General features: G+C 66.1%; 99 protein-coding genes, 1 tRNA gene, 1 pseudogene and 1 CRISPR repeat array. Of the genes and pseudogenes, 42 read left to right on the top strand and 59 right to left on the bottom strand.

Translation table 11 applies throughout. The features are described 5' to 3' along the window. Positions 1-106: 106 nt before the first annotated feature. A CRISPR array of direct repeats spans positions 107-1,244; the repeat unit is 24 nt; unit sequence GTCTTAATGCACCTTATGGCGCTC. A 351-nt stretch (positions 1,245-1,595) separates the two neighbouring features. The 3 genes from O3669_RS03645 to O3669_RS03635 all read right to left on the bottom strand — a co-directional run bounded on the left by O3669_RS03645 (position 1,596) and on the right by O3669_RS03635 (position 6,519). Next, positions 1,596-3,668, bottom strand: a complete 2,073-nt coding sequence (locus tag O3669_RS03645) for an N-acetylmuramoyl-L-alanine amidase (RefSeq protein ID WP_371523688.1) — start codon at positions 3,666-3,668, stop codon at positions 1,596-1,598. A gap of 311 nt (positions 3,669-3,979) precedes the next feature. Continuing rightward, positions 3,980-5,221, bottom strand: a complete 1,242-nt coding sequence (locus O3669_RS03640) for a glycosyltransferase (RefSeq protein ID WP_371523687.1) — start codon at positions 5,219-5,221, stop codon at positions 3,980-3,982. Further along, a complete protein-coding gene (locus tag O3669_RS03635) occupies positions 5,215-6,519 on the bottom strand; it encodes a nucleotide sugar dehydrogenase (RefSeq protein ID WP_371523686.1) in 1,305 nt (434 codons plus the stop codon). The genes O3669_RS03640 and O3669_RS03635 overlap by 7 nt, the downstream gene beginning before the upstream one ends. Here O3669_RS03635 and O3669_RS03630 point away from each other — a divergent pair. Further along, positions 6,512-7,711, top strand: coding sequence for a glycosyltransferase (locus O3669_RS03630; RefSeq protein WP_371523700.1), 1,200 nt, complete (start codon positions 6,512-6,514; stop codon positions 7,709-7,711). The genes O3669_RS03635 and O3669_RS03630 overlap by 8 nt on opposite strands. Positions 7,712-8,088: 377 nt before the next feature. Here the strand turns inward: O3669_RS03630 and O3669_RS03625 are convergent, their stop codons facing one another. Beyond that, positions 8,089-9,372, bottom strand: a complete 1,284-nt coding sequence (locus O3669_RS03625) for a lipopolysaccharide biosynthesis protein (protein WP_371523685.1) — start codon at positions 9,370-9,372, stop codon at positions 8,089-8,091. A gap of 99 nt (positions 9,373-9,471) precedes the next feature. On the opposite strand from O3669_RS03625, the gene O3669_RS03620 reads away from it, so the two are divergent. From O3669_RS03620 to O3669_RS03590, 7 genes are all read left to right on the top strand, one after another. Beyond that, complete coding sequence (locus O3669_RS03620; protein ID WP_371523699.1) at positions 9,472-10,623, top strand: glycosyltransferase; 1,152 nt, start codon at positions 9,472-9,474, stop codon at positions 10,621-10,623. Positions 10,624-10,870: 247 nt separating this feature from the next. Next, complete coding sequence (locus O3669_RS03615) at positions 10,871-12,706, top strand: phosphotransferase (RefSeq protein WP_371523684.1); 1,836 nt, start codon at positions 10,871-10,873, stop codon at positions 12,704-12,706. Next, on the top strand, positions 12,703-13,677 hold the full coding sequence (locus O3669_RS03610) for a DMT family transporter (RefSeq protein WP_295921776.1): 975 nt from the start codon (positions 12,703-12,705) through the stop codon (positions 13,675-13,677). The genes O3669_RS03615 and O3669_RS03610 overlap by 4 nt, the downstream gene beginning before the upstream one ends. Before the next feature lie 56 nt (positions 13,678-13,733). Further along, positions 13,734-14,591, top strand: a complete 858-nt coding sequence (locus tag O3669_RS03605; protein WP_371523683.1) for a phosphorylcholine transferase LicD — start codon at positions 13,734-13,736, stop codon at positions 14,589-14,591. 31 nt (positions 14,592-14,622) lie between these two features. Next, positions 14,623-15,522 (top strand): phosphorylcholine transferase LicD, encoded by a 900-nt coding sequence (locus O3669_RS03600; protein ID WP_371523681.1) that lies wholly within the window; start codon positions 14,623-14,625, stop codon positions 15,520-15,522. Next, the gene (locus O3669_RS03595; RefSeq protein WP_371523680.1) at positions 15,519-16,871 is read left to right on the top strand and encodes a lipopolysaccharide biosynthesis protein; all 1,353 of its coding nucleotides are present in this window, start codon (positions 15,519-15,521) and stop codon (positions 16,869-16,871) included. The genes O3669_RS03600 and O3669_RS03595 overlap by 4 nt, the downstream gene beginning before the upstream one ends. Beyond that, positions 16,864-18,063 (top strand): glycosyltransferase family 4 protein, encoded by a 1,200-nt coding sequence (locus O3669_RS03590; protein WP_371523679.1) that lies wholly within the window; start codon positions 16,864-16,866, stop codon positions 18,061-18,063. The genes O3669_RS03595 and O3669_RS03590 overlap by 8 nt, the downstream gene beginning before the upstream one ends. A 204-nt stretch (positions 18,064-18,267) precedes the next feature. Here the strand turns inward: O3669_RS03590 and O3669_RS03585 are convergent, their stop codons facing one another. The 4 genes from O3669_RS03585 to iolC form a co-directional block, all read right to left on the bottom strand. After that, a complete protein-coding gene (locus O3669_RS03585; protein WP_371523678.1) occupies positions 18,268-19,770 on the bottom strand; it encodes a CoA-acylating methylmalonate-semialdehyde dehydrogenase in 1,503 nt (500 codons plus the stop codon). Positions 19,771-20,046: 276 nt separating this feature from the next. Then, on the bottom strand, positions 20,047-21,954 hold the full coding sequence (gene iolD / locus O3669_RS03580; RefSeq protein WP_371523677.1) for a 3D-(3,5/4)-trihydroxycyclohexane-1,2-dione acylhydrolase (decyclizing): 1,908 nt from the start codon (positions 21,952-21,954) through the stop codon (positions 20,047-20,049). Positions 21,955-21,976: 22 nt separating this feature from the next. After that, on the bottom strand, positions 21,977-22,849 hold the full coding sequence (gene iolB / locus O3669_RS03575) for a 5-deoxy-glucuronate isomerase (RefSeq protein WP_371523675.1): 873 nt from the start codon (positions 22,847-22,849) through the stop codon (positions 21,977-21,979). A gap of 74 nt (positions 22,850-22,923) precedes the next feature. Then, the gene (gene iolC / locus O3669_RS03570; RefSeq protein WP_371523674.1) at positions 22,924-23,889 is read right to left on the bottom strand and encodes a 5-dehydro-2-deoxygluconokinase; all 966 of its coding nucleotides are present in this window, start codon (positions 23,887-23,889) and stop codon (positions 22,924-22,926) included. Between the two features lie 192 nt (positions 23,890-24,081). Here iolC and O3669_RS03565 point away from each other — a divergent pair, with 192 nt between their 5' ends. The 10 genes from O3669_RS03565 (at position 24,082) to O3669_RS03520 (ending at position 32,552) form a co-directional block, all read left to right on the top strand. Further along, complete coding sequence (locus O3669_RS03565; RefSeq protein ID WP_371523673.1) at positions 24,082-24,849, top strand: GntR family transcriptional regulator; 768 nt, start codon at positions 24,082-24,084, stop codon at positions 24,847-24,849. Between the two features lie 110 nt (positions 24,850-24,959). Beyond that, a complete protein-coding gene (locus tag O3669_RS03560; protein WP_371523672.1) occupies positions 24,960-26,036 on the top strand; it encodes a transaldolase family protein in 1,077 nt (358 codons plus the stop codon). 92 nt (positions 26,037-26,128) lie between these two features. Continuing rightward, the gene (iolG, locus tag O3669_RS03555; RefSeq protein WP_371523671.1) at positions 26,129-27,118 is read left to right on the top strand and encodes an inositol 2-dehydrogenase; all 990 of its coding nucleotides are present in this window, start codon (positions 26,129-26,131) and stop codon (positions 27,116-27,118) included. A gap of 282 nt (positions 27,119-27,400) precedes the next feature. Further along, positions 27,401-28,327, top strand: coding sequence for a myo-inosose-2 dehydratase (gene iolE, locus O3669_RS03550; protein ID WP_315281147.1), 927 nt, complete (start codon positions 27,401-27,403; stop codon positions 28,325-28,327). 60 nt (positions 28,328-28,387) lie between these two features. Then, the gene (locus O3669_RS03545; RefSeq protein WP_371523670.1) at positions 28,388-28,708 is read left to right on the top strand and encodes a TSUP family transporter; all 321 of its coding nucleotides are present in this window, start codon (positions 28,388-28,390) and stop codon (positions 28,706-28,708) included. A gap of 141 nt (positions 28,709-28,849) precedes the next feature. Beyond that, positions 28,850-30,217, top strand: a complete 1,368-nt coding sequence (locus O3669_RS03540) for a hypothetical protein (protein ID WP_371523669.1) — start codon at positions 28,850-28,852, stop codon at positions 30,215-30,217. 84 nt (positions 30,218-30,301) lie between these two features. Further along, complete coding sequence (locus tag O3669_RS03535; protein ID WP_371523668.1) at positions 30,302-30,691, top strand: hypothetical protein; 390 nt, start codon at positions 30,302-30,304, stop codon at positions 30,689-30,691. Beyond that, a complete protein-coding gene (locus O3669_RS03530; protein WP_371523666.1) occupies positions 30,688-30,984 on the top strand; it encodes a hypothetical protein in 297 nt (98 codons plus the stop codon). The genes O3669_RS03535 and O3669_RS03530 overlap by 4 nt, the downstream gene beginning before the upstream one ends. Before the next feature lie 95 nt (positions 30,985-31,079). Then, complete coding sequence (locus O3669_RS03525) at positions 31,080-32,006, top strand: DUF4268 domain-containing protein (RefSeq protein WP_371523664.1); 927 nt, start codon at positions 31,080-31,082, stop codon at positions 32,004-32,006. 63 nt (positions 32,007-32,069) lie between these two features. Then, complete coding sequence (locus O3669_RS03520; protein ID WP_371523662.1) at positions 32,070-32,552, top strand: hypothetical protein; 483 nt, start codon at positions 32,070-32,072, stop codon at positions 32,550-32,552. Positions 32,553-32,658: 106 nt separating this feature from the next. Here O3669_RS03520 and O3669_RS03515 read toward each other — a convergent pair whose 3' ends face one another. From O3669_RS03515 to O3669_RS03490, 6 genes are all read right to left on the bottom strand, one after another. Then, a complete protein-coding gene (locus tag O3669_RS03515) occupies positions 32,659-33,141 on the bottom strand; it encodes a DUF4411 family protein (protein WP_314768745.1) in 483 nt (160 codons plus the stop codon). Positions 33,142-33,144: 3 nt separating this feature from the next. Then, positions 33,145-34,278 (bottom strand): ImmA/IrrE family metallo-endopeptidase, encoded by a 1,134-nt coding sequence (locus tag O3669_RS03510; protein ID WP_371523661.1) that lies wholly within the window; start codon positions 34,276-34,278, stop codon positions 33,145-33,147. Between the two features lie 216 nt (positions 34,279-34,494). Continuing rightward, positions 34,495-35,892, bottom strand: coding sequence for an alpha-L-fucosidase (locus O3669_RS03505; protein WP_371523660.1), 1,398 nt, complete (start codon positions 35,890-35,892; stop codon positions 34,495-34,497). Next, on the bottom strand, positions 35,892-36,716 hold the full coding sequence (locus tag O3669_RS03500; protein WP_371523658.1) for a carbohydrate ABC transporter permease: 825 nt from the start codon (positions 36,714-36,716) through the stop codon (positions 35,892-35,894). The genes O3669_RS03505 and O3669_RS03500 overlap by 1 nt, the downstream gene beginning before the upstream one ends. Next, positions 36,709-37,674, bottom strand: coding sequence for a carbohydrate ABC transporter permease (locus O3669_RS03495; protein ID WP_371523657.1), 966 nt, complete (start codon positions 37,672-37,674; stop codon positions 36,709-36,711). Before O3669_RS03495 ends, O3669_RS03500 begins: the two co-directional genes overlap by 8 nt. A 148-nt stretch (positions 37,675-37,822) precedes the next feature. Continuing rightward, a complete protein-coding gene (locus O3669_RS03490) occupies positions 37,823-39,073 on the bottom strand; it encodes an ABC transporter substrate-binding protein (RefSeq protein WP_371523656.1) in 1,251 nt (416 codons plus the stop codon). Between the two features lie 763 nt (positions 39,074-39,836). Between O3669_RS03490 and O3669_RS03485 the strand changes: the two genes are divergently transcribed. After that, positions 39,837-40,223: a hypothetical protein gene (locus O3669_RS03485; RefSeq protein ID WP_371523655.1), complete on the top strand. Its 387-nt coding sequence runs from the start codon at positions 39,837-39,839 to the stop codon at positions 40,221-40,223. Then, positions 40,220-40,516, top strand: coding sequence for a hypothetical protein (locus O3669_RS03480; protein ID WP_371523654.1), 297 nt, complete (start codon positions 40,220-40,222; stop codon positions 40,514-40,516). Before O3669_RS03485 ends, O3669_RS03480 begins: the two co-directional genes overlap by 4 nt. Positions 40,517-40,577: 61 nt before the next feature. On the opposite strand, the gene O3669_RS03475 is transcribed toward O3669_RS03480, so the two are convergent. Both O3669_RS03475 and O3669_RS03470 read right to left on the bottom strand, forming a co-directional pair. Next, a complete protein-coding gene (locus O3669_RS03475; protein WP_371523698.1) occupies positions 40,578-44,006 on the bottom strand; it encodes a UvrD-helicase domain-containing protein in 3,429 nt (1,142 codons plus the stop codon). A 19-nt stretch (positions 44,007-44,025) separates the two neighbouring features. Next, entirely contained in the window at positions 44,026-47,211 is a 3,186-nt protein-coding gene (locus O3669_RS03470; RefSeq protein ID WP_371523652.1) for a PD-(D/E)XK nuclease family protein, read from the bottom strand. Between the two features lie 78 nt (positions 47,212-47,289). Between O3669_RS03470 and O3669_RS03465 the strand changes: the two genes are divergently transcribed. Continuing rightward, positions 47,290-47,517, top strand: a complete 228-nt coding sequence (locus O3669_RS03465) for a DUF3107 domain-containing protein (RefSeq protein ID WP_315281118.1) — start codon at positions 47,290-47,292, stop codon at positions 47,515-47,517. An 87-nt stretch (positions 47,518-47,604) separates the two neighbouring features. On the opposite strand, the gene O3669_RS03460 is transcribed toward O3669_RS03465, so the two are convergent. After that, the gene (locus O3669_RS03460; protein WP_315281117.1) at positions 47,605-48,234 is read right to left on the bottom strand and encodes a ferritin-like fold-containing protein; all 630 of its coding nucleotides are present in this window, start codon (positions 48,232-48,234) and stop codon (positions 47,605-47,607) included. 251 nt (positions 48,235-48,485) lie between these two features. Between O3669_RS03460 and O3669_RS03455 the strand changes: the two genes are divergently transcribed. After that, entirely contained in the window at positions 48,486-50,297 is a 1,812-nt protein-coding gene (locus tag O3669_RS03455; protein ID WP_371523651.1) for a DEAD/DEAH box helicase, read from the top strand. A 567-nt stretch (positions 50,298-50,864) separates the two neighbouring features. On the opposite strand, the gene O3669_RS03450 is transcribed toward O3669_RS03455, so the two are convergent. The 10 genes from O3669_RS03450 to O3669_RS03405 all read right to left on the bottom strand — a co-directional run bounded on the left by O3669_RS03450 (position 50,865) and on the right by O3669_RS03405 (position 61,585). Then, positions 50,865-51,878: a hypothetical protein gene (locus O3669_RS03450; protein WP_371523650.1), complete on the bottom strand. Its 1,014-nt coding sequence runs from the start codon at positions 51,876-51,878 to the stop codon at positions 50,865-50,867. Between the two features lie 43 nt (positions 51,879-51,921). Next, on the bottom strand, positions 51,922-53,013 hold the full coding sequence (locus tag O3669_RS03445; RefSeq protein ID WP_371523649.1) for an ankyrin repeat domain-containing protein: 1,092 nt from the start codon (positions 53,011-53,013) through the stop codon (positions 51,922-51,924). Between the two features lie 45 nt (positions 53,014-53,058). Beyond that, on the bottom strand, positions 53,059-54,048 hold the full coding sequence (locus O3669_RS03440) for a helix-turn-helix domain-containing protein (protein ID WP_371523648.1): 990 nt from the start codon (positions 54,046-54,048) through the stop codon (positions 53,059-53,061). Positions 54,049-54,133: 85 nt separating this feature from the next. Next, the gene (locus tag O3669_RS03435; protein ID WP_371523647.1) at positions 54,134-54,946 is read right to left on the bottom strand and encodes a hypothetical protein; all 813 of its coding nucleotides are present in this window, start codon (positions 54,944-54,946) and stop codon (positions 54,134-54,136) included. Continuing rightward, positions 54,946-55,674, bottom strand: coding sequence for an ABC transporter ATP-binding protein (locus tag O3669_RS03430; RefSeq protein WP_295967283.1), 729 nt, complete (start codon positions 55,672-55,674; stop codon positions 54,946-54,948). Before O3669_RS03430 ends, O3669_RS03435 begins: the two co-directional genes overlap by 1 nt. 19 nt (positions 55,675-55,693) lie before the next feature. Then, the gene (locus O3669_RS03425) at positions 55,694-56,056 is read right to left on the bottom strand and encodes a GntR family transcriptional regulator (protein WP_371523646.1); all 363 of its coding nucleotides are present in this window, start codon (positions 56,054-56,056) and stop codon (positions 55,694-55,696) included. Positions 56,057-56,226: 170 nt separating this feature from the next. Continuing rightward, positions 56,227-58,593 carry a glycogen/starch/alpha-glucan phosphorylase gene (locus O3669_RS03420; protein WP_371523644.1) on the bottom strand — a complete coding sequence of 789 codons (2,367 nt, stop codon included), beginning with the start codon at positions 58,591-58,593 and terminating at the stop codon, positions 56,227-56,229. 694 nt (positions 58,594-59,287) lie between these two features. Further along, the gene (locus tag O3669_RS03415) at positions 59,288-59,908 is read right to left on the bottom strand and encodes an LPXTG cell wall anchor domain-containing protein (RefSeq protein WP_371523643.1); all 621 of its coding nucleotides are present in this window, start codon (positions 59,906-59,908) and stop codon (positions 59,288-59,290) included. Between the two features lie 202 nt (positions 59,909-60,110). Further along, the gene (locus O3669_RS03410) at positions 60,111-60,740 is read right to left on the bottom strand and encodes a MarC family protein (protein WP_295967293.1); all 630 of its coding nucleotides are present in this window, start codon (positions 60,738-60,740) and stop codon (positions 60,111-60,113) included. Next, positions 60,737-61,585: a PHP domain-containing protein gene (locus O3669_RS03405; protein WP_371523642.1), complete on the bottom strand. Its 849-nt coding sequence runs from the start codon at positions 61,583-61,585 to the stop codon at positions 60,737-60,739. Before O3669_RS03405 ends, O3669_RS03410 begins: the two co-directional genes overlap by 4 nt. 69 nt (positions 61,586-61,654) lie before the next feature. Here O3669_RS03405 and O3669_RS03400 point away from each other — a divergent pair. The 3 genes and pseudogenes from O3669_RS03400 to O3669_RS03390 all read left to right on the top strand — a co-directional run. Beyond that, a pseudogene (locus tag O3669_RS03400) lies at positions 61,655-61,969 on the top strand (L-asparagine permease); the annotation flags it as partial. A 115-nt stretch (positions 61,970-62,084) separates the two neighbouring features. After that, complete coding sequence (locus tag O3669_RS03395; RefSeq protein WP_371523641.1) at positions 62,085-63,083, top strand: asparaginase; 999 nt, start codon at positions 62,085-62,087, stop codon at positions 63,081-63,083. Between the two features lie 115 nt (positions 63,084-63,198). Next, the gene (locus tag O3669_RS03390; RefSeq protein ID WP_371523640.1) at positions 63,199-64,707 is read left to right on the top strand and encodes an aminopeptidase P family protein; all 1,509 of its coding nucleotides are present in this window, start codon (positions 63,199-63,201) and stop codon (positions 64,705-64,707) included. A 33-nt stretch (positions 64,708-64,740) separates the two neighbouring features. On the opposite strand, the gene O3669_RS03385 is transcribed toward O3669_RS03390, so the two are convergent. Beyond that, positions 64,741-65,544 carry a general stress protein gene (locus O3669_RS03385; RefSeq protein ID WP_371523639.1) on the bottom strand — a complete coding sequence of 268 codons (804 nt, stop codon included), beginning with the start codon at positions 65,542-65,544 and terminating at the stop codon, positions 64,741-64,743. Between the two features lie 101 nt (positions 65,545-65,645). Here O3669_RS03385 and O3669_RS03380 point away from each other — a divergent pair, with 101 nt between their 5' ends. The 4 genes from O3669_RS03380 (at position 65,646) to O3669_RS03365 (ending at position 69,549) form a co-directional block, all read left to right on the top strand. Beyond that, the gene (locus O3669_RS03380; protein ID WP_219751033.1) at positions 65,646-66,950 is read left to right on the top strand and encodes a magnesium transporter MgtE N-terminal domain-containing protein; all 1,305 of its coding nucleotides are present in this window, start codon (positions 65,646-65,648) and stop codon (positions 66,948-66,950) included. Continuing rightward, on the top strand, positions 66,943-67,497 hold the full coding sequence (locus O3669_RS03375) for a DUF1003 domain-containing protein (protein ID WP_371523638.1): 555 nt from the start codon (positions 66,943-66,945) through the stop codon (positions 67,495-67,497). The genes O3669_RS03380 and O3669_RS03375 overlap by 8 nt, the downstream gene beginning before the upstream one ends. 43 nt (positions 67,498-67,540) lie before the next feature. Continuing rightward, positions 67,541-68,671, top strand: coding sequence for an Mrp/NBP35 family ATP-binding protein (locus tag O3669_RS03370; protein WP_371523636.1), 1,131 nt, complete (start codon positions 67,541-67,543; stop codon positions 68,669-68,671). Between the two features lie 248 nt (positions 68,672-68,919). Next, a complete protein-coding gene (locus O3669_RS03365; protein ID WP_295918841.1) occupies positions 68,920-69,549 on the top strand; it encodes an O-methyltransferase in 630 nt (209 codons plus the stop codon). Between the two features lie 90 nt (positions 69,550-69,639). On the opposite strand, the gene O3669_RS03360 is transcribed toward O3669_RS03365, so the two are convergent. The 3 genes from O3669_RS03360 to dapE form a co-directional block, all read right to left on the bottom strand. Next, entirely contained in the window at positions 69,640-69,804 is a 165-nt protein-coding gene (locus tag O3669_RS03360) for a DUF3117 domain-containing protein (RefSeq protein WP_295918844.1), read from the bottom strand. A 191-nt stretch (positions 69,805-69,995) separates the two neighbouring features. Next, positions 69,996-70,721: a TIGR00730 family Rossman fold protein gene (locus O3669_RS03355; protein ID WP_371523635.1), complete on the bottom strand. Its 726-nt coding sequence runs from the start codon at positions 70,719-70,721 to the stop codon at positions 69,996-69,998. Between the two features lie 53 nt (positions 70,722-70,774). Next, positions 70,775-71,923, bottom strand: coding sequence for a succinyl-diaminopimelate desuccinylase (gene dapE, locus O3669_RS03350; RefSeq protein WP_371523634.1), 1,149 nt, complete (start codon positions 71,921-71,923; stop codon positions 70,775-70,777). 135 nt (positions 71,924-72,058) lie between these two features. Between dapE and O3669_RS03345 the strand changes: the two genes are divergently transcribed. The 3 genes from O3669_RS03345 (at position 72,059) to O3669_RS03335 (ending at position 74,841) form a co-directional block, all read left to right on the top strand. Next, on the top strand, positions 72,059-72,829 hold the full coding sequence (locus O3669_RS03345; RefSeq protein ID WP_371523633.1) for a phosphomannomutase: 771 nt from the start codon (positions 72,059-72,061) through the stop codon (positions 72,827-72,829). 186 nt (positions 72,830-73,015) lie between these two features. Continuing rightward, complete coding sequence (locus tag O3669_RS03340) at positions 73,016-73,984, top strand: DNA cytosine methyltransferase (RefSeq protein WP_371523632.1); 969 nt, start codon at positions 73,016-73,018, stop codon at positions 73,982-73,984. After that, positions 73,981-74,841 (top strand): NgoMIV family type II restriction endonuclease, encoded by an 861-nt coding sequence (locus tag O3669_RS03335; RefSeq protein WP_371523631.1) that lies wholly within the window; start codon positions 73,981-73,983, stop codon positions 74,839-74,841. The genes O3669_RS03340 and O3669_RS03335 overlap by 4 nt, the downstream gene beginning before the upstream one ends. Before the next feature lie 80 nt (positions 74,842-74,921). Here the strand turns inward: O3669_RS03335 and O3669_RS03330 are convergent, their stop codons facing one another. The 6 genes from O3669_RS03330 to O3669_RS03305 all read right to left on the bottom strand — a co-directional run bounded on the left by O3669_RS03330 (position 74,922) and on the right by O3669_RS03305 (position 80,390). After that, positions 74,922-76,106: a BMP family ABC transporter substrate-binding protein gene (locus tag O3669_RS03330; RefSeq protein ID WP_295918856.1), complete on the bottom strand. Its 1,185-nt coding sequence runs from the start codon at positions 76,104-76,106 to the stop codon at positions 74,922-74,924. Between the two features lie 162 nt (positions 76,107-76,268). Next, positions 76,269-77,387 carry a mannose-1-phosphate guanylyltransferase gene (locus tag O3669_RS03325; protein WP_371523630.1) on the bottom strand — a complete coding sequence of 373 codons (1,119 nt, stop codon included), beginning with the start codon at positions 77,385-77,387 and terminating at the stop codon, positions 76,269-76,271. Between the two features lie 78 nt (positions 77,388-77,465). Continuing rightward, complete coding sequence (locus tag O3669_RS03320; protein ID WP_295918860.1) at positions 77,466-78,065, bottom strand: 50S ribosomal protein L25/general stress protein Ctc; 600 nt, start codon at positions 78,063-78,065, stop codon at positions 77,466-77,468. A gap of 166 nt (positions 78,066-78,231) precedes the next feature. Next, positions 78,232-79,203: a ribose-phosphate diphosphokinase gene (locus O3669_RS03315; RefSeq protein ID WP_371523629.1), complete on the bottom strand. Its 972-nt coding sequence runs from the start codon at positions 79,201-79,203 to the stop codon at positions 78,232-78,234. Positions 79,204-79,227: 24 nt separating this feature from the next. Further along, on the bottom strand, positions 79,228-80,277 hold the full coding sequence (locus O3669_RS03310) for a bifunctional N-acetylglucosamine-1-phosphate uridyltransferase/glucosamine-1-phosphate acetyltransferase (protein ID WP_371523628.1): 1,050 nt from the start codon (positions 80,275-80,277) through the stop codon (positions 79,228-79,230). Between the two features lie 42 nt (positions 80,278-80,319). Further along, positions 80,320-80,390 (bottom strand) — tRNA-Gln (locus O3669_RS03305). 111 nt (positions 80,391-80,501) lie between these two features. Here O3669_RS03305 and O3669_RS03300 point away from each other — a divergent pair. Next, positions 80,502-81,134, top strand: a complete 633-nt coding sequence (locus O3669_RS03300; RefSeq protein ID WP_295918864.1) for a TetR/AcrR family transcriptional regulator — start codon at positions 80,502-80,504, stop codon at positions 81,132-81,134. 140 nt (positions 81,135-81,274) lie between these two features. Here O3669_RS03300 and O3669_RS03295 read toward each other — a convergent pair whose 3' ends face one another. From O3669_RS03295 to O3669_RS03245, 11 genes are all read right to left on the bottom strand, one after another. After that, positions 81,275-81,550: a DUF1540 domain-containing protein gene (locus O3669_RS03295; protein WP_295918866.1), complete on the bottom strand. Its 276-nt coding sequence runs from the start codon at positions 81,548-81,550 to the stop codon at positions 81,275-81,277. Positions 81,551-81,900: 350 nt separating this feature from the next. After that, on the bottom strand, positions 81,901-83,898 hold the full coding sequence (locus O3669_RS03290) for a glycosyl hydrolase family 28-related protein (RefSeq protein ID WP_371523627.1): 1,998 nt from the start codon (positions 83,896-83,898) through the stop codon (positions 81,901-81,903). Positions 83,899-84,204: 306 nt separating this feature from the next. After that, positions 84,205-86,139, bottom strand: a complete 1,935-nt coding sequence (locus O3669_RS03285) for an ABC-F family ATP-binding cassette domain-containing protein (RefSeq protein ID WP_371523626.1) — start codon at positions 86,137-86,139, stop codon at positions 84,205-84,207. Beyond that, on the bottom strand, positions 86,139-87,122 hold the full coding sequence (locus O3669_RS03280) for a 4-(cytidine 5'-diphospho)-2-C-methyl-D-erythritol kinase (protein WP_371523624.1): 984 nt from the start codon (positions 87,120-87,122) through the stop codon (positions 86,139-86,141). Before O3669_RS03280 ends, O3669_RS03285 begins: the two co-directional genes overlap by 1 nt. Positions 87,123-87,161: 39 nt before the next feature. Beyond that, positions 87,162-88,148 (bottom strand): 16S rRNA (adenine(1518)-N(6)/adenine(1519)-N(6))-dimethyltransferase RsmA, encoded by a 987-nt coding sequence (gene rsmA / locus O3669_RS03275; RefSeq protein ID WP_295969356.1) that lies wholly within the window; start codon positions 88,146-88,148, stop codon positions 87,162-87,164. Between the two features lie 64 nt (positions 88,149-88,212). Beyond that, entirely contained in the window at positions 88,213-88,353 is a 141-nt protein-coding gene (locus tag O3669_RS03270; protein WP_371523623.1) for a hypothetical protein, read from the bottom strand. 414 nt (positions 88,354-88,767) lie between these two features. Beyond that, the gene (locus O3669_RS03265; protein WP_295918874.1) at positions 88,768-90,207 is read right to left on the bottom strand and encodes a ubiquitin-like domain-containing protein; all 1,440 of its coding nucleotides are present in this window, start codon (positions 90,205-90,207) and stop codon (positions 88,768-88,770) included. 97 nt (positions 90,208-90,304) lie between these two features. After that, complete coding sequence (locus O3669_RS03260) at positions 90,305-91,495, bottom strand: transglycosylase family protein (RefSeq protein WP_371523622.1); 1,191 nt, start codon at positions 91,493-91,495, stop codon at positions 90,305-90,307. A gap of 237 nt (positions 91,496-91,732) precedes the next feature. Further along, positions 91,733-92,647: a TatD family hydrolase gene (locus O3669_RS03255; protein ID WP_371523621.1), complete on the bottom strand. Its 915-nt coding sequence runs from the start codon at positions 92,645-92,647 to the stop codon at positions 91,733-91,735. A gap of 48 nt (positions 92,648-92,695) precedes the next feature. Continuing rightward, complete coding sequence (locus tag O3669_RS03250) at positions 92,696-93,280, bottom strand: DJ-1 family glyoxalase III (RefSeq protein WP_371523619.1); 585 nt, start codon at positions 93,278-93,280, stop codon at positions 92,696-92,698. A 110-nt stretch (positions 93,281-93,390) separates the two neighbouring features. After that, on the bottom strand, positions 93,391-96,816 hold the full coding sequence (locus O3669_RS03245; RefSeq protein ID WP_371523618.1) for an ATP-binding cassette domain-containing protein: 3,426 nt from the start codon (positions 96,814-96,816) through the stop codon (positions 93,391-93,393). Positions 96,817-97,034: 218 nt separating this feature from the next. Between O3669_RS03245 and O3669_RS03240 the strand changes: the two genes are divergently transcribed. After that, entirely contained in the window at positions 97,035-97,607 is a 573-nt protein-coding gene (locus O3669_RS03240; RefSeq protein WP_315281013.1) for an N-acetyltransferase, read from the top strand. Positions 97,608-97,689: 82 nt separating this feature from the next. On the opposite strand, the gene O3669_RS03235 is transcribed toward O3669_RS03240, so the two are convergent. Then, on the bottom strand, positions 97,690-99,669 hold the full coding sequence (locus tag O3669_RS03235) for a cation:proton antiporter (RefSeq protein ID WP_371523697.1): 1,980 nt from the start codon (positions 99,667-99,669) through the stop codon (positions 97,690-97,692). 214 nt (positions 99,670-99,883) lie between these two features. Here O3669_RS03235 and O3669_RS03230 point away from each other — a divergent pair, with 214 nt between their 5' ends. Further along, entirely contained in the window at positions 99,884-100,477 is a 594-nt protein-coding gene (locus O3669_RS03230) for a protoglobin domain-containing protein (RefSeq protein ID WP_009055343.1), read from the top strand. After that, positions 100,446-101,072, top strand: a complete 627-nt coding sequence (locus O3669_RS03225) for a methylated-DNA--[protein]-cysteine S-methyltransferase (protein WP_371523617.1) — start codon at positions 100,446-100,448, stop codon at positions 101,070-101,072. Before O3669_RS03230 ends, O3669_RS03225 begins: the two co-directional genes overlap by 32 nt. Positions 101,073-101,126: 54 nt before the next feature. Here O3669_RS03225 and O3669_RS03220 read toward each other — a convergent pair whose 3' ends face one another. After that, positions 101,127-102,410 (bottom strand): hypothetical protein, encoded by a 1,284-nt coding sequence (locus O3669_RS03220; protein WP_371523615.1) that lies wholly within the window; start codon positions 102,408-102,410, stop codon positions 101,127-101,129. 434 nt (positions 102,411-102,844) lie between these two features. Between O3669_RS03220 and O3669_RS03215 the strand changes: the two genes are divergently transcribed. Further along, the gene (locus tag O3669_RS03215; protein WP_276739028.1) at positions 102,845-103,108 is read left to right on the top strand and encodes a type II toxin-antitoxin system Phd/YefM family antitoxin; all 264 of its coding nucleotides are present in this window, start codon (positions 102,845-102,847) and stop codon (positions 103,106-103,108) included. A 19-nt stretch (positions 103,109-103,127) separates the two neighbouring features. Here O3669_RS03215 and O3669_RS03210 read toward each other — a convergent pair whose 3' ends face one another. The 5 genes from O3669_RS03210 to O3669_RS03190 form a co-directional block, all read right to left on the bottom strand. Continuing rightward, entirely contained in the window at positions 103,128-103,850 is a 723-nt protein-coding gene (locus O3669_RS03210) for a nitroreductase (RefSeq protein WP_371523614.1), read from the bottom strand. 87 nt (positions 103,851-103,937) lie between these two features. After that, entirely contained in the window at positions 103,938-104,687 is a 750-nt protein-coding gene (locus O3669_RS03205; protein WP_371523613.1) for a Fic family protein, read from the bottom strand. Positions 104,688-104,811: 124 nt separating this feature from the next. Next, complete coding sequence (locus tag O3669_RS03200; protein ID WP_371523612.1) at positions 104,812-105,381, bottom strand: hypothetical protein; 570 nt, start codon at positions 105,379-105,381, stop codon at positions 104,812-104,814. Further along, positions 105,378-105,488, bottom strand: coding sequence for a hypothetical protein (locus O3669_RS03195; protein ID WP_371523696.1), 111 nt, complete (start codon positions 105,486-105,488; stop codon positions 105,378-105,380). Before O3669_RS03195 ends, O3669_RS03200 begins: the two co-directional genes overlap by 4 nt. A gap of 53 nt (positions 105,489-105,541) precedes the next feature. Continuing rightward, on the bottom strand, positions 105,542-105,811 hold the full coding sequence (locus tag O3669_RS03190; protein ID WP_295920048.1) for a type II toxin-antitoxin system RelB/DinJ family antitoxin: 270 nt from the start codon (positions 105,809-105,811) through the stop codon (positions 105,542-105,544). 82 nt (positions 105,812-105,893) lie between these two features. Between O3669_RS03190 and O3669_RS03185 the strand changes: the two genes are divergently transcribed. Beyond that, positions 105,894-106,715, top strand: coding sequence for a class I SAM-dependent methyltransferase (locus O3669_RS03185; RefSeq protein WP_371523611.1), 822 nt, complete (start codon positions 105,894-105,896; stop codon positions 106,713-106,715). A gap of 24 nt (positions 106,716-106,739) precedes the next feature. Here O3669_RS03185 and arfB read toward each other — a convergent pair whose 3' ends face one another. Further along, entirely contained in the window at positions 106,740-107,180 is a 441-nt protein-coding gene (gene arfB / locus O3669_RS03180) for an alternative ribosome rescue aminoacyl-tRNA hydrolase ArfB (protein WP_314768268.1), read from the bottom strand. Between the two features lie 126 nt (positions 107,181-107,306). Beyond that, a complete protein-coding gene (locus tag O3669_RS03175) occupies positions 107,307-107,906 on the bottom strand; it encodes a uracil-DNA glycosylase family protein (RefSeq protein ID WP_371523610.1) in 600 nt (199 codons plus the stop codon). A gap of 331 nt (positions 107,907-108,237) precedes the next feature. On the opposite strand from O3669_RS03175, the gene O3669_RS03170 reads away from it, so the two are divergent. Continuing rightward, positions 108,238-109,257 (top strand): alpha/beta hydrolase, encoded by a 1,020-nt coding sequence (locus tag O3669_RS03170; RefSeq protein WP_371523609.1) that lies wholly within the window; start codon positions 108,238-108,240, stop codon positions 109,255-109,257. A gap of 97 nt (positions 109,258-109,354) precedes the next feature. Here O3669_RS03170 and hemQ read toward each other — a convergent pair whose 3' ends face one another. After that, entirely contained in the window at positions 109,355-111,559 is a 2,205-nt protein-coding gene (gene hemQ, locus O3669_RS03165) for a hydrogen peroxide-dependent heme synthase (RefSeq protein ID WP_371523608.1), read from the bottom strand. 203 nt (positions 111,560-111,762) lie between these two features. On the opposite strand from hemQ, the gene O3669_RS03160 reads away from it, so the two are divergent. Genes O3669_RS03160 through O3669_RS03150 form a run of 3 tightly spaced genes read left to right on the top strand, consistent with a single transcriptional unit; the run spans position 111,763 to position 114,173 of the window. After that, positions 111,763-112,686, top strand: a complete 924-nt coding sequence (locus O3669_RS03160) for an ABC transporter ATP-binding protein (RefSeq protein WP_371523606.1) — start codon at positions 111,763-111,765, stop codon at positions 112,684-112,686. Then, a complete protein-coding gene (locus O3669_RS03155) occupies positions 112,673-113,434 on the top strand; it encodes an ABC transporter permease (protein ID WP_371523605.1) in 762 nt (253 codons plus the stop codon). Before O3669_RS03160 ends, O3669_RS03155 begins: the two co-directional genes overlap by 14 nt. A gap of 22 nt (positions 113,435-113,456) precedes the next feature. Then, a complete protein-coding gene (locus tag O3669_RS03150) occupies positions 113,457-114,173 on the top strand; it encodes a TetR/AcrR family transcriptional regulator (RefSeq protein WP_371523603.1) in 717 nt (238 codons plus the stop codon). On the opposite strand, the gene O3669_RS03145 is transcribed toward O3669_RS03150, so the two are convergent. Then, positions 114,170-115,306 carry a glycosyltransferase gene (locus tag O3669_RS03145; RefSeq protein WP_371523695.1) on the bottom strand — a complete coding sequence of 379 codons (1,137 nt, stop codon included), beginning with the start codon at positions 115,304-115,306 and terminating at the stop codon, positions 114,170-114,172. The genes O3669_RS03150 and O3669_RS03145 overlap by 4 nt on opposite strands. Between the last annotated feature and the right edge of the window lie 37 nt (positions 115,307-115,343).

The raw sequence follows: 115,343 nt of genomic DNA, 5'->3' as shown, positions 1-115,343 counted from the left end.
GCGGATAGGTTATCAATATGCGGATAACCTATCCGCGAAAGCATGGGATAGCGGCACTCCACGCGGCTGATGCTGCGCTCCGCACACGGCCACGACACTGCCCGTATTACGGCGCTCCATGCTTTCTGACCTTTCCTTTAGGAAAGAGGTGAGAGCGGTGTTTTGTCTTAATGCACCTTATGGCGCTCGGTGCTTTCTGACAGAGAGTACTACAATGTCGTTCATTACCGATGAAGTCAAGTCTTAATGCACCTTATGGCGCTCGATGCTTTCTGACGCTGGCAAGAAGATTTCGTGCCACATCATGAAGAGCGAGTCTTAATGCACCTTATGGCGCTCGGTGCTTTCTGACCTGCACCCATTCTCTATCCAATGGTTCATTACTGTGCCGTCTTAATGCACCTTATGGCGCTCGATGCTTTCTGACCCGTCATCTTGATCAACCGAAAGAACAAAGTGCCGATCGCGTCTTAATGCACCTTATGGCGCTCGATGCTTTCTGACGCGTGCCTGCCTGAGTGGATGCAGGCCATGGATCGCACGTCTTAATGCACCTTATGGCGCTCCGTGTTTTCTGACCAGGCGATTACTACTGGGTCGAGACTCTGACCGATGAGTCTTAATGCACCTTATGGCGCTCCATGCTTTCTGACCTCTAAGCAGGTCCAAATCAAGAACCGCTACGCTCTCACGTCTTAATGCACCTTGTGGCGCTCCGCGCTTTCTGACTTCTACTGCACGAACACGGCCAACTGGGCGGAGACACCTTAATGCACCTTATGGTGCTCCGTACTTTCTGACACCTAAGATGCTGTCGCCGAATACCACTATTTGGTGGTCTTAATACACCTTGGCGCTCCGCGCTTTCTGACCCGTAGACGCGTTCTACGAGTTCACCGATGAGCAGCTGTCTTAATGCACCTTACGGCGCTCCGTGCTTTCTGACTCAGCAGACGGACTGGGAGATGGCGTTTTCTCTGTGTCTTAATGCACCTTATGGTGCTCCGTGCTTTCTGACGCATCCTCCAAGCGTTCCCATGGCTTCGCCCACTCATCGTCTTAATGCACTTTATGGCGCTCCGTGCTTTCTGACTGGAGCAGGACGTCGATACGTCTTACTCTGAAGCGCTGTCTTAATGCACCTTATGGTGCTCCGTGCTTTCTGACTCGTGTTCGGGGACTCCGATGGAGATGGGGTCTGCGATAAGTCTTAATGCACCTTATGGTGCTCCGTGCTTTCTGACAGCCCGGCGTGTCGCACCTGCTGTGACCAGGGGAAATGACACCTCGGATCGCCAGGGGCCGAAAAAGCACGAATCTGACCCGCATGCACGACGTCAGATTAGCAGCCTTTTCGTTGCAATACCGCGCATCGCCACCGACGGCCAACAACACTCGTCCCGCCCCGGAAACTCACGCTCACACCGGCATGTCGCGCCACTCCACACATGCACCACCCCACACGCCAAGCAGCCGACTAACCGCACCCAAGCCCGCATGCCGCCCCGTGCAGCACTCTCACTCGCGCAAAGAGGCCGGGGCTCGCCGCACCTTTCAGCGCGACGGGCCCCGGCCTCGTGAGGAGCGACAGCCCCTTAGAAGTACGTGTCCAGCATGGACACCAGATCGTAGCCGTACCCGCGTGCGGCAGCCCAGCCGGTGCGGTTCGGGTTCTCCTGGATGCCCAGGTACTCGACGACGGGGGCCGCGCCCTTACGCACGTAGCCGAAGCGCGGATCCACGACCGGGTAAGCCAGCGAATCGGCGGACGCGGACGGGTCCGCGTAGGCGCGCAGGTGCTGGACCTGGGCACGAATGCCCGTGCGCACGTCGGGGAACTCAGCCCCCGCCGCGCCGCCGCCGACAGCGCCGATACCCGCGAAGTTGAACTGGTCAACCTCGACGTCGCCGCCATACTGGAGCCAGCCGGTCTCCTTCATGGACTGGACGAACACCAGCTCGGGGGACACGCCCTCAGCCACGGCCTCGTCGTAGATGATGCCCGCGAAGTCGCGGATCGACGGCGCACCACCATCCGCCAGTTCCGACGGGTAGGGGCGGCCCGCGTCGTTCCAGGCGTCGACCATGTCGTCGATAACCTGCGAGCGCGAGGCCATGGGCGCGGTCATGATGAGGCGCTGGCCCTCCGCGTTCGTCACCGCGTCGCGAGAGCCGGAGCGGGAGTCAGCATCCGCTCCGGGAGCGCCGCTGCCGTCCGTGTAGCCCAGCCACGCACCCGAGGAGGCGAAGGAGGACTCGCGGCCTTCAATTGTCTTCGTACCGGTCGCCATCGCGCCGGTGGTGGGATCCAGCCAGTACCAGGAGCCGCCCGAGGCGAGCCAGCCAGTGCTCATCACGCCGGAGCCGTTCATGTGGAACCAGTCGCCGCCGACCTTGATCCAGCCGGTCTTCATGATGCCTTCGCCATCCAGGTAGTACCACTTGCCACCGTCAAGGAGCCAGCCCGTGGCCATGACACCATTCCCGTGCATGAAGTACCACTCGTTGTCATCCTCGGTCAGCTGCCAGCCGGTGAGCATACGACCGTCGTCATCGAAGAGGTACAAGTCGTTGCCGACTTCCGTCCACCCGACAGCCATTGCGCCGGACTTACCCAGCCAGTACCAACTGCCCTTGTAGGACAGCCAGCCCGTGGCCATCGCACCTTGGTCGTCCAGGTAGTACCAGGAGCGCCCGTCCTTCACCCAGCCGGTGGCCATGTCACCCTGGGAACGCAGGTAGAACCACTTGCCGTTCTCCTGCTTCCAGCCCGTCACCATTGCGGTGGTGTCATCGAAGAAGTAGCGGCGACCGTTGATGGTCGACCATCCGCGGATGGTGCGCCCGTCGGAGCCCGCCCAGTACCAGCGCCCACCAGCCGAGAACCAGCCGGTGGCAGCCTTGCCGCCGCGCATGAAGCGCCAGGAGTCGCCCGATTTCTCCCACGTGCCCTTACTCAGGCCGTAGGTCTCGGCAATACCGGTCGCGTCGGCGACACCTAGGGAGCGCACGAACTCGGGGTCGCGCAGCATCTCGGCATCCGAGGGGGACGTCACGAAGGCGTGCTCGACGATGATGCCGGGCATGTTTTCCTCACGGGCCTGGCGGATGATCGCGTAGTAGTCGCCCGTGGAGCCGTCCGGGTAGTCGTAGTAGGGGTTGTCGCGGGTCTTGATGCCGCGGTCGGCCAGCCCCAGCGAGGTCAGCTCGTCCTGGATGTTACTGGAGAGCTGACGACCCTTCGTGTGGGTCCAATAGTTGTAGGACGAGGAGTTGCCGTACCAGACCTCCGCGCCGCGCGCGATAGGCGAGGCGGAGTTGAAGTGAATCGACACGAGCGCGTCAGCGTCAGCAGCTGCGGCCATCTCGACGCGGCTTGACAGGTCCGCGCCGAGGTTTTCGGACGGGCGCACGTCCGTTGTGCGGGTCATGACGACGGTGACGCCGTCGTAGGACTCGAGTTCTTCTTTGAGAGCCAGGGAGACCGCGAGGGTCAGGTCCTTTTCTTTGAGGCCGTTGGCGACCGCGCCAGGGTCGGATCCCCCATGCCCGGGGTCGATGGCGATGATGATGCCGTTGGCCGCGTGCGCAGGCGGCACCAGGGCCGCGACGGCAGCGCCGAGCGCCAGGGTGAGCCCGGCCGCGAGTTTCCTCCACGGAGATCGCATAGTCATCCTTCAAGTTGCTAATGTGACAATCGAGATTGTAGTTACTTATGTTGTAACTGTAAATATGAGAATGGATACACGGATAGACTGATACAAACTAGCATCACAGTTTTGCGAGTTCTGAGACAGCGCCACGAATCTTCTGCGCCTTCACCCAGGAGGCCTTCACGGACGAGGCCTGGGCCAGTCCCACTTCCCCGCCCAGAAAGGGGGCGGCTGGAAGGGGACGGCTGAAAACACGGCAGCTCGGAGCTGCCACGCGGACCTCGTCATCGAAGCAACGCGCGACGGGACAGGAGCAGCCTCGAACGCTAGAGGGCCGAGCACACCACCGCAGCCGCCGCCCGCGAGGACGCGTCGACGGAACGGTGCGCGCGCACCCAGGCGCGCACGCCCTCGGCTCCCGCCCACGTAACGGCGTCGGAAGCGAAGGCAACCATGGCCTCGGCGACCTGGGAAGCGTCAAGGGAGCATGCGACCCCCAGCCCGGCATCGCGCACGTCGGAGGCGGCCTGCCCGGGCCCGGCGTAGATGACGGGCGTGCCCTGAGCCAGGGAGGCGAGGATCTTCGTCGGGTAGGCGTAGTCGTATCCGCCGGGGCGCAGCGACGCGAGCGTGGCGGTGGCGCGCGCCATCCACCGGTCGGCTTCGTCGGCGCTGACGGCGGACCGCAGGCACACCCCGTGGACGCCGCGGGCGCGTGCGGCCAGTTCTTCCCAGCCGCTCCCCTGCCCAACAAAGACAAGGCGCGCATCCCCGAGGCTGGCGCGGGCCCGCTCGAAGGCGTCGACGAACACCTCGGGGGCCAGCCAGTGCGCGACGGTGCCGGCGTAGACAAAGACGGGTCCGGTGCAGGAGGGGAAGCCCTCGGGCACGCCACCCGCCACGGCCTCGGGCACGCGCACACCGTTGGGGACGACGACCACGTGCTTCGCCCCGAGGTCACGCGCACGCCGGGCGACCCCGTCGGACACGGCGATGACGCTGCGGGCGCCGCGCAGCGCGAAGGACTCCAGGGCAGCCACCGCGCGCACGATCGGGCGCGGCACGCCCGCGAGCGCGGCGGCGTCGGAGACGATATCCGCGCAGTAGTAGACGTAGGGCAGGCGCCGCAGGGCGCACGCGAGTCGCACGGCCGCGCCGGTCGTGGGCGGCGGCTCGCTGACGACCACGTCGGGGCGGGCACCGGTCAGCAGGCGCGCGATGAGCGGCAGGTCGAAGGACAGGTAGGACACGTATCCGCGCACTGCTCCCGTCTTGTCGCGTAGCACGGGCGCGCGCCGCACCTCGACGAGGCCGTGGCCGCCTTCGCCGTTCCCCGTTTCCGCGGGTGCCCCCTGGCCCTGGGTGCCTCCTTCGCGTTCGAGTGGGGTGGGGCCGTGGGGGTCGTCTGCGGATGAGGCGGCATCGCGGGCGACGCTGGGAGCAAGCCGCGAGGTGAGGACGCGCACGCGGTTTCCACCCGCGGCGAGCGCGCGGGCGAGGGCTCCGAGGCGCAGCGCGGCAGCGGTTGGTTCCGGTGTAAAGGTGCGGGTTGCCAGGGTGACTAGCATGTGGGGTTGTCGCCCCCGCCGATGGTGATGCGAGGGGTTCCAGCCCACAGTGAGGGGGCGGTCACAGCGCGCCCGTCGACGAGGAGGCGCACGCCCGGCAGATCGCCGGGCGTGAGCTCACGATAAGAAGCGTGGTCGGCCTGGATGATGGCGACGTCCACTTCTTCGCCGAGGTGGTAGGCGTCCCAGCCGAAAGCTGCCAGCTCAGAATCGGAATACAGCGGATCGTGAACGCTCACCTGCGCCCCGGCCTCGTTAAGGGCCGACACGACGCCGAAGACGCCGGAGAACGCGGTTTCTTTGACCCCGCCGCGGTAGGCGGCGCCCAGGACCGCGACGCGCAGGCCCTCCAGGGATCCCAGCAGGGCGGCGGCGCGAGCGACCGCGTAGGCGGGCATGTCGGCGTTCGCGGCGCGCGCGGCCGACACGACGGTCGCGCCCGGATCGCCGGCCAGGTAGAGGCGCGGGTAGACGGGGATGCAGTGCCCGCCGACCGCAATGCCGGGCCGGTGAATGTGGGAGTAGGGCTGGGAGTTGCAGGCTTCGATGACGCGCGCGACGTCGATGCCGGCCGCGTCCGCGTAGCGTGCAAACTGGTTAGCCAGGCCGATGTTGACGTCCCGGTAGGTGGTCTCGGCGAGCTTAGCCATTTCGGCCGCCTCGGCCCCTCCCATGGGCCACACGCCGTTGGGCCGTGGCAGGTCCTCGCGCTCGTCGAAGGAGAGGACGGCCTCGTAGAAGGCGACGCCGCGCGCCTCCCCGGATTCGCTGAGGCCCCCCACGAGCTTGGGGTAGCGGGCGAGATCAGCGAAGACACGCCCGGTGAGGACGCGCTCGGGCGAGAACACCACGTCGAAGTCGCGCCCCTCGACGAGGCCGGAAATCTCCTCGATGAGGGGCGCGTAGCGTCCGCGCGTCGTGCCCACGGGAAGGGTCGTCTCGTAGGACACGAGGGTGCCGGGCGTGAGGTGTGCGGCCATCGAGCGGGTGGCGGCGTCCATGATGGTGAAGTCGGGGCGGCTCACCTCGTCGACGACGAGGGGCACAACCATGACGACCGCGTCGGCGCCGGGGATCGCGTCGGCGTACTCGGTCGTCGCGCGCAGGGCGCCGGAGGAGGCCAGCGGGGGCAGGTACTCGGCCAGGTGCGCCTCGCCCGGGAAGGGCTCGACTCCCCCATTAATCAGATCCACCGTCTGCGGGTTCACGTCCACGCCGACGACGCTGTGCCCGCCGCGCGCGTAGTGCACCGCCAGCGGCAACCCGATCTTGCCCATCCCGACGACCGCGATCCGCATGCGGCTCCCCTTTCTGGCTCTGGCCTCGTTCATCCCCTCCAGTGTAGTGCCCCGCCCCACCTACAATGGGGGCGTGGATCGCGCGCTCAACCTCCTGCTCTACCCCTCTGACCTGGCCTCACCCGGTCGGCTGGTGAAGATCGCACGCTCGCTATCCTCGCTGTTTTCAAGCACGCAGGTCGTCGGCATCGATCAGGGCGCGCTCCCCACCGACGAGGCCGTGGCCCCCACCGTGCACCTCACGCGGATCCGGGGAGCCTCCCTGGGTGCGCCCCTGGGAGGGGTGCGGGTTGTCGCGGCGTGGGGTGCTCGGGTGTATCGGCGGTTCGCGAGGCAGCGGGTCGCGGCCGTTTCCGCGCAGAACCTCTTCCTGCTACCCCTCGCGCATGCGCTGGCGCGGCGCACAGGCGCGGTGTTTGCCTACAACGCGCACGAGTTGGAGACGGAGACGGTGGGGTCGGCGGGCCTGCGCCAGCGCCTCCAGCGAGCCATCGAGCGCCGCTACATCCGCCGCGCGGACGTGGTGTCCGTGGTCAACGAGTCGATCGCTCAGTGGTACCGCGAGGCCTACCCGGGCGTGGATCCCGTCGTCGTGACGAATGCCCCGACGGGCGCGGACGGGGTCATCGACCTGCGCGCGCGCCTGGGGATTCCCGAGGGCGCGCTCCTGTACCTGCATTCGGGCTACCTGGCGCCCGGTCGCAACATTCCCCTGATTCTGCGCGCGTTTGAGCAGGTGACAAGCGCGCACGTGGTTTTCGTCGGTTCCGGCGCCCTGCTGCCCGAGGTCGAGCGGGCCGCCGCCTCTCACCCCAACATCCACCACCTGCCACCGGTGGAACCCGAGCAGGTCCTGGCCATGACGCGCGGGGCTGACGTGGCGCTGTGCCTCATCGAGTCCGGGTGTCTCTCCCACCGCATGTCTACGCCCAACAAGATGATGGAGGCCTTCGCAGCGGGCGTGCCCGCGCTGTGTTCCCCCCTGGCCGAGGCCCGCCGGTACCTGGGCGACCAGGCGCCCGCGTGGGTGCTGGAGGACCCCGAACGCGACCTGGCCTCGGCCCTGCGTCACATCACGCGCGACGACATCGACGCGTTCGAGGCTCCGAGAATCCCCACGTGGGAGGAGGGCGCCGCGCGCCTGCGCAAGGCCTACGAGCGGGCCCTCGCCGCGCGAGCAACACATCAATAGTTCCCCCAAAATCTCGCACGTAATTTGGGTTCACTAACTTTTCTTAGTGCCGCTAAAAACTGCGGAATATCAACACTTTTTACCTTGCCCACAAACGGACCACATGGAAATTACGTGCGACTTTTGGGGGGAGGGGCATGTCAGGAGGCGACGACATCGCCTGTTTCACAAGGGTTTCACGAGGCCGACGGGCGTGTCACGAGGCCTCGGCCCACCCGATAATTGCGCCCCTACTGATGGTTCCTCAAAAAAGTCGCACGTAATTTGGGTTCACTAACTTTTCTTAGCATTCCTAAAAATAGCAGAATATCAAGGTTTTCGACCCTACACAGAAATGGACCACATGGAAATTACGTGCGACTTTTGAGGAAAGCCCGTCACACCACTTCCGGTCGCACGCCTTCGCCGCGGTCGTAGGCGCGCGCCGTCAGGAACGCCATCGCCAGCATGCCCACCAGCAGAATGGCCATGAGGCCGCCAAGCACGGCGACCGTGGTCTCTATCCCGTAGGGACTCAACCAGAGCCACGCGAGGGGCGCGGCGCAGTACACGCAGGCGAAGGCCAGCATCCGGCGCTGGTGATAGGTCGCGACGAACACATTGGACAGCGGCGAGGTGGCGACAGTCAGGGCCAGCCAGGGCGCCAGGGAGCGCGCGAAATACCCGGCGGCCTCCCAGCGCGCCCCAAAGACGAGGGGAAAGAGCCAGGGACTCACCCAGGCGAGCAGGGCGAACACGGGAATGGAGAACCCTAGGGCAGCTCCCCCGACCCGCCGCACAACGGCACTCATCTGCCCCGGCGGCGTATCGGAGAGGCGAGGCAGGTACACCTGCGACAGCGCCCCGGCGATGAGGGCGACAGGAGCCTGGAGGGCCATCCACGCCATGTTGAACTGCCCCAGCGATGCCACCGAAAACGAGGCGATGAGCATGGGAATCGCGCTGGTGCGCAGCGCGTCGACGACGACGTTGGGCACACCGACGAGCGCCATCTTCCGGTAGCGGGTGGCGACGGCGCATAGGGAGGGGTCCGAGGCCTCGGCGAGGCGGGCGTCTCGGGAGCGCCAGCTCAGATACGCCACGGCAATCCCCTGTCCCGCCAGGGTCGCGCCAATGGCGGCGCCCAGCCCACCGGAGGCCACAAACCCGCAGGCGAGCTGGAGCGCCGCGATGCCCAGGGAGCGAACGACGGAGGACGACGCGATCGCCTGGAAGCGCCGGTGCCGGGTCAGCCAGTAGGAGCAGACCTGCCCTTGGGCGAGGAAGAGCACGGAGAGCCCGACGGCCAACATCCACCCGGCGAGCCCGGCCCCGTAGCGGGCGGACACCCACAGCCAGGAGGCGGCGGCAACGAGCGTGGCAACCCCGGAAGCGGCGAGCACGCAGCGCGAGGACAGGCGGAACAGGGAGCGGGCGGAGGCCTCGTCCCCGGGGGAGGGCAGGACGATGGACAGGTCGAAGCGGGCGCCCGCGACGGCCGCGCCGAGCGTGGCGGCGGACGTGAAGATCCCCAGGTACCCCAGGTCCGCGTCGGTGTAGAGGCGGGCGATGCCGATCTGGGCGACGAATGCGATGACTTGGGCCAGGAGGGTGCCACTGAGCAGGGTGAGCACCTGGCGCAGCACGCCCGAGCGGGCGGGTCGGACAGGTGCAGTCGTCATGTGTTCATTAAATCACCAGGTCGCCTTCCGCAGCCCGTAGGATGGTGGCATGCCCGTTTCCCCGCGCGCCGCGAGCGCCCGCAGCGTCGGGCGGCTGCCGTGAAGGTCGCCCTGACGAAGGGAACCCTGCTGGTTCCCCCGACGTATTTCGCGGTCGCGCACGCGCTCGCCATGCCGGAGTGCGACTGGCGGGTGTTCACGTTGGCGGCGCGGGTCAGTGATTCGTCGGTCGGACTGCCCATTTACGAGGCCGCCCCCGGCGCGCTCTCCCCTGCTCTCCCCGTGCGCGCGCTGCGCCAGGCACGAGGCCTGGGCGCGATGCGCCGCGCGGTGTCCTCGTGGGGTCCGGACGTGATCCACCAGCATCAGGCCACCTGGTCATTGCCGGCGGTGGGGGCCGCGCGCGAGAGCGGCGCTGCCCTGGTGGTGACGTTGCATGGAGGGGACGCGTACCCGAGGCTCGGGCGAGGCCTGGGCGCGGCCTGGAACGCCCACAATCGTCGGGCGGCCTTCGAGGGGGCGACGCGTCTCCTGGCGGTGTCGCGTTACCTGGCGGACGTGGCCCTGGGGGCGGGCGCGGATCCGGCGCGCCTGTCCGTGCATTACCAGGGCGTGGATACCGACTGGTGGACTCCGGCCCCCGCGCGCAACACTGTTCCCGCCGAGCCCGGCCACGGCCTCGTCGATGCCTTCCTGCCAGCAGATGCCGATACCCCTGTCGTCCTGTTCGTGGGGGCGTTGTCCACCCTGAAGGGCGTCGATGATCTGGTGGAGGCCTCCGCCGCGCTGGCGACGCGCCGCCCGCATCGCCTGGTTCTGGTGGGCGACGGTCCCCTGGCTCCCGCTCTGAGAGCGAGTGCACCCGCGCACGTGAGGCTCACCGGGCGCCTTCCGCGCGAGCGCGTGCGCGAGTGGGTGCGCCGAGCCCGAGTGATTGTCTTGCCGACGAAGCCGACGCAGGGGCGGCAGGAGGCGGCGGGCCTGGTGCTGCTGGAGGCGCAGGCGTGCGGCGTGCCCGTGGTGGCGTATCGGACGGGCGGGACGCCGGAGATGGTCGCGCCCGGTGCTTCGCTGCTGACCGCCGAGCGCACGCCGTGGGCCCTGTCCCACTCCATCGACGAGGCGCTGGCATGGTCGGACGCGGAGCTAGCCGAGCGTGGGGCGGCGTGCCGCGCCTGGGTCGACGCCGAGCGCTCTCTGCGCGCATCGGTCGCCCAGCTGCGCGCGATCTACGAGGCCGTGGCCCGGTAGGCGAGGGCGCGCCGAGCAGGCGAGGGGCCGCAACGCACCCCTGCGAACGAGCCGCATCTGTCAGGGCGCGTCGGCCCTGACACCGCGCGTGAAGACACGCCACCAGGCCCGGCATGTCAAGGAAAACACGACCGCCACACGACACGGATCATGTGCTTACCACCACCAAATGTTCACATTTGGTCACATGGGTGCTATGCTCGAACACGCAACACCCAGGCAACCCCTGTGAACGAAAGGTGATCGCATGCCCTCGACGAACGTTGGCACTCTCAGCGAACCCCAATTTAACGTCCTGACCGCCCTGGCGCGGGCCGGATCCGCCCTCACGCAGCGCGCGCTGTCCGTGGCCACCAGCATGAGCCTGGGCCGCGTCAACACCGCATCGCGCGAGTGTGAGGCCGCCGGTTACATCGAGGACCGCGCAATCACCGACGCGGGACGCGCAGCACTGGAACCCTATCGCGTCACGGGTGCCGTCATCATGGCGGCCGGCCTGTCCGCGCGCTTCGCCCCCATCAGCTACGAGCGTCCCAAGGGCACGCTCAAGGTGCGCGGCGAGATCCTGGTCGAGCGTCAGATTCGTCAGCTCCACGAGGTCGGCATCACGAATATCACGCTGGTCGTCGGCTACAAGAAGGAATACTACTTCTACCTGGCCGACAAGTACGGCGTCGACATCGTCGTCAACCGTGAGTACGCCACGCGTAACAACAACGGCTCCCTGTGGCGCGTGCGGGAACGCCTGGACAACACCTACGTGTGTTCCTCGGACGACTACTTCACGACGAACCCCTTCGAACCCTACGTCTACAAGTCCTACTACTCGGCCAACTACGTCGAGGGCCCCACCGACGAGTGGTGCATCAAGGTGGGCGCGGGCGACCGCATCACGGGCGCGACCGTGGGCGGCGAGGATGCGTGGGTCATGCTCGGCCACGTCTACTTCGACCGCAACTTCTCCGCAACGTTCCGCGAGATCCTCGAACAGGTCTACGACAAGCCCGAGACTGTCTCGAAGCTGTGGGAGTCCATCTACCTGGATCACATCAAGTCGTTCGACATGGTGATCCGCCGCTACCCCGACGGCGTCATCCACGAGTTCGATTCGGTCGACGAGGTGCGTGACTTCGATCCGCTGTTCATCGAAAACGTCGACTCCGAGGTATTCGACCACATCGTCGAGACTCTGGGCTGCGCAAAGTCGGAGATCCGCGACTTCTACCCGCTCAAGCAGGGCATCACGAACCTGTCGTGCCACTTCGCGGTCGGAGACGACGAGTACGTCTACCGCCACCCCGGCATCGGCACGGAGAAGATCGTGGACCGCAGCGCAGAGTTCGCCGGCTTGCGCCTGGCCGCCGAACTCGGCATCGACGATACCTTCATCACGGGCGACCCGGCGGCGGGATGGAAGCTCTCGCGTTTCGTGCGCGACGTGCGCAACCTGGACGTGACCCGCCCCGAAGAACTGAAAGCGGCTATGGAGATGGACCGCGCCCTGCACACCTCCGGTCGAGTCCTGGACCGCTCCTTCGACTTCGTTACCGAAGGCTTGCGCTACGAGGGCCTCCTAAAGACCTTCGGCCCGATTGACGTGCCCGGATACTTTGAGCTGCGCGACAAGGTCCTGCGCCTGAAAGCATTCGCGGACGCGGACGGCTTCGATAAAGTCCCCTCGCACAACGACTTCTTCCCCCCGAACTTCCTGGTGGATAAGGACGGCACCATCAGCCTCATCGACTGGGAGTACGCGGGCATGTCGGACATGGCAGCAGACTTCGGCACGATGACCGTGTGCACGGCGGAGATGACCCGCGAACGCGCGGCCGCTGCCCTCGAGTACTACCTGGGGCACACCCCCACTGAGCGCGAGGCGCGCCACTTCTTTGCCTACGAGGTCTTCGCCGGCTGGTGCTGGTACCTGTGGGCGCTGGTCAAGGAGGCCGAAGGCGACGACGTGGGCGAATGGCTCTACATCTACTACTCGCACGCGACACGCACAATCGATTCCCTGCTCGCTTCGTACGAGGCCACCTCGACCTCGGGCGCGCAGGTTTCCCAGGAGGGTGAACTGGCATGAAAACTCAGCACGGAGGCAAGCGCTACGGCTTCTTCTCGGGCGCTCTATGGGGCCTGGACACGGTCGTGCTAGCGATCGCGCTAGCCATGATTCCGTTTGACGGCTTCGGCCAGTCGGCGCTCGTTGGCGCGGTCCTGCACGACGTCGCGTGCGCCGTGATCCTCCTGGTCTACATGGCGATTCGCGGGCGCCTGAAGGACACCTGGAACGGGCTTCGCACCCGCCCGGGTATGTCGGTTGTCGTGGCGGCCCTGCTGGGTGGCCCGATCGGCATGAGCGGCTACCTGATTGCCATCGACAACATCGGCCCCGGCCTGACAGCGATTATCTCGACGTTCTACCCGGCCCTGGGAACGCTGCTGGCGTTCGCCCTGCTCAAGGAGCGCATGGCTCCGCGTCAGATCGTGGCGCTGCTGGTGGCGCTTGGTGCCATCGTGGTGACGGGCTTGTCTGCAACCTCCGACCCCGTTAAGGACGGCAACGCGATCCTGGGTATCATCGGCGCGCTGGCGTGCGTGATCGGCTGGGGGTCCGAGGCCGTCATCCTCACGTGGGGCATGCGCGACGAGGCCGTGGATAACGAGGTGGCGCTCCAAATCCGCGAGACCACGTCGGCCGTGGTCTACCTCTTCATCGTTGCTCCCATCGCGGGCGTCTTCGGCTTCACGCTGCACTCGCTGGCTCACCTGTCCGCGGGCGTCGTGGCCCTGGCCGGCTTGGCTGGGACGGCCTCGTACCTCTTCTACTACAAGGCACTGTCGGCCATCGGCGCCTCGCGAGGCATGGCCCTGAACATTTCCTACTCGGCGTGGGCGATCATCTTTGCCCTGGTGCTGCAGGGAACGATCCCGACGCTCACGCAGGTCATCTGCTGCGTCGTGATCCTGGTGGGCACGGTCCTGGCGGCCACCTCCAACTGGGGTGACCTGCTTCCCAAGCGAACGGAGAAGGTCACGAGCTCCCAGGCGTGAGACAATGGCGGGTGGGCGCAGGCGCGCCCACCCGCTTAGTCGTATTCGGAGGACTTATGACGACGCCCGACGCCGACCTGCGCAAGGTCCAAAAACTCCTGACGCTGATCCTGGCTGAATTGGATCGGGTGTGCCGACTCATCGGAGTGTCCTACGCGGTCTACGGCGGCACCGCGATTGGCGCGATCCGCCACGGCGGCTTCATCCCCTGGGATGACGACATCGACGTAATGATGACGCGCGCCGACTACGAGCGTTTCCTGGCCGAGGCGCCCGCGCTGCTGGATGAGCGTTTCCGCCTGGATAACACGCGCACGCGCGAGGACTTCCCCTTCATGTTCACGAAGATGGTCCTGCCGGGCACGCTCCTGATCCCGGAGGCCGACAAGGACTCGAAGTACCGCATGCCCTTCTTCCTGGACATCCTGCCCCTGGACGAGATCCCGGCCGACGAGAAGGCCTTCCGCCAGATGTCCCGCCAGTCGTGGCTGTGGGGCCGCCTCCTCTTCCTTCAGGGAACACCTCGCCCTCACCTGATCAACACGCCCACGTGGAAGAAGGCGCTGATCTTCTCCGCGACGACCGTGGCGCACCTGGGCCTCAAGGCCGTGCGGGCCACGCCGCGCAGCCTACAGGCCCGCTGGGAGAAGGCGGTTCGCCGCTACGAGGGCACGGGCACGGGCGTGTACGCGGACTTCACGATGCGCGACCCGCAGAACTGGATCGTGCGCGAGGAGGAGTTCTTCCCCACCATCGACGTCCCCTTCGAGGACATCACCGTCATGATTCAGCACGAGTACGACTCGCTGCTGCGCGCGGGCTACGGCGACTACATGCAGCTGCCCCCGCCCGAAAAACGCTACAACCACGAGGCGGCCGTCATCGACTTCGGCCCCTACGCCGACTCCCTGTAGACCCGCGACCCCATCGAAGAATCGGAGAGACATGAGCGCGGCAGATCCCGCAACCCTGGCAGCCATTCAGCGCGTCACCAGGCGGTGCCTGGCTGAGATCGACCGCGTGTGCGACCTGTTGGGCGTGCGCTACGTCGCCTACGGTGGCACGGCGATCGGCGCGGTGCGCCACCGGGGCTTCATCCCCTGGGACGACGACGGGGACGTGTGCATGCCCCGGGCGGACTACGAGCGTTTCATCGCGGAGGCCCCCGCGCTCCTGGGGGACGAGTTCTTTATCGCCTCGCCCGCCTCGCACTCCAACTACCCGATCAGCTTTGGCGTCCTGGGCCTGAAGGGCTCCGAGTTCGTCTCGAAGGTCGCCAAGGACCGAGCCTTCCGCATGCCGATCGGCGTGGACCTGTTCGTCCTGGACGAGATCGCGGCCGATCCGGCACGCTTCCGCTCCCAGTCGCGCGGCACGTGGCTGTGGGCGCGCCTCATGTTCCTGCGCTCGATCCCCAACCCGCCAACGGGGCTGCCCACGCCGGCACGCCAGCTGGCCTCGGCGGCCATGGCCTGCGCGCACTGGGGGATGCGGGCGCTGCGTGTGAACGAGGCCTCCCTGTACCGCCGCTGGATGCGCGCCGCCCTCAAGGGGCGTGAGAACCCGCAGCTGGCCGCTGACGGCACGACCCTGTACGGGGACTTTTCGACGCGCGATCCCAGGCGATGGAGCGCCTCGGAGGCCGAGCTCTTCCCCGCCAAGTCCGTCCCCTTCGACGACATCACCGTGCGCATCCCCGCCGCCTACGACGTCGTGCTCACGCGCGGCTACGGCGACTACATGCGCGTGCCGGATCCCGAGGACCGTGTCACGCACGAGCCCTTCCACATCGTCTTTGGACCGTTCGACCCGGGCCCCGCGACCCAGGACGGAGTCGGCGCGTGAGCGAACAGGACACCACGGCCTCGTCCATGCCCGAGGCCCAGGGCCCCGGCGAGCAGGTGGAAACCACCGAGGAAGCCCTCGAATCGCGTGGGCAGCTGGGGCGCGACTACCTGTGGAACACGGCCGCCTCCCTCATGTCCAGCCTCGCGGTGGTCATCATGGGCGTGGCGATCATGCGCTCGGGCGCGACCGACACCTTCGCGCGTGCCCAGTACGGCCTGTTCACCCTGGCCCTGGCGATCGGCCAGCAGTACCAGACGGTGGGCCTGTACGAGGTGCGCACCTTCCACGTGACCGACGTGCGGCGACGCTTCGATTTTGGCACCTACCTGTCGACGCGCCTCCTGACCTGCCTGGTCATGGTGGGCCTGATCCTCTCCCACTCCTGGAGCTCCTCGACGAAGGACCCCTACCCGGCGTTCACGGTCATCGCCGCCATGGCGCTCCTGCGTATTTTCGACGCCTTCGAGGACGTGTATTACTCGGAGTTCCAACGCTCCGGGCGCCTGGACATCGCGGGTAAGGCCTGCTTCGCGCGCATCTTCACGACCACCTTCTTGTGGTCGGGGCTGTACTGGTTCACCCAGGACCTGCTCCTGTCCACGCTGGTCACCTTCGCGGTCACGTGCGTCGTGCTGGTCGTGGCCTACGGGCTGCCCGCGCGCGGCCTCTTCTCCCTGGCCCCGTCCTTCAATGCACGAGGCATCGGCGGAATCCTGTGGGAATGTCTGCCTCTGTTCATCGCCGCCTTCCTCAACCAGTACCTGGCCAACGCGCCGCGTTTCGCGATCCACGCGAACCTCGGCGACGAGCAGCTGGGCGTCTTCGCGATCATCTACATGCCGGCCGTCGCGATCAACATGCTCTCCCTATTTGTGTTCCGCCCCCTGCTCACGCGCATGGCGCTGCGTTGGACCGAAGGTAAGCGCGGCGAGTTTTTCTCGATCGTGCGCCGCGGCCTGCTCACGACCGCGGGAGCCTTCGTGCTGGTCGCCGTCGTCACGTACTTTATTGGCGCTCCCCTGCTGACCCTCGTGTTCGGCACGGACGTGTCCGACTACGTGCCCGAGCTGATGGTGCTCGTCCTCGGTGGTGCCCTCAACGCGGCCGGCGTCATCCTCTACTACGCGCTGGCCACCATGCGCCGCCTGCGCGCCGTCCTCGTCGCTTTCCTGATCGCGGGCGGCACCGCCTACGTCGCGGCCGCCCCGCTCGTGCGATCCTACGCGATGATGGGCGCGTCCCTGGCCTATGCTTCAACCATGGCGCTGCTCGCGATCCTTTTCGTCGCGTTCATGCTCATCCCCGTTCGCAACGCACCTATCGAAACGGAGTCCGTCAATGGCTGACCGCTCTCAGTCCCCCATCAAGGTCGGAATCTTCATGGAGTTCTTCCTGCCCTACCTGGGCGGGATCGAACGCTACCAGGATCGCCTGAGCGAGCAGCTGCGACTTCTCGGCTACGACGTGTTCATCGTCACGTCCCTGCACGACGAGTCCCTGCCCCGCTTCGAGGACAAGGACGGCCTGCGCATCTACCGCCTGCCGACCAAGAGTATCTTCAAGCAGCGCTACCCCTTCTTCAAGCGCGACGCCCGCTTCAAGGAAACGATGGCCGCCGTCGAGGCCGAGAACGCGGATTTCTACATCGTCAACACGCGTTTCCACCTGACGAGCCTGCTCGGCGCTCGCCTCGCGCACCGCCTGGGCCGCCCGGTCGCACTCATCGAGCACGGCACCGCGCACATGAGCGTGGGCAACCCCGTGCTGGACTTCTTCGGCGGCATCTACGAGCACGGCCTGACCCACTTCGTCAAGAAGCACGTGACCTCCTACTATGGGGTGTCGCGCAACTGCAACAAGTGGCTGCGTCACTTCACAATCAAGGCCTCGGGCGTGTGGTATAACGCGGTGACGCCGGAGGATACGGCCGTGGCCGACGACCGCTACGAACGCCTGTGGCCGCGCGGGGGCGAGGGCTCCGAGATCGTCATCTCCTACGCGGGCCGCCTCATCGCCGAGAAGGGCATCGTCGCGCTGCTGGACGCCTTCGCGCGCCTGCGCGCCGAGCTGCCCGACGTACCGCTGCGCCTGGCCGTGGCTGGCTCCGGCCCCATCGAGGACGAGCTGCACGCACGCTACGGCTCCGACCCCGCCGTGACGTTCCTCGGCAAGCTGGACTTCCCCGGCGTCATGAGCCTCTACCGTCGTTCCGACGTGTTCGTCTACCCGTCGATGTACCCCGAGGGTCTGCCCACCTCCATCCTCGAGGCTGCCCTAGGCGACTGCGCGATCATTGCGACGCCGCGCGGCGGGACCGAAGAAGTTATCACCTCCCCCGCTCTGGGCTGGATCGTCGACGGCGCCACGTCGGAGCAGCTCACGAACGCGCTCGTGCCCGCCCTGCGCGAGGCCGTCACCGACCCGGTGCGTCGCGCCTCGTGCGCGGCGGCCGTCGGCGCGCGGGTGCGCGAGCACTTCACGTGGGCGTCGGTTGCCCGCGAGGTTGCCTCCGTCATCAACGAGGCCGTGGCCCGCTAGCCTCCCCTCAGCACCCCACCGCCGGACTTCCGTGCGGCGCGAGGACCGCCCACCGCACCTCCGCTCGCCCGGGGGCGGCCGCCTACTCGCGCAGGCTATCCACACGTTCATTCACTAATGCACTAGACATGTCCAGACATAATGAGACGAAAGGCGGGGCGGATCGACAGACCTACCCCGCCTTTCATGAGAGCGTCGTTAGTGTCAGGCGTTCGTCGGGAAGTTCATGCCGACGTAGCCAACCTTCTCGCCGCGCTTGGGCCAGCGGGTCGTGACAACCTTGGCCTTCGTATAGAAGCGCACGCCCTCGGGGCCGTGGATGTGAGTGTCGCCCAGCAGCGACTCCTTCCAGCCACCGAAGGAGTAGTAGGCGACCGGAACCGGGATCGGCACGTTGACGCCGACCATGCCGGCCTCGACATCGACGACGAAGTGGCGGGCGGTATCGCCGTCGGAGGTGAAGATCGCGGAGCCGTTGCCGAACTCGGAGGAGTTGACGATCTCGATGGCCTCTTCGTAGGTGTCGGCATGCACGACGACCAGGACCGGGCCGAAGACCTCTTCGCAGTAGACACTCAGGCCGCGGTCCACGCCATCGATGATCGTGGGGGCCATCCAGAAGCCGTCCGCGTATTCTTCGCCCTCGGGGCGGTAGCCGCGACCGTCGAGGACGATGGTGGCGCCCGCAGCCTCGGCCTCGTCGATCCAGTTGGTGATGCGCTCCTGCGAGGAACGGGTGATGACCGGGCCCATCTCGGAGGCCGGGTCGGTGCCGGGGCCAACAACGATCTTCTCGGCGCGCGCCTTGATCGCGGGGACCAGCTTCTCCTCGACGCCACCAACCGCGACGATGACGGGCAGGGCCATGCAGCGCTGGCCGGCCGCACCGAAGGCGCCGGCGCTGATGTGCTGCGCGGCGAACTCGATGTCCGCGTCGGGCATGACGATCGCGTGGTTGTTCGCGCCACCCAGGGCCTGGACGCGCTTGCCGTGCGCGACGCCGGTGTCCTGGACGATGTGGGCGACCGGGGTGGAGCCGACAAAGGAGATGGCATCGATGCCGGGGTGGGTGAGGATGTCGGAGACGAGGTCGCGGTTACCGGCGATGACGTTGAACAGGCCGTCGGGCAGGCCGGCTTCCTTGTAGAGGCGGGCGATGATCAGCGAGGCGCTGGGGACGACCGAGGCGACCTTGAGGATGAAGGCATTGCCGGTGGCCAGGGCGACGGGGTGCATCCACATGGGGACCATGGCCGGGAAGTTGAAGGGGCAGATGCCGGCGACGACGCCAACGGGCTGACGCAGGGTATGCACGTCGACGCCGGTCGAGGCCTGGTCGGTGAACTCGCCCTTGAGGGCGGCGTTGATGCCGCAGGCGAAGTCGATGGTCTCGCGGCCGCGGGCGATCTCTCCGAGGGCGTCGCCGTGGGTCTTGCCGCCCTCACGCACGATGGCGTCGGCGATTTCGTCCTGGTGCTCGATGACGAGTTGGCGGAACTTAAACATGATGTCGACGCGCTTGGCCAGGGCAGTGCGGCCCCATTCCTTCTGTGCCTCGCGGGCGATCTCGACGACGCGGTCGAGGCAGTGCTTGTCGGCGAGGGCGAGCTGGTCGACGACCTTGCCGGTGGCGGGGTTTTCGACGCCGATGGTCTTGTCCGAGTGAGCGACGTACTCTTCGCCGTTGACCCACAGGTTGATTGTCATTGGTTTTACCTTTCTTCCCATTCATCCACGAATGGCGAAACACCTTTGTTAGGACAAACAGTAGCATGTTTCTGCGACCAATGTCGCGATATCCGCAATACCGGCACATATCCGGACACAATTGTCCCGTCTATCGTACACGAGCCTCGCGCTCCCCGAACGAGGCCGTGGCCGGGCCTGCCCCATCGCGAACTCCCCGCCCCCGCCTCGTCCGCCGCGAACAAAAAGGGGGCGGCCCCGGACAATTCCGGGGCCGCCCACGGCGCACTCAGCGCATCACAGGTAGTGACGCTGCGGCTTGCGGTCGTTCTGGTAGTCCTCGTAGGCGCGCTGCGTGGACTCGAGCACGGAGACCTCGGAGATCGCCACGTCCCACCAGGAGGATCCGGGCGGGTTGGGGCCCATCAGGTCAGTCTCGATGTGGATCATGGTTGCGCGATCCGAGGCGGCGGCCACCTTGTAGGCTTCCTTGAACTCCTCGATCGTGTGGACCTCGAGCACGTCGATGCCCCACGAGCGTGCGTTCGCCGCGATGTCGACGCCAGCAATCGTGTCGGTGTCCTCCAGGTGCGAACCCGTGCCGCGCTGGCGGTACTTCGTGCCGAAGCGCTGGGAGCCGCGCGACTCGGACAGGGCGCCGATGGACGCGAAGCCGTAGTTTTGCAGCAGCACGTAGATGACCTTGATGCCTTCCTGGGCGACCGTGGCCAGCTCCATGGGGAGCATCTGGTAGGTGCCGTCGCCGACGATCGAGACGACCTCGGACTGCGGGCGGGCCAGCTTGACGCCCATGGCAGCCGGGACCTCGTAGCCCATGCAGGAGAAGGCGTACTCGACGTGGTACTGGACGGGCGTCTTGGCCTGCCACAGGGCCTGCAGGTCGCCGGGCATCGAGCCGGCGGCGTTGATGACCACGTCCTCATCGCCCATGAGCTCGTTGAGCGCGCCGAAGACCTCGGTCTGGGCGGGCAGCGGGGCGTTGCCCACGTGGTAGCACTGCTCGACCTTGGCGGCCCATGCCTCCCGCTCGGCGGCGATCTCGGCGGTGTAGGCCTCGTCGACGTGGTAGTCGGCCAGGGCCTCAGTGAGGGCAACGAGCGCCTCGCGGGCGTCGGCCACAACCATCTCAGCGCTCTGCTTGGCGGCATCGAAGGGCGTGATGTTGATGTTGACGAAGGAGACGTCGGGGTTCTTGAACTGCGTCTTCGAGGCCGTCGTGAAGTCGGAGTACCGCGTGCCCACACCGATGATCAGGTCGGCCTTGTCGGCGAGGTGGTTGCCCGAGTCGCCGCCGGTGGAACCGACGCCGCCCACGGAGCAGGGGTGATCGCAGTTGATGGCGCCCTTACCGGCCTGCGTGTCCGCCACCGGAATACCGGTCGCAGCCGCGAACGCGCGCAGCTCTTCGGAGGCCTCGGAGTAGATGGTGCCGCCGCCGGCGATGATGAGGGGACGCTTGGCGGCACGGATCTTGGCTACCGCGCGCTCAATGGCGGCGCGCTCGGCCGGGGGACGGCGCACGTGCCACACGCGCTTGGCGAAGAATTCGACCGGCCAGTCGTAAGCCTCGGCCTGAACGTCCTGGGGCAGGGCGATCGTCACGGCACCGGTCTCGGCCGGGTCGGTGAGGACACGCATGCCGTTCAGGAGCGAGGGAATCAGCTGCTCGGGACGGTTGATGCGGTCAAAGAAGCGAGAGACGGGACGGAACGCGTCGTTGACGGTCACGTCAAGCGAGGTCGGATCCTCGAGCTGCTGGAGGACCGGGTCCGGGATGCGGGTCGCGAACTGGTCGGAGGGGAAGATGAGGACGGGCAGGCGGTTGGTCGTCGCCGTCGCGGCGCCGGTCACCATGTTCAGCGAACCGGGGCCGATCGACGCGGTCGTCATCCAGGTCTGCAGGCGGTTCGCTGTCTTGGCGAAGGCCGCGGCCGCGTGGACGGCGCCCTGCTCGTTGCGGGGCATGATGTAGGGCATCGGGTTCTCGCCCTCGGCGGGCGCGATCTCGTTCTGCAGCAGGGCCTGACCGATGCCAGCAACGTTACCGTGGCCAAAGATGCCGAAGGCGCCCGCGATGAGGCGATGTTCGACGCCGTCGCGCTCGGTGTACTGGTTGGACAGGAAGCGAATGATTGCCTGTGCGACCGTCAGGCGCACGGTACCCTTGTAGGCTTCTTTGCTCATGGATAGTCCTTTCGGGTCTTTCTTACTTGTTCATGGGCAGCCGGGGGTCCACTTCCTGGTTTTCCCAGGTCGCGCGGATCCAGTGGTGGGCCGGGTCGTCAGGGGCGAGCCACACGAGGTCCTCGTTCGGGCCTGCCATGACGTTGAGGTAGTACATGTCGTAGCCGGGGGCTGCGACGCAGGGGCCGTGGTAGCCGTGGGGCACGAGGGCGACGTCGCCGTCGTGGACCTCGCAGCACAGGTCGATCGGGCGGCCGGGGCTGCCGTAGGTGCGGTGCAGGCCAAAGCCCTTGGAACCCTCGGGGCCGTCTTCGATTTCGAAGTAGTAGATCTCTTCGAGTTCGCGCTCGTCCTCGGAGTCCTGCTCGTGCTTGTGGGCCGGGTAGGAGGACCAGTTACCACCGGGGGTGATGACCTCGCAGGCCAGCAGGTGGGAGGTGGTGACGCCCTCGACGGCCAGGGAGTAGTTGTTGACCTGGCGCGAGCAGTCACCGGCGCCGCGCAGGTCGACGCGGACCTGGCTCTTGGGGTAGTAGGCGACGGGGATGTCGCGGGTGGCAATCGCGGAGGGGAAGGCGAAGCGGCCGCCACGGGCGGAGGTGATGGTCAGGCTCTTGCCGCGTCCGACGTACAGGTAGTCGGTGACGCCGGAGAAGACGCCGCGGCGGCCCTCCAGCTCAAAGGTCTGCTCGTCGACCTCGACGGTGGCGCCGCCGGCGAGGGGCAGGACGAGGAGCTCGGCCTCGCCGGTCTCGACGACCTGGGAGGCGCAGGCCTCGAGAACGAGGACGCGCAGGCCCGAGAATGCCCAACCAGCACGCTGGGGGTCAATGTCGACGGTGAAATTGCCATGGCCGGAGGAGCCGGCGGGAACGTAGATATCGGGAAGAGTCATCTGAGTCTCCTGGGTTGGGGCTTCGGTGCCGCAAGGGGTTTATTCGATACGAGGCTGGGGCGCGGGTCGGTGAGTTACGGGAGGACCCCCGTTTCCACGAAGGTGCTCAGCTGCTCCTGGGTGGGCATCGCGGTGGAACACTCGATGCACGCGCACACGTAGGCTCCCGCAGCCGAGGCGTAGCGGATGGTTTTTTCCAGGTCCCATCCTTCGACGAGGCCGTGGATGAGTGCGCCGCCGAACGCGTCGCCGGCACCCAGGCCATTGATGACGTCGACCTGCCAGGCTTCCACCCAGACGCGCTCGTCGGCGGTCTTGGCGAGGGTGCCTTTGGGGCCCTGCTTGACGATCGCAAGTTTGACGCCGCGCTCCAGGAGGGCATCCGCAGCTTTCTCGGGGTCGGACACGCCGACGGCCATCTCACATTCCTCGCGGTTGCCGACAGCGACGTCCACGCGGGAGAGAACGGCGCCCACGCGCGAGCGCGCCTGGGCCATGCCACTCCACAGATTGGAGCGGTAGTCGAGGTCGAGGATCGTGGTGCCTGTACCTCGGTCACGATGGTCGAGGGCACGCAGGTGCAGGCCGAAGGATGAGTCGCGCGACAGTCCGGTGACCGTGAACCAAAAGATTCCAGCGCGTTCGACGGCGTCCCAGTCGACTTGATCCTCGCCAAGCTCGAGGTCGGGTGCGCTGGGCTCGCGGTAAAAGTAGAGAGGGAAGGAGTCGGGCGGGAAGAGCTCAGCGAAGGTGACGGGTGTGTGAAAGTCACGCACGGTCACGACATGATCGGAGGAGACGCCGAGGCGCTCGAGTTCGCGGGTGACGAATCGCCCAAAGGGGTCGTCCCCCACGCCCGTGATGACGCCGGATCGGTGTCCGAGGCGGGCGACCGCGACAGCCACGTTGGTCGGGCTGCCGCCAAGGAATTTCCCAAAGGTCTCGACGTCCTCGAGGTGAGCCCCGACTTGGAGCGGGAAAATATCGACGCCGGAACGGCCCATTGTCAGAATGTCGACATAGCGACGATCCAGGGACATGCTGACTCCTTCCTCTCCGTTGGGGTGGCTCGCGGGCCCGACCCACCAAGCATGCACTATCGACAGGCAATCGTCAAACTTTGTCCATACAATAGGGTCAGCGTGTCATTGCATCCACACCCAGTCAAAGACTGCTACCATGTAACCGTATTTATTTCACGCGGCCAAAGTCCCACCCTACGAAGGTCGACCATGTCTCACTCCCCCAAGGCTACCGAGAACAGGCCTTACATCCCGGATATCACCCTGGATCGCTCATCTCCCGTTCCCCTGTACTTCCAGATCTCCGAGCCGATCGCCGAGTTGATCAACTCCGGAGCACTGCCTGCAGATACGCGCCTTGAGGACGAGCTATCGATGGCCGCTCGCCTGCACGTCTCACGCCCCACCGCCCGCCAGGCCCTTCAGCGCCTCGTGGACCGCGGCCTCCTCACACGCCGCCGCGGCGTCGGCACGATCGTCTCGCCCCGCCAGGTCCACCGCCCGGTGGAATTGACGTCCCTCATGAAGGACCTCGTGGAGGCTGGCCACAAAGTCCGGACGACGATTCAGCGCTACGAGGCCCATCCCGCCACGGAAGCAGAGGCTGACGCACTCAAGATCGCGGAGGGCACGCTCATCGTTTACATCGAGCGCACGCGCTTCACGAACGATGAGCCGATCGCCGTCCTGACGAACCTCATCCCGGCCGACATTGCACCCGCGATGCAGGAGCTCGAGTCCGGCTCCCTCTACGACCTCATGCGCGAGCGCGGGGTCACCCTAGCCTCGGCCCGACAGGTCATCGGCGCACGTACGGCGACCGCGAAGGAAGCCAAACTCCTGTCCGAGCATCGCGGGGCGGCCCTGCTGACGACGCAGCGCACGACATACGACCCCTCGGGACGCATTGTCGAGTACGGCGACCACATCTACCGCGCATCGCGATACTCCTTCGAGGCTAGCCTTTTCGCCCAGTGACAAGGTATTGATACTTTGTCCTAACAAACTGTTGACAGGCGCAGGCGCTCGCCGTAGACTTATCCCCGACGGAGAAAGTTGAAAGCAATCACAAAGGAGTGCTTCCCGCCATGTCCATCGAGTACACCCCCGGCCCCCTTCTGGACGCCGCGCGTAACACCCCCACCGCCCTGTGGAACGATTCCTCGGATCCCAGCGAGCTGGCGCAGTCCATCTCCTTCGGCGGCGTTGGTGCTACCTGCAACCCGACCATCGCCTACACCTGCATCAACCAGCGTCGCGACGTGTGGCTGCCCCGCATTGCGGAGCTCGCCAAGGAAATGCCCGACGCCACCGAGTCTGAGATCGGCTGGCAGGTCGTGCGCGAGCTGTCCCTCGAGGCCGCCAAGCTCCTCGAGCCCATTTTCGAGGCCGAGAACGGCCGCAACGGTCGTCTCTCGATGCAAACGGACCCGCGCCTGGCCCGCTCCGCCAAGGCCCTGGCCGACCAGGCCGAGGAATTCCACAACCTCGCTAAGAACATCATCGTGAAGATCCCCGCCACCTCGGTGGGTGTCGAGGCCATCGAAGAGGCTACCTACCGCGGCGTCTCCGTCAACGTGACGGTCTCCTTCTCCGTCGCACAGGCCGTCACCACGGGCGAGGCCATCGAGCGCGGCCTCAAGCGCCGCGAGGCCGAGGGCAAGGACACCTCCCAGATGGGCCCGGTCGTCACCCTCATGGTGGGCCGCCTCGACGACTGGATCAAGGAGGTCGCCGAGCGCGACAAGATGTTCCTGGATCCGGGTCACCTCGAGTGGTGTGGCATTGCCGCCTTCAAGCGCGCCTACCAGGAGTTCCAGAAGCGCGGCCTGCGCGCCCGCATGCTCTCCGCCGCATTCCGTAACGTCATGCACTGGTCCGAGTTCGTCGGCGGCGACGTCGTCGTCTCCCCGCCGTTCAAGTGGGCCAAGCTCATCAACGACTCGGACTACAAGATGGAAGAGCGCATGGACATCCCGGTGCGCGAGGACATCATGAAGACGCTGCTCTCAATCCCCGAGTTCGTCCGCGCCTACGAGCCCGACGGCATGACCCCGGAGGAGTTCGACACCTTCGGCGCCACCGCGAGGACCCTGCGCGGCTTCCTGCAGGCAGACGCTGACCTCGACGCCCTGGTGCGCGACGTCATTATGCCCGCCCCGTGATCCACTCGGTGGCCCCACACGTCGCGTGCGGGGCCACCGCCGGTCACGGTTTTTCTGCTCTCCAGCACCCCCTCACCTAGAAAGAAGCAAAGATGCTCAACATTGCCGTTATCGGCGCCGGCCGCATCGGCCACGTCCACGCCAAGACCATCGCCGCGCACCCCGGCGCCACCCTCGCCCTCGTTGCCGATCCTTTCGGCGATGCCGCGCAGAAGCTGGCCGAGGTCTACGGTGCCCGCCACACGACCGACGTGGACTCCGTCTTCACCGACGAAGGGGTCGACGCCGTCGTCATCGGCTCGCCCACGCCGCTGCACATCCCCCACCTGCTCGCCGCCGCCAAGGCCGGCAAGGCCGTTCTGTGCGAGAAGCCGATTGCTCTGGACATGAAGGACGTCGAGGCCGCGCGTGACGAGCTGAGCGCCGTGTCCGTGCCCGTTATGTTCGGCTTCAACCGCCGCTTCGACCCTTCCTTCGCCGCGGTTCACGCCCAGCTTGAAGAGGGAAAGATTGGCGATCTGGAGAACCTGCTCATCATCTCGCGTGACCCCTCCGCTCCCCCGGCCGAGTACGTGAAGGTTTCCGGCGGTATCTTCCGCGACATGACCATCCACGACTTCGACATGGCCCGCTTCTTCCTGGGCGACATCGTCGAGGTGCACGCCTTCGGCCAGAACTTCAACGAGGAGATCAGGGAAGCCGGCGACTTCGACGCCGCCGTGGTCACCCTGAAGAACGCCGCCGGCGTCGTCGCGACCATCGTCAACAACCGCAAGTGCTCGGCCGGGTACGACCAGCGCCTGGAGGCCCAGGGCTCGACGGGCACGCTCAACGCGGACAACATCCGCGCCACCACCGTGCGCCTGTCCAATGCCGAGGTCACGGATGCGGCCGAGCCGTACCTGGACTTCTTCCTGCAGCGCTACGCGGACGCCTACCGCATTGAGCTGACCGCGTTCATCGACGCGGTCGTCGCGGGCACCAAGCCCACGCCGTCCATCGACGACGCGATCGAGGCTCTGCGCCTGGCCGAGGCCGCCACGGAGTCGGCGAGGACCGGCAAGCCCGTGTCGCTGGCCTAAGAAGAGCCTGAACTGTCCCGGTGGGACGCCTCGCGCCCCACCGGGATTCTCGCGCGTGGATGGTCATGTTCGAAGCACTGCGCCATCTGACGGGGATGCCAAAACAGCTTGTCAGGCGGGTTTCACAGGTCGGCTCATGCGCGTGTGTTCACGCCTCACACCGGGGGCTGGGATATCTCCCAAGCCAGATTCTTTGTCTGGACAATTAGACAGGATCGAGTAGAATAGCGGCACCGGCACTTCTCGCCGATGTTTACAACCGCGACTCATAGGAGAGCTGCAATGACTCACGTCTACGATCCCGCAACCGCGATCTTCGACCCGAACGGCATCACATGGGGCATGCACCCGATTGCGTGGCGTAACGACGACATTCCCGAGGTCGGCGAATGGAACACCATCGACATCATGTTCGATGACCTGGCCGAGGCCGGTTTCGCAGGCACCGAGGTCGCCGGCTGGTACCCCTCGAAGGAAGAGACGAAGGAAAAGGCTGATGCTGCCGGCCTGACAATCGTCGCCCAGTGGTTCTCCTCCTTCATCGTCCGCGACGGCGTTGAGGCCGTCATCCCAGACTTCCGCGCCACCTGCGAATACCTGCAGTTCCTGGGTGCCACACGCGTCGTGGTCTCCGAGCAGACCGGCTCTGTGCAAGGCATCCGCGATATCTGCATCTTCGAGAACAAGCCCGTCCTCAAGGATGAGGAATGGCCGATTCTCGCCGCTGGCCTGAACAAGCTTGGCGAAATCGCCCACGAGTACAGCCTCGATCTGGTCTACCACCACCACCTGGGCACCGTCGTCCAGACGAAGGACGAGACCCTGCGCCTGCTCGAGCTGACCGACCCGGACAAGGTCTCCCTGCTCTTCGACACGGGCCACGCCTACGTGGGCGACGGCGACGTCATGGGCCTGCTGCGCGGCGCGATCGACCGCATCAAGCACGTGCACTTCAAGGACGTGCGCCCCGCCAAGATGGAGGAGTCCCGCGAGGCCAAGCGCTCCTTCCTCGATTCGTTCCTGGCCGGCATGTTCACCGTGCCCGGCGACGGCACCATCGACTTCACCGAGCCCTACCGCTTCCTGGTCGAGCACGGCTACAAGGGCTGGATCCTGGTTGAGGCCGAGCAGGACCCGAAGATCGCTCCCCCACTTGAGTACGCGCACATCGCGCGCGACTACGTGTTGGGCACGCTGCTGGGTCAGTGAGCTAGTGCGCGCGAACCTCACCAGCGCGCGTGCCATGGGGGTGCGGAGGCAACAACGACGTTGCCTCCGCACCCTTTCTTCTATCGAAGCTGCCCGGGGCGCAGGGCCTACTCGCTCGTTCCCGGGGTGCGCGGCCTGCCCGCGAAGGAATCGACCGGCGTCATGCTGGCCCTCCTCCTCATTGGCGACGCCATCGCGCTGTGGGCATACCGCCGAGACGCAAACACGGCGGCCCTGCGACGACTCATCCCGTCGGTGCTGACGGGCGTCGGGTTGGGCGCTCTCCTACTTGCGATGAGCACACAGGCGCAGATGCGCCGCGCCATCGGAGCGATCCTGCTGGCCCTCGTTCTCGTGACGCTTGCGCAGCGCCGTTGGTGAACCCCTCGCGTCGGTGAGGGACGCGTCGCGGCACGGACGCGCCTCCCGCACGCATCTCGCACCACAAAGTGATTGACGCGCATCACTGCTGCGGCTATTGTCGGTCGCGAGGACACCACGGTTGGCGAGAAAGGACGCGCCATGACTTGGTTTTCATCCATGATCCCTGGGGCCCCCGGTAACGCAGATTCCATCGCATCGGTCGCGCAGGCCCTGCACGCAAGCGCCACGGAAGCAGACACCATCGAGCAGGCAGTGTCACGTATCCCGTCGTCCATCTCGACATGGAAGGGCCACGCGCACCTCGACTACCTGGAATCCCAGCAGCGAGCGCGCAGCCGCATGATCCATTTCAACGAAGGCATGACCTGCGCGGCCAACGACGTCGAATCCTACTCGTGGAACGTACGCGCCATGCATAACTACGTGGAGAACACCCTGCGTCCCGCCGCGCAAAAGCTCGACGATGCGTTCGAGCACACTCCCGCCGTGCAGCGCATTAACGCGTACTTTTCCCTCCTCACCGAAGCGCGCACCCTCCAGGGCGAGTACAGGGAGCGCTACAACAGGCTCAAGCAAGAGGCCGAGGACCTCGCCCTCAGCCTGCAACAGGCTCTGTCGATCGAACCCGTCGCGAAGAAGTCAAAGTTCGCGGGTGGCTTCTTCGACCCCTCCCGCACGGAGCGTCTCAGCGAGCGCGACATTGACAGGATCAACGCCGAAATCAAGGCCATGCGAGAGGGCGGCTTCGACCTGCGCGCAATCGCTCAGGGAAGCATCGGTGACTGCTACTACCTGGCATCGCTGATGGCCGTCATGAACTCCCCCGAGGGACAGGCCCTCCTCGCCGACGGCATTCGGCCGCACTACAACCAAGACGGAACGATCGACGGCTACATCGTCACGGTCTACGACAAGCCCGGCTTCTTCTCCTCCGGTTCCTCCACGGAAGTCCTGGTGCGAGACACGTACGCCAACGGAGCGCGTTCCAGCGGGTCTGCGGGCGTCATCTCCCTGTACGAAAAGGCGTTTTCCCAGCTCCACCCGGGCGGAGTCAACAGGTCAACCTTCTTTGAAAGCGGGATAGCGGCCGGTTACCCCCGCCAGGCTCTCCCTCGCGTCACCGGTCAGGGAACATCCACGGTTCACGGGGACGGCTTCTTCGGCTTTGGAAGCGGCTACGACGCCAGCGAACAACAGACGATCATCGAGGCCGCCAACAGCGGGCAGCCCACCATCGCCAACACGGAGTGCAGCGACGCGTTCGAGAACCGAACCGCCCCCGTGGATGTGACACTGCCCAACGGGCAGGAGACGCGCATCGACATCTACCGAGGACACTCCTACGTGGTCACACACGCCGATTCGTCGGGCCTCACGCTCGTCAATCCGCACGGTACCAACACGGTCTCGGAGACGGGAAGCGCGACCCCCAACGGGGAATTCACCATCTCCTGGGAGGATTTCGGAGAGTACTACGGAAACGTCACCCTCGGTGCCGTCAAATAACGCGGCACCGCGCGCAGGGCGCACTTCTCGCCTGAGAGTGTCGCCGCTCCCCCAGCACTTCCACCCCGACACGATAGGCAGAACATGACTCACCAGGACCGCCGGTGGATCATCCCCGGTCACGCCGTTCGTTGCGGCCTGATCGACGGATTCGGCGAGCCGGCCATGAGCATTCTTCGCTCGGAGATCACAGACGGGATTCCCCGCGTCACGCTCGCGGTCACATGGAAGCCCGGCGTGGGCACTCCCCCTCCCGGGATGCGCGCGGAACTGGCCCAGGGGGAGTCCGCGTCGCTCAGCAACGTCGGGAGCTTTACCCTGGTCGACATGGAAGCACCCCTCGACGGCGACATGTTCCCACGGCCGGTCATTCTCTTCGAACCCGATCCGCGCCTCATCGAGACGGCGCGCCGATACGCTGGAGCCAACGGCCTGTTCTTCCCCGACACGATCGACGATGGGAGTCACTCATGAGCAAGGGTTTCGCGTGCGACACGGACGAAATGAGGGCGTTGATCGCCAGGCATGAGGAGCTGCGTTCCGACTTGGAAAGGGTCGTCGTGCCGCCGAAAGGAGCCGCGTGGGGCTTTTCCGTCGTGCGTGGCGCGTACAAGGAGCTGGGGCAGGATTGCAATGACCGTCGCGAGATCATGCAGGAGTGGTGCACCCGCATGTCCGAGGCCATTGAGGCGACCTCCCGCGAGTCCGAGCAAGCAGATGCAACCTGGGCAGAGGTCATCAAGGATGACCGCCTCACCTCCCTCTGATCTCTCCGGGGCGCCGATACGCCGCGTCCTTCCCATGAACAACCACAGCGGCCGCGCAACGGGTTCGCAGGTATAACACGACAAGGAATCACACGATGGTCGCTCTGAGCAGGCTCGAAGAGATACGCGACTTGCGAACGGTATGGCCCCATGAGGCACTCGATTTCACCCCGTGGCTCGCGCAGGACGAGAACATGGCCCTCCTCTCTGACGCCATCGAGATTGACATGACGGTCGACGAGATAGAGTCCTGCGTCGGCGATTTCAACGTCGATATTTTCGCGTCGGAGACCGGCACGGACAGAACAATTATCATCGAGAACCAGCTGGAAGACACCGATCACGACCACCTCGGAAAGCTGATCACCTACGCGTCCGGGAAGTCAGCGGATGTGATCGTCTGGCTCGTTAAACGCGCGCGCGAGGAGCATCGAGCCGCGGTCGAATGGCTCAACAACCACACCGACGAGCACATCGGTTTCTTCCTGTGCGAAATCAAGCTGTTTCGCATCGGTTCCTCCGATCCGGCCGTGAAATTCGAGGTTGTCGAACGACCCAACGATTGGACCAAGGAAGTCAAGAAGGCGACGTCACCGGATGCGGGCCAGCAGCTACGCTACGACTACTGGGCTGCATTCCAGGACTATGCCGTTCAGGACACACGCTTTTCGCACAACTTCCGCCGTCGCAAGCCCTCGAAGGACTATTGGATGAGTTTCGCCATCGGCTCGTCTCAGTGCCATATCGAAGCGTCACAGGTCCACAAGCGAAGCGAGGTGAGTGTCGAGCTGTACATCGATCAGGATAAGGATCTGTTCCGCTCGCTCTACGCCATGAGGGAGACGATTGAAGCCGAGGCTGGCCTGAGCTTTGATTGGCGGGAGCTCCCGAACCGCAAAGCGAGCCGCATCATCGTCCATAAGAACGTATCATTCGACGACAGGGACCGGTGGAGTGAGCACTTTGACTGGATGATCGACACCATGCTCGCGATCAAGACAACCTTCAAGAAGTACCTGTAACCGGCTTCACCGCTGCGCTCGCCCGAGCGCCCCAACCGTCGACATCACTCAGGGGGTCATGTCATGTCCGCACGTATCAGTCGTGGCCTTCGGATCGCCTGCGCCATCGGACTCGCCGCGTCGCTCGTTGGAGCGTGTTCGTCGCCCAACGAGGAACGCGACCTGCCTGCGTGCGATGGCACGACCTACGTTCTTGAATCAGCGGTCAGGTATCAGCTCATCGAAGGGTTCAGCCCCCTGCGGCTCACGGGCATCAAGGCCGATGCTGCCGGCGACGCGCCACACGCCACGCTCACCGTGAGCTGGTCCGATGGAGTCAGCGTGCCGGAGGGCATGTATCAGACCCTCACGGTCGGGGAGAGTACGACCCTCGACAACGTCGGTACCTTCACTCTCATCGACGTGCTCCCGTCCTCCGGGGAGAGGCGCTGGTCGACACCGGTGGTCTGCTTCCAGCAGGACCCCCAGCTCATCGACACTGCACGTACCTACGCCGCCGACAACGGCCTCGCCCTCCCCGGCGACGAGCGAGACAGCCAGTCCTGAGGGCTTTCATCGACCTCGATGAGTTCTGGATACCATCGTGACGATGCTCGCATAGGGAGGTCACCCCCACGCCGGGAGTGGTGGACACTCCTGCGTGTTGACGCAACTAGAGGGCGAGGCTCATTCCTCGCTGGCGAAGCATCATGAAGGGATTGAGACACTCCACCCCAAGCGCGGCACATGCATCCGGAATCTTGATCCGTCTCTTCGACCTAGGTGCCGACTTTTCATGCGTGACGACCACCCACCCGTTTGCCAGTGCGTGCGCAACGATCCAGGAGTCCGCAACGCGTTGAAACTCGCTGACTGCCGACGGCTCATAGTTGTCTTTTGCCCACGCCATGACCTGCTGGTAGCAGGCCACCACACGCAAGTCGGGAGCGATAAAGTGTTGCTTATGCTGCTTCGCCCAGTCCTTGAGAGGATCACCGTCGCCCGCGTCACCCAGTTCGTCGTACACCGACTTGATACTCACGGCGTGTTGAGAGACGAATAGCCGGACGAGAAAGTCCCAATATCCGGGGGCCAGATCGAACGCATAGTACGCATTTGCCGCATCGATGAAGACGTTCGTGTCCAGGACGTACATCTCTCACACCACCTGGAGATGTCTCGCCAGTTCGTCGAACACTTCCCTCTTGTGCGTGCCGATCATACGGAAACTTTCCGTGAATCCTGTACGCCCCTCCAGGGTGGATGTAACAATCGCGGTCGCAAATGAACGCCCAAGACGCGCGGTGAGGGTGTTGTAATAGTTACCGCCGCCATTGCGACGCTTTTCGTCACCGTAGTCAGCGCGCACCGCCTCGAGAAGCTCGTGGTAATGCTCGTCACCAATCCGCTGAACTCCGTGCAGTCTGTGGAGTGCAACCTCGGCGGACACGCCAAAGCGACGCGCAACCGCACGGTAATCCAGCACAGTTATCGCTTCGTCGAAAGCCGTCAGCGTCTCGTCAGGCAGCAACACACATGCAGCGACACGATTACACCATGACTCTTCACCGGTTCCACCAAGCAACCGGTCGCCCCCAGACAACGCACTGTGGCCCAGAAGCAGGTGAGCAAACTCGTGCAGGAGGGTGAAGTTCTGTGCGCTATACGGTTCGTCAGCGACGTTGACGAAGATCAAGGGAGCAATGTCGTCGTAGAGGCTAAATCCTCGGAACTCCCGCGTAGAGAGCTTCCTCGTGTTGCTCGCACCGACGACACCGCTCCTCATGACAAGCACACCTGCATCTTCAAGCGCTGCGACGATATCGTGGCGCCATTGCTGGGTTCCGGTCGCCGACACATGATCAAGGTGCAGGAGAGAACGCACACGGCGAGCAACTGCCCGCGGGGCATCCTGAACGCTTGCTGACCCTAGGAACGGAAGTTTTTCCGCTCCCTGTTCACGGGCGTAATCGTGGTACCAGTCCTGGAATTGCTGATAACGGTTGATAGTATCGAGAAGATTCCCAGAGGGCCGCTCGATAGCAGCACTCTCATGGGTACGCATGTCGGCGATAGGCAGTGTCTCATCGGGCGGTTCAGGCATGACGAGCGCACCGAGAGACGTGTGGGTATAAGCCGCAAATTTTTCGAGATCATGAAGAGTCGGCTGACTGCTTCCGTCCATCCAGTCCCCAAGTTTTGGGAACTTCATCAGCGCTTCCTCGAAGGTACGCTCAGAGCGCTGGAGGGCCCACGAAAGCACTGGCTGGCTGACGGCGACTCGCGCGCTCATGACGTTCCTCCTCCCACTCACATATCGATGTCACTATCGTACAGTGAGCCTCTGTCACTTCCGTCTCGTTAGCGCGTTTTCTCTGCGATATTACTCGCCTCGCACGGGAGTTCTCACCTATCCCACCCGCCATCGCGACGACGATCGTGGCGACTGTACCGCTGCTCGTATAAAAAAGTTGTCGGCGCGGGCAATGCCCGCACCGACAACCTCGTCTCACGCCCGAGGAGCGGTGACGACAAGCGGAAGCGCATCCCCGCGAGCATCGCGCGGAGGATTGTCACCGGCTTCAACGACCAGCCGCTGACCGTCCCAGGAACATAGGGCTCCCCGCGTCGCGCACGTAGCGCGCGAGTAGTCGAAGCCCTGCGGCAGACCCGACACTGCTGACACGGAGGCATCCGCCACCACGGCCAGATGGTCGCCGTGAGGCAGAAGACGCACCCAGGCCTCGTCCTGGCCATCGCGCATGTGAGCACTGAGCGCGCCGACTTCGGCGGCCGACAGCGGCCGCACGCCGCGCAGCTCCGATCCGTACAGGTCGTTCCAGGCCCCCAGGCCCTCCAGGCACTCGCGCTGCTCGCGCGGGATCGTGCCATCGGCCTTCGGGCCCACGTTGAGCAGGAGGCGGCCCCCACGCGAGACGACGTCCACCAGGTGGCGAACCGCTCCAGCACCACTCAGGTACTGGTGCTCACCTTCTGCGCGGTTGTAGCCAAACGACAGGCCAACACCGCGGCAGTTCTCCCACGGCTTGCCGCTCGTCTCCGAGTCACCCATGTGCTGGTATTCGCTGGTCAGGTAGTCCGCGTGAACGCCGCCGTAGCGGTCGTTCGTGACCCCCTCGGGGCGAGCCGCGTAGAAGTACTCGAAGAGCGTGCCCAGGCCGTAGGGGCCGAAGTTCTTCCCCTCGTCTGGCCAATCGATGTCGTTCCACACGACGTCGGGGGCGTAGCGGTCGATCAGGTCGCGCACGTGCACGAAGCAGTAGCGCGCGTAGTCCGCATCCTTGGGGCGGCACAGATCCTTGCAGTCATCCTCGGACAGGATCGGGCGGTGGGGACGGTAGTGCCAGTCCAGGCCGCCCGAGTAGTACAGGCCAACCCGCAGGCCCTCGTTGCGCGCGGCATCCGCGAAGCCGGCCACGAGATCGGTGCACGGACCTCGGCGCACGGTGTTGCGCGTGCCCGTCTCGGGAGCGTCCCACAGCGTCACGCCGTCGTGGTGCTTCGTCGTCAGCACCGCGTATCCGGCGCCCGCCCGGTGGAACAGGCGCATCCACTCGGCCGGATCCCACGCGTCGGGGTCCCACGCGTCCAGGAACGCGTCGTACGAAGCCGACCCGTACAGGTCCTTGTGGCGCTGCGCGGCCGGGGAACCCGGAATACGAATCGTGTTGAAGTACCACTCAGCGTAGGAATTGTGGGTGAACCAGGCCTCCCAGTCCTCCTCGACACCCAGCTCCCCGTGGTCCTCGGCCCACGCGGGCACCGAGTAGGGACCCCAGTGGACGAAGATGCCCAGGGGGGCGTCCTCGAACCACTGCGGGGTCGGGCGCGCCAGGGCGCCCCAGCGGGCGGACTCGTCGATCGTTTCACGATGTTCCACGCTCATCACCGTCCCCCGAAGGCGCCCAGGGTGACGCCCTTTTCCAGCTGCTTCTGCAGGAACACGACCAGCAAGATCGACGGGATCGTCGTCATCGTCACCGCCGCCATCAGCGGGCCCCAGTCGGTGCCGCGCTCACCCGAGAACATCTGCAGGCCCAGCGGGATCGTCGCCAGCGTCGAATCGTTGACCACGATGAGGGGCCACAGGAACGCGGACCAGTAGTCAATAAACGCGAACACGCCAACAACCGTGATCGGCGCCTTGAGCAGGGGCAGCAGGATCTTCGTCAGGATCTGCCAGTCGCTACACCCGTCGATGCGGGCTGCTTCCTCGAACTCGAGGGGCAGGGACATGAGGAACTGACGGATCAGGAACGCGCCGAACGCGCCGAACGCGAAGGGCACGATGAGGGCGAAGTAGGAGTTCACGAGGCCCATGCGCTGCATGCCGATGTACAGGGGGATCACGAGGACTTCCTGGGGCAGGACGAGCGTGCCCAGGAACAGCATGAAGAGGTGCTCGCGGCCCTTGAAGCGCAGACGCGCGAACGCGTAGGCCGACAGGACCGACACGACGACCACCAGGGCCGCGCCGGCCAGCGACACAATGAACGAGTTGAGGACGACCCGGCCGAAGGGAATCGAGTTCAGAGCCGAGGGATAGTTATCCCAGGCGACTCGGCTGCCCGACGGGCTCAAGGTGAAGACCTCGGTCGTGGGCTTCAGGGAAGTCGCAACCATCCACACGAAGGGGAACAGGAAACCGATAGCGATCAGACTGAGCAGAACGACCGAAACGATCGTCGAAAGACGCTTCTTGTTATGCATCGTAATTCACCCACTTCTTCTGGCCAGCGAACTGCAGGGCCGTCACCGTCATAACGATCACGAAGAGCACCCACGCCATCGCGGACGCGTAGCCGAGCTTGTCAAAAGAGAAACCGTTGCGGTACAGGGACAGCACGATCGTGTTGGTCGCTTCACCCGGGCCGCCGAGAGTCAGGAAGTAGGGCTGCGCGAAGACCTTGAAGGCTCCGATGACCGTCATGACCGTGCAGAAGAAGACGGTCGGGGAAATCATCGGGAAGACGACCTTGAAGAAGCGCTGGACGCCATTGCAGCCGTCGATCGTGGCGGCCTCGAGCACCGAGGTGTTCAGGCCATTCAAGCCAGCCGTCAGGACGACGATGTTGTAACCCAGGCCCTGCCACAGGCTCATCATCAGCAGGGAACACATCGCCAGCGTCGGGTTGTTGAGGAAGGGAATGTGCTCGATCCCGAAGACGCCGAGGGCGGAGTTGACCACGCCGTGATCGGAGAGCAGGAGCCTCCAGATGAGCGCGTTCCCGACCATCGGGGTGACGACGGGGATGAAGAAAATGACGCGCAGGATGCGGCTCAGCCACTCGGGCACGCGCTGGAGCCAGTAGCTCAGGCCAATAGAAATCACGAGGTTCAGCGCCGTGTAGGACGCGGCGAACACGACGGTATTGCGCATGACCGTCCAGAAGGCGGGGTCTGCGCCCGAGAGCATGCGCTTGTAGTTCTCGATTCCGATGAAGCGGCCTCCCCCGAAGAGGGACCAGTCGAAGAATGAGATCACGAGGGACGCGATCAGGGGAAGGACAATGAACAGCAGGAACCCGGTCATGCCGGGGGCCAGATAGATGAGGGCGCGCACGCCGTCGCCGCGCCTGCCCTCGTCGCGCACCTTCTGTGCGCGCTTGGAGGCCTTGGCCTCACCCGGATCCGCCTCGCGGCCGGGTTTCACAGTGTCAACGCTCATCAGCAGTGTCACCTTTCCGTCACGGGAAACAAAGTGAATCCTTGTGTTAGCACCAAACAACGTCGTTAGCGCTAACGACTATGGATTGAATCGACGAGGCCGGGGAACCCGAGCAGGCCACCCCGGCCTCGTCGATGATGAACCGGACTCAGCCGGCGGAGTTCTGCAGGTCGGAGAGGATCTCCTGGGCGGTCTTCGTGCCGCGGAAGCCCTCAGGCGAGTACTGCTGGAACGACGTGTTGATCTGGTTCCACGTCGTGGTCGTCACCAGCGGGGTGCCGTTCTCGAGGAGGACATTGACGGCCTCGGCGCTGTCTTCAGGCTTGTTCGCAGCCCACTTGTCCATCGCGGACTCGACCGAAGGAACGGTGCCCTGCTTGTCGGCGACCGAACCAATGACCTCGGGGGTCACCAGCTGCTTGAGAACATCGAAGGCAGCCTGCTTGTCGGGGCAGGACTTGGAGATGCCAAAGCCCGAGCCCTGGATGACCGCGCGAGGCTGACCCGTCGGGGTCGGCAGCACCGCAACACCGAGCTTATCGCCCAGCTCCTTCTCGAAGGAACCGTACATCCACGGACCGTCCACGATCATCGCGGCCGTGCCGGAGGTGAAGGCGGTCTGCGCGGGGCCATCGTTGTCGGCAGCGTTGGGAGCGACCGCGACCTGCTCCTTGTGGACCAGGTCGAAGGCGAACTGGACGCCCTCAACGAACTTGGGATCCGTCAGGGTGTTCTTGCCGTCCGCGGAGACCTGACCGCCGAAGGCGATACCGAAGTCGCCGGCCGCGTTGCCCAGGAGGAGCGGCTTGACGGCGATGCCGTACTTGCCGTCGCCAGTCAGGGCCTTGGCGTCCGACAGGAACTGCTCGGTCGTGTAGGAGGTGGTGGGCATGCTCAGTCCAGCCTGCTCGAACATCTCACGGTTGTAGTACAGGACGTCGGGCTCGGCGTCGTAGGGCAGGGCCAGAACCTTGCCATCGACCGTCATGCCCTGCATCATCGCAGCGTTGTAGTCAGAGGCCTTAATGCCCGCCGACTCCATGTAAGAGTCGAGAGGCTCGAGAACCCCGGACAGCTCCTGGGCGCGAGCCGCCTGCGTGGTCAGGATGCAGGGCGCATCACCGGCGACCATGCGCGTCTTGACCTTGGTCCAGTAGTCATTGAAGGAGGGACCATCGAAGGTCAGCGTGAAGTCCGGATTCGCCTCCTTGGCAGCATCCACGAAGGACTGCCACTGAGCGCGGTCGTTTTCCGTCGAGACCCAGGTGTACATCTGGTGGACCTGGTCGCCACCGGATCCGCTGGTCGATCCGCCTCCCGAGGCGCACGCGCCTGCGAGGAGCGCCAGGGCCGAGGCAGTGGCACCGAGTGCGAGGAACTTGGAGTTAGTGGGGCGCATCGTGCGCTCCTTCCTACTAGAGGCACGAGGCGCTGACAACCGACATGCGCTGCCTCTCTGTAGCGCACAACGGCAGACAGTTTCTGACGTACCATCACTCATCATTGAAATTGACAGGACAAGGCTACCAGCGCATCAGGGGTAAGGCTAGGGGAAATTTCAGTTTAACACCAACGCTTATTTAATAACCTTAACGAACGTCAAACACCAAGATTGCACGAATGATAGCGCTAACAATTGGAATCGTGGAAATCCTCGGTAGATGTCACGCAAAAAATCGCATAAAAAGGGGCGCTAGCCCGCCCCCGCTTGACACTCCCAAGCAGGTCGCACCATCCCACGAGACGAAGCGACCTCACGACACGAAGCCGAGACAATTAGCATCAATGTAACGTCCAACATATGAGGGGTTCGCGTAGGCAGTCACCCAGCTGCGTCGCGGCCACTCCTGTGCGCGCGGACTTACTCAAAGACGTCAAGAAGGGGATCAACATCGCCGAGACGACCGCTAACAGTGGATCACGCCCGCGAATCAAGGCAGACTCACCAGCACGACCGGCTGGCCCCCTGCCGGTAGCGGATCGCCCCCTCTACGGGACCGCAGTCGCACGCCCTCCTCGAACGTTTATTCGTACACCCCATACCCAGCGATTGGAGACACCTCATGAAACAGCTGATCCGACACGCAGCTGCCTTGATAAGCACGGCTGTCTTAGCCGTGAGCATCGTTGGCGCATGCGCCGGCAGAGAACAAGGACAGAACATGGAACAATGCACAGGCACGATCTACACTCTTCGAACGGCAATTCTCTACCCGCTCATCGATTCCTTCCCCTATCTCAGAGTCTTTTCAACCGACGCTCAAGTCGTTGATGGAACCCCCGAAGCAGATATTCTTGTCTATTGGGTCGGCGGAGATAATGCGCCACCCAACCTGAATGCGACACTGAAGCTGGGAGAGAGCGCGACCCTCGAGAAGGTCGGGACCTTCACGCTCATCGGTATGGAGCCTCCCGCCCACGGCAAGCGCTGGCCGGATCCCGTGGTGTGCTTCGAACAAGACCCCCAGCTCATGGACACCGCACGCCAATACGCCGCCGACAACAACCTCTACTTCCGCCCCGATGACGAGGAGGAACGCCAGTCATGACAGCATCCTTCGCCTGCGACCCCGCAGAGATGACTCGGCTCAAAGACAGGCACGACACCCTGCGTGGAACCGTCGACGAGATCACTCTCCCGTCGGGCGCCATCAACTGGGGGTTCTTGGTCGTCAACTCCGGCTATAGCAAGCTCGAATCAGGCGCCAAGAGACGCCGCGATACCATGCACAAGTGGTGCGACCAGATGTCCGGTGCTATCTCGAAAACATCGAGTGACGCTCAGGCGGGTGACTCTCACTGGGCATCCGTGATCGAGAAGGACCGGCGTACATCCCTGTAGCGCGTTGCCCCAACGACAATCGGGGTGTTGCCTCCGCTCGGACATGGCGGCTGCGTCGCCGTCAGCTCAGCGCCCCCTTCACGGCCTCGTCCAGCGACTGCTCGGCACTCCCCAGCATCTCCTCGAGGGCCTCGAGCGTGTAGTGCGACGGGCCCGCCAGGAACGCGACCATCGCGCCAACCTCCGACGCATCCACGCCCATGCGAGCGGCCCACGCACGTCGGTACAGGCGCAACTGGGTCGCGAAGTACGCCAGCTTCTCCGGCTTCGTCGAGGCCGTCACCGGCTGACCGCTCTTCCAGTCGACTACCAGGAAGCGCGGTCCCTCCCCGCTCACACGCTCAAAAACCGCGTCGATTCGACCCTGGACGGACACTCCGCCCACCTCCACGGAGAACGCCTCTTCGATCGCCACCGCCCGATAGCCGGCCAGCTCCCCCGCGACGAACGCGCGGAAGTTCACCCGTAGCCTCTCGAGCAGCTCGCGTTCCTTCACCGTCAGCAGGGCCTCGTCTGCCCCGTCGTCACCGCCCGCCAGCGCCCCATCCTCACCGGGCACGACCGCAGAGGGGTCCACGGCCTCGGACGCGGGATCCGCGCCCGCCACGTGCAGCTCGCGCTCCGCCCACGCGTGGAACACCGTGCCCAGGGCGGAAAACGAGCTGGGTTTAACTGGCATCGGCCGACGCATATCGCGCGCAAACTCATCCGCATCCTGGAGCATCGCCGACACTGACGTCGCGGGCACGCGCTCGGCCCACAGGTCCACGACCGGCGCCTCCCGGCCCAGACGGTCCTCCTCGATCAGGGCAATCGTGTCCCGAACCGACGGGTCATCACCCATCTGCGCCAAGGCCTCGAACACGTCGCGGTCCTCGGCCAACACGCGTAGCTGCGCGCGCACAGCGTCCGCCGCGGCCGCAACCCGTTGACGCGACGGGCCCGGCTCCGGCGGGAACGTTTCCGAGGCCGTCGGCGCGCTCAGCGCCGTACGCTCTTCCTCCCCCGGGACGGGAGCTATCAGGCACGTCCCGTCACCTGCGACAGAGCCGACGCCCAGGTCTCGCCACGCGCCGCTGCCCCACACGCCGCGATCGTCCAGGGCCTCGACTGTGCCTTCGGAAGGCGCCGGCGTGTGCTCGAAGAGCTGGGAGCTGGCCTCCATGAGGTAGCGCGCCGGAAACTTCGTCGCACTGCTGCCCGGGTACAGCCACGAGCCCACCAGCAACTGCGCGCTGCGCGCACGCGTCATCGCAACGTAGGCGAGTCGGCGCTCCTCGCGCTCCGCGTACACGCCGACGGCAAGCCCGTACTCCTTCTTCATCCACTTCTCATAGGCGGCCGACGGCTTCTTCTCGCCCTCAACATTCAGGTCGAAAGGCGGCAGGTCCGCGTAGTCCCCTCGCAGCGGGTGGGGCAGATCCCCACCCTCCGTCAGCCACGCCTTCTCGTAGGGCGGATCGTCCTGCCACGACACGGATTTCTTGCCCTTGCCGTGGGAGGGGAACACCCCGTCGCTCAAGCCGAAGACGGCGACGCCGTCCCACTCCAGGCCCTTCGAACCGTGGACCGTCAAGATCTGGACGGCCTTCGGGTCCGGCTCGCCCAGGGGAGCCTCCAGCCCCTTCTCGCGTTCGTCGGCCACGCGCAGGTACGCGAGGAAAGACCCCAACGACGCGCCCGGCGTCTCCTTCTCGTAGGCGGCGGTCACCGCAATGAACTCGTCCAGCGCGGCTCGGCCCCCCATCGACAGGGGGTCCGCGATGACGTCGTCCAGGGTGCCCATGATGAGGATTGCACGCTCAACCTGCTCGGTGATCGAGCGCCCAACGCCCTCACGCACCGCGCGCAAACGCTCACCTAACAACCGCACGCGGCGCGCAGCCTCCTCGCTGATCGCGGGGCGGCCCTCCACAGCCCACCCGGGGTTGGGCGGGTTGTCCACCGCGTCCAGGAGAACGGCCTGGTGGGGGCTGACCCCCTCCTCGCGTGCCAAGGCGCGCGCCCTGTCGCCCAGCGCGATCAGGTCGGTGGCCCCCAGGTCAATGCCCGCCAAGAGGCGCGCCAGCCACGGGGAGGCCGCCACGTCGTAGGCCAACTCCAGCGCCGCGCGCACGTCCTGCACGGCGGGCTGGTCCAGCAGCCCGCCCAGGCCCACGATCTCCGTCGGGATGCCGGCCTCGCGCAGAGCGGCGTCAATAAAGGGGAAATCCTTGCGGCGCCGACTCAGAACGGCGACTGTGCGCCGCTTGCCATCCTTGGTCGCTTGCGAACGGACGCGCTTCACGAAGTCCACCGTTGCGGCCAACGCATCCTCATACACCTGCGTGTAGGCGATCTCTACGGTGCCCTGCCCCGCTCCCTTCCTGGGAACCAGGACCGGCGACTGTGCCTTGAGCGCGTCCTTGCCCTGCTGATAGGAGGCCACCTCACGCAGCGGCGCTGCCACGCGATTCGCCGCGTCCAAAATCGACACGTCGTTACGCCACGCGGTGGACAGCGTGAGGGTCTGCCCGGCCTCGGGCGCTCCGCTCTGGAAACGATCCAGGAAGGTCTCCAGGGACGAGGCCGAGGCCCCCCTCCACCCGTAAATCGCCTGATTCGGGTCGCCCACCGCAGTGACTGCGTGATCCCCAAACAGCGTGGAGAGGAGCTCCATCTGGATGACAGACGTGTCCTGGAACTCATCGAGGAGGACCGCACGGAACTCCTCGCGCAGCGCGGCACGCACGGAGGGTGCCTCGCGCACGATGCGCGTGGCCAGGACCAGCTGATCCGAAAAATCGAGAACGCCCATCTCACGTTTACGCTGCTGATAGGTCGCAATAGGGCCCAGGAATGCGAGACGACGTCTGTTGGCCCTCAGGAGGTTGCGTGCCTCCGGGTTGGTATCGCCCACCTGGGACAGCTCACGACCCAACTCCTCCAAGGCCTCGCGCGCACGCTCCACCGTGAAGCCGTGCTCGGCCAGCTCGCCCGCAAGATGCAGGACCTGCGGGACCGCGTCTATCGGCCGGAGCTCCTCGTCCAGGTCGGTGGGCCACGCCTCGACGATCTGCGTCATCAGGTCGAGGGCGCCGGCCTCGGAAAGCATGGAAAAATCGGGATCGATGCCGATCCTCATCCCGTGCTCGGACACGATGCGCTCCGCGAAGGAGTTATATGTCAGGGCCACCGGGTCTTCGTCAAGACGCTCGCGCATCTGCGGCATCTCTCGTGACAGCAGTCGGATACGCTCGCGCAGGCGGTCGCCTAGCTCCCCGGCCGCCTTGCGCGTGAAAGTCAGGCCCAGGATCGAGGCCGGGGTCAGGTCCGGGTGGTTGGCCAACAGCCAGAGCACCCTCATCGACATGGTTTCGGTCTTACCCGACCCGGCACCCGCGACAACCAAGAGGGGGCGGCGTGGGGCCTCGACCACGCGCACCTGCTCCAGCGTCGGCGTCTTCGTCGCGTCGACGATTGCCTGGATCTGCGTCGCGCTCAGGTTCATGGCGCTGTCCTTTCCCACGTCACTCCACCACCTTGCGGCCGCGCTCACGCGCCGGACACAGCCGATCGAAGGAACAGTACCGGCACGCTTCCTCCGAGGGCGTCGCCTGGAAGTAGGGGCCGCGCGCGGCGTCGGCTACCTTGCGGACCTCCTCGTACCACTTGTGCAGCTCCTCCCCCTCCAGGGGCTTCTGATCGAAAGTTTTCGGTTTCTTATCCCCAAGCAGCGCGATGCGGGCGCCCGCCACCTTCTGGCCTGAAGCAAGCAGGGCCATCTGATAGGCCGCCAACTGCGGGTTGTCCGGAACAGTCTTCGCCGAATAGCCGCTCTTACCCGTCTTCAGATCCGTGACGCGCACCCCCTCATCGACGTGCTCCATGCGGTCCATGCGACCGCGGATGGTCACGCCCTCAACCTGGGCCTCGACCATCTGCTCGACGTCGACCCGGCCGGGCACGCCGACGATGTAGGAGGCGAGATTATCGACGATGGCATGCGCGCGGCGTTGTGAGTGACGCCCCGCCCAGGTATCCAGGTTGTAACCCAGCTCCTCGATGCGCCCCTCCAGCGCCTCCGTCAGTTCCTCGGCGCTGCCGTGCGGGTTCTCCTCGGCCAGCGCGTGCACGAGAGTACCCAGGCTAGCTGCCGCGTTCGACGGCCCATCGGCGCCAATGGTCGACAAAAACCAATACAGCGGGCATGCCAGCGCGCGCTCGAACTGAGACGGGGAGAGCCTCACCTCCCCCTGAAACTCCTCGTCCGTCGTGGGCGTGCCACCCGCGCCCAGCCAGCGCTCCGGCTGCGCGGACGCGATGCCCTCGCGGGCCATCAGGGCCAGCAGCGTGGCCGCAAGCTCAGCGTCGACCGGATCGTCCGGCGAAGCCGCACGCGCACGCAGGTCAGCGATGTGGCCGGGCAGCGACAAGGGCGCGTCCACCGTATCAATCGGCACGACGCCGTTCTCGCGCGGCGTGCCCGCCAGTCGCGCCACCAGGTCGAAGAAAGCGGAAGGTGCGGCGTCCTCCGAGCGCACGGCACCGGCGTGCACGAAGAGGCTCGATCGCGTCACAGCAGCCACGAACAGGCGATACTCGTCGTCCAGCACGGCTCGGCGCGCGGCCCGCGTAGAGTCGATGAGTTCCTCACGCCCATCCTCACCCACGACTGTGCGGCCCGCGCCCACGTCCGCCAGCAGGTCGGCGCGCAGGATCCGGTCGCGCAGCCGCATATTCGGCCACGCCCCATCCTGTAGGCCAGCGAGCACCACGACCTGCCAGCGCCGCCCCATGGCCTGAGCGGGCGTGAGAACCTCGACGCCGCCCGGGCGCACGCCCACGCGCGAGATCGTGTCGATCGGCACCGACCCCGAGAGCAGCTCGGAAGCAAACTGCACGGCCGAGCCAGCCGGGTTGCGCTGCTCCCACACGTCCGCAACGCGCATGAGTGCGACGACAGCGTCCAGCTGATCGTCGAACCACGCGGAGGCCTCGTCGGATCGGATGGCCCGCGAGCGCCAGTCTTCGCCGACACCGCACGCCTCCCACAGGGCCCACAGGCGCTCCTGGGGACGCTCCCCACCCGACGCGGCAATCTCCCACATGGCTGCCGCCTTCGTCAGTGCCCGCGCGAGCGAGCGGTCATTCCACCCGCGCCGCCCCGGCGCCTCGGCTCCCTTCTCGAGCGTCGCGCGCCACGTCTCAGGATCATCGACGAGGTCGGCCACCGTCAGCGGGATCGGCGCAGTCTCGTCGCCCGCCTCCTCAGCGGCCAGGGCACGCGCAGCGTTGAGGCGGCGCAGCAGCCGGTGAACTGCCAGGGCGTCAGCTCCGACGAGAGCCGAGGGCAGGAGGCGCTCGGCCAGTTCCCGGCGCAACGCCACATCCGTGTCGCTCTCCCCCGTCGGCACCGTGACAAGGTCGAGAAGCAGTCGCGTTGTGGACTGCGACGCAAAGTCAAAGGCGCGTCCGCCCCCTGCCAGCGGGACGCCACCGCGAGCCAGGTAACGCCTCGTCTCGGCAACCATCGAGGAGCTGCGCACGATGACGACCTGGTCCGTGAAGTCGATACCGTCATGGAGGTGGTGGGCTCGCAACGATCGGGCGATGAGCGCCCCCATCTGCGAGGGCGTGGCCCCCAGGTGCGTGGCGAGGCCACCCACCGGCGCATCATCCGCGACCTGGGCGTCACGCCGAGCCGGCGAGCCGGACTGGGCGATACGCGAGCAAGCCTGGCGCGCCAGGTCACGAACGAGCTTCGAGGTCTCATACACCTGCCCCAGCTCCGCGATCTCAACCCCCAGCGCCGAGGCCAACCGCCGATCCAGATGCGGCTCTCCCCCGCGATACCCAGCCACGGCCACATCCGAATCCGAGAACGCCACGATGCGGGCGCCCGCGTCCCGGCACGCCCGTAGCAGCGTCAGGGTCGAGGGCGTGCAATCCTGCAGGTCGTCAACGATCACCACGTCGGGCACCGGACAGGGCGCCTGCACGCCGCGCTCGGGCGCGTCGCTCTCCCACGCGCGAATAAGATCCGCAGCAACGGACTGAATACGCGACAGATCCACGCGCAGGGTCAGCGGGTACTCAGGGGAGCGCTGTGGCCCCTCCTCCAGGGCAGCAACGATCGCGCCCGCGCCCTCCCATTCGGGATGCCCAAAACGCGCCCCGGCCTGCGTCAGCTTCTCCGCGTCCATCCCGGCCTCGCCCACGCGCGCCACCAGGTTACGAAGCTCCGCGCGAAACGCCGGCATCGCACGCATCTGCTCACCGATATCCTCCGGCCAGGGCGCCTCCACGCTGCGCAACAGCTCCGCCAGAAGCTGATCCTGGGCCGCGCCCGTCACCAGCTCCACGCCCTCCAACGGCTCAAGGCGCTGCGTGCGCCACGTGGCCACCACCTGATACGCAAAAGACGCGGGCGTGCGCACCGGACGCACCACATCGGGGCCCAGCGCCTGCGCGCGCGGCGTCAACACGTCGGCGCGCGTGCGATCAGGAGCCAGAATCAAGGCCGAGCCACCCGCGCGCACAGCCTGCTCGAACACCGCGAGCGCGCACGTGCTGCGCCCCGAACCGGGGGCCCCACGGGCGATCACATCCGCGCCGCGCGCCGCATCGACGACCCCGCGTTGTGCCTCGTTCAGCTGCGGCAGACGCCACCAACCATCCGGGCGACGCCGCAACCTGACCTTGATTTCGCTCATGACGCAATACTGACAGACCCCACCCGCATCTGTGGCACATATGATGGCATTGACGATATTTTCCAGCAAGGAGTCATCATGGAGATCTTCATCGGCATCCGCGACAACACGCGCCAGCTCGCCCTCGACGTCGACATGACCGAAAACGAACTCATGGCGAAGGTCAACGAGGCCCTCGTCTCCGCCAATGGCGTCCTCGACCTCACCGACACCAAGGGCCAGCGCACCCTCGTGCCCGCCCAGGCCCTCGGCTACGTGCAGATCGCCAGCAAGACCGAGCGCCGCGTCGGCTTCGCGATCCACTGACGCACCACCCGACGCACGAGGCCGGGGAGCACACTGCGGAACTGAACCGCTCGCGCTCCCCGGCCTCGTCTATGCCCGTCGGACCGCTCAGGCCTTCAGGTAAATGTCCTTCATGCGCTCGCCGTGACGCTTGATGACATACTCCGTGATCTCATCGACGTTGTCCGGCGTCATCGCGAGCTGCGGGTAGGTGAACAGCGTGGCGCGCACGAGGCCCAGCGCCTCGCCGGCAACGCGGCGACCCCACAGGGACAGGCGATCCGCCAGCTGCGGGTCCGCCTCAATCTGCGGCCCCAGATGCTCGCGCACCCAATGCCCCTGCTCGAAGGGCCACACGTCCTCAATCCCCTCAAACAGGCCGTGGACTCGGGCAACACGGATCAACATATCGCCGAGCATGCCGCGCGTAATAAAGGTCTTCACCGAGCGCTCCGCGAACGTCGTCGGACGAGTGCGCGCATCCAAATCGTCATACGCGCGCGTAAACGCACCAGCGGCCTCCATCAGATCAAAGTCACGGTGCTCGCTCCACACCTCCAGCTGCTGGTACAGCGCGAAACACTGCGCAGCCATGCGCGCGTGCTCCACGTGCGCCTCGAACGTGGGAGCCTGCTCGCCGTCCTTCGCCAGGCGCGTCATAAACGCCAGCGACGAATAGGCGAGAATACCAATGACATCAGTGTCGTCGGCCGGGACAGAAACATATTCATGAGCCATGAGTACAGCATAGTGCCTGACAAGCCCTCCGGCTCCCACTATCCACACAATCCCCCATTCCCCCAGCTCCCTGTGACCAGCACCTCCCCCGCTGTCAGCCTTGACACGATTACACTGAAAGGTGACCACCGGAAGCCCGGTCGCATTCTTTTTGCACATCACACAATCGCGCGGACGACAATCCCCGCGCCAGACAATGCGCGATCGGCACCGACCCCAACCCCGGAAAAGCCCGGGAGACAAGGCAGATCGTGACCAACACGAGCATCGAGGCCATCGAGCCCACCCCCGACAACGACGCCACCACACAGAGCGAGGCCACCACGCAGGAGGCCACCCCGGCCTCGTCCGTCGAATACTCCGCAGGCGTCGTCCGCCTCGGCAACATCAAGCCCGCAGCCCCCGAGGTCGAAGAGGCCACCCCGGACATTTCCGGCAAGGGCGAGGATCTCGACAAGAAGTCCTTCGCGGACTTTGGCGTCACCGACCCGATCGTCGACGCCCTCGAAGACAAGGGCATCACGCACCCCTTCCCGATCCAGGCCCTGACGCTTGGCCCCGCCCTGGAGCGCCACGACATCATCGGCCAGGCCAAGACCGGCACCGGCAAGACCCTCGGCTTCGGCATCCCCGTGCTCGAGGACGTCATCGCGCCCGACGAAGAGGGCTACGAGGACCTGCTCAACCCGAACAAGCCGCAGGCGCTCATCATCCTGCCGACCCGTGAGCTCACCAAGCAGGTCGCCCAGGACCTGCGCGAGGCTGCCAAGTACCTGTCGACCCGCATCGTCGAAATCTACGGCGGCGTCGCCTTCGAGCCCCAGATCGAGGCCCTCGAGCGTGGCGCCGACATCGTCGTGGGCACGCCCGGCCGCCTCATCGACCTGCTGCGCAAGGGCCACCTGCACCTGTCCGGCGTCGAGACCGTCGTCCTCGACGAGGCCGACGAGATGCTCGACCTGGGCTTCCTGCCCGACGTCGAGACACTGCTGGCCCGCGTCCCCGAGAACCGCCACACCATGCTGTTCTCCGCGACTATGCCCGGCCCCGTCGTGGCCCTCGCACGCCGCTTCATGGTCCATCCGACCCACATCCGCGCGCAGGACCCCGACGACCAGAACCAGACCGTCAACACGGTCAAGCAGGTCATCTACCGCGTTCACGCCATGAACAAGGTCGAGGTCGTCTCGCGCATCCTCCAGGCGGAGGGCCGCGGCCGCACCGTCATCTTCTGCCGCACCAAGCGCACCGCCGCCCGCCTGGGCGAGGACCTGACCGCCCGCGGCTTCGCGGTCGGCGCGCTGCACGGCGATCTCGGCCAGGGTGCCCGCGAGCAGGCTCTGCGCGCCTTCCGTAACGGCAAGGTCGACGTCCTGGTCGCCACCGACGTCGCCGCGCGAGGCATCGACGTCGACGACGTCACGCACGTCATCAACTACCAGTGCCCCGAAGACGAGAAGATCTACATCCACCGCATCGGCCGCACGGGCCGCGCGGGCAACTCGGGCACGGCCGTCACCTTCGTCGACTGGGACGATACACCGCGCTGGTCGCTCATCTCCAAGGCCCTGGGCCTGGGCGTGCCGGATCCGCTCGAGACCTACCACACCTCGCCCCACCTGTTCACCGACCTGGATATTCCCGAGGGCACGACCGGCCGCCTGCCGCGCGCCAAGCGCACGCGCGCTGGCCTGGACGCCGAGGTTCTCGAGGACCTGGGCGGCTCCGCTCCCCGCTCCGAGGGACGAGGCCGTGGCGGCTCGCGTTCGGGCGGCTCGCGTTCGGGTGGCTCGCGTGGTGGGTCTCGCGGTGGCCGCGGGCGTTCCGCACGCGGCGACGCCTCCTCCGAGTCTTCACGTTCGCGCGGCTCGCGTCGCGGCACCCAGGACGGGGATCGCACGCTGAACGCCGGCAAGGGCGGCCGTTCCGACCGTGGCACTCGTGGCCGTGGCCGCGGCGAGCATTCGCAACGTTCCGATTCCGGTTCCGGTTCGGCTGGTTCTTCTTCCGAGCGTGCGCCCCGCGCCCGCAAGCGCATCCGCCGCCGCAAGGGCGGCGAGTGAGGCGGTAGAGCCGCTGCGCTGATACGACATGCGGAGGGGTCCGAGCCGAAAGGCTTGGGCCCCTCCCCTGTTTGAGGCCTCAGGGCGCGGCAAGATTCAACCTGATCGGGAACATTCAACCCGTTAGGGAGGATTCAACCCGATCAGAAGGGGTTGAATCTTCCCGATCGGGTGTAACACCTCATCGGTAACAAGTATCGTCGCGGAACTTGCCGTCCGCGATGGCCCCAACCGACACACAACGTGCTCAGAAGGGGCAGCAGTGCACTAGATACGACAGCAATGCACTAGATAGGAGGGCATTGCACTACCTGCTATCTAGTGCAACGCTGCGCTAACTAGTGCAATACCCCTCGGCCACAAGCTCTATCGCGGTAAATGCAGCTCCATAACAGCTACAACGAGCCTCCAGCCGAGCCACAGCTAACAGCGCTGCACTAGTTAGGGAGCATTACACCACCTCCGAGCTGGTGTAAAACCCCGCTAAGTGGTGTAACACCACTTAGCAACAAGTATCAGTATGGAGATGCGCCGCAACTCTCCAGTTGAAACACGAGGCAATGCAGTTCAGCGGCGGCTGAAGAGACGGTTCACCACTGAGAAACACGCGCCAGCGACGAGGCCGCTAACAGCAGCACTCATCAGCTGCGTGGGCACAGCAAGACCCAAACCGCACGCGCTTGGCAGAGTTTCCTTGGGCTGCGAGGAGGTAGGCACCCCATCAGCAGCCTCCTGAGGCACGCAAGCAGCCGTCGACGAGGACCCCGGAGCCAGTTCAACACCATCATTCTGTTCGTCATAAGAGGCGACACTCTCACCCGTTGAGACTCGCACATCTCCCCTACTAGAAGCGACGGGAGAAGACTCCAAACCTTTAGCTTCACCAAAATCAACACAACGTCGAATCGCCTGCTTAACAGAGGAGGAAAACACACCCAGAACAAACATCATCGACAGCGAAGCAGCGTAGGCTATTGCCATCTCAAAGAGTATAGTCCAACTTGACACCTCTGGCGAACAACGACCGGAATTACAATATGCTTGAAGCATCGAATACGATTCAAGAACTTTGGGCATCAGTATGCCCATGATGATCAAAACGCCACCAACAACCGTATTCATCTCGGCTCGCCTGGCCTCAAACTTGATCATTATCCACTGAAACAAGGATCCCACCATGAAAAGCACATGAATGAAGGCCACTTCATACGTAGACACAAGCCCCAACTGAGGCTCTCCTTCTCCTACATAGAAAGCCCATCTAACGTCACCAAGAAAATCGAACACAAATAGAAAGACAGCCAAATATACAGTGATGATCAACAGTCTCATCGTCAAGAGCAGACCGCTTTGTCGCCAGAATTTCATCACCCCTAGTCCAGTCAAAGCACAAAGGAAATATAGGGGAAGACCGTACATTATCCACAATGGCGCGACATACGCTTCATCAACACGTAGCGATATATCAGCCAGCGTCATCCACACAAAATACGCGCTTACACCCAATAAGAGGAAGCAAATCAGTCCATACATCACTGCAACTCGCCATTGACGCAGCCACTCAAGAATTCGTTTACCCATGCTCACAGTGTAACGCGGCGCGCTTTACACTCTGAAGCCCCGCTCACCGCCCCACGTCGGGCAGATCCAGCTCCACCAGGACCGGGTTCAAGCGGACCCATTCGACCGCCAGCTTCGTAATCTCGTCGATGTCGCCGGTGTTCATACTGCGCGCCTTCAGGGAGGCGACGGCGGCCTCGGCGCGGGACAGAGAATCGGGCGACAGCGAAACGCCAGACGCGACAACACGCAGATACTGGTCCAGCAGCTTCCCAAAAGAACGATCCCAGTTGATGCCGCCGTTGTCGTACACTTCGTGGCCGACTCGTCCCGCAATGCGGATAACCTCGCCCTGTAGCGTCCGACACTGGCCGCTGTCGGGTACAAGCAGATCCCATAATTCCCCGTGCTGACGCAGTGCGGGCACGGACGGATCCAGCTCCAGCCGCTCCCCCACGACAGGCGCGCGCTGGGCCTCGCGCTGCTCCACCCCGAACAGGGCGCACAGCTCCGACAACGCGGCCGAGGCCTCGTCGACTCGTGACTGCGAAAGGTGGTCCGGCAGCCCGTGCGTGATGAACGTGCAGCGCATCCGGTCCATGGCCCGCAGTGCGCTCGGCACGCGCTCGCCGACGGGTGCCCCAACAGACAGAAGCAACCGAATCACCGCGAGCGCGCGCGGGGCGTCCAGGAAGTTGTGCCAGGACACCACGTTCTCAACAAGCGTCGCCTTCCCGTACACCCTCGAATCAGCAGCAACCAGCGGATCCGCGCCCCACGAGATCATCCGTGACACATCTGCAACAGGGAAACGCTCGACGACGCCAAACAACGCCGTCTGGTCGGAGGTATCGCGCGCATTGATGTCGCCTCCGCGGGCGATCAGCATCGGAATCTGGTCGAGGCATCGCGACCGAACGCGCGCGTGGATCGGGGTACGTTCGTACCGATCACGCGAGTTGATGTCCTCGCCCCGCGCGAGCAGGAAATCGGTGATCTCCTCGGAGGCCGGGAAGTGCATGAGCCGCGACTCATAGGCGGAGCCCCGCAGGTACGCGCCGACCTCGCAGCGTTCGACCGCGCGCGCCACGGCCTCGACGTCCCCGGAGGCGATGATTTGCTCGATGTCCGCGGGCAGGGTCTTGCGCAGGCGCATGCCTACTCTCCTCTCTGAGTTCCTGGGGCCAGCCTCACCGCGCGTCTACTCCCCCTCGGAGGCCCCGCCACCGTGCTTCGCGCGCTCTATGAGGACGCGCTCGACGACGCGCGGCAGGCGGGTGGGGGTGTCGCGGTGGCGACGAAGCGTGAAGAACAGACGCGCGCGGGTCAGCAGCGAGACGCGCACGGATTCCGGCCAGCGCATCGCCACGTACTGCACGGCATCGGTCACGTCGAGGCGCCGCGTCGAGTTGCCGACGCGTACCCACAGCTCGGCCTCACCCTTGCCCTTGGGGCCCTTCAGGTACACGGGGCGCATGGACGGCGGGATCGTCACCCGGCACACTTCCTGGTGCTCGTAACCCTCCTGGGGGTCCGTGGCCTCGGCGAAGTCAAGGAGGGGCAGCGCAGCCGCGTTGGTCCCCAGGCGCTGGCCCCACAGGTCGCGGATCCACAGCTCGAAGCGGTCGGCGTCCGGTGTCTTGAGAGTCGCGTAGTCGGGGCCGAGGCCGATGAGGCGCCCGTCATCATCCACGCCGATGAGGAGGGTGCCGCCGCCGGAGTTCATGAACGCGGCGACGGTCTTCGCGATGACGGTTTCCATGGCGTCGTCGCGCTTGCCGGCGCGCATGTTCCAGCGCGCGCTCGACTTGAATTCGAGGGAGTCGGATTCGCCGCGCTTGGCGACCTCGGCGATGGGTTCGAGGCCTGGGCGCGGATGCAGGTACGCGACGATCAGGGAGACGACGATGACGACGATGAGGGCCACCAGGGCGGCGACGCCGATCATGGCGGGGCGCCACATGTCGGAGGAGGAGAAGATCCAGCCTGCAACCAGGAGGCCGCCCCACAGGCCACCCAGGCCGGTGAGGGTAGCCGAGGCTGTGGACATCGTCATGCGCGAGGCCAGGAGGCGCCGCACGACCATGCCGATTACCCAGGCGATGACGAGGAGGAGTACCTGAATTCCGATCCACCGCAGCAGGTCGGGGTTCTGGGGTGTGGCCCCGAAGCGGGGTCCCTCGGCGGTCATCTGCGCTCCTCACACAACGAGTCGGCGGTGGGTCGGATACCAAAATCCTATCCCACCGCCGACTGGCGCTCAGCGGGTCATGCGCTCAGCGCAGGGACGTGTGCTTCTCGATCGAGCGGGAGGCCCACAGGCCCATGACCAGCGCGAACAGGGGCACGAGGACATAGGAGCCGATGCCGATGACGTTCGGGTGCCCCTCGGTTCCCATCGTCGCCAGGTACGAGGTCCACATGATCTCGGTGGAGAAGTGTCCGTCGGTTGTAACGGACAGCGGAAGGAAGAACGTGCCAACCGTGGAAAGCACCTGGTTGACGATGTACAGCAGAACGAAACCGATGATGGGCGCGCCGAAACCCATGTGATTGAAGCGCCCTTCCGCGCCGATGGACATGACGGCACTACCCTGCACGAGCCACGACAACGACACGAGCACCTGAACCACAATCATGATAACGACGGTGGAGGTCGGCATTCCGGCCACGACGGAACGCGGCCCGGCCGTGTACTCAGCGAGGCTAATGCCGTCGCTCCACGCGGCAGCCGAAGCGACGGCAAGGATTCCGCCGACGGCCAGGGCGAGAGCAAGGAGGCACTCGATCGCGATGCGGGTGTTCTTCGCCCAGAAGATGACCTTTCCGGAGATCGGCAGGCTCATCGTGAAGTAGCCACGCTGCCCGTAGAGGGTCTTCCAGTAGTCGGCCAGGGCCGCGATCGCGCAGGCGACCGGCGTGAGCGCACACAGGGCGTAGGCGAGGACAGCGGTGGAGCCGCTGATGCCCGGCAGCCCCGCGGCGACGATTACCGCGGCAACCGCGATCACAGCGATGAACGCCCCGAAGGAGCGCGCGTCCGTACGGAAACGCGAACGAATCTCGTAGGCAAGCAGTTTGGTGAACATCAGCGGTACTCCTTCCGGAAGATGGCGTCGAGGGAATCGCCGTGGGAGGCGCGCAGGTCGTCGGCGTCACCCTGCAGGAAGACCTGCCCGTCCTTCATGAAGAGCGCGTAGTCGACGAAGTGTTCGATGTCGGAGATGAGGTGGGTGGACATGATGAGCAGCGAGGCGGGGTCGAACTCGCGCAGGATGCCGTCGAGGATCACGTCGCGTGTGGCAGGGTCGACGCCGCTGATGGGTTCGTCGAGGAGGAACACGCGGGCGCGCCGGGACATGACAAGGCTGATCTGGAGCTTCTCCCCCATGCCCTTGCTCATCTCGCCGAGGCGGCGGTCGGTGGGCAGCCCGAAGAAGTCGACCATGGAGGCCGCCTTGTCGGCGTCGAAGTCGGCGAAGAACGTGGAGTAGACGCGGATCGCATCCGCTGCCGTCCACTCGGTGTTGAGGAAGTCGGCGTCGGGCAGGTAGGAGACGATCTCCTTGGTGGCGACGCCGGGCGCGTGCCCGTCGATGGTGACGGCGCCCTCGTAGTCGGAGAGGACTCCGGCGAGGATCTTGAGCAGCGTGGTCTTGCCACAGCCGTTGGGGCCCATGAGGCCGACGATGTGGCCAGACTCAAGGCTCAGGTTGTAGTCGCGCAGGGCTGGGGTCGAGCGGTAGCTCTTCGTCAGGCCGGTGACCTCGACGAGGCCGGGGCCAGCCGCGCTCGCGCCTGTAGGTTGGGTGGTCATGAGAGTGTGTCCTCCTGGTTTACAGGTCCACGTTCCAGCGTTCATCGACGAGGCCGTGGGCACCGTCGCGCTCGACACCGAGGGCTCGGCAGGCGCGGATGAAGGCGTCTGCTGCGGCGCGCGCGTCCTCCTGGCGGAGGGCGTGGAGCGCCGTGTCGTCGGTGGCGACGTATCGTCCGGCCGTCCGCTTGGGGACGGTGAGTCCTTCGTCGTCGAGGGCGGCGAGGGCTCGCTGGACGGTGTTGGGGTTGGTGCCGGCCTCGATGGCGAGGTCGCGGACGGAGGGGATCTTCTGGCCGGGTTTCCACGTCCCATCGGTGATACGGGCGCGGAAGCTGTCGGCCAGCTGGATCCAGATGGGGCGGGTGTCATCGATGCGCATCGATGCGTCCCTCCTGTCTTGCTGTATTAATACACTAATACAATGACACAGTCTCCCAACTGTGTCAACCCACTAATACAGTTGGCTCACAGACCGATACAACCACACTCTTCCAGGTAACAAGGGAGGCCCGGAACCATGCGGTTCCGGGCCTCCCCTACGCGATTGCGTCAGTCGATCGGCTCACCCTCAATGTGCCAGACCTCGCGAGCGTAGTCGGAGATCGTGCGGTCCGAGGAGAAACGGCCGGAGCGGGAGATGTTCGCCCACACGCGAGCGTTCCAGGCCTTCTGGTCGCGGTAGTCGGCGGCCATGCGATCCTTGGTCTCGCGGTACGCGGCGAAGTCGCCCAGGACGTAGTACACGTCGGCCGGATCGTAGCCACCCTCGAGGATCGAGTGGCGCACGTCGTGGAACCAGCCGGAGTTGGAGTCATCGAGCGTGCCGTCGGTCAGGGCGTCGATGACGCGCTTGAGGCCGGGGACGTTCTCGTAGTGCCAACGGGGGTCGTAGTGGCGACGCAGCTCGGGCAGCTCGTCGTCGGTCGCACCGAAGATGTAGGCGTTGTCCGCGCCCACGGCCTCGAGAATCTCAACGTTCGCGCCATCCAGGGTGCCCAGGGTGAGAGCGCCGTTCATCATGAACTTCATGTTGGACGTGCCCGAGGCCTCCTTGCCAGCCATCGAGATCTGCTCGGAGACGTCGGCGGCGGGGATGATGTGCTCGGCGGGCGAGACGTTGTAGTTGTGGACGAAGACGACCTTGATGCGGCCGTTGATGTCCTTGTCGTTGTTCACCAGTTCACCAATGGCGTTGATGAGCTTGATGATGGCCTTGGCGCGGATGTAGCCGGGGGCAGCCTTCGCACCGAAGATGAACACGCGGTTGGGGGTGTCCAGCGTCGGGTCGTCCTTCATGCGGAAGTACAGGTCCAGGACGTAGAAGGCGTTGAGCAGCTGACGCTTGTACTCGTGCAGACGCTTGATCTGAACGTCGAAGATCGAGTCGGGATCGATCTCGACACCCTCGCGCTCCTTGATCCACGCGGCGAAGTCGACCTTGTTGGCATGCTTGATCTCGCCCAGGCGCGTGAGCACCTCGTCGGTGCCAGCCTCGGTGAAGTCAGAGAGCACGGTGAGGTCGCGGACCCACGCGTCGGAGCCGGTGACCTCGTCGAGGAGGGCGGCCAGGCGGGGGTTGCACTGCTTCAGCCAGCGGCGCGGGGTCACGCCGTTGGTCTTGTTGTTGAAGCGCTCGGGCCAAATCGCGTACCACTCCTTGAGGGTGTCGCGCTTGATGATCTCCGTGTGGAGGGCGGCGACGCCGTTGATGGAGTAGGACGCGTAGCAGGCGATCCAGGCCATGCGCACGGTGTTGCCGGAGACGGGGGCCATGTAGTCAATGGTGCCCTGGTCGAGGCCGCGCTCGGCCATGTCGATGCGGAAGCGACGGTCGATCTCGCGGACGATCTCGGCGATGCGCGGGAACAGACGGTTGAAGATGTGGATGTCCCAGGTCTCCAGGGCCTCGGCCAGAACCGTGTGGTTCGTGTAGGCGAAGGTCTTGGAGACGACCTTCCAGGCCTCTTCCCAGCCGAGGCCGTGCTCGTCCATGAGGATGCGCATGAGTTCGGGGATGGCGAGGACCGGGTGGGTGTCGTTGAGCTGGACGGCGTTGAACTCGGCGAAGCCGGTGAGGTCCTCGCCGTGGTGGCGCACGTAGTTCTCGACGATCTCCTGCAGGGAGGCGGAGCAGAAGAAGTACTGCTGGCGCACGCGCAGGACCTTGCCCTCGAACGTGGTGTCGTTGGGGTACAGGACGCGGGAGATGTCCATGGTGCGCTCACGGTCGATGATCGCGTCAGTGAAGCGCTGGGAGTTGAAGGCGTCGTAGTCGAACTCTTCGATAGGCTCGGCCTTCCACAGGCGCAGGGTGCCCACGTTCTTGGTGCCGTAGCCGGTGATCGCAATGTCGTAGGGGACGGCGCGCACGGTCAGGTCGGCGTAGGAGACGATGCGAGCGAGCTCTTCGCGGCGGGTGACGAAGGGGTAGCCCTCCTCCATCCACGGGTCCGGATGCTCGGTCTGGAAGCCGTTGTCGAAGAGCTGCTTGAACAGGCCGTAACGGTAGAGGATGCCGTAGCCGCGCACGGGCAGGTCCAGGGTGGCGCAGGAGTCCAGGAAGCAGGCGGCGAGGCGGCCGAGGCCACCGTTACCGAGAGCCGCATCCGGCTCCTCTTCGAGGACCTGACCCAGGTCGAGGCCGTAGGCGGCGAGGGCTTCGCGGGCCTTCTCGACGAGGCCGAGGTTCGACAGGTTGTTGAGCAGGGCGCGACCCATGAGGAACTCGGCAGAGAAGTAGTGTTCCTGACGACCCTTGGCATAGCGCTCAGTGGTGGCGGCCCAGTTATCGGCGATCTGATCGACGATGGCAGCGGACAGACCCTGCCACACCTCCATCAGAGTCGAGTCTTCAACGGGGCGTCCGGAGGTCGCACGCACGTGCGAGGGCAGCGACTGCGTCAGATCCAGCGTCATATGACTTCCTTTTTTGTACCTATGCCCTCCCGCCAAGCGGCGAGCCCCGGGTTGGGATCGGGCCTCGCCTTAGAGATTACCTATCCGCGCAGCTAATTCCCTGTTTTGAACAGCCTCTGGGATATTCACCACCTCCCGTCGCGTGACCGACCACACCCCCTCGACGCACCCCATGACTTAAGACCCAACCCTACAGCGAAACTGACATACCACCGCTGTCCACCCACCCCAAGACGAGGGGCACGCCCGACAACACCGAATCCCGTCGAACAGGAAGGGCGAGCAGGCCGTTACGGGATGCACACCAGCCGCACGAGAACGGACGGAGCGTCTCAACGCACTGCCGCGAGTCGATCCGCGGGCACCCCGAGGTGGCAACGGGTCCGCAGAGGCGCGTCCCTGCGGGGGCACTCACCGCAGGGACGCATATACAGGAAAGTGGCACCCCTCGATTGAGCGATGCCACTTTCCATCACCGGTTCATCATGAGGGCTCAATTCATGGTGACTTTCGGTACCCCCATTGTGCATGTGACGCGCACATCATTTCAAGGTGAAACACCTAGTTTCCGTTACAAATCTGCGGATCCTCTCTGCACATTTGTTCACGAATCCCGTCCGAACTGCGCAAACCAGACAAAATGCGGGCCCGCTCCCTTGGAGCGGGCCCGCAATGTTTGTCAGGCGCGCGCGCCTCAGTGACGCTTGCGAGCGATCACGAGGGTCACACCGCCGGCAAGGGCGATGGCGCCAGCGCCCGCGGCGATGGTCGCGGAGGAGCCGGTGTTCGCCAGCATCGGAGCGGAGGTGTCGGCGGGGGCGTTCGTGTTACGAATGCCGGTGCGCGCACTCACGGGGGCAGGGCTGTTACCCTTCGTCACCTCGCCGCGGGTGGTCACGCTGGTGCCCGTGCCGGGGGCAGCCGGCTCAGGAGCGGAGGGCTCCTCATTGGGGGCGGGCGTCTCGCCACCGGGCACGCGAGTGCCGGGGGTCATGGGCTCGGGGGTCGGCTCTTCCGAGGGACCCTCGGGGGTGGGGTTGGACGGCTCGGGGGTGGGCATCGGATTCTCGGGGCCAACGCTGGGAGCGGAGGGCTCGGGGGTGGGCATCGGATTCTCGGGGCCAACGCTGGGAGCGGACGGCTCGGGGGTGGGCTGACCGATGGAGGGGTTGCCCTTCGACGGCTCACCAATGGAAGGGTTGCCCTTCGCGCCATCGCCGATCGGGGACTCAGCGGCGAAAGCGATGCCGGCGGAAGCAGCGATGATGCCAAAAGCCGCGGTCGCGGCGAACACGGAGGCAGTCGTCTTCTTCATGATCTCTCCTGAAACGGATGTGATGAGGGATGTAGTGCATGACCCTGACCGACGCGCGCGGCATCATGTCACGGCCTTGACCCTTACCCTACAACACTTCCTGACCATGGAGAAGGGTTTTTCTTAAATCACACTCCATCAGCCTGCACAGGCAGTAAAAATTGAGCTCAAATACCGGGTAATCTTACCGGCCCGAATGACCTCAAGATCCCTGCGCTGACGCGATAAACATGAAGATTCCCTCCATGATGAGCTGCGTTGCGATGGCGGCGAGCAACAAACCTGAGATCTTGGTCAACAGCATGATGCCGCCCGGGCCCAGGAGCCGAGAGAGCATGAGCGAGAAACGCATGGTCAACCACATAACGACGTGCGCGAGGATAACGGCGAGCACGACGGCAACCCACGAGCCGACGTTCGCTCCAGCCTGGCCGACGGCCACCATCACGGCGACGATCGAGCCGGGGCCAGCCAGCAGCGGGGTCCCCAGCGGCACGAGCGCGACGTTGACGTTCTCATCGCCCGTGTCGGGCGCCCCAGAGTCGGTTCCCATGAGGAGCTCCATGGCGACCAGGAACAGCAGGACGCCGCCGGAGAGCTGGAGAGCCTCCATCGAGATGTGGAGGAGGCGCAGGATCTGGCCGCCCAGGATAGCGAAGGTGAGGATGACCCCGAAAGACACCGAGGTCGCTTGGATCGCGGCCCGCCGCTGCTTGTGCTGGGAGTAGCGGGAGGTCAGTCCCAGGAAGATCGGCACGGTGCCGATCGGGTCCATGATGACCGTCAGCGTCGTGAAGGCCGTGGCAAAGAGAGCAACGTCGAAGAAGCTCACGGTGCTACCACCTCGATATGCCCCTGAGCGATGAGCTCGGCGATCACGTCGGGGTCAGTCGTGTTTTCGCCGATACGGTTGGGCTTGCCGCTGCCGTGGTAGTCGGAGGATCCAAACTCCGCGAGCCCCAATTCCCTGGCGATGCGGTCAACGTCGGCGCGATCCTCAGGAGCGTGGTCGCGGTGGTTACGCTCGATACCGAAGAGGCCCGCCTGGGCCATCTGCGCGATGGTTTCCTCGGGCAGCAGGCGCTGGCGCTTGCGGGCGCGCGGATGCGCCAAGACGGGCACTCCCCCGGCCTCACGCACGCAGCGCACCGCTTCGACCGGGTCGGGTGCCCAGTGGTGCACGTAGTAGGGACCCGACGGGTGCAGGGCCTTGACGAATGCGGCGCTGCGGTCGGGGAAAGCACCGGCGGCGACGAGCGCGTCGGCGATGTGCGGACGTCCCACGGGGCCACCCTCGGGCGCGAAAGCGAGCACGTCCTCCCACGTGATCGGGTAGTCCGCGCTCAGGTTCTCGACCATGCGGAGGGCGCGCGTCTCGCGGTCCTCCCGGGTTCGCCGGAAATTATCGACGAGGCCGGGGCTGGCCGGGTCGAAAAGGTAGGCCAGCAGGTGCACGGTGATGCCCGATGCTGAGCAGGACATTTCCGCACCCCGGATGAGGGTGACGCCGGTGTCGGCGACGGCAGCCACGGCCTCGTCCCATCCGGCGGTCGTGTCATGGTCCGTCAGGGCGATTGTGTCCAGCCCGGCGCGGGCAGCAATCGCCAGGAGCTGCGCGGGCGTGTCTGTTCCATCCGAATAAGCACTATGAGTATGGGGATCAATTCGCTTCACCATCTGAGATTACCGCATTAATCCGATCACACCACCGGGCGGAGGAGACGAGCCCCGCGAGCGCGCCGAGGCCTCGTGTTCGTCCTCAACATGATGAGCGTCAAGGCCTTCGGTGAGGCTGAGTTCTGGTTCGCAATGATCAAGGTCGCGACGATCCTCATCTTCATGGGCGTCGCGGCGGGCGAGGCCAAGGACGCCGCGACAATCCTGCCCAAGGCCATCAACTCGATGGTTATCCGTATTTTCTTCTTCTACGTCGGCTCCGTCGTTCTCTTCGCCCTGGCGCTGCCCTACAACGCCTACTCGTCGGAAGTCTCCCCCTTCGTTTCCTTCTTCTCTCGCATCGGCGTGCCTCACGCGGCCGACATCATGCAGGTCATCGTCCTCATGGTCGTCGGCTGGTACTACGTGCGCGGTCGCGTTGGTAACCTGACGGACGAGGCCGCCGCCTCGCTGCAGGGCGAGGAAACTCTGGTGGCGGGCGACTGAGAAAGGACGAACAGTGCGTCTTCACGTCACGTATGCGGGTGGAACCATCGGCATGGTCGACTCCCCCGAGGGCCTGCGCCCCGGCGCTGACCTGCAGGGATGGTTCGGCTCCCAGCTCGAGGGCATCGAGCTGGCCCAGAACATCACGATGTCCACCCTGGACCCGCTCATCGACTCCTCGGAGGCAACCCCCGAGGACTGGCAGGCCATCATCGACGACATCACCGCGCACGCGGATGAGGCCGACGCCTTCCTGGTCCTGCATGGCACGGACACGATGGCCTACTCGGCTGCGGCCCTGTCCTACGCGCTGGCGAGCATGGGCAAGCCGGTCGTCCTGACCGGCTCCCAGTACCCGCTCGGCGTCGTCGGCTCGGACGCGTCGGCGAACGTCACGGGTGCGCTGCGCGCCGCGATGTCACGCCACGCGCGCGGGGTCATGCTGTTCTTCGGGCACAAGCTCCTGGCCGGCAACCGGGCCACTAAGACCTCGTCGTGGGCCTTCCGCGGCTTCGAGTCGCCCTCCGTGTCGCCCATGGCCCGCACGGGCGCTCCGTGGCGCTGGTACGGCGCGCCCCAGCCGGGCACCGGCTGGCAGGATCCGAGCCCGTACGCGCGCCAGGACGTCGCCGTCATCGACGTCGTCCCGGGCATGAGCGCCGCGCGCCTGCGCGCGATGACGACGCCCCACCCGGACGCCCTCATCCTGCGCACCTTCGGCGTGGGTAACATCCCCGCCTCCGAACCCGGGCTGGTCGCGGTGCTGGAGGAGCTCGCCCAGGCCGATGTGCCGATCATCGTGGCCTCCCAGTGCTACCAGGCTGAGGTCATGCTCGGCCACTACGAGGCCGGAAACGCCCTGGCTAAGCTCGGCGCGGTCGGCGCCCACGACATGACGCTCGAAGCCCTCTACGCCAAGACCGTCTTCCTGCTCTCGCAGGGAGCGCGCGGCGCGGACTTCGCGCGCTGGATGGACACGTCCATCGCCGGGGAGCTCACCCCGCAGGACTAAGCGTGCCCCCGCCCCGGCCTCGTCCCCCACGCACCCGCGCCACCTGGAACGAGGCCGGGGTTTGTCATACCCGCGCGCAACGCACGAGAGGGGCTCGCGCCCCTAGAATGGGGCCATGAGCGAAGAAGAAACCCAGTCAATGGCCGAGCGAGGCGAGAGCCGCTCCCGTCAGCCCCAGTCCTCCGCCTTCCGCGAGTTCATCGGCTCAGGTTGGGGCCCGCGTCCCTCGGAACTGCCCGAGCGCGAGCTCGTCGCCGACTTCCTGAACGCGCGTACCCTCAAGGCCGGCGCTCCCTTCCCGGGTGAGCGCCTCGTCGTGCCCGCGGGCCCCTACAAGGTCCGCTCCAACGACTGCGACTACCGTTTCCGCGCGCACTCCGCCTTCGCGCACCTGTCGGGCCTGGGCGCAGAGAAGGAACCGGACACCGTCCTGGTGCTGGAGCCGAACGAGGACGGCACCCACACCGCGCTGCTGTTCTTCAAGCCACGCGCTTCGCGCTCCTCCAAGGAGTTTTACGCGGACGCCCGCTACGGCGAATTCTGGGTGGGCGCGCGCCCCTCGCTCGAGGAGCTGAGTGCGCAGACCGGCCTGGAGACCCGCCATATCGACACGCTGCGCGACGTGCTGGCGAAGGACGCCGGGACCGTGCAGCTGCGCATCGTGCGCGGCGTGGACGCGAACGTCGAGGCGATGGTGAACGAGGTGCGCACACAGGCTGGGCTGCCGGCCAGCGAGGAAGCGCGCGAAGACGACGAGCGTTTCGAGGAACACCTCTCCGAGATCCGCCTCATCAAGGACGCCTTCGAGCTCGACGAAATGATCCGCGCTGTCGAGGTCACCAAGGCCGGCTTCGAGGACATCATCCGCGTCCTGCCCCGCGCCGTTGGCCACCGTCGCGGCGAACGCGTCATCGAGGGCGCGTTTGCGGCCGTCGCCCGCGAGGAGGGCAACGGCGAGGGATACGAGACCATCGCCGCCTCGGGCAACCACGCGAACACCCTGCACTGGATCGACAACGACGGCGAGGTTCGCGAAGGCGACCTGGTGCTCGTCGACGCGGGCGTCGAGGTCGACTCCCTCTACACGGCCGACATCACGCGCACGCTGCCCGTCAACGGCCGCTTCACCGAGGTCCAGGCGCGCGTCTACCAGGCCGTCCTCGACGCCTGCGAGGCCGCCCTGGCCCGCGCCAACGAGCCGGGCTGCCGCTTCAAGGACGTGCACGACGCCGCCATGGAGGTCATCGCCGCCCGCCTGCATGAGTGGGGCATCCTGCCCGTCACGCCGGAAGAATCCCTGGCCACCACCGGCCAGCAGCACCGCCGCTGGATGCCGCACGGCACCAGCCACCACCTGGGCCTGGACGTGCACGACTGCGCGAAGGCCCGCGCCGAGCTCTACCAGGGCGCGCTGCTCGAGCCGGGCATGGTCTTCACGATCGAGCCCGGCCTGTACTTCCGCGCCGACGACCTGCTGATCCCCGAGGAATACCGGGGCATCGGCGTGCGCATCGAAGACGACGTCGTGGTGAACGCCGACGGCACGGTCACGCGCATCTCCGAGGATATCCCGCGCACGATCGCGGACGTTGAGGAGTGGATCGCGCGCATCCAGGGGCGTTAAGCGCCCGCTGAGCGTCTCTTCGCGTGGAGCGCCCTAGCGGTGCTCTCCCGACGCCTCGGTCTGGTCTCCCTCGGGGGACGAGGCCGGGGCGTCCTCGTACGTATCTGGCGTCGGCTCGCTGTGGGCCGCTTGGCTCCCATGGGGGGCTGTCTGCGGCGCGGGCGTCGCCGACGGCTCGGGTGCCGTGACCGGCGAGGCCACCACGGCCTCGTGCGCGGCGGACGCGCCAGAGCCGGCGGGCTGCCCGGCACCGCCGGGGACCTCACCCTCCCTGGTCGCCGCACCAAAGCGCGGGCGGCCGTCCGGGAAGAAGCCCACGGAGTCCTTGCGGGGGCGCTCAGCCTTCTCCGGGGCGCGCTTGGGGCGCGCTTGGTTGCCGGGCGTGCGCTGAAGGAGCGCGAAGGCCTGATCGATGTCAGCGGAGGCCAGGATCGCGTAACGAAGCGCCACGACCTGCTGAGTGGACACCAGATCCCGGCTGCGCCCGCGCACAATGAAGGCCAGCGCGGACAGCGCCATGCCGACCAGTGCACCGATGAAGATGCCACCCGCCACCCACGCTCCCGTACCGCCCGCATTCTGCCCAGCCGACATGAACATGCCTGCCAGCGCACCCCACAGGGCACCGCTGGAAGCACCCGACATGGAGGCGCGGGCGATCGTCAGACGCCCTTTAACGCGCTCCACCATGTGCAGATCGGTGCCGACAATCGTGATGGAGGCGACGTCAAAGCCGTGATCGGACAGGAAGTCAACACCGGCGCGGGCCTGCGCGTAGCTCTGGTACGAACCAACCTCGGTGCCCGTGGGCATCTGCGGGTCCATCACGACAGCCATTTCTTCTCCTTCGTCCCCGGCCTCGGTGGCATAGAACGCATTGTTCATGCGGCGACCGGCTCATCAGTACGCATCTCTGGTCACCAGCCTAAGATGGAAGAGTGAGCATTGCATCTATTGAACTAGGCACCAAGAGTCGGCGCGTCTACATCGGAAAGCTCGCTGGCACTAGTGTTTTCGACCCTTTGGGCGACCAGGTCGGCAAGATTCACGATGTCGTTGTCATCTTTCGGCTGAAATCCGAGGCCAACGTCATCGGCTTCGTCGTCGAGGTCGGCCCGCGTAAGCGTGTCTTCCTGCCTCTCACTCGCGTCACCGCCATCGAGTCCGGTTCCGTCATCACGACGGGCCTGCTCAACATCCGTTCGTTCACGCAGCGTCCCATCGAGACACTCGTCCTCTCCGAGCTCTTCGATCGCGTCGTCACCATGAACGACGGCTCGGGCCAGGTGCGCATCCTCGACGTCGCGATGCGCCAGCGCCGCCCCAAGGACTGGGTGATCTCCACGTTGCACGTCCAGCGCGTGCGCACGTCCTCCCTCGGTTTCACGCGCAGTGGCGAGACCCTCACCGTGGACGTGTCCGAGGTCTCCGGCCTGCTCAAGACCGACTCAAACCAGGCGGCGACCGCGCTCGTGCAGTACACGGAGGACATGCGCCCCGCGGACCTGGCGGACTTCATGCACACGCTCCCCCAGGACCGCAAGATGGCAGTCGCCATGCAGCTGACGGATGCACGCCTCGCCGACGTGCTCGAGGAGCTGGGTAACGACGACCGTATCGCGATCGTCTCCGCGCTGGAAGCCGCCCGAGCCGCCGACGTTCTGGACGTCATGCAGCCCGACGACGCGGCCGACCTCGTCGCCGAGCTGCCAGACGCGCAGGCCCAGTCCCTGCTGGCCCTCATGGAGCCCGAAGAGGCCGAGGACGTGCGTCGACTCATGACCTACGACGAGTCGACCGCCGGTTCGCTCATGACCACCGAGCCCGTCATTTTCGGCCCGAACGCGACCGTCGCGCAGATGTTGGCTGCCGTACGACGCGAGGACATCCCGGCCTCGATCGCAACCGTCGCCTTCATCGCACGCCCACCCCAGGAGACCCCAACCGGCCAGTACCTGGGTATGGTGCACATCCAGCGCGCGCTGCGCGAGCCCCCGCAGACTCTGCTCGGCACGATCCTGGACCGCGACATCGAGTCCGTGGACCCCAACGCGCACATCGCGACCGTGACGCGTCTGCTGGCGACCTACAACCTGACGGTCCTGCCCGTCGTCGACGAGGACGGGCACTTACACGGCGCCGTCTCGGTCGACGACGTCCTCGACGAGCTGTTGCCCGAGGACTGGCGAGACTTCGACGACGACGTGACCGACCGCATGATGGCAAGGAGCATCGATGGCTGATCGTCTGGATAACCCGATCGACAAGCGTCAGTGGTTCTTCCGCCGCTCGTCGGGCGGCGGCGACGGCTTCGGCCGCTTCGCCGAGGCCACCGCCCGTTTCATGGGTTCACCCAAGTTCGTCCTCTACATGACGATCTTCGTCATCGCGTGGATCGGCGCGAACCTGATGCTCGCCGGCATCAGCGAGAAAGCCGCCTGGGACCCCTACCCCTTCATCCTCCTGAACCTCGCGTTCTCGACCCAGGCCTCGTACTCGGCCCCGCTGATTATGCTCGCGCAGAACCGCCAGGACGCCCGCGACCGCGTCGTGGCCGAGCAGGACCGTCTTCGCGCGGAGCGTAACCTCGCCGACACCGAGTACCTTGCCCGCGAGATCGCCGGCCTGCGCCTGGCCCTCCAAGACGTCGCCACGCGCGACTTCGTGCGCTCCGAACTGCGCGACATGCTCGAAGACCTGCGAGCAGAGATCGCCGCGGACGCAGCCAAGGCCTCGGGCACGGACGCGGACGCCACCCGGGACACCGAAGGACACTCTCAAGCCGACTAACGTCCTCTAGAAGATGGGCGCCCCGGCCAGTAGAGTGGTCTCCATGCCAGTCACGCTTGAATCCGTCATGGACGCTCTCGGCCAGGTCATCGACCCCGAGATCCGTCGCCCCATCACCGACCTGAACATGGTGACCCCCGACCTGGTCACCATCGACGGCTCCTCCGTCGCCGTCAAGGTCCTGCTCACCACCGCCGGATGCCCCCTGCGCACCCAGATCACCAACGACGTGAAGGAACGCGTGGGCGCCATCGACGGCGTCGAAAACGTCTCCGTCGAGATGGGCGTCATGGACGAGGCCCAGAAGAAGGCGCTGCGCGAAAAGCTCAACGGCGGACGCCCCGAGCGCGAAATCCCCTTCTCCCGCCCCAACTCCCTGACCCGCGTCATCGCCGTCACCTCCGGTAAGGGCGGCGTCGGCAAGTCCTCCATGACCGCGAACCTGGCCGCCGCGCTGGCCGCGCAGGGCCTCAAGGTCGGCGTCATGGACGCCGATATCTACGGCTTCTCCATCCCCCGCATGCTCGGCGTCGACCACGACCCGCAGGTCATCGACGGCATGATGATCCCGCCCGTGGGCGCCGGGGGCGTCAAGGTCATCTCGATCGGCATGTTCGTGCCCGACGGCCAGGCCGTCATCTGGCGCGGCCCCATGCTCCACCGCGCCCTCCAGCAGTTCCTCGCGGACGTGTTCTGGGGCGACCTGGACGTTCTGCTCATCGACATGCCTCCGGGCACGGGCGACGTCGCGATCTCGATCGCGCAGCTGCTGCCTAACTCGGAGATCCTCGTGGTGACGACCCCGCAGGTCGCGGCCGCCGAGGTCGCTGAGCGCGCCGGTTCCATCGCCGCCCAGACGAACCAGAAGGTCATCGGCGTCGTCGAAAACATGTCCTTCCTGCCTCAGCCCGACGGCTCTCGCCTGGAGATCTTCGGCGCGGGCGGCGGCGAGTCCGTCTCTGCCCGCCTGACCGCCCAGCTCGGCTACGACGTGCCGCTCCTGGCCCAGGTGCCCCTCGACATCGCCCTGCGTGAGGGCGGCGACCGCGGCGAGCCCGTGGCCGTGGCCTCCGGCCCCGCCGCCGAGGTCTTGACCTCGCTGGGCGCAACCCTGGCCTCGACGAACCGCGGCCTGGCGGGGCGCCCCCTCGGGGTCTCCCCCATCCAGCACTGACGCCCGCGACAGCGCTCCTCGCCATGGCCTCGTCCTCACCGACGAGGCCGTGGTTGCGTTGTGGGGTCCTCGTTCCTTTTTCGAGGGCTTGCCGGATGCACTTCTCAGCGCTGTCGTCACGTTTTTCGCGGGAGATCGGAGCGCCAACGCGCCCCTGTCGCCCCTCGCCTGTACCCTGATGCCTGGAGAGGGGCGCACACACGTGGACGCACCTTGCTGTGGCGACCGAGGAAACGTGAGGATCACAGATGGCGGATAAGGCCCAGACCTGGGTGTACACCGAAGATTACGTGGCGGAGAGCGACGCTCTGACCGCCGCGCGCGCTGTCGCATCCGAGCTTGGAGCTTCCCCCGTGTCCTCTGGTACCGGAGCCGCCCTGCGTATGCTCGCCGCTGTCGCGGGCGCGCGAGCCGTCCTCGAGGTGGGCACGGGCGCCGGAGTGTCCGGCCTGTGGCTCCTTGACGGTATGGCCCCCGACGGCGTCCTGACGACCATCGACGTCGAGTCCGAGCTACTGGGCCACGCACGCCGCAACTTCGCCGCCGCCGGCCTGTCTTCCCACCGCACGCGCCTGATCGCCGGGCGTGCCCTCGACGTGCTGCCCCGCATGGCCGCGCGCGGCTACGACATGGTCGTCCTGGACGGGGACCTCGACGAGACCCCGCAGTACCTGGATCACGCCGTGCGCATCCTGCGCCCCGGCGGCACCATCGCCTTCGTCCATGCCCTGTGGCACGACCAGGTGGCCGACCCCGCCCGCCGCGACGCCCGCACCGTCGTCGCCCGCGAAGTCGTCAACTACCTGCGTGACTCTGAAGAATTCGTGCCCGCTCTGCTGCCCGTCGGCGACGGCCTGGCGGTCGCCGTCAAGCGCTGAGAGACGCGCTCTATCGCCGCTGGGAGCGGCGCACCAGAGATAACAAAGCGGTGGGACAGGCCAGGCCTGTCCCACCGCCGTTATGTCGCCTTAGATCGCCGACGTCAGAACCTCAGCCAGGTCCTGGGCTTCCTGCGGGCTCATTTCGATAACGAGGCGGCCGCCCCCTTCGGTGGGGATCCGCACGACAATGCTGCGACCTTCCGCGGTCGCTTCGAGGGGACCATCCCCCGTGCGAGGTTTCATCGCTGCCATGTTGAGGACTCCTCTCAGAGTAGCACCGCCGCCACCTGCGGCGGCACACCCATCAATCTTACCGGAAAACCGCGCACTTTCCTTGACAGGTCGCCCAGCATCACACCCACAAAATAGGCCGAGCGATCAATTAAGTCTGACAATCCTGCGATAATTCCTCTTCAGCGCCCCTCACAAAGCCGTAACATCTACTAGGCACCCGTGGCCAGGCGCACCGCCTCCTCCGGATCGTCCACGACGTGCAGCAGGTCGACGTCTCCGGGCGAGATCATGCCCGCATCGGCCATCGAGGAGCGAATCCAGTCGACCAGGCCCGACCAATAGGCAGTGCCGACGAGCACCAGCGGGAAGGAACGAATCTTGCCGGTCTGAACCAGGGTCGCCGACTCAAAGAGCTCATCCATCGTGCCAAAACCGCCCGGCATGACGATAAAGCCCTGGGAGTACTTGACGAACATGGTCTTGCGGGCAAAGAAGTAGCGGAAGTTCACGCCGCGGTTTACCCACCGGTTCATGCTCTGCTCGTGCGGCAGCTCGATGCCCAGGCCCACGGACGTGCCGCCGGCCTCCCACGCGCCGCGGTTCGCGGCCTCCATCATGCCCGGCCCGCCGCCCGTGATGACCGCGTAGCCGCGCTCGACCAGCAGCTCGCCGATGCGCCGAGCGCACTCGTAGAGGGGGTCATCCGGGCTCGTGCGGGCCGAGCCGAACACGGAGATGGCGGGGCCAACCTTCGCCAGGGCCTCGAAGCCTTCCACGAACTCGGACTGGATGCGCAGGACGCGCCAGGGGTCAGTGTGCTTCCAGTCGGAGCTGTGCTCGGTCTGGAGCAGCGACGCATCGGCCGTCAGACGCGGGATCTGGTCCCCACGCAGGACGACGGATCCGCGGCGGTAGGTCTCTTCAGGGGTACTCATGATCGTTTCCTCCCGGTCAACGAGGGTGCGCGCCACGCGCGCGTGAGCGCTCGCTACTGCGCGAGCAGGAATGCACGCAGGGTGTCGTGCACCCTGACAATATCCGATACCGGCGTATGTTCGTCGCGCGTGTGGGCAAGCAGAGGATCCCCGGGGCCAAAGTTCATCGCGGGGACCCCCACCTGCGTAAACCTGGCGACGTCGGTCCACCCAACCTTGGCGGACAGACCCAGCTCAACCCCGGCCTCGGCGGCGCGAGCGCGCGCAACGGACAAGAAACGCTCAGCGACGGGAGAATCCGCGCCGGGCCTGGCGCCCTCGCACAGGTCGTCGACGTCGATGGTTGCGCCGGTGCCCTCAAAGAGGCCGCGCACCCACTCCAGGGCGTCGTCGGCACGCTTGGAGGGCGCGAAGCGGTAGTTGACGGTCATGGAGGCCACCTCGGGGATCACGTTGTTCGCGATGCCGCCCTCGACGCGCACGACCGAAAGCGATTCGCGGAACTCGAGGCCGTCGACCACCTCGACGGGGTTTCCGTAGGCGGCGATGCGCTCAATGACGGGGGCCATCGCGTGGATCGCGTTCACGCCCATCCAGGCGCGCGCCGAGTGCGAGGCCCGCCCCGGGAAGTGCGCAATGACGCGCAGTGTCCCGTTGCAGCCACCCTCGACCTGCGCGGCCGTCGGCTCACCCAACAGCGCCAGGTCGCCCGCCAACCAGTCGGGGAAGCGTCGCTGGATGCGGCCCAGGCCGTTCAGATGCGAGGCGACCTCCTCATGGTCGTAGAAAATCCAGGTGACGTCCGAGGTCAGCACCTGCTGCGCGCCGCCCGCGATCGCAGCCCCGGCCTCGCACGCGAGCGCGAGCGCGGCCGCGCAGCCGGCGAGCATGTCGACCGAGCCGCGCCCCCACACGACCTCAACGCCGTCGCGGACCTCGGTGCGCCCGGGCACGTTGTCGGCGATCGGCACCGTGTCCAGGTGCCCCGCCAGAACGACGCGATCGGCCAGGCCGAGGTGGGTCCGCGCGCACACGGCGTCCCCGTCGCGCAGGATCTCCAGGGCGTCCACGGTCCCGAAGCCCGCATCGCGCAGGGCGGCCTCGACCGCGTCCGTGAGCGGCCCTTCATTGCCCGACTCCGAGGGGATGTCGATCATCTGGCGCGTCAGCGAAAGAGCGTCCGTTGTGTCCGTCAGCTGCATGTTTCCTCCTTCATCGCTGCCCCCAGGATAGCGGCGCGCTCCCCCACCTGCGTCACGCGGCTGCCCGAACGCGCGGGGTGGGAGCGCCGCGCCTCTCCGCTTTCCGCACCCGAGACACGGTGTTACTCTCAACACATGACACGCTCTGCTGGCCCGTCCCTGTTCGCGGGTATCACTTCCTTCCTCGCCTCTGCGACGCGGGGTCGTTTCCGCCTCATCATCGGCTACGAGGATCCGCGCTGCGACGAGCTGGCCCGCGACGGCGCCGCGATCATCGAGGCGGCCAACGGCCACGCCCTCCTCATGCCACGCGCTCTGCCCGCGCCGCTGACAGCCTTCGCGGTACGCATGGTGATGGCCGACGGCGCCGTCTATGTGCGCGCCAGCGGCGAGGCACTCATCTACCTCGGCGGGCGCGCGGTGGAGCGTACACGCGAGGGCGCCCCCGCTTCCGAGACCGAGCTGGCCCTCATCGACCAGGCCGTGGCCGGGCTGGGCGAGGACCCCGCCCTCCCGCGCGCCGAAGGCGGCTGGGAGTTCGTGGGCGAGGGTATGATCGGCGCCTACGTGGACCGAGCCGTCTCGCGCCTGTCTGACCTGGGGTCTCGCTCGCCGGTGCCCGTGCGCGTGGACGAGGCCTCGGGCCTCCTGGCCACCCTGCTGGAGCGCCTGGGAGTCCCCATCGACGAGGCCGGGGCGGGCCTGGCCCTGAGCGTGTCCACCGACGGTCGCACTCTGGCCTCCTCCCTGCCCGAGGACGCGGTGCGTCAGTGCCTGGCGCACGCCCTGACGACGAATCCCGCGGCGCCCTCCGGCCCCGGCCAGTACTGCGTCGACCCGGCCTTCGTGCTGGACGCCGACGCGATCACCGCGGGCGCGGCCCTTGCTCTCATGACCGCGCGCTAACCGCCCGCGGCGCCCCGGCCTCGTCCCCGACAACCCACGCGGGACGCAGATGAGCACGGCTGTCCCTAGCCTGCACGTATGAGTGAGAACACCCCGCTGCCACCCGCCGTGCGGCGCTTCGATCGGCGCACCCCATCCGCCCCTCCCCTACAATCGTCCGGTAGACACAGCGGCGGAAGGTGGGACATGGCCCTGACATCGATTGAGATCTGTGCAGGTGCGGGCGGACAGGCGCTCGGACTGGAGCAGGCCGGATTCGATCACGTGGCCGTCGTCGAAATCGATCACCACGCCTGCAACACGCTGCGCGAAAACCGTCCGAGCTGGAACGTCATCGAGGGCGACGTCGTCCCCTGGATCAAGGAGCACGCGCACGAGTACGCCGGGGTCGACCTGGTCGCCGGAGGCGTGCCCTGCCCGCCCTTCTCCTACGCGGGCAAGCAGCTGGGCCCCGACGACGAACGCGACCTCTTTCCCGCCATGATCGAGCTCGTGCGCGTCGTGCGCCCGCGAGCCATCATGATTGAGAACGTGCGCGGCCTGCTGGATCCCAAGTTCGCGCAGTATCGCGCGGACGTCGAGGAGCACCTGCGCGAGATCGGCTACGGCCTGCAGTGGAAGCTCCTGCAGGCCTCCGACTTCGGCGTCCCCCAGCTGCGCCCGCGCGTCATCGCCGTGGGTCTGCGCGACGACATCGAGGCCTCCTTTGAGTACCCCGAGCCGTCCCCGCAGGATGCGCCCACGGTCGGCCAGACCCTCGTCGACCTGATGGCGGCGCGCGGCTGGAAGGGCGCGCAGGAATGGGCCAAGCGCGCCAACCGCATCGCGCCGACCCTCGTGGGCGGCTCTAAGAAGCACGGTGGCCCCGACCTGGGGCCCACGCGCGCCCGACGCGCATGGGCTGAGCTGGGCGTCAACGGTTCGACGATCGCACCCGAGGCCCCCGACCCCGATTTCCAGGGCGACCCGCGCTTGACCGTTCGCATGACCGCCCGCATCCAGGGTTTCCCTGACGACTGGACGATCACGGGGGCAAAGACCAACGCGTATCGCCAGGTTGGCAACGCATTCCCGCCGCCCGTCGCGCGCGCAGTCGGCGAGCGGATCGCCTCCGTGTTGAACGCCTCGTCGGCCTCAGGCGAGGCCGTCGCATGAGCGTCAACCTGGCCGAGCAGCGTGCTCTCTTCCACCGCCACCTGACGGAGTCGGGCACCCTGTCGATCAACGCCGACGGCGTGGCGAGCAATGCGGACAAGAACCAGCGCCTCTCGTGCCAGCTGGCGCTGGCGGTCGCCCAGCGCCTGGGCGCCCCCAGCGGCATGCGTAAGCTCGACGGGCAGCGCGCGGGAAAGAACTTCGAGGAGGCCGTCTCCGCTTTCCTGTGCGACTCCTTCCCCCACATGTCGGCGCTGCGTCCGGGCCGCTGGGAGGTCCTCAACGTCGGCAGCTCCCGACAGGGCCAGTTCCTGGCGCACTACGAGCCCTACCGCCACCTGGATGAGCTGGCCGAGGCCATCGCGCGCAACCCCACACTGGCGACCGTACTGGGCAACTCCTACGACATTTCGCCCGACGTTCTCCTCGTTCGCTCGCCGATCACGAACCGGGAACTCGAAGAGGCGGGAATCGCGGTCGGCAGCGCCGCCCAGTATTCCCCGTTGCTGGCACGTAACCAATCCTCCCCGATCGTGCACGCCGTCGTCTCGTGCAAGTGGACCCTGCGCTCGGACCGCGCCCAGAACGCTCGCTCCGAAGCGCTGAACCTGATCCGCAATCGCAAGGGCCGCACGCCCCACATCGTGGTCGTCACCGGCGAGCCAGCACCCTCGCGTCTGGCGTCGCTGGCCCTGGGAACGGGCGACATCGACACGATGTACCACGTCGCCCTGCCCGAGCTGGTGGAGGCCACCCACGCCTCGGACAACGCCGAGGCCACGAAGACGCTGGACAACCTGATCGACGGGCAGCGGCTGCGCGACATCGCCGACCTGCCCCTTGACCTGGCGATCTAGGCCAGCCCCGGCGCGAACACGCGCACACAGTCGTGCCCCGAGCCTGACGGCCCGGGGCACGAACGTCTCGCGGAATCAGCTCACACGTCGAAAGGCGTGGAGATGACCATGCCGCCCGTCTCGATCTGGCCAGCCATGTCGGACAGGCCCAGCTTGAGGTCGGAGGAGAGCATCGGCGTGTAGGCGCCGAAGCCGGTCAGGATGACGCCACCGGAAGCCAGGGACACCGGGACGGTCGACGCGGGCTTGCCCTCAATGGCCTCGGACACAAGGGTGTCCATGGCGGTGGAGTAGTCCAGGACGATGCCGGTCAGGACGGGCGCGCCGATGGTGGAGCGCACGGCGTCGGTGATCTGGATATAGCTGAACGCGTCCGAGAAGGACTGGGTGTCAACCTGCTCGACCACGGGTGAAGCGGACTGCGCGCCGGACTGGCCCGACATGACCTCCTCGGTGGAGGCGGCCTCGTCGCGGGTCAGGCCCTTGAGGTCGTCCTTCGTCAGGCCCGTCCACACCAGGCGCACCATCGGGTTCGCCGCCGCCGTGACGGCGCGGGCGGCGCCCACGTTGTTGTCACCGGCGATAGGCAGGATGATGTCGGCGCCCTGGGCGATGAAATCGGCGGTGGTGGCCTCGACCTGCTCGGCGCTGTCGACGTAGGTGCCTTCCTTCGTCCCGTTGTTCCAGCCCAGGATGGTGATCGAGGTTCCCTTGGCCAGGTTGTAGGCGTCGACGCCTTCCGCGAAAGCATCCATCTGGGAGCTGGTGACGTTGTCGCGCGACCCGCCGATGACAGCCAGCGTGCCCGTCGTGGTCATGCCAGCCGAGGCGTATCCGGCCAGGTAGGCGGCCTCCGAGGCCTTGACGTTGACGACGGAGCCGTTCTTGAGGGAGGCGGGGTTGCCCTTCGCATCCGTGAACGAGGCACCGACGAGCGCGAAACGGACCTTCGGGTTAGCGCGCGCGGCGTCGGACATGGAGACGGCCACGGTCGAGTCGGTGCCGACGATCAGGGTGCAGCCAGCTGCCACAAGCGAGGCCGGGGCGCCGTCGCCGGACGCCGCTTCGTAGGCGATCGACAACTTATTGGCGGCGCCAGCGAGGGCGGTCGCCGCGGGGTCGGTGGCAGCGTCGGCGTGCGATGTGGCGGCGCAGATCTTTGCGGAGGTGGCCGGTGTGGCGCTGGGTGCCTGAGAGCAGGCGCTCATGACCAGGGCGGCAGCCGTGGCCGTAGTAGTGAGGGCGGCGAGGGTCCGCTTATTCACGTCTGATGCCTTTCGTCGGGGCGTCTTTCTGCCCATCACGGTACCAGCCACAGTGCGCCGACCGCCGCCCGGGGCGGTGCACCTCACCCGGACACGAAAAGCCGCAGGCGGCGCAAGGCGTGGGCGCGGAACGCGTCATCTCGCGCCGCCTGTGCGCTGGCCTCAGAGCAGGTCGGAGCGACCGCTGTGCGCGAGCGTGTCGACGACGGCCTTAACGGACTGCGCGCGATCGAGTCGGGTGACGAGGATGGCGTCGGGGGTCAGGGCTACCGCGACGTCGGGCACGCCGACGAGGGCGACGAGCGGGCCCTCCTCACCGGTGGTCCCGTAGACCGCGGCGCCCTCGGAATCGACGCGGATTGCCTCGCCGAGGCCACCCGCGGCGGCCGCGATGCCGGTCAGGGCCTCGAAGTCCCCCAGGTCCGTCCAGCCGAGCTGCGCGTTGGCGGGTACGACGGCCACTCCCCCGTCGGCGGCGACGGGCTCGGCGATCGCGTGGTCGATGGCGATCTTCGTCAGGTGCGGCCAGTTCTCCTCGAGGGTCGCCTCGAACGCGGGGGTGCCCCACGTGCGCGCGATCGTCTCCAGGCGGGCGTGCAGGTCGGGCATGAGCCGGGCCAGGTGGGAGGCCAGAACGCCCGCGGACATGATGAACATGCCGGCGTTCCACAGGTAGCCCGCCGACACATAGCGCGCGGCCGTCTCGGCGTCGGGTTTTTCGACGAACTCAGCGACCCGGCGGGCCCTCGCCTGAGCGCTGGGGGCCCCGGCCTCGTCCCCGTCGCTCAACTGCGGGCCGGGGGCGATATACCCGTAGGCGGTCGAGGCCTCGGTGGGCGTCAGGCCGATCGTGACGACGTAGCCCTGGCGCGCGGCGTCAATCGCGGTCTCGACGGCGCTGCGCAGCAGCTCGGGGCGGGCGATCAGGTGATCTGCGGCGAACGAGCCGACGATGGCGTCCTCCCCGAAGCGCTCGCGCACGACGTAGGCGGCCAGGCCAATCGCGGCCATGGAGTCGCGGCCCGACGGCTCGATGAGGAGGGTGCGGTCCTGCGAAGAGGCGAACTCGGGCAGCTGGGCAAGCACGCCGTCGCGGTGCGCTGCTCCGGTCACGATGGTCACCGACGAGGCCGACTCAGCCAGACGGTCCACCGTGCCTTGCAGGAGGGTGCGGCCCGTACCGGCCAGGTCGAGGAGAAACTTGGGGCGGCGGCGCCGCGACAGCGGCCAGAGGCGGGTGCCGGCGCCGCCGGCGGGGATGATCACGTGGAGGTCACTCATGCCCCCAGTATCGCAGATACGACGAGGGGGCGAGGCACTGGCCTCGCCCCCTCGTGGAAAGCGTGTGCTACGCGAGTGTCACTCGGCGTCGCCCTCGGCGGGAGCCTCTTCAGCGGGGGCTTCCTCGGCCTCTTCAGCGGCGGCTTCCTGGACGGACAGGATGACCGTCTCGGCGTCGAGCTCGACCTCAACGCCAGCGGGCAGCTTCAGGTCGGAGACGTGCACAGCAGAGCCGGCCTCGACGCCTTCGATGGAGACCTCGACGTGCTCGGGGATGGAGGTGGCGGGGGCCTTCACCAGGATGGTGAACTCCTCCAGGGAGTGGACGGTGCCGGGCACGGGCTCGCCGACGACGACGACGGGGACCTCGACGTCGACCTTCTCGCCGGCCTTGACGGCCTGGAAGTCGGCGTGCAGGATGTCGCGGCGCACGGGGTGAACCTGAACGTCCTTGACGAGGGCGAGCTGGGACTTGCCGTCGATCTTGAGCTCAACGAGCGCGTTCTTGTTGCCGCGGACGATGAGGAAGAGGTCGTGGCCGGGAACGTCGAGGTGACGGGGCTCTTCGCCGTGGCCGTACAGGACCGTGGGGACCTTGCCTGCGCGGCGGGCGCGGCGGGCAGCACCCTTACCGAACTCGGAACGCTCTTCGGCAAGCAGGACGGGGTTGTCGCTCATGTGTTTTCCTTCGCATCTCAGGTCCGGCGTCGGTGTCGGCAGAGTGAAGGAAGCGCGGCGCGCATCAATTCAGGCCCTGTCGATAACGGCGGATACGGATCCGCCCTCGCCGGAGCAACCCCAACAGGGTACCTCACGGCGAGGGCGGATGTGAAGCGGGAAATGGTCAGTTAAACAGGGATGTGACCGAACCGTCTTCGAAGACCTCGTGGATCGCGCGGGCCAGGAGCGGCGCGATGGAGAGGACGGTGAGCTGCTCGAAGCGCTTCTCAGCGGGGATCGGCAGGGTGTCGGTGACGACGACCTCGGCAGCGCCGGACTCGGACAGGCGCTTGGTGGCGGGGTCTGAGAGGATGCCGTGGGTGGCCACGACGATGACCTTCTTGGCGCCGGCATCGTTGAGGACCTTGATGGCCTCGGTGATCGTGCCGGCGGTGTCGATCATGTCGTCAACCAGGACACATTCCTTGCCAGCGACCTCGCCGACGACGCGGTTCGCGACGGCGACGTTCGGGCGAGTCGTGTCGCGGGTCTTGTGGACGAAGGCCAGGGGTGCGCCGCCCAGCTTCTTCGACCACTTCTCGGCAACGCGGATGCGGCCTGCATCCGGGGAGACAATGGCCGTGTTGGACAGGTCGACACGGCCGCGCACGTAGTCCACGAGGACCGGCATGGCGAACAGGTGGTCAACCGGACCGTCGAAGAAGCCCTGCTCCTGCGAGGCGTGCAGGTCCACACTCATGATGCGGTCGGCACCGGCACTGCGGTACAGGTCAGCCATCAGGCGCGCCGAGATGGGCTCACGACCCTGGTGCTTCTTGTCCTGGCGCGAGTAGGGGTAGAAGGGAGCGACCACGGTGATGCGCTTGGCGGAGGCACGCTTGGCAGCATCAATCATGATGAACTGCTCCATGATCCACTTGTTGATGTCGCCCGCGATGGACTGCAGGACAAACACGTCGGCGCCGCGAACAGACTCGTTGAAGCGCACGTAAATCTCGCCGGAGGCGAAGTCGTAGGCCGTCACCGGCGAAACCCCACATCCGATTTCCTCGCCCACGGCGTGAGCCAGGTCCATGTGAGCTCGTCCAGAAACGAGGACGAGGTTCTTCTCTCCGGTGGTCACCAGTCCGCTCATGCGGTTGTCTCTCCTTGTGTTGGATCAGGCGCGAGGCGCCGCGATCAGTGTGCCGATGGTGGCGTATGGCTTAACCATCGTATCGGCTGCAACGCAGCCCTGACCGATCCACGCGGTGGGAACCACAGCTCGGTCCCCGATTTCCGCATCAATCAGTGTGGCGTTAGGACCGATTTCACAGTTACCCCCAACGCTTGTGGTACCCCTCAGGCAGGTGCCGGGGTAGATCGTGGTGTCTGCACCGACCCTCACGTCGACATCGACCCAGGTGGAGGCCGGATCGACGATGGTGACGCCGGAGCGCATGAGCGCCTCGCAGATGCGCTTGTTGAGCTCGGCGCCCAGCTCGGCGAGTTGGACACGGTCGTTCGCGCCCGCGCTCTGCCAGTGGTCGGTGAGCTCGAGGGCGCCAGCGGTGCGCCCGGCGGGCGCGGCGGCGGCCAGCACGTCGGTCAGGTAGACCTCGCCCTGGTCGTTGTCGGTCCCCAGGGAGGCCAGGGACTCGCGCAGGAACTGGGCGTCGAACGCGTAGATGCCCGCATTGATCTCGTTGATGGCGGCCTGCTCGGGCGTCGCGTCGCGCTGCTCGACGATCGCGGTGACCGTGCCCGATGCGTCACGGATGATGCGTCCGTAGCCGGTGGGATCCTCGACGCGCGAGGTCAAGACGGTGACAGCATGACCCGCTTCCTCGTGGGTGGCGACCAGCTGGGCCAGGGTATCCGTGGACAAGAGAGGCACATCGCCGTACGTGACGACGATAGTGCCGGGCGCGGGCGCGACGGCGCCGTCCAGGGCCGCGAGGCCACACTGGACAGCTCGTCCGGTGCCGGGAATCTCGTCCTGGTCGGCGATGATGGCGGCCGGGCTGACGCGCGCGATCTCGGCGGCGACCACCTCGCGCTGGTGACGCACGACCGCAACCAGATGCTCGGGGTCGAGGCCGTGAGCCGCGCGCAGAGCGTGTCCGATCATGGACAGGCCAGCGAGGGGATGCACGACCTTCGGGAGGGCGGATTTCATGCGCGTTCCCTGACCGGCGGCCAGGACGATGACGGCGGCGGGGCGAGACATATTCCTCCTCAAAGGGTTAACGGACCCCAACGGGTCCGATCGCTCCGCCCCTAGGATTCGAACCTAGACTAAAGGCACCAAAAACCTCTGTGCTGCCGTTACACCAAGGCGGAATGCGTCCACGGTGATAATACCCGGACCACTCCCACGCTTTCAAACGCGCCACTCCCCCGCGCGCGGAACGCCCACCCCGCCCCGGCCTCGTCCCGTGTGATACTGGATGCATGGCTGAGAAGAGGACACGGATGAGCGGCTTCGCACGCCGCGAGCAGCTGGTTGCCGTGGGGCGCTCCCTGTTCGCCGAAAAGGGGTTCGGGGCAACCAGCGTCGAGGAGATCGCCGCCCGAGCGAAAGTCTCCAAGCCCGTCATCTACGAGCACTTTGGCGGCAAGGAAGGTCTGTATGCCGTCATTGTCGACCGTGAGGTTCAGGCCCTGATTGCCTCCCTCCAGTCCTCCCTGGAGTCCTCCGAGCGTCCGCGCCTGATCCTGGAGAACGCCACGCTGGGTCTGCTGGACTACATCGAGCGCAACACGGACGGATTCCGCGTGCTCGTGCGCGACGCACCCTCGGATCGCACGGCGGGATCGTTTTCCTCCGTCATGGGTGACGTGGCCGTCAGCGTCGAGCACATCATCGCCGAGCAGTTCAAGCGTTCAGACTTCGACGCCACCTGGTCTCCCCTGTACGCGCAGATGCTCGTCGGCCTCATCGCACAGGTCGGCCAGTGGTGGCTGGATGATCGGCGCATGAAGAAGGACGAGGTCGCCGCCCACGTCGTCAACCTCATTTGGAACGGCCAGCGTGGCCTGAGCCCGCGCCCCACGTTGCGGGTGCGCGCGGGCGAGGAGCACTGACCTCCGATCCGCTCGGGGACGAGAGCGCGGGGCAGGCCCACTCTGGCGCATAGCTCGAGGCCCGCTCCCCCATCTGCGCCGAACATACGACGAGGCCGTGGCAGGTATTCCCGCCACGGCCTCGTTCGCGTGTGGTGCGCTCAGCGCGCCTCGTAGGAGAGGCAGTCCGCGGTGCCCGCGCCGACCGAGATGGAGGCGGCGGTGCACTCGAGGGCGTTGTTGTGGGTGCAGTCGGCCTTCTGGCAGGCGCCGACGAAGGTCTCGGCCTTGGCGAGGCCGCCCTTGACGGTCAGCGGGATGAAGGTCGTGCAGGAGGAGGAGTAGCCGACGGTGATCGCGGCGGCTCCGCAGTTCTTCTCCTTGTTGTAGGAGCAGTCGAGAACGGAGCAGTCGAGGATGCGGGGCATATCTGCCATTGGAGTGTCCTTTTCAACGTGGCCCCGAGGGGCTTCAATGTGGCCGGTCGCGACCGGGTTGGCCGCGCTGTTGACTCCAGTGATACGCCTTTTCGCAACATGTGCAAAAGAAAGGGTTTTTCGTTGCAACTCCAATGTTTGCAGCTCCTCTTCCGAGGCTCATTTACGAACTTTTGACATTACTAATTACGTAAATAAAACCTTCATTTCTTTTGCGTAATTCGGGTAGGTGAGCCTGTGCTGCGCCGGTGTGGCAACCCTTGCCTGACCCACACAAAGACGCCGAAGCGCCCGCGCCACCGAGGAGCAGCGCGGGCGCTTGTGGACCAGAGCAGTCAGTCAGGAAGCGATCACTTCGCAGACCAGAAGCGGATCACGATCGTCGTGCCGTCATCTGCGGGCTGCGAGCGCTCCAGATCGGCGACATAGTCGTAGGATCCAGAGAAGTCGGTCGACGTCGGCAGATACTGGGGCAGGTCAGCGAGGGTCACGTTGTAGACGCGCTTACCACCCTCGACGGAGTACTCCATGTCGGGCGTAATGGCCACGCCGTCCGCCTTGGAGACCCAGTAGCGGTTGATCGTGCCGTGAGCGCCGCGCTCGTCGCGCTGGTACCAGTAGAGGCTGTAGTTCTCCGTCTCGGGAACGGTGCGCACGACCTGATCCCCCACCAGCACATGGTTGACGATTGTCGCCTGCGCAGTGTCCATGGCCTCGTCGTCGCGCTTATTGTCGCGCAGCGTGATGCCACGAGCGGACAGAGCATCCTGGCCCAGGCCGAAGTCCGCGCGGATCTCCTCGGCGTAGGGGCGCACGATGAGATTGTCCGAGACGGTGACGTTACGAATGTCGCCCTTCGCTTCCTGGAAGTCGATCGCGCCGCGCGTGTTTCCGTAGAAGTCATCCGTGGTGCCCGAGCGCACGAGCTTGTTGTGCGAGATCGAGATGCCGCCGTCCGTGTTGAGGTCGAAGTTGTGACCGTCGAACACAGTGTTCAGGCGAATACCCGCACCGGAGAAGTTATTGACGATGAGGTTGTCCTTGATGACGTGGGACTTGCCACCGAAGAGCCCGATGGCGGAGGCTCGCCAGCCCAGTTCGACAGTGTTGCCCACGAAGGAGTTGCGCTCGGCGATGCGCGCCTGGCTGTTGGTGGACGTGTCGATGCTCGACCACGAGGCCAGACCATCGTCACCATTGCCGCGCACCGAGGAGTTACGAACCGTGGAGTTCGCAGTGCCCTGCGCGAAGTTGACGCCATCCGCGAAGTTGTTGCGAATACGCGCGTTTTCAATAACCATGCCGTCGGTGTAGGTCATCTGGCTGGCATCCACGTAGTCGCCCATCCAGAAGCCGCACTCGAAGTGCTCGACCCACACGTTGGCGACGCGGGTGTTCGCACCGGCCGAGCCAGCGAAGCCCTTGTACTGCGCCTTTTCACCGAAGCGAGACGTCAGGTTCGAAGACATGTAGAAGTCGGTCATGGTCACGCCGCCCACACCGCGGTTGAAGACGAAGCCACCGCCGCCAGCCTGGTCGGAGGTGAAGCGCACGTTGGTGTGCCACATGCCCGCGCCCTGGATCGTCAGGCCGGAGTGGTCCAGGCCGATCTTGCGGCCAAACTCCCACGTACCCGCGGGAATGTAGACGGTCTTGGAGGTGGCCGCAGCCTGGTTCATGGCCCAGATAAGCGCATCGGAGTCGTCGACGCCGTCGCCGGGCTTGGCTCCCTGGTAGTCGGCCACGCTCACGGCACCTTCGGGACGCTCGATGGCGGGCGCGGCCTGCTCGAGCTCGACGAAGTCGATGCCGTAGGCGTTCTGATCGTCGCCAACCTTGACGATCTGAATATGATCATCCTTCTGGATCTGGCGCCCCAGGAGTGTGTGCACCTCATCGAAACGGAAGCGCGCCTTCGTGCCTTCTCCTGGCTCGTCGTACACGTGGTCGCCGCCGACGTACTGCCAGGCGGTCTCGGAGGAGAGGTCGAGGGTCGCGACGGTCTCGTTGTTGACGCGCACGTCAACACGACCGGAGGTGTGATCGGGCAGGGTGAAGCGCAGGTCGAGGGCGTTGGCTGCGGTCGTCGCGACGAAGTCCAGGGAGGCATCCTTGCTCGTGAGTGCCACATAGGACTGTCCCGAGGCCTCAATGGCCGTCGATTCGAGGTCGTCGGAGCGCTCAAGCGTCGCCCCGTCGGAACGACTCGCCTCCTCGGCCTCGTATCGCGTGTAGGGGACGGTCGCGCCGTACTGTCCGTCGGCCGCGACCGCACTGGGAATCAGTGCGGGCACCAGCGCGATGACGCCGAGCAGGCCCACTCCGGCGATAAATGGTCCGCGTTTCATGTAACTCTCAAACCTCTCTTCATGCCCTGAAGCGCGCTCGCAGCGCCGCTTCGCTCCTAGGTTTCACTTGTTGGAAGGAACCCGGGCACATAGTAGCGGAATCTGACCACTATCAAAGAGTTGCTCAGAAATTTTCCCAGTCAAGAACCGCGTAATAATGCGAATAAGCCACAGACCAATATTTGCACTGTAAATATAATTATGAGATTCCAACGCGATCACAGGGATTGCGAATGAGGCGACGAGGTCTCGGCTACAGCTGCGCGAGAGGTGCTCGCCCCCGTCAGCCACCACTCACAGATCCGCTCACTCGAGCAAATCGGCGGCCTCGAGCCAAGCCTCCTCCAGCTCGTCCATCTCGGTCAGGACATCCTGGTGGGCCGCCGAGACCTTCGTCAGCTCGGACACTGCCGAGGGGTCCGTCGCCACCTTGATCGACAGCTTCTCCAGCTTCGCCTCCAGGGACGAGGCCTCGGCGCGCAGGCGCTCCAGCTTGCGTTCGATGCGGGCCACTTCCTTCTTGGCCGCGCGCCGCGCCGCAGCGTCACTCACGCCGCCGCGAGCGCTCCCCTGCCCCGCACTCTCCCCGCCCGAGGCGGCGTCCGCGGGCTGCGCGGCAGAGCGGGAGGCGGAGCCGGCCTCGTCGGTGCGAGAGGACGAACCGAACGCCCTGAAGTCGCCGGAGGCGCGCATCTGCAGGTACTGCTCGACGCCGCCGGGCAACGCACGGACTTGGCCGTCGCCGAGGAGGGCGACCTGGTGGTCGGTGACGCGCTCGAGGAGGTAGCGGTCGTGGGAGACGACGACGAGGGTGCCCGGGAAGGTGTCGAGCAGGTCCTCCATCGAGGCCAGGGTGTCGGTGTCGAGGTCGTTCGTGGGCTCGTCGAGGAGCAGCACGTTCGGCTGGCTCATGAGCAGGCGCATGAGCTGGAGGCGACGGCGCTCGCCGCCCGAGATCTCGCTGATGCGCGTGTAGGCGCGGGCGCGCGTGAATCCCATGCGCTCGGTCATCTGGGAGGCGCTGACCTCCTTGCCGTCCACGACGACGGTCTGGGCGACGTCGGCGACGGCCTCGACGACGCGCATGTCGGCCAGGGCGTCGAGCTCGTGCGTGTCCTGGGAGAGGGTGGCGACCTGGACGGTCTTTCCGCGCTTGACACGCCCCGAGGTGGGCTCGAGGTCGCCACGCAGCAGGTTCAGGATCGTCGTCTTGCCGGCGCCATTGACGCCGACAATGCCGACGCGCTCGGCGGGGGCCAGGCGCCAGGTGACGCCCTCGAGGATGCTCAGGCTCGAGCCGTCGGGGCGCGTGAAGGACACGGAGACGTCCTCGAGGTCGATGACGTCCTTGCCCAGGCGCGCGGTCGCCATCTTCACCAGCTCGACGGTGTCGCGCGGGGGCGGCACGTCGGCGATGAGGGCCTCGGCGGCGGCGATGTGGAACTTCGGTTTCGAGGTGCGGGCGGGCGCCCCGCGGCGCAGCCACGCGAGCTCCTTGGTGAGCAGGTTGGCGCGCTTGGCGGCGGCCACGTCCGCCTGGCGCATGCGCTCGGCGCGGGCAAGGGTGTAGGCGGCGTAGGAGCCGTCGTAGATTTCGACGTGCCCGGCGATCTGCGCGCGGTCGCCGCCCGGGTCGACGCCGGGGACGACCTCCCAGATGTGCTCGCACACGGCGTCGAGGAACCAGCGGTCGTGGGTGACGGCCAGGAGCGCGCCCGACGCGCCGGGGCGGGCGAAGCGGGCGTTCAGGTGCGCGGCGAGCCACGCCACGCCCTCGACGTCGAGGTGGTTGGTGGGCTCATCCAGGCACACGATGTCAGCGGTTGCCGCGAGGACGCGGGCGAGCGCGACGCGGCGGCGCTGTCCACCCGACAGGGTACCGACGAGGGCGGCGGGGTTGATGTCGGCGAGGAGTCCGGCGTGGATGTCGCGCACGGCGGGGTCAGAGGCCCACTCGTACTCCTCCATGCCGGGGTGAACGGCCTGGATCACGGTGTCCTCGGGGTCGAGCGTGTCCGCCTGGGTCAGGACGGCGACGCGCACGCCGTCGCGTCGGGTGACCACTCCCCCGTCGGGTTCCTGCGTGCCGGCAACGATACGCAGGAGGGTGGACTTTCCGGCACCGTTGGGGCCGAGGATGCCGACGCGGCTGCCGTCGTCGAGGCCGACCGTGACCCCTTCGAGGAGCTTGCGCGACCCCGCGAGGGCGCCGACGTTTTGGGTTCCGAGCAGGTGCGCCATCAGATGGCCTCCGTCGATTCGATGCGGGCGCCGCACGCGGGCCCGTGGGTGGGGATCGCGCGCGCGACCGTAGGCGCGTCGCTCAGGGTGGCCGCGAGCGTGCGGGCGTGCTCGGCGTCGCGCGCGAGGGCCGCGACGGTCGGGCCAGACCCGGACAGCGTGACGGCCAGGGCGCCCGCATCTGTCGCCGCGGCGATGGTCTCGGCCAGCTCGGGGCGCAGGCGCAGTGCGGGCGCCTGCAGGTCATTGACGAGGCAGTGGCTCAGTTCCTCGGGTTCCCCGCACAGGGCGGCGACCTCCTCGGGCGTGGGTTCGGCCAGGGCGGGGGCTCCTGCCGCGTCAACTCGGTCAAACTCGCGGAACACTGACGGGGTGGACAGGCCCTCGTGGGCGAGCAGCATGACCCAGTGGTGCTGGTACTCCGCCCCGGCCTCGTCCCCCTCGCGCAGGACACTCATGTGGTCACCTCGCCCGGTTCCCAGAGCGATACCGCCCGCCAGGCAGGCGGGCACGTCGGCGCCGAGCGAGCGACCGATGGCGTGCAGCTGCTCGTCTCCCAGGCCGAGGTCCCAGAGCTCGTTGCAGGCGACGAGGGCGGCCGCCGCGTCTGCGGATCCGCCGGCCATGCCGCCGGCGACGGGGACGCGCTTGTCGACGCGAATGCTCAGGCCCGCTGCGGTCGAGGCCCAGGGGCCCGCGGCGGCGAGGCGCTGGAGGACGCGCGCGGCTCGCACGGCCAGGTGGGTGGCCGGGTCCACGTCCGCCATGGCGCGGGTCGTGGCCTCGTCGACGCTGCCGTCGGGCAGGTAGGCGATCGTCTCGACGCGCACGCCGGGCGTCTTGGAGGTGCGCACGGTGACGGTCTCGCGCAGGTTGAGGGCCTCGAAGACCGTGACGAGGGGGTGGTAGCCGTCCGGCGTGGGCGCGCCCACGCGCAGGGTCAGGTTGACTTTTCCGGGCGCACTGGCGCGCACTTCACGCATGGCGTTCCTTCTTCCTGCCGATTGTCTGACCGGTGGCCGTCAGCGGGCAGCGGTCGAGGGCGCGAGGCTGCCGTTTGCGCGGGCCTCGATGACGGCGCGGCCCAGCTCGACGAACTCGTCAATCGAGAGGGTCTCGCCGCGGCGCGTCGGGTCGATGCCTGCTGCGGACAGAAGGGCCTCGGAGGCCTCGGGGCCGCCCGCCCAGTTCTTGAGGGCCGCACGCAGGGTCTTGCGGCGCTGGCCGAAGGCCACGTCGGTGACCTCGAAGGTGGCGCGGCGCAGCTCGTCGTCACCGCGCGGGCTCTCCAGGCGCGTCAGGCGCACGAGGGCGCTATCGACGCCGGGCACGGGCCAGAACACCGAGCGGCCGATCGTGCCGGCGCGCTCGACCGAGCCGTACCAGGAGGCCTTCACGGAGGGCACGCCGTAGGTGCGCGATCCGGGGCCGGCGGCCAGGCGGTCCGCGACCTCGGCCTGGACCATGACGACGACGCCCTGGATGGAGGGGAAGGCCTCGAGCATGTTGAGCAGAACCGGCACGGCCACGTTGTACGGCAGGTTCGCGACGAGCTTGGTGGGGGCGGGCCAGTCCACGCCGAAGTCATCGACGCCGCTGATTTCCGTGGCATCCATGGTGACAACGTGGAAGCGGTCGGCGGCCTCGCTCATGCGGGCGCGCACCGTCTCGGGCAACGCGGCGGCCAGGGGCGGGTCGATCTCGACGGCACGCACGCGCGCGCCGACTTCCAGGAGCGCGAGCGTCAGGGAGCCGAGGCCGGGGCCGACCTCGACGACCTCGTCGCCCTCTTCGACGCCACCGGCTGCGACGATCTTGCGCACCGTGCCCGCGTCATGCACGAAGTTCTGGCCGAGCACCTTCGTGGGGCGGATACCGAGCGCCTCGGAGATGGCCTTGACTTCAAGGGGGCCGAGCAGGCCCGTCTCGGAGGGGACGGCGCCCTCGGGCAAGGTCGGGTCGAGGCGGCGCGAATCGCGCTGGTTGCGGGGGCTGGAGGATCGGCTCACGCTGGCAAGTCTAGTGCACGGGGCCGACGAGGCCGGGGCTGGGCACGGTGTGAGGCTCGGAGCGTCACGGGGCGGGCGGAGGCGGCAGGACGACACGCACCTCGTACTTCCTCGCCTGCTCACCGAGGACAGCACGCCAGGCCAGGGCAGCGCGCCAGGCCAGGACAGCGCGCCAGGCCCAGCCCATCGCCGACTCCGCCAACATCTGACGTTCCTCAACAATGTCGCACGTAATTTAATCTGGTCAGATTCTAGCAATGCCACAAAACCGCATGATTCCAACGATGTGATTTCAAATCCTGAAATACACGCCGGGGAATTACGTGCAACATTGGAAACGAGGCCACGGAACAGGCAGCGCGCTCGGCACGGTCACACATCCGGATAGGTTAGCCACACGCGGATAGGTTAGCCACATCCGGATAGGTTAATAAGCTATCCAGATGTTCATTACCTATCCAGATGTTCGTTACCTATCCGGATGAGCGCGCTCTGCGAGCCGCCACACCAGCGCGCCCACAAGCACAACCACCACGCCAGCACAACTCCACCCGCACACCGACAAAAGGGGCGGGGCTGGCAACCATCGTTGCCAGCCCCGCCCGAAAAGCGTCAGACCTCAGTACCAGCCCACCGCGTTGGAGTGCGCCCACGCGGAGCAGGGCGTGCCGTAGCGGCCCTTGATGTAGCCGATACCCCAGTTGATCTGGGTGATCGGGTTGGTACGCCAGTCGGCGCCCGCAGAGGCCATCTTGGAGCCCGGCAGCGCCTGCGGGATACCGTACGCGCCCGAGGAGGAGTTCTCGGCGTAGGGGTTCCACTGCGATTCGCGGTTCCACAGCAGCACGAGGCACTGGTACTCGCTGTCGCTCCAGCCCTGGGCCGCGACAAGCGGCTTGGCCAGGGAGCGCGGGTCCTCGCCGGAGTAGGTTGTCGGGACGGCGCCAGCCTCGGCGGCTGCGGCCGCAGCAGCGGCTGCCGTGGCCTGATCGGCGTTCTTCGCTTCGCCGGTGATCTCGGCGATCTCTTCCTTCGTGGAGATCGAGCCCAGCTTCGCGCGGTAGCGCACGGAGGTGGTGCCATCGGACTCGGTCTTCTCCTCGAGCGTGGCCTTGGGGTCGATGCCGGCGGCGACGAGGGCGGTCGGCGTTGCCTCCTTCGTGCCCTCGCTACGCACTTGGGTGACGGGCTGGGAGGTGGAGTGCTCGGTGATCGGCACGGAGGTCAGGACCTGGTCGCCATCCTTCTCCTGCCACACCGTCCAGGTCGTCACGCCGTTGACGCCGGTCGTGGTCACCTGGGATTCGCCGACGAACATGTCGGAGCTGGTCGTCGTGGTCTCGCTAAAGGGAATGTCGACGGTCTCGGTGGCCTGGCCGCGCGTCACGCGGCTCACGGTGATCGCCAGCTCGCCGGTGGCGTCGTTCTCGACGGTCACACGGTCAAGGGCGTGAACCGACACGCCAGCGGCCTCAAGGATGCCGCGCGCATCCTGTCCGGGGCGCACGGCGACTTCGCGCGTGGTGCCGTCGGCGTTCACGATGACGTTGCGGGCGCGGGACACCAGCGGGGTGAGCTCGTCGCGGGAGGCGGAGCGGTCGGCGGCCAGCGTGACCGTCGTACCCAGGGGCGCGGCGTCCGCGAGGATGCTGTCGGCAGAGGCGGCCGTGGTCCACAGGGTGCGGGGCTCACCGTCCACGGTCACCGTGTAGGCCTTAGAGGTGCGCACAACGATCGTGTCACCCTCGCGCACGGTCTCCGCCACGCCGGGCTGGACCAGGTCGCCGCTGCCGACGCTCACGTTGGCAACCTTGAGCGCGTCGGCGACGGTGTTGCCCCATGCGGTGACGGGACGGGACACGCCGTTGACTTCAAGCATGACGGTGGTATGCGAGGATGCCACGCCCACGCCGGCGATTCCCAGGACGCCGACGGAGGCCAGGGCCGCGACGCCCAGAACGACGCGCGGCGAGGGGGCAAAAGCACGCACGTGTCCGCCGAGGACATGCAGGGCACTGGCAGCGGAGGCGCTCAGCGAGTTGCTCAGGTGGTGGCTCACGATACTCCCGGTTACTCGATATTGGTTCTACTGGTCAGCTTAGCGTGAGAGCCCCGGGAAACGCTAGAACAGTAGCGTTACCGGGGCTAACGTCACGTTAGACAAGGCCGAGCTTGTAGGCGCAGCCCCACTGGCCCCAGCCCGCGCGCTGCTGGAGCATACGCGCGCGCATGGTCTGCTCCTCAGCCGAGGCGTCGGAGGGCAGGCCGGTGCCGCCCACGGACTGCCAGGTCGGCAGGGAGAACTGGTACATGCCGTAGTAGCCGTTGCCCGTGTTGGTCGTCGGGTTGCCACCGGACTCGCACTGGGCGATAGCCGCCCAGATCGAGGCGTCGTCGCCGGAAACGGCAGCCGAGCCACCCGAGGATGAGGAGGAGCCGGAGGAGGACGAGCCGGAGGAGGACGAGGAGGAGCCGGAGGACGACGAGGAGGAATCGGTGTTTTGCTGAGTCTCTTCGGCCTTCTTCTTTTCCTTGGTACCCTTGGAGACGATGCGGGTCGTGGGCTCGGTGCGGGTCGTGGCCAGGACTGCGGAGACGGTCACGTTGCCGTCAATGGTCTCCTGGTAGGCCTCGGTGACCTCGGAGCCGACGACGCCTTCCTGCACGACGGTCTCGGTGCCTTCCTCGGCCTCGGGGTCTTCACGCTCTTCGGTCTCGAAGGGGATCTCGGTCGTCGTGGACACGGAGCCGCGCACGACGCGCGAGACGCGCAGGGTGGCCTCGCCGCCGCTGTTCTCCAGGATCAAACGGTCGATCGGACCGGCGGAGATGCCAGCCTTGTCCAGGATCGCGGTGGTGCCCTCGTCGGCGGAGGCAACGACGTCGGTAGTCGTGCCGTCGGCGACGACGTGGATGGTCTGGCCTGCTTCACCCAGGGGCATTTCGGTGCGCGTGTAGGAGCGGTCGGCCGCCATCGACGAGGCCTGGGCGGGCAGTGCGTTCAGGACGCCGCTGACGGTCGAGGCCGTGGACCACGCGGTGGTCGCGGTGCCGTCGACGGTCACGGTGTATTCGGTTGCGGTGCGCACGACGACCGTGTCGCCGTTCGAGACGGACTGGTCGGAGGCGGGGGCGACGAGGTCGTGGGCACCCACGCTCACGCCCGCGGTACTCAGGGCGTCGCCCGCTGTGGTGAAGAATCCGGACACGTCGCGGCTCACGCCGTCCACCTCGACGGTGACGTGGCGGTACGAGGTACCGATGGCTGCGGCACCAGCGCCGGCCACGAGGAGGGCCGTCGCAGTGGCGACGGAGATGACGGTTGTGCGGGAGGGCTTAACGCTCACGGGGCTCCAGACTTCGTAGTTTCCGGCTCCGTTACCTCTGCGGTGTCCTTCACCACTCGGGGCGTCGGATTATCTCGCGTGGGTGCCCGGAACCGGACTGACACCCCAACCGTAACCAATTTGTTACCGTTTCGCGAGTACTTTTGATGCACCTCACGCGTGCGTGCGCGCATCCCGCTGCCCGGCCACGGCCTCGTCAACGAGCGTCATTCCGGGCCTGCGCAGAACCGGCGCGACTCACCACCAGGACCCGTACACGGCCTCGGTGTTCGCACGCAGCTGATCACAGGCGGTTTCCTCCGTGACGTCCCACAGCTGCGCGATGAAGCGCACGGTGTGGGCCATGACGTAGGAGGCGTTGGGGCAGCCGCGCCACGGGATGGGTGTCAAGTAGGGGGCGTCGGTTTCCACCAGCACGAGCTCGCGAGGCAGCGCGGCCAGGGCGTCGCGCAGGTCGGAGTTCGCCGGGTAGGTGATGGGTCCCGCGAAGGACGCGTACCAGCCGCGCTCGGCGAGGCGCTGGGCCATCGCCGCGTCCCCCGAGTAGCAGTGGAAGACGATGCGCTGATCCGGCGTCGCGCACTCGTCGAGGATCGCCAGGGTGTCCTCGTGCGCCTCGCGGTCGTGGATTTGCAGCGGCAAGCCAGCGCGCGCAGCCATCTCGATGTGCGCGCGGAAAGACTCCTTCTGCGCCTGACGTCCCGGGTCCGCGGTGCGGAAATAGTCCAGGCCGCTCTCCCCCACCGCGACGACCATCGGGTCGCCCAGGCGCGCCTCGACGGCGGCCAGCGCCTCGTCGAGGGGCACGTGATGCTCGCGCACCTTCGGGGTCAGGCCGTCGGGCGAAGGGTCGGCGCAGCCCGCGTGCAGCGCCGCCTCGTTCGGGTGGATCGCCAGGGCGACGCGCACCCCCTCGTGGATGTGAGCCAGCTCGATCATCGGGTCGAAGTCGGGCAGCTCGCAGGCGCTCGAAATGAACGCGGTCACGCCGACCTGGCGGGCACGATCCAGCTGGTCCTCGAGGCTGAGCGCCACGCCCTCGCGTCGGGGGATCTCGCCGACGTGGGTGGGCAGGTGCGTGTGGTTGTCCACCACGGGCGCCGCCAGGGGCGCGGGCGCGTCGGGCCAGGGACGAGGCTTACGCGGGCTCATGCGGGAGTCGTGACCTTTCGGGAGGGATGAGGAACGAGGCGGGGCGCGTCAGCGGGCGAGCACGACGCCGCGGGCAACCTCGTCAACAACCTCGTCGCCGAGGAGGTAGCGCACGATCTCGAGGCCGAGCTCCAGGGAGGTGCCAGCGCCGCGGCTGGTGATGATGAACTCGTCGACGACGACCGGATTCTCGTGGACGATCGCGCCGCCGGCGGCGATGGCCTTGACGAAGGCGGGGTTGGCGGTGGCGTGGCGGCCCTCGAGGACGCCGAGCTCGGCCAGGATTGAGGGGGCGGCGCAGATCGCGGCGACGGGCTGGCCCGCATCGGCTCGGCGCAGCACCTCGGTCTGGATCGCTGGCGTGGCCTTCAGGCCCAGGGTGCCCGGCATGCCGCCGGGCAGGAAGAGAAGGGTGTAGGCGGACAGGTCCACATCCTCGAGCATGAGGTCGGCGACGACGCGGATGCCGTGCGAGCTGGTCACGTGACGCGCGTCGGTGACGGAGATCAGGTCAGAGCGCACTCCCGCGCGGTACAGTACGTCGGCGACGGCCAGGGCCTCGACTTCTTCGAAGCCGTCGGCCAGCATGATGGCGACGGTGGCGTCGGTGGCAAGATTCTCGGGAGTGGGCATAATTCCTCTTTTCTCATCGATCGCGGCGGGCGTTACCCCCAGGTTAGCGCAGCCGCGCCCACCCCGTGAGCGCACCACGGCCTCGTCCGTGGGGGCCGAGGCCGTGGTTCTTACTCGGATCGCAGCGCCTCGACGGGGTCCTGACGCGAGGCGCGCGCGGCCGGGATGATGCCGGCGACGACGGTCAGGCCGACGGACACGGCCACCAGCACCAGAGCGGTGACCGGCGAGAGCTGCGCGATGTTCTCCACGTTAAAGGAGGAGTAGGCGATCGAGTTGGCGATGGCGCACAGCCCGTAGGTCACGCCCACGCCGATCGCGCCGGCGAGGAAGCCCTCGATGACGGTTTCCGCGTTGAACACTCGGGACACGTCGCCCTTGGAGGCGCCGATCGAGCGAAGGATGCCGATCTCCTTGCGGCGCTCGAGCACCGAAATGTAGGTGATGATCGAGATCATGATCGAGGAGACCACGAGCGAGATGGACACGAAGGCGATGAGCAGCCACGAGATGATGTCGACGATCTTGGTCACCGAGCTCATGAGGGTGCCCATGACGTCGGAGTAGGTGATGACCTTGTCGGAGGCGCCGGCCGCCTCGTTGTCCTTGTTGTAGGTGTCCAGCGCCGTCTTGACTTTGTCCTTGTCCGCGAAGGACTTGGGGTAGATCGAGATGTTGGAGGGCGAGGCGATGTCCGCCCAGCCGAGGTTACGCAGGTTCGCCTCCAGGCTCGGCACGTTCGTGGAGAACATGGTCGCCATGAGCGCCGCGAGGGATTTCTCGTCCACGTTAGACTTGAAGGCCTCGGCAAAGGCGTTCGGGTCCATCGAGAAAGCGCTGGACATGTTGGCCGCGAACTGGTCCATGACCGTGCCGATCTGCGTGCTGATCGCGCCGGAGAGCTGCGTCATCATCTGGGTCATCGCGGTCGTCATCGCCTCTTGCATGACCGCCCCGATGGCTGCGCCCACGCCCTGCGTGAGGGTCGCGCCCAGCTGCGTCGCGATCTGCGTGGAGATGGCGTTCATGACCTGGGTGGAGATGTCGGTGCCGATCTTTGCCAGGGCCGGGTCGTCCCCGATGGCCTTGATCAGGTTGGCGCTGAGCTTGTCGGCGTCCACGACCTGGTCGGAGGTCACCGCCGTGCGGATCTTCTCGAGGACCTCGGGTTGGGTGAAGTAGTTCGAGGCCAGGGTCGCGAAGTCGGTCGTGCCGCCTTCTTCGATCTGCTTCTGAGCGTACTCCTGGAAGCCCTGCGCGATCTCGCTGGCCTGGGTGGCCAGGTAGTCGCCGGCCCCGTCCTTCACGGCGCCATCCGCGAGCGCGGAGGTGATGATCGCGCTGAAGTCGACGTCGGCGAGCTGTGGCAGGTCCTTGGTGAGGTCACCCAGGTTGAGGGAGGACAGGTCGAAGGCCGGGCCGGACTGGGCGCCCGACTGCGGGGCGACGGCGGACAGGTCGATGTTGGACAGGTCGAGGCTGGATAGGTCCATGCCCGACATGTCGAGGGTGGAGAAGTCGATGCTGGACAGGTCCATGCCGGAAAAGTCCATGGCCGACAGGTCCATCTGCATCTTGTCGGGGTCGATCTGGAAGGCGGCCGACAGCTTGGTTTCGTCGACCGTGAACAGGGAGGACATGTCGAAGCCGCCGGACTGACTCTTCTGGTTGTCCGCCAGTTCCTTGAAGGTCTTGCCGGTGAAGACGTCGACGTCGGGTTTGGCGCGCTGGGCCTTGACGATGGGGCTGGCCGAGGCCTCCTCGATCATCTGGTAGGTCAGCGCGGGGGTGTAGGCGATGCCCTGGCGCAGGGAGCCGCCCTTGTCGGAGTTGGGCTTGACGATGCCCGAGATGGTCAGTTCCTGGCCGCCGTCCACGAGCTTCTTCATGTAGTCAGCATCGTTGGAGCGGTCGGTCCACACCTTGTAGGTCTCGTCCCACGTGTACTTGTCGAAGGCGTTGATGCGTCGGAAGGTGGTCCCCAGGATCGTCGTGTAGTCGTAGGTGGCGTCACTGGCTCCGGATTGGAGACCCGACTGCGCACTGGACTGGGCGTTGCCGCCGAGCGTCCCCTGGTAGTACTTGCGCATCAGGTCGTCGAATTCCTTATGGTCTTTCAGGCCCAGCGTGTACTCGAAGATGTTGGGCATGTTGCCGTCCTCGTCCAGGACCAGGACGACCTCGTTGGCGCCTTTCGGCCAGGCGCCTGCGACCACATTGTAGGAGGAGGTGTACAGAGTGGACGTGGCGGGCATCTGGTAGAAGGCGTTGGTGACCATCATCGATCCGAAAGCACCCGCGCCAAAACCCGTTTCCATCTGCTTCATGGACTGGTCGGGGCTGACCTGGACGGTCGCCTTGGTGGTGTCGGACTGGTAGATCTGGGGGACAACGTCGTAGTCGTATTCGATGGCGTTGGTCATCGTCTCGATGCCGCCGCCGTTGTTGTCCAGGAAGACCTTGAGGGAGGCCAGGTCGTTGGTCTTCGCGTCGCGGATGGTGTCCGCGAAGGTGCGCATGTCGGACACGCCCACCTTCCCGTCGGGCGCGGTTTTCGCCTTTGCGGAGTCCGAGGCCGACACGGAGAGCGCGGCGGTCATGTCGACGCCGCTCTTTTGGATCGTCAGCGGGTAGGACCCAAGGGTTTCCTCTTCCGTCTTTTGGATGTAGGCATTCGTCCCGCTGGCCAGGGCCAGGATGGCGGCGATGCCGATGATGCCGATGGACCCCGCGAAGGAGGTCATGAGGGTGCGGCCCTTCTTGGTCATCAGGTTGTTGGCGGACAGGGACAGGGCGGTCAGGAAGCCCATGGAGGTGCGCCGTGCGGGCTTGGCGGTGCGCTGGTCCTCGACGGTGGGCACGAAGGGGTCGGAGTCGGCGACGATGCTTCCGTCGGCCAGCTCGACGATGCGTGTGGCGTACTGGTGGGCCAGCTCGGGGTTGTGCGTGACCATGATGACGAGGCGGTCGCGGGCGACGTCGCGCAGCAGGTCCATGACCTGAACGCTGGTCTTGGAGTCGAGGGCGCCGGTGGGTTCGTCCGCGAGGAGGATCTCGGGGTCATTGATGAGGGCTCGCGCAATGGCGACGCGCTGCATCTGGCCACCCGACATCTGCGAGGGCTTCTTGTGGACGTGGTCGGCTAGGCCGACGCGAGTCAGGGCATCGAGGGCGCGCTTACGTCGTTCGGAGCGGGAGACGCCCGACAGGGTCAGGGCCAGCTCGACATTGGACAGGACGCTTTGGTGCGGGATCAGGTTGTAGGCCTGGAAGACGAAGCCGATGCGGTTGTTTCGGTACGCGTCCCAGTCGCGCGCCTTGTAATTCTTCGTGGAGATGCCGTCGATTACGAGGTCGCCGCTTTGGAAGCGGTCCAGGCCTCCGATGACGTTGAGCATCGTCGTCTTGCCGGAGCCCGACTGGCCCAGCACGGCGACAAATTCGTTGTCGCGGAAGGCCACGGAGACCTTGTTGAGTGCTACCTGCACGAGGTTGGCGGTCTGATAAGCCTTGACGATTTCCTTCAGCTCAAGCATGCGTCGTCCCTACGATTCGTCACTGTGTCTGCCTACAAGCGTAGCCGAGCGCTCCTTCCCGCAGATGATCTTTTGTCACGAGCGAACCCTGATTGTTCCCTTAGTAATCCCTGACGAGGGGGTGCGGGGCACCCCTGGGAGACGCGCAAAAACCGGCCCCGGCCTCGTTCATCGGGACGCCCGGGGAGCCCCGCATGACCCCTGGGTATCATGAGGGCATGACAGACCTCACCCGAATCCCCGTGCCCAACGAGGGGCCAATCACTGACAAAGTCAAGGAAATCTACGAGCGTTCCTTCCCTCCCGAGGAGCAGATCCCCCTTCCCGAACTGCTGCGCTCAGCCGAGGCACCCGAGGTGTCCTTCGTCGCCTGGGCCGACCCTGCCCTGCCCACGGACGAGGCCGGGGCAACCCACGTGGTCGCCCTGACGTACTCGTTCGCGTTCCATGACCTGTTCTACCTGGGCTTTCTCGCCGTTGATGGGCGCACGCGCAGCACGGGCTACGGCTCGCGCATCCTGACCTACTTCGCCGAGCGCTACGGGGATGTGCCGCAGCTGCTCGAAATCGAGCCGGTCGTGCGCGAGGCCGCGAACTACCAGCAGCGCGTGCGACGCCTGGCGTTCTACGAACGCAACGGTTTCACGGTGACGAACATGATCACCCACGAGGCCGACCAGACCTACCGGGTCCTGACTCGTAACGGGATCGTCACCCCGCAGCGGCTGGAGGAGGCCCTCAATTCGGTGACCGAGGATCCCGCCTACGCCTCGCGTGTGACGACCGACTGACGCCGCTTTCGGGGAGCGCTGCTCCCGCCGGGCCGCCCCTGTGCCGGGCGCGGCCCGCTTTCGCGCGCGGCCTGGACGCCTCTCAGTGCTCCGAGCCTCGGCTGGAGACCAGGAGGATTTCCTCGTTGTCGAGCCTGGCGAGCGCACCTTCGAGGGCGGCCGAGGAGAAGACTCCCTCGTCGCGGGCTTGCAGGAGGGCGTCGCGCTGGGCGTGGATGGCCTCAAGGGCGAGTTCGCGGATCTGCTCGCGGGTAAAGGAGCGCTCGACCTCCTCCTCGCTCATGTCGACCGTGTCGCGCTCCTCGTCGCCCACCCCATCGACGGTGTTCCCGCGGGCGACCGGTTCGTCACTCTCGTGCGGGGCTGCGAGGCGCTCGTCGTCACCGTACTCGGGGCATAGCCCGATGCGAGTGGCGCCAGCCTGGGCACCTGCATTGTGCAGGATGTCGGTGAGCACGCGGTCGGCCGTGCGCGCGATGCGGGCTCCCTCGGCCTCGTCGGTGGAGGAAACCGCGTGCCCCATGCGGGACAGCGTGCGCGAAACGCCTGCGGAGAGCAGCGTCTTGCCGTCGAGCTCGTGGATCGCCTGAGCGAGGGCCGTGTCCACCAGGGCGGATCCCATGACCGTCATGAGCTTGGCGTGTTCCTCCTGGGAGATGTCACCCGACGCCATCTGGGGTTTGACGATGCGGATCAAGCCGGGCAGTGTCAGGCCCTGGATGATGAGGGCACCGGCTGCGACGAACAGGGCAATCGTGAGCAGGAGCGGTCGCAGCGGAGCGTATGCCGAGATCGTCTGCGCGGCCGCCAGGGTGATCGCCCCGCGCATGCCCGCCCACACGATGACGCTGCCTTCGCGCGGGCCCAGCGGCTCGTTCGCAAAGTAGTCCAGGTCCGTGCCGCGCAGGGCGTTGCGGCGCTGACGCGAGTCGAGGCGGCGGCGGTAGTGCTTGATGGCCTTGTCCCAGTGCTCGGGGCTCAGGTCGCGGGCCTCGAGCATCTCGGCGTCGACCTCACAGGCCGCGTTCATGCGCTTCTCGAAGCGTTTGATGCTCTCGTTTTCGGCGTCGTAGCGGCGCTGGCGGTGCTTGCGCCGGTGGTCGAGCCAGGTCAGCATGAAGGCGATGAAGACCGCGCGCATCACCATGATGAGCGCGCCGAGCGTGACCGCCAGGAACGCGGCGAAGCCCAGGCCTCCCGAGTAATGGCTGGTTTCTTCAACGATGCCGAAGGCCTGCAGGCCCATCGTCAGGAAGATTCCGCCCTCCAGCAGGAGGGTTGCGGTCTCCCAGTTCTGCTGCGAGAAACGCCTGTTCATGGCTGAGATCGTGGCCGCTCGGCGCCGAGAGACGACCAGGCCGGCGATGACGGCCGCGACCAGGCCAGATCCGCCCAGGTGCTCAGCTGGGATCGAGGCAATGAAGGGCATGACGAAGGAGAAGACGGTGTCGGCGGAAGGGTCCTTGATGAGGGCGCGCAGGCGCACGCCGACTTCGCCGACGACCCATCCGATGGCGGCCGCGATACCGAGGGCGATCGCGACCTTGCCGATGAGCAGGCCCGGGTTGAGGGCGTGTTCGTCGGCAGCCAGGCCCGCACTCATCGCGGCAGAGAGCAGGACGAGCGAGGTCGCGTCGTTAAACAGCCCCTCGCCCTCGAGCACGGTGATGATGCGGTGGGAGACGCCGGAGCGTTTCGCAATCGAGATGGCGACCGCGTCCGTTGGGGACAGGACCGCGCCGAGCGCGACGCCCCAGGGAAGGGAGATCGGGGGGACCAGCCAGTTGATGACGAAGCCGACCGCGAAGGCAGAGAGGAACACCAGGGGGATCGCCAGCATGGCGACGGCCTGCATCTCGCGGCGGAAGTCCATGGTTGGCATGCGCACGGCCGCGGAGAAGAGCAGGGGCGGCAGCACCATCTCGAGGACGATGTGCGGCGCGATTTCGATGGCCCCCACCTGCGGAAGGAAGCCGATCGCCAGGCCGACGGCGAGGAGGATCAAGGGGGCTGCCACGCGCACCTTGGGCGCGACGAATTGACATGCAACGATGATGAGCATTCCGGCCAGGGCGATGAGAAGGGGATCCACAGGTTAATTGTATTGTGCGCAACCCCTCCAGCGCCGTTGCCACCTCACCACGGCGGCTACGCGCGCCGCGAACTCGCACGAACCACGCCCACCCAACTGCGCTCCATACCAGTCCCAGATGTCAAACAGACCCACACGATCAGAGCACGTTGTACAATCGACGCATCGTTTCAAGGAGGTTCTCATAACCGCTTACAACCACTCGTCGGGGTACACCTACGGCACCGATGCCGTCCCCACATCCCCGCTCACACTCGAGGATCTACGCCAGATCGAGGCCGCCGCACACGTCCAGCCCGGTGACGCAGAGCTGCTCTCACGAGCAGAACCCATCCTGGCGCCACACGCTATGGAAATGGTCGACACGTGGCGCGGAATTCTGGCTCAAAAGACGTATCTGGCAGCACATTCCGCGCACCCGGACGGGCAGCCAAACCCCGAGTACGCGCAGGCGTCAAAGCCGCGCTTCGCCCAGTGGATCATCGACATGTGCACGCGCGAGCGTGACCAGGCGTGGTTGGACTACCAGTACCTGATCGGCGCACGGCACATGTCCGCAGCGAAGAACGCGGCGGATGGGGCGGACTCGACACCATTCGTGCCCCTGCGCTACGTGCTCGCCTTCATCGCGCCCACTGTGGAGGTCGGTCACCGTCTCCTCGCGGAGGGCTTCGAGGGCGACGAACTGAGCGCCGTCCGCGATGCCTGGACTCGCGCTGTGACTGTCGCCGTGACAGTGTGGGCGTATGCCTACCGAGAGCACCCCGAGCAGTTCTGATCCGGCACTCGCCGCCTATCGCTGCCCCATCGGGCGCCTGACGCTGGCAGTGCGCGGCGGCGCGCTCGTGGGCCTGTGGGTGGCCGGGCAGCGCTTCTTCGGGTATCCCTTCGTCGTCGACGAGGCCGTGGCCGCTTCCGCGCAGTCGGTGTCCTGCCTCGATGGTTGCGGGCGCGACGCGGGCCTTGGAAGAGACGAGGACGCGGCCGCATTGGCTGCGGCCGCGTCCTGGTTGGACGACTATTTCGCCTGGCGGGTCCCCTCCCCCGCCCGCGTGCCGCTCTCGCCTATGGGCAGCGAGTTTCAGCTCCGCGTCTGGGAGGCCATGAGCGCCATTCCCTACGGGCACACAATGACCTACGGCCAGCTGGCGTCTCGCCTGCGCGAGGCCGGGGTCGCCGCGTCGGCGCGCGCAGTCGGCGGGGCGGTGGCGCGCAACCCGTTGCTCCTCATTCGTCCCTGCCACCGCGTGGTCGCATCTACCGGCCCGGGCGGCTATGCGGGAGGTGCCACCCTGAAACGTTGGTTCCTCGAGCGCGAGGCAGCCACGGCCTCGTCCCTTTCGCGAGTCAGACCCGCACCTGACCTGCCCTGATCGCCTCGGTCGCCGAAGCCTCGTCGACGGACTGCCCGGCGCGCGATCCGCGCGTTAGCGCTCACCCACGCCCTGCGCAACCAGGTCCGAGGGCAAGGCGTTGGGCTTACGATCGGCGATATCCTTGGCGATCGTGCTGGCATCGCGGCGCAGCTGCTTGGAGTCCGCAACCGACGCTCGGGAGAGCTCCCGGGCCTTTTCGCGATGCTCGTCCGTGTACTCCAGGTGATCGGCATGCTTGTGGACCAGGAGGCGAATGAGCTTGCGGCGCAGCTTCTCCTCGTGCGAGACGCCCGCGCGCTCACGCAACCAGCCCGCAGCCAGGACCACCAGGAGCGCGACGCCCAGCCAGCCGATGATCGGATACATGCCGCCGATCAGCTTCTTGAAGCCCATCAGCGAGGCCGCATACCCCAGCGCGACAACGCCCATGAGGACGACGCGCATGCGCTTTGTCGACCCACCCGAGAAACGACGCGCCGTCGCGAAGAAGAGCGAGAAGACCGTGTTGTAGATGAGCGCGAAAATGATGAGCGTGTAGACGAAGGCGAAGGCCGGGTGAATCATGCGCGCAATCTCGAGGGCCGGCACGTTGACGTCCCAGATGCGGTCCATGTTCAGGTAGAGGGCGAGGGCATCGCCGCCAATCACCAGGGCGATGATCGCGCCGCCGATACGGCCCGCGAGGCGAGCCTCGCGGATGCGCAGCACCGAGCCGCCCAGCACGAAGGCCATGCCGATACCGTTGACGACGCACAGCGCGAAGTAGTTGATCGCCGAGAACCACAGGTTCGGCAGAGCCGGGGTAACCTTCGTGGCGGTCGCATTCAGCTCGGCCACGCTCGGGTGCGGGGTCACCAGCGAGTAAATGACGAGAATGACGATCGCGATGACGATCATGGGCGTAAAGACGCCGATCACCTTCATGATTCGATCGAAATCCAGGAAGGCGGTGAGAATCACGAGGCCTGCGCACACGGCACTGCCAGCCCACGCGGGCAAACCGAATTGCTGCTCAAGGTTCGCGCCCGCGCCCGCGAGCATCACGAAGCCCATCGCGAAACCAGAAAAAACGAGCACCACATCAATGACACGGCGCACGGCAGGGTGAGTGATGCGTTCAAAAACTTCATCGTGGTGGCCGGAGCGGAAGTAGGAACCCAGCTGGAGGGCGACAACGCCGAAGATGATGTTGAGGACTCCCAGGGCGGCGATTCCAATCAATCCGGTGGCACCGAAGGAGAGGAAGTACTGGAGCAGGTCCTGGCCGCTGGCCAGGCCAGCGCCGACGATCACTCCCACATAAGCAAAGGCAACAGAGAGGTACTTTTTTGACATGGCGGTCCTTCCGATCGCAAACATGCACCGAGGGACGACCTAGTTCCTCGGCAAGCGCTGGTTTGACAGCGCCTGCCGCCATTCTATGCAGAAATACTTATAATTGATTAAAGATAGCCTTACTTAAGCTTGTACAAACGGGACTAAATACCTAACACTCAACCTAATCCCACGAAAACGGCGCTTTGAGATCTTGGTCTCAGTCGAGGTTGCAGGAACCTACCTGCCCCGATCCACGGGCGTCGAAGCCCCCTCACAGACAGAGAGGTACTTCTTGGACATGGGGTCCTTCCGATTGTGAACGTTTCACGAGGCCGAAGCCCCGTTTCACGGTAGACGCTCACCTGGGTGCCAGGTATGTCCGTGGGAAATTGTTCACGCCCAGGAAGGCTCATCCAGACACAGACGTGTACACAAGGTACTAAACTGACACTATGAACACACTTGCCACAACCCTATCGACTCGGGAGCTGCGCGCGAACCTCTCCGACGTCCTCGGACGAGCGTCCTACGGCGGCGAACGAATTGGTGTGACGAAAAACGGCCGCCTCACTGCGATCGTGATTGGCGTCGACGACTTGTTGGCCCTGGAAGAACTCGAGGATGCGCGCGATCTCGCGGCCTTCCGGGAGGCGGTGCGCAACGACGACGGGCAGCGCGTGAGCCTAGCCGACCTGCGCGCTGAACTCAACGACTAGCGATGTATCGCTCGTAGCGTTACTTGCCTTCGAGGAGCTGGATCGACGGGCGCGGCGCCTGCATCGAATTGATCGGCGCGTCCGGATCGGCGTAGCCGAGGGCGAAGCCGGTGATGAACTTGTAGCCTTCGGGGATCTCGAACTCCTCATCGACGGGGGCGCGCCAGGTGGCCAGGATGCCGACCGGGCACGAGTCGATGCCGCGCGACTTGGCGGACAGGAACAGGGTCTGAAGCATGAGGCCAGCGTCCATCGCGCTCCAGGGCAGCATGTCCTCGTGAACGAAGACAAAACCCATGACGGGCGCATCGAATGCCATGACATTGCGACGGTTGACGCGGTTACGCCCCTCAATGTCGGTGCGCTCCACGCCGTAGGTGCCATACAGGAGCTTCGCGACCTCGATCTGGGCGGGACGCAGCTCGTCTGGATAGCGCTTGCGCACCGGGAAGTCGCCATCCGGGACGGGAATCTCCACGTCGGGGTCGATGGCCTTGCGGGCGTGGGCCTCGATCTCCTCGTCAAACAGCTTCCCGAAGCGCTCACGCAGGCGCTGGGCGCGCGCACCGGACGCGATCGCGACGCGGAAAGCGCGTGTGTTCGACCAGGACGGCGCCGTCGTCGCGTCAGCGAGGATCGCGTCGATAACGCCAGCGGGCATCTCGCGATCCGTGAAGGCGCGGGTCGAGCGACGGGAGGCGGCCAGGTCAGAAAAAACGTTCTTCTCTTCGTTGAGTGTCATACACCCAGCCTAGCCCGGACCGACACCCCGATCCACCCGGCCCGCCTACCGGACGGCAACAATCCCTTCCTCGCCGACAACTGATGGCTAGTTAGCCGAACGCTCGTAGGGGACCCGGAAGTAATCGAGCATCACCGCGAAACGGTCCTGCGCACTCAGGCACGTATCCATGAGGAAACCATTCTCGTCACCCCACCTCTCCAGACCTCGGTAGTAGAAGGCCTTCAGATCGTCGGTGATGATGAACGGGAGGACTCCCGCGGCGAGGCACTGTTGAAGCATGAGGAGCCTACCAACCCGCCCGTTACCATCCTGGAAAGGATGGATGCGTTCGAAGCGCACATGCCAGTCCAGGATCTGCGCGAGAGAATCAACATCGTTGACGCACTCGAACAGAGGCCGCATATGCTCAGCAACATCAGCGGGCGCGCTCGTCTCACGCATTGCGACCTCGTTCGGCAGACGCTTGTAATCGCCGACCGCAAACCAATCAAGATCAGCCTGGATGCTCCCCTGCTTCAGTATGCGATGCAGATCCTTCACATATTCCTCGCCGATAGGAGTTCCGGCGCATTCGATGACGCGATCGATAGCGCGGAAGTGGTTCCGCGCCTCGATAATGTCATCGACTCTCAGGCCCTCGCCGCCAACAGTCGCCGTCTCGAAGATAAGACGGGTCTGTTCCTCGGACAGCTGAGAACCCTCGATGTGATTGGAGTTGTAGGTCATCTCCACCTGTAGGCGGTGGTAGACGCCCCCACGCACACCTGCATCTTTTTCGTCGCGAAGCCGCATCAGCAGCGCCGAACGACGCGCGCCGATCTCAGTTTCGCTCACGACAGGGCCTCCTTTTGCATGACATTATACGTGCAAGACCTCTCGTGAGGCTCTTAACAGTAGGCGCATCGAAGGACCAGCCCATGTCAACACACGACAACACAATCAACCGAGACTCGCAGGCCTATTGGAACAAGCGGGCCGCGACCTTTACCCGGTTCGCGACCGGCGAGTACGAGCGTTGGCTCATGGACCTTCTTGCGCTCATGGAGGGCGAGGAGGTCCTGGATATGGGCTGCGCGACGGGCACGCTCGCCGTCCCCCTCGCCCGCGCCGGGCACCGCGTCCACGGCTGCGACTTTGCCGAGGCCTCGACCGCCGGGGCGCCGATGCGCACGTACAGGTCATCCTCGAAAAGCGCCTCGAACTGGACCCCGAGCAGGCGCCCCTTGGCCAGGAGCGCGCCGTGCTGTTTCATCTGAGTGACGAACTGGCGGATCGACCCGCGCTCGGGGATCACCACGGCCTCGCCGAAGAGGGCGCCGCATTTGGTGCCGCCGACCAGGAAGTACACGTCCGCGTCGGGGACGGCGCAGGCGCCTCGGATCAGGTCGCGGGCGCGCTCGCAGTGCTCGTCGGTGCCATATCCGCTGGCCTGTTCCATGTTGGTGGCGACAAGGGCGTCGAGCACCCGGGCGTGCGCACCCTCCTGGTAATCGCTGGAAAAGTTAGGCAGCGCATAGGATGAATTCACGCGGCCATTCCGAGAGCATGATCCCGATGCACGACAGCAAGCTCCCGGCCTGCAGCCAACGTTCGAATAATCTCATCCAGACGATTCATGTCGAGCCCGCGCTTCATCGCACGCTTGTAGTCGCGCTTAAACTTCGTTGTCCAAACGACTTTCAGAGACACTAGCGCTTCAACTCCGCCAGAGCGTCTTCAACATCCATGGTCTCAACACCTGGATCAGAGGCCAGCTGCTCCGCTTCCAACATCGCCAAGACAGTCTCACGCTGCTGCTCATTCAGACGCAGATCGAAGGGCATTCCACCCACCCGCACGCTCTGACGCAGGAAAGCGTTCACAGCGGACGTCAGATTCATACCAAGCTCCGCGTAGATCGCTTCAACCTCACGCTTAAGATCTGCATCCATGCGCACACTAAAATTCACGGTTGCCATGCACAAACCTCCTTCTGCATGTCATTATACATACATAACCTCTATCAAGACATGCATGTAAGGCGCAGTGAAGGGCCCTCTCATGGCGACACACGACAGCACAATCAACCGAGACTCGCAGGCCTATTGGAACAAGCGGGCCACGACGTTCACGAGAGACGCGACCAGCGACTACGAGCGATGGCTCCTCGATCTGCTCGCGCTCGAAGCGGGCGAGGAGGTCCTGGATATGGGCTGCGCGACGGGCACACTCGCCGTCCCCCTCGCCCGGGCCGGGCACCGCGTCCACGGCTGCGACTTCGCCGAGGCGATGCTCGCGATCCTCGACGAGCGCGCAGCCGCAGAGCACCTGCCCATCACGTCCCACCTCCTGGCGTGGGAAGACGACTGGGAGGCGGCAGGTCTCGGCACCGACAGCGTCGACGTCGCCTTCGCCTCCCGTTCCCTCATGGCCGAGGCCGTGGGCCCCTTCGTCGCCAAGCTCGACTCTGCGGCCAGGTCCAGAGCGGCGGTCGTCGTGCCCGACAGCCTGCTCCCCTCCCGCGACCCGCGCCTGCTCACCTACCTGGGGCGCACGGCCAAGCGCCCACGCGTCGTCCGCGACGTGACCCGCGCACTCACATCCCTGGGGCGGATCCCGGTTGTCGCGACCACACGGACCTTCCGCCCGATGCGTCTTTCTTCCTTCGACGAGGCCCGCGCCGACCTGCGCCGCCTGGCCGGCCCGGAGCCGTTCACCGCGCGCGAGCAGCGACTCTTCGACGCCTACTCGGCCCAGCACATCGTGCGCCGGGCAGCCGAATCCCCGTCTGGGGAGACGTCGCAGATGTGGGTCCTCGACTACGCGTTGCCCGTCACCTGGGTGTTTATCGGCTGGCGCACCGACGGGAGCCCGTGGGGCTGACCCAGCCCAGGCCTCGTCCCTGTTTTAATCGGCGTCAGGGCGACGCCTGCGCGCCTTGACCTCCGAACGCCTCTTCTTGGCATCCAGGCGGCGCAGCTTCGAGGCGCGCGTCGGCTTCGTGGGGCGGCGAGGGGTGGGCGGAACCAGCGATGCGCGCAGGATCTCGCCGAGGCGTTCGCGCGCGGCGGCGCGGTTGCGGCGCTGGGAGCGGGTCTCGGCGGCGGTGACGGTCAGGACGGTGCCGACCAGGCGCTCCCTCAGTTCACACAGGGCGCGCTCACGCTGCTTCTCATTGAGGGCGCTCGTCGAGCCCAGGTCCAGGCTGAGTTGCACCCGCGAGTCCGCGGTGTTGACGCCCTGTCCGCCGGGGCCCGAGGCGTGCGAGAAACGCTCGACCAGCTCCGCCGCCGGCACGAGAAGGCCGCGCGGGCAACCGGGCCCGGGAGGGATGCGCAGATCATTCATGGGACCAGTGTGCCACCGGCGAGCCGCAGTGGAGCACCATACCCTGCCCCGCCCTCGTGAACCCGAGGGCGCTGAACGTACGTAGAAGCCGCCGTACATTTATACGTCGCCTCTTACGTATGACGGTCAGGCCAGGAGCGCGCAGACCCGGTCCTTGAGGTCGGGCAGCACGTCGGCGGCGAACCAGGGGTTCTTCTTCATCCACATCTGATTGCGCGGCGAGGGGTGTACCAGCGGGAAGTAGGTGGGCAGATACTGCTTGTAGTCGCGCACCACGTCGGTCAGCGAGGCCGAGGAGGGCAGGTGCAGGTAGCGCCTGGTCGCGTACGCGCCGACGAGGATCGTCATCTCCAGGTGCGGCATGAGCTCAAGCAGGCGCGGGTGCCATGTGTCGGCGAAGTCCTTGCGCGGAGGCAGGTCGCCGCTCTTTCCCGTGCCCGGGAAGTAGAAGTCCATGGGGACGATCGCAAGTTTGCCCGACTGATAGAACGTATCGCGGTCGATGCCCATCCAGTCGCGCAGCCGGTCACCGCTGCGGTCGTTCCACACGATGCCGGTTTCTTCGGCAACGCGCCCGGGCGCCTGGCCGACGATCATGATGCGACACTGCGGCCCCGCGTAGAACAACGGCTTCACGCCTCGCTTGGTGTACGAGGCGTTGGCCGGGTCTGCGGCGATCTCCTCGGCGATTGCGCGGACGGCCGGGTCGGTGATCTCAGGTGTCATACACCCAGGGTATGCCCACCCCGCGAGCACGCAACCCCCGGCGACTGGCAGGTCACATGCGGGTGGCCCCCAGCCCACCGGATCACCGGACAGATATTCGACTCTCCCCACATTCCGCACGTAATTCCCCAAGCAGCTATTTCAGCAAACCCCCACAATCCGCAGAATCTCAACGATCACAATTCAAAATATGAACGATCATCATAGGAATTACGTGCGAAATTGAGGGGGATGACGCGTGATCGGCCACACTGGCGAGGAGACACTGCCCCAACGGGCTTACAGTAACGGGCATGAAGCAAGCAGAGTCCATGCGCGCGAGGCGAGGACAGTGAAGACACGGTTGATTAGGCGTTCGTCGACAAGCTCAACCGCCTTTGTGGCGTCGGCCGCGCTCATGCTCTCCCTGCTTGGCCTCGCAGGCATTGCATCGATTGCGCTGGACCCCTCGGGGTTTGAGCAAAAGGACCCCTCCCCCATCGCCATTTCGGAGGATGCCGACCCCATCCCCGAGGCCGTGGCCGCCCTGCTGGACACAGCCTCGTCCCTGCACGGCACGATCGACACCGTCGCCTACCAGCAGGACTACCAGGGCACGACGTACAACAAGGAAGCCTTCGTCTACGTCCCCGACTCCTACTCTCCTGGTCACCCCGCAAACATTGTCTACCTGACGCACGGGTGGTGGGGCAACGCGGCGGGGCTTGCGGCCGGGGTCGCGCCGGTCGTCGACAAGCTGGAGGCTTCCGGCGAGGTCTCACCGACCATCGTCGTGTTCGCGACCTACTATCCGGATCGGTCGTTCGCGACCGACGACTACGAGGACGATTACACGCTTAATCGTTTCTTCGCGACGACCGAGATCGACACGCTGATCTCGACGGTCGAATCGCGGTACACGACGTTTGCGCGCGGTGACCTGTCCGACGCCTCGCTGCGGGCCTCGCGCAGGCACCGCGCGTTCGGCGGTTTCTCAATGGGCGCGACGACCACGTGGGACGTCTTTGCCCTGCGCCCGCAGTACTTCTACGGGTACATGCCGATGGCTGGCGAGTCCTGGATCGGGCGCGAGGAAGACGCCGACGAGGAGCGGATCGGGCAGCTGGTGACCGACGGGGCACTGCGCGCAGGCTACGGGCCGAGCGATTTCCGTATCCTCGCGTCGGTCGGCTCGGAAGACCCGGCGCTGTGGGACATGACCCCGCAGCTCGACGAACTCTACCAGGACTACCCCGACCTCATGACCGAGGACAGCCTGCAGGTGTGGATCGACGACGGTGAAGACCACTCCATGACCTCGGTCTGTAACCAGGTCGCGCACAACCTGCCGCTCCTGTTCCCCTCCACGTAGGAGACGCCTGACACACGGCGTGAGAGGGACGCACTGAACCCCGGCCTCGTTCCTTATCGCAGGGACGAGGCCGGGGCGAGCTCTTAGATAAGAACCCCTATGCGCGGGGCTGGCGCTCCGCCCACTCGCCGAGGCTCACGCGCGGGCCCGTGAAGAACGGGGTGTCCTCACGCACGTAGAGACGCGCCTCGGTGTAGCGCTGGGCGTGCATGACGCCCTCCAGGCGATCCAGGCTGTCTGCCTCGAACGCGAGCACCCACTCGTAGTCGGAGAAGCCGAAGGCGGACAGGGTCGAGCCCTTGACGTCCGGGTACTGCGCGAAGCCGTTGCGGCCGTGTTCGGCCATGATGCGGGCGCGCTCTTCGGGGGCCTTGAGATACCAGTCGTAGGAGCGCACGAAGGGGTAGACCATCGCCCAGTCGCGGGGCGCGACGCCGCCGAAGCAGGCGGGAATGTGGCGCTTGTTGAACTCGGCGGGGGTGTGCAGGCCCATGCACGACCACACGGGATCCAGGAACTTGCCGAGCGCGCTGGCGCGCAGGCGGTGGTAGGCGTCCTGCAGGACCTCGGGATCGTCGTCGAGCCACCACACCATCAGATCGGCCTCGGCGCGGAAGCCGGACACATCGTAGAAGCCGCGGATTTCCGCACCCGCGCCCTTCACGTAGTCCAGGGACTCGGCGATAATACGGCCGCGCTCGCCGTCGTCGGCGGGCAGGGACTCACCAAGCGCGAACACGGAGTAGAGGGCGTAGTGCTGCTTGTTGTTGACCTCGTCGAAGTCGACGTCCGTCGCGTCGCGCGGGTCAGTGACACGGGCGTGAGCGGCGTGGGAGTGGGGCGTCGCCTCGGTGCCCGCGTGGCGGGCCTGGTGGCGCGCGGCGTGCTCACCGACACGGTCCGGCACTCCCGCGGGATGTCCCGGGTTCTCCGGGTTCTGCTCGGGCGGCACGACGGCGTGGGGATGCGGGGTAGACATAGGGTCCTCCTGGGTTGGGGCTGGTTGACGGGCGGCTCGGGCGGGCGCGCCGGAAGAATGAGGGGCGGTACCGGGATGAGCGCTGGCGCCAGCGGACGAGGCGTAGCCGGGGCGTGCCGGGGAGAGGCAGCAGTCGCTCGGGCAGACGGTGTGGAAGGGGCCGGTGCCCGTCACGGTGACGCGCGCGAGATTCTCGCCTCGCGCCTGAGCCGCACGTTCTTCGAGCACGTCGACCAGGGAGGACACAAAGGCCGGATCCGTCGCGACGGTGTCGGCACGCTCGTAGGGGATCCCCAGGCGCGCAGCGGTCTCCTTCGCCTCGGTGTCGAGGTCGTAAACGACCTCCATGTGGTCGCAGATGAAGCCGATGGGGACGACAACAGTGCCGGTCAGCGGGTTCTCGTCGGCCGCGATCTCCTCGAGGAAATCGTTGATATCGGGTTCGAGCCAGCGGGCCTGCGGGGGTCCCGACCGCGAGCAATACACGAGGTCGTAGCCCAGATCCGCGCGCCCGAGGATACGCCTCAGCTCCGGCATGATCGCGTCGATAAGGGCGCGATGCTGGGCGACGTAGCTGATTTCGCTTGCCGGGGTTCCCGCTTGCGACGAGGCCCCACTCCCCTGCTGCTCGACGTGACCGCCCGAGGCCGCCGCGGCCTCGTCAGTTGAGGGACGGAAGGGGAAGGGCGAGGACCCCGCCTCCATGCTCACGGGGATGGAGTGGGTGACGAAGATCAGGCGAATCCCGGAGGTATCGACGCCGCGCGCCGCGAGCGCCTCCCACGCGCGCCGGATGGATGCGATCTGCGCGCTCGCCATGCCGGGGGTCGAGTAGTAGGGACGGACCTTATCCAGGATGATGTCGGCGTCGGGATTATCGGCGCTGTCCTCGGCGCCCAGGACGACGTCGCCCCACTTCTCGCGCAGGGCCTCCGCGGCCTCCGCGAGGTCTTCGCGGTACTGGCGGCATCCCGAGTACGAGGCGTAGGCGGAGGTAGGCAGGACAAGGATGCGCCGGGCACCCGCCCCCGCGAGCTCGTCGAGGCCTTCGGCAACAAAGGGGTGCCAGTTGCGATTTCCCCACCCGACGGGAATGTCGTGCCCGCGCCTGGCAAGCTCCGCGGACAAGTCGGCGATGAGGCGCTGGTTGCAGGCATTGATGGGCGAGACGCCGCCGAAGCGCTTGTAATGCGCGGCGACCTGAAGCAAGCGCTCGTCGGGGATTCCGCGACCGCGCGTCGCGTTGCGCATGAACGGCAGGACGTCGTCCGGACCGTTCGGGCCACCGTAGGACAGCAGCATGATCGCGTCGTAGGTATCCATACCTGGCACTTTCGCCCCTCCTTCAGGCCTCGAGCAGACAGTGTATGGCCGCTTGCCTCCCCCGCGCAGCGACAGATTGTCAGAAAAACACAGCAAATCAGCAGATTTCCCCGGCACACAACACCACCTTGCACACATAAGTTAACGCTGTTAACCTTGCTCATGACACAAAGTTAACAGCGTTAACCGATGGGAGAATCACCGTGTCACACCCACACGCTCCGGGCCTGGACGCCCGGGGAATCCACAAGAGCTACGGCACTCACGAGGTCCTGCGCGGGGTCGACCTGCGCGTCGAACCCGGTCAGGTCCTCGGCCTACTCGGACGAAACGGAGCGGGCAAGTCCACGCTCATCACGATCCTGTGCGGACTGCGTCGCGCCGACTCGGGGACCGCATCCATCTGCGGGCACCGCCCCGCATCCGCCGAGGCCGCGAGGTCAATCGGATACGCACCCCAGGAGCTGGGCATCTACCCCGACCTGAGCGTCGCCCAGAATCTGGCAGCCTTCGGCGAGTTGCACGGACTCGGCCGACGCGAGTCGGCCTCCCGCGCGGGCGAGGTCATGGACCTCCTCGGCCTCACAGAGAAACGAGGCCAGCGCGCCTCACACCTGTCGGGCGGACAGCAGCGCAGGCTCCACGCGGGAATGGCGATCATGCACCGCCCGCGCCTGGTGTTCATGGACGAGCCGACCGTCGGCGCGGACGTGGAGGCGCGCAGCCAGATCCTGCGCGCAGTCCGCCAGCTCGCGGACGACGGAGCGGCCGTCGTCTACACCTCGCACTACCTCGCCGAGTTCGAGGAGCTTGGCTCCGACATCGCGATCCTGAACGAGGGTCGCATCGTCGCGAGCGGCACGCTCGAAGAGATCGTCTCTCACCACGCGCGCGCCGAGGTCACGCTCGAGTTCGATCGCCCCATCCCTTCGATCGACGGGTGGAGCGCCGACGACAGGCGTCTCCAACTCATCGGGGACGAGGCCGACCCAGGTTCGCGGATCGGCGAAGCCTTGGCCTCGCCCGCCCTCGAAGGCGCGCGCCTGACGGACGTGCGCATCATGCAGGCGAGCCTGCACAACGCGTACCTGCAGATCATCAAGGAGAGTGACCATGTCGCAGCTTAAGCAACTCGGGGCAATGACCCGACTGAACATCCGCCTGCAGCTCACCGACCCGGCGCCCACGCTCATCCTGACGGTGATCCCCCTCGTCTTGATTCCCTTCATGATGCCGGCGTTCAAGTCGATGCTCCTGGCCGACGGCTACGCGGGCGTCACCGGTGCCGAACAGGCAGTGCCGTCAATCGCGATCCTCTTCTCGTTCCTGGCCGTGCAGAACATCATCAGTTCGTTCTTCAACGAGCGTTCGTGGGGCACGTGGGAGCGCCTCGAGGCCTCCCCCACCTCGCGCGCGTCCATTCTGACGGGCAAGGCGCTGGTTGCCTTCCTCATGCAGACCGTTCAGATCGCGGTTGTCCTCGCGCTCGGCGCTCTCGTCTTCGGGTATCGACCGACTGGTTCCCTCGTCGCGTTGGCCGCGATTCTCCTCAGTTTCTCGGCGGTTCTGTCGGCGCTTGGCGTCGCGCTCGCGCTGTGGTCACACAGCCGCGACGCGGCCCTGTCACTGTCGAACATTATCGGCATGCTGGCGGCCGGCATCGGCGGCTCCTTCTCCACGGTCTCCTCGTTCCCCGATTGGGCGCAGCACGCCGCGCGCCTGTCCCCCGCCTACTGGGCGATCACCGCGATTCACGAGGTGAGCCTGGACGGGGCGGAACTTGCCGACGTCGGGACGCGGATCGGCGTCCTGTGGGGTTTCTTCGCGGTGATCGCAGCGCTGGCACTGGTACAGTTCCGGTATCACAGGGAGTAACGTCCACCGAAGCGGAGAGTCCATGCCGTCGTCACGCCAGCGCGCGCTATCGCGAGAGATCATCTTGTCGACCGCGCTCGACCTGGTGGACGAGGAGGGGCTCTCCGCTTTGTCTCTGCGGTCTTTGGGAAAGCGTCTCGGCGTCTCCCAGGCCGCTTTTTATCGTCATTTCCCCGACAAGGCGGCCCTCCTGGAGGGCATTGCCGAGCAGGTCTGGCGACTCACGTTCGAGTCGTTCCTGGACCGCGTGGACGCAGGGGCGGTCGATTCAGCTTCGACGCCCACGCACGAGGCATCGGAGCCGACCGAGGGCACCCCGGCCTCGCCCCTGCTGACCTACATGCGCGCTTACGCGCATTGCCTGGCGGCGACGCTGCGCTCCCACCCGGGCGCAGTCATGCTGCTGCTCACGCACCCCATGTCGACGCCCGAGCAGCTGTCGCTCCTGGCGCGCGTGTTCGTGACGCTGGCCCGGCGCGGTTTCACGCCGAATGCGGACATGCTGGGGCTGGTCAACGCGGTGTCGATCTACACGACGGCGTTCGTCGCCGCCGAGGTCGTTCCGCCCGTGGGCGGCTCCCCCGAGCAGCCGGCCGACCTGTCGGCCGCGAGCGCCGCGCTCGACCCCGAGGACGCGCAGGCGCTGCGTCCGCTCATCGAGGATCTCCTGGACGGCCGCTACGACTTTAACGCCCAGTTTGAGCGGGGCCTGGAGGCGATCCTGCGCGGCTGGGCCTAGCTGACCAGCTTTTCGACCTCGCGCACAATGCGCTTGGTGCCGCCCAGAGAGGACAGTTCCGCGCGCAGCCCTCGGATCCCCGAGGTCAGGGCGGGTTCATCGACAATGATGCGTCGGGCAGCGCGCGCGATAAGCGCCGGCTGGGAAGCGCGCACGGTCAGGCCGCAGCGCGCGTTTTCCACGGCCTCGGCGTTGAATTGGCGTTCAAAGACGCGACCCGGGACGATCACCTGGGGGACGGCGTAGGACAGAGCGTCCATCATCGAGTTTTGCCCGCCGTGGTGCACGAAGACGCGGGCGCGCGGCAGGAGCTCAGCGACGTCGAAGTGGGGCGCGCAGGCTACCTCGTGGTCCCCCACGGCGTGGACGGCCTCGGACACGCCCGCGACGTAGACGCCGCATCCGAGGGCCTCGGCGAGTTCTCGCCCGGTGCGCACGGCCACGCCCTCGGGGACGCTGCCCGCGCCGAGGTAGACGAGCGCACAATCGCGAGGCGTGGCCGTCAGTACGGGCGGCTCGTCCAGGAACCCGCAGTAGACGGCCCGCTCCCCCGCCCGCGGCTCGAGGGTTGGGCAGCTTGGGATAAAGCGGCGCCGCATCCCCTCGAGGATCGTCAGGGACGAGGCCGGGGCGGGCATTCCCATCTCGCGCAGCAGGCGTCGAATCCCTGCGGATTTGCGCGGGTGGGAAGCGTAGGAGGGGGTCGTCGGCTGCGAGCCGCTGCCCACGCACGGGATGCCCTCGGCACGGGCGGCGATGACGGCGGCGAGGCTGAATTCCGAGTAGACGACGTCGGGGCAGATGGCACGCATGTGGGCGCGGAGCGCGTCGACGGCGGCGCGCGTGTAGCGCTCGTCGAGGGCACCGGTCAGCCAGAGGACTTCCTCGAAGCTGCGCACAGGCTTGCGACCCATGAGGCCGAGGCGTGAGGCCAGGGGGAAGGTGTGGCGCGCGATGGCCTCGGGAAGGCCGAGAGGCGAGGGCACCGGAATCTCAAGCGTCGGAGCGATGGGATTGACACAGTTGCCGTCGTCTCCCCACGCGAGCACGGCCTCATGGCCACCGTCGCGGAACACACGTGCGACGCGCTGCGCGCGCGACCACGGCCCGCCCATCCGTGAGCGGGCAACCATGGGAACGACGAAAACCTTCACGTGTCAAGGGTACGAC

The sequence above is a fragment of the Pauljensenia sp. 20925_1_34 genome, from assembly GCF_041432775.1.
In the GTDB taxonomy this organism is placed as follows: Bacteria; Actinomycetota; Actinomycetes; order Actinomycetales; family Actinomycetaceae; genus Pauljensenia.
The sequence above is the reverse complement of the archived record's forward strand: the minus strand, read 5'-3'. Positions and strand labels throughout refer to the sequence as shown.

What these genes read in the sequence shown, in the direction of transcription:
- O3669_RS03645 (WP_371523688.1), bottom strand. Translation starts at nt 3,668, where the DNA reads ATGCGATCTCCGTGGAGGAAACTCGCGGCCGGGCTCACCCTGGCGCTC.
- O3669_RS03640 (WP_371523687.1), bottom strand. Translation starts at nt 5,221, where the DNA reads ATGCTAGTCACCCTGGCAACCCGCACCTTTACACCGGAACCAACCGCT.
- O3669_RS03635 (WP_371523686.1), bottom strand. Translation starts at nt 6,519, where the DNA reads ATGCGGATCGCGGTCGTCGGGATGGGCAAGATCGGGTTGCCGCTGGCG.
- O3669_RS03625 (WP_371523685.1), bottom strand. Translation starts at nt 9,372, where the DNA reads ATGACGACTGCACCTGTCCGACCCGCCCGCTCGGGCGTGCTGCGCCAG.
- O3669_RS03615 (WP_371523684.1), top strand. Translation starts at nt 10,871, where the DNA reads ATGCCCTCGACGAACGTTGGCACTCTCAGCGAACCCCAATTTAACGTC.
- O3669_RS03610 (WP_295921776.1), top strand. Translation starts at nt 12,703, where the DNA reads ATGAAAACTCAGCACGGAGGCAAGCGCTACGGCTTCTTCTCGGGCGCT.
- O3669_RS03605 (WP_371523683.1), top strand. Translation starts at nt 13,734, where the DNA reads ATGACGACGCCCGACGCCGACCTGCGCAAGGTCCAAAAACTCCTGACG.
- O3669_RS03600 (WP_371523681.1), top strand. Translation starts at nt 14,623, where the DNA reads ATGAGCGCGGCAGATCCCGCAACCCTGGCAGCCATTCAGCGCGTCACC.
- O3669_RS03590 (WP_371523679.1), top strand. Translation starts at nt 16,864, where the DNA reads ATGGCTGACCGCTCTCAGTCCCCCATCAAGGTCGGAATCTTCATGGAG.
- O3669_RS03585 (WP_371523678.1), bottom strand. Translation starts at nt 19,770, where the DNA reads ATGACAATCAACCTGTGGGTCAACGGCGAAGAGTACGTCGCTCACTCG.
- iolD (WP_371523677.1), bottom strand. Translation starts at nt 21,954, where the DNA reads ATGAGCAAAGAAGCCTACAAGGGTACCGTGCGCCTGACGGTCGCACAG.
- iolB (WP_371523675.1), bottom strand. Translation starts at nt 22,849, where the DNA reads ATGACTCTTCCCGATATCTACGTTCCCGCCGGCTCCTCCGGCCATGGC.
- iolC (WP_371523674.1), bottom strand. Translation starts at nt 23,889, where the DNA reads ATGTCCCTGGATCGTCGCTATGTCGACATTCTGACAATGGGCCGTTCC.
- O3669_RS03565 (WP_371523673.1), top strand. Translation starts at nt 24,082, where the DNA reads ATGTCTCACTCCCCCAAGGCTACCGAGAACAGGCCTTACATCCCGGAT.
- O3669_RS03560 (WP_371523672.1), top strand. Translation starts at nt 24,960, where the DNA reads ATGTCCATCGAGTACACCCCCGGCCCCCTTCTGGACGCCGCGCGTAAC.
- iolG (WP_371523671.1), top strand. Translation starts at nt 26,129, where the DNA reads ATGCTCAACATTGCCGTTATCGGCGCCGGCCGCATCGGCCACGTCCAC.
- iolE (WP_315281147.1), top strand. Translation starts at nt 27,401, where the DNA reads ATGACTCACGTCTACGATCCCGCAACCGCGATCTTCGACCCGAACGGC.
- O3669_RS03540 (WP_371523669.1), top strand. Translation starts at nt 28,850, where the DNA reads ATGACTTGGTTTTCATCCATGATCCCTGGGGCCCCCGGTAACGCAGAT.
- O3669_RS03535 (WP_371523668.1), top strand. Translation starts at nt 30,302, where the DNA reads ATGACTCACCAGGACCGCCGGTGGATCATCCCCGGTCACGCCGTTCGT.
- O3669_RS03530 (WP_371523666.1), top strand. Translation starts at nt 30,688, where the DNA reads ATGAGCAAGGGTTTCGCGTGCGACACGGACGAAATGAGGGCGTTGATC.
- O3669_RS03525 (WP_371523664.1), top strand. Translation starts at nt 31,080, where the DNA reads ATGGTCGCTCTGAGCAGGCTCGAAGAGATACGCGACTTGCGAACGGTA.
- O3669_RS03520 (WP_371523662.1), top strand. Translation starts at nt 32,070, where the DNA reads ATGTCCGCACGTATCAGTCGTGGCCTTCGGATCGCCTGCGCCATCGGA.
- O3669_RS03515 (WP_314768745.1), bottom strand. Translation starts at nt 33,141, where the DNA reads ATGTACGTCCTGGACACGAACGTCTTCATCGATGCGGCAAATGCGTAC.
- O3669_RS03510 (WP_371523661.1), bottom strand. Translation starts at nt 34,278, where the DNA reads ATGAGCGCGCGAGTCGCCGTCAGCCAGCCAGTGCTTTCGTGGGCCCTC.
- O3669_RS03505 (WP_371523660.1), bottom strand. Translation starts at nt 35,892, where the DNA reads ATGAGCGTGGAACATCGTGAAACGATCGACGAGTCCGCCCGCTGGGGC.
- O3669_RS03500 (WP_371523658.1), bottom strand. Translation starts at nt 36,716, where the DNA reads ATGCATAACAAGAAGCGTCTTTCGACGATCGTTTCGGTCGTTCTGCTC.
- O3669_RS03495 (WP_371523657.1), bottom strand. Translation starts at nt 37,674, where the DNA reads ATGAGCGTTGACACTGTGAAACCCGGCCGCGAGGCGGATCCGGGTGAG.
- O3669_RS03490 (WP_371523656.1), bottom strand. Translation starts at nt 39,073, where the DNA reads ATGCGCCCCACTAACTCCAAGTTCCTCGCACTCGGTGCCACTGCCTCG.
- O3669_RS03485 (WP_371523655.1), top strand. Translation starts at nt 39,837, where the DNA reads ATGGAACAATGCACAGGCACGATCTACACTCTTCGAACGGCAATTCTC.
- O3669_RS03480 (WP_371523654.1), top strand. Translation starts at nt 40,220, where the DNA reads ATGACAGCATCCTTCGCCTGCGACCCCGCAGAGATGACTCGGCTCAAA.
- O3669_RS03475 (WP_371523698.1), bottom strand. Translation starts at nt 44,006, where the DNA reads ATGAACCTGAGCGCGACGCAGATCCAGGCAATCGTCGACGCGACGAAG.
- O3669_RS03470 (WP_371523652.1), bottom strand. Translation starts at nt 47,211, where the DNA reads ATGAGCGAAATCAAGGTCAGGTTGCGGCGTCGCCCGGATGGTTGGTGG.
- O3669_RS03465 (WP_315281118.1), top strand. Translation starts at nt 47,290, where the DNA reads ATGGAGATCTTCATCGGCATCCGCGACAACACGCGCCAGCTCGCCCTC.
- O3669_RS03460 (WP_315281117.1), bottom strand. Translation starts at nt 48,234, where the DNA reads ATGGCTCATGAATATGTTTCTGTCCCGGCCGACGACACTGATGTCATT.
- O3669_RS03450 (WP_371523650.1), bottom strand. Translation starts at nt 51,878, where the DNA reads ATGGGTAAACGAATTCTTGAGTGGCTGCGTCAATGGCGAGTTGCAGTG.
- O3669_RS03445 (WP_371523649.1), bottom strand. Translation starts at nt 53,013, where the DNA reads ATGCGCCTGCGCAAGACCCTGCCCGCGGACATCGAGCAAATCATCGCC.
- O3669_RS03440 (WP_371523648.1), bottom strand. Translation starts at nt 54,048, where the DNA reads ATGACCGCCGAGGGACCCCGCTTCGGGGCCACACCCCAGAACCCCGAC.
- O3669_RS03435 (WP_371523647.1), bottom strand. Translation starts at nt 54,946, where the DNA reads ATGTTCACCAAACTGCTTGCCTACGAGATTCGTTCGCGTTTCCGTACG.
- O3669_RS03430 (WP_295967283.1), bottom strand. Translation starts at nt 55,674, where the DNA reads ATGACCACCCAACCTACAGGCGCGAGCGCGGCTGGCCCCGGCCTCGTC.
- O3669_RS03425 (WP_371523646.1), bottom strand. Translation starts at nt 56,056, where the DNA reads ATGCGCATCGATGACACCCGCCCCATCTGGATCCAGCTGGCCGACAGC.
- O3669_RS03420 (WP_371523644.1), bottom strand. Translation starts at nt 58,593, where the DNA reads ATGACGCTGGATCTGACGCAGTCGCTGCCCTCGCACGTGCGTGCGACC.
- O3669_RS03415 (WP_371523643.1), bottom strand. Translation starts at nt 59,908, where the DNA reads ATGAAGAAGACGACTGCCTCCGTGTTCGCCGCGACCGCGGCTTTTGGC.
- O3669_RS03405 (WP_371523642.1), bottom strand. Translation starts at nt 61,585, where the DNA reads ATGGTGAAGCGAATTGATCCCCATACTCATAGTGCTTATTCGGATGGA.
- O3669_RS03390 (WP_371523640.1), top strand. Translation starts at nt 63,199, where the DNA reads ATGAGCGAAGAAGAAACCCAGTCAATGGCCGAGCGAGGCGAGAGCCGC.
- O3669_RS03385 (WP_371523639.1), bottom strand. Translation starts at nt 65,544, where the DNA reads ATGGCTGTCGTGATGGACCCGCAGATGCCCACGGGCACCGAGGTTGGT.
- O3669_RS03375 (WP_371523638.1), top strand. Translation starts at nt 66,943, where the DNA reads ATGGCTGATCGTCTGGATAACCCGATCGACAAGCGTCAGTGGTTCTTC.
- O3669_RS03370 (WP_371523636.1), top strand. Translation starts at nt 67,541, where the DNA reads ATGCCAGTCACGCTTGAATCCGTCATGGACGCTCTCGGCCAGGTCATC.
- O3669_RS03365 (WP_295918841.1), top strand. Translation starts at nt 68,920, where the DNA reads ATGGCGGATAAGGCCCAGACCTGGGTGTACACCGAAGATTACGTGGCG.
- O3669_RS03360 (WP_295918844.1), bottom strand. Translation starts at nt 69,804, where the DNA reads ATGGCAGCGATGAAACCTCGCACGGGGGATGGTCCCCTCGAAGCGACC.
- O3669_RS03355 (WP_371523635.1), bottom strand. Translation starts at nt 70,721, where the DNA reads ATGAGTACCCCTGAAGAGACCTACCGCCGCGGATCCGTCGTCCTGCGT.
- dapE (WP_371523634.1), bottom strand. Translation starts at nt 71,923, where the DNA reads ATGCAGCTGACGGACACAACGGACGCTCTTTCGCTGACGCGCCAGATG.
- O3669_RS03345 (WP_371523633.1), top strand. Translation starts at nt 72,059, where the DNA reads ATGACACGCTCTGCTGGCCCGTCCCTGTTCGCGGGTATCACTTCCTTC.
- O3669_RS03340 (WP_371523632.1), top strand. Translation starts at nt 73,016, where the DNA reads ATGGCCCTGACATCGATTGAGATCTGTGCAGGTGCGGGCGGACAGGCG.
- O3669_RS03335 (WP_371523631.1), top strand. Translation starts at nt 73,981, where the DNA reads ATGAGCGTCAACCTGGCCGAGCAGCGTGCTCTCTTCCACCGCCACCTG.
- O3669_RS03325 (WP_371523630.1), bottom strand. Translation starts at nt 77,387, where the DNA reads ATGAGTGACCTCCACGTGATCATCCCCGCCGGCGGCGCCGGCACCCGC.
- O3669_RS03320 (WP_295918860.1), bottom strand. Translation starts at nt 78,065, where the DNA reads ATGAGCGACAACCCCGTCCTGCTTGCCGAAGAGCGTTCCGAGTTCGGT.
- O3669_RS03315 (WP_371523629.1), bottom strand. Translation starts at nt 79,203, where the DNA reads ATGAGCGGACTGGTGACCACCGGAGAGAAGAACCTCGTCCTCGTTTCT.
- O3669_RS03310 (WP_371523628.1), bottom strand. Translation starts at nt 80,277, where the DNA reads ATGTCTCGCCCCGCCGCCGTCATCGTCCTGGCCGCCGGTCAGGGAACG.
- O3669_RS03300 (WP_295918864.1), top strand. Translation starts at nt 80,502, where the DNA reads ATGGCTGAGAAGAGGACACGGATGAGCGGCTTCGCACGCCGCGAGCAG.
- O3669_RS03295 (WP_295918866.1), bottom strand. Translation starts at nt 81,550, where the DNA reads ATGGCAGATATGCCCCGCATCCTCGACTGCTCCGTTCTCGACTGCTCC.
- O3669_RS03290 (WP_371523627.1), bottom strand. Translation starts at nt 83,898, where the DNA reads ATGAAACGCGGACCATTTATCGCCGGAGTGGGCCTGCTCGGCGTCATC.
- O3669_RS03285 (WP_371523626.1), bottom strand. Translation starts at nt 86,139, where the DNA reads ATGGCGCACCTGCTCGGAACCCAAAACGTCGGCGCCCTCGCGGGGTCG.
- O3669_RS03280 (WP_371523624.1), bottom strand. Translation starts at nt 87,122, where the DNA reads ATGCGTGAAGTGCGCGCCAGTGCGCCCGGAAAAGTCAACCTGACCCTG.
- O3669_RS03270 (WP_371523623.1), bottom strand. Translation starts at nt 88,353, where the DNA reads ATGTTGGCGGAGTCGGCGATGGGCTGGGCCTGGCGCGCTGTCCTGGCC.
- O3669_RS03255 (WP_371523621.1), bottom strand. Translation starts at nt 92,647, where the DNA reads ATGAGCCCGCGTAAGCCTCGTCCCTGGCCCGACGCGCCCGCGCCCCTG.
- O3669_RS03250 (WP_371523619.1), bottom strand. Translation starts at nt 93,280, where the DNA reads ATGCCCACTCCCGAGAATCTTGCCACCGACGCCACCGTCGCCATCATG.
- O3669_RS03245 (WP_371523618.1), bottom strand. Translation starts at nt 96,816, where the DNA reads ATGCTTGAGCTGAAGGAAATCGTCAAGGCTTATCAGACCGCCAACCTC.
- O3669_RS03240 (WP_315281013.1), top strand. Translation starts at nt 97,035, where the DNA reads ATGACAGACCTCACCCGAATCCCCGTGCCCAACGAGGGGCCAATCACT.
- O3669_RS03235 (WP_371523697.1), bottom strand. Translation starts at nt 99,669, where the DNA reads ATGCTCATCATCGTTGCATGTCAATTCGTCGCGCCCAAGGTGCGCGTG.
- O3669_RS03225 (WP_371523617.1), top strand. Translation starts at nt 100,446, where the DNA reads ATGCCTACCGAGAGCACCCCGAGCAGTTCTGATCCGGCACTCGCCGCC.
- O3669_RS03220 (WP_371523615.1), bottom strand. Translation starts at nt 102,410, where the DNA reads ATGTCAAAAAAGTACCTCTCTGTTGCCTTTGCTTATGTGGGAGTGATC.
- O3669_RS03215 (WP_276739028.1), top strand. Translation starts at nt 102,845, where the DNA reads ATGAACACACTTGCCACAACCCTATCGACTCGGGAGCTGCGCGCGAAC.
- O3669_RS03210 (WP_371523614.1), bottom strand. Translation starts at nt 103,850, where the DNA reads ATGACACTCAACGAAGAGAAGAACGTTTTTTCTGACCTGGCCGCCTCC.
- O3669_RS03195 (WP_371523696.1), bottom strand. Translation starts at nt 105,488, where the DNA reads ATGAAGCGCGGGCTCGACATGAATCGTCTGGATGAGATTATTCGAACG.
- O3669_RS03190 (WP_295920048.1), bottom strand. Translation starts at nt 105,811, where the DNA reads ATGGCAACCGTGAATTTTAGTGTGCGCATGGATGCAGATCTTAAGCGT.
- O3669_RS03185 (WP_371523611.1), top strand. Translation starts at nt 105,894, where the DNA reads ATGGCGACACACGACAGCACAATCAACCGAGACTCGCAGGCCTATTGG.
- arfB (WP_314768268.1), bottom strand. Translation starts at nt 107,180, where the DNA reads ATGAATGATCTGCGCATCCCTCCCGGGCCCGGTTGCCCGCGCGGCCTT.
- O3669_RS03175 (WP_371523610.1), bottom strand. Translation starts at nt 107,906, where the DNA reads ATGACACCTGAGATCACCGACCCGGCCGTCCGCGCAATCGCCGAGGAG.
- hemQ (WP_371523608.1), bottom strand. Translation starts at nt 111,559, where the DNA reads ATGGATACCTACGACGCGATCATGCTGCTGTCCTACGGTGGCCCGAAC.
- O3669_RS03155 (WP_371523605.1), top strand. Translation starts at nt 112,673, where the DNA reads ATGTCGCAGCTTAAGCAACTCGGGGCAATGACCCGACTGAACATCCGC.
- O3669_RS03150 (WP_371523603.1), top strand. Translation starts at nt 113,457, where the DNA reads ATGCCGTCGTCACGCCAGCGCGCGCTATCGCGAGAGATCATCTTGTCG.
- O3669_RS03145 (WP_371523695.1), bottom strand. Translation starts at nt 115,306, where the DNA reads ATGGTTGCCCGCTCACGGATGGGCGGGCCGTGGTCGCGCGCGCAGCGC.